Annotated in this window: 114 protein-coding genes (2 of these 114 running past the window's edge); 47 read left to right on the top strand and 67 right to left on the bottom strand. The window is 42.5% G+C overall.

Annotated features, from left to right (window positions below; all coding sequences use genetic code 11):
• On the top strand, positions 1-176 hold the end of the coding sequence (locus N480_RS06560) for a cation:proton antiporter family protein (protein WP_063371719.1). The gene continues 1,393 nt to the left of window position 1, outside the view; 176 of the gene's 1,569 nt are visible here — the last part of the coding sequence; its start codon lies off the left edge, out of view; it ends in the stop codon at positions 174-176.
• Between the two features lie 291 nt (positions 177-467).
• Positions 468-752, top strand: coding sequence for a hypothetical protein (locus N480_RS06555; RefSeq protein ID WP_063371718.1), 285 nt, complete (start codon positions 468-470; stop codon positions 750-752).
• A gap of 73 nt (positions 753-825) precedes the next feature.
• Here the strand turns inward: N480_RS06555 and N480_RS06550 are convergent, their stop codons facing one another.
• The 6 genes from N480_RS06550 to ilvY all read right to left on the bottom strand — a co-directional run bounded on the left by N480_RS06550 (position 826) and on the right by ilvY (position 9,241).
• Positions 826-1,803: a sterol desaturase family protein gene (locus N480_RS06550; protein ID WP_063371717.1), complete on the bottom strand. Its 978-nt coding sequence runs from the start codon at positions 1,801-1,803 to the stop codon at positions 826-828.
• A gap of 80 nt (positions 1,804-1,883) precedes the next feature.
• The gene (locus N480_RS06545; protein WP_063371716.1) at positions 1,884-4,103 is read right to left on the bottom strand and encodes a TonB-dependent receptor family protein; all 2,220 of its coding nucleotides are present in this window, start codon (positions 4,101-4,103) and stop codon (positions 1,884-1,886) included.
• A complete protein-coding gene (locus N480_RS06540) occupies positions 4,096-5,412 on the bottom strand; it encodes an imelysin family protein (protein ID WP_063371715.1) in 1,317 nt (438 codons plus the stop codon). Before N480_RS06540 ends, N480_RS06545 begins: the two co-directional genes overlap by 8 nt.
• 87 nt (positions 5,413-5,499) lie before the next feature.
• Complete coding sequence (locus tag N480_RS06535; protein WP_063371714.1) at positions 5,500-7,278, bottom strand: DUF4856 domain-containing protein; 1,779 nt, start codon at positions 7,276-7,278, stop codon at positions 5,500-5,502.
• Between the two features lie 287 nt (positions 7,279-7,565).
• Complete coding sequence (locus tag N480_RS06530; RefSeq protein ID WP_063371713.1) at positions 7,566-8,285, bottom strand: winged helix-turn-helix domain-containing protein; 720 nt, start codon at positions 8,283-8,285, stop codon at positions 7,566-7,568.
• Between the two features lie 62 nt (positions 8,286-8,347).
• Entirely contained in the window at positions 8,348-9,241 is an 894-nt protein-coding gene (ilvY, locus tag N480_RS06525) for an HTH-type transcriptional activator IlvY (RefSeq protein WP_063371712.1), read from the bottom strand.
• 131 nt (positions 9,242-9,372) lie between these two features.
• Here ilvY and ilvC point away from each other — a divergent pair, with 131 nt between their 5' ends.
• From ilvC to N480_RS06505, 4 genes are all read left to right on the top strand, one after another.
• Positions 9,373-10,845 carry a ketol-acid reductoisomerase gene (ilvC, locus tag N480_RS06520; RefSeq protein WP_063371711.1) on the top strand — a complete coding sequence of 491 codons (1,473 nt, stop codon included), beginning with the start codon at positions 9,373-9,375 and terminating at the stop codon, positions 10,843-10,845.
• Between the two features lie 171 nt (positions 10,846-11,016).
• Positions 11,017-12,921, top strand: coding sequence for a methyl-accepting chemotaxis protein (locus N480_RS06515; protein WP_063371710.1), 1,905 nt, complete (start codon positions 11,017-11,019; stop codon positions 12,919-12,921).
• Between the two features lie 105 nt (positions 12,922-13,026).
• Positions 13,027-14,211, top strand: coding sequence for a tetratricopeptide repeat protein (locus N480_RS06510; RefSeq protein ID WP_063371709.1), 1,185 nt, complete (start codon positions 13,027-13,029; stop codon positions 14,209-14,211).
• Positions 14,192-15,091 (top strand): M20/M25/M40 family metallo-hydrolase, encoded by a 900-nt coding sequence (locus N480_RS06505; RefSeq protein ID WP_081231775.1) that lies wholly within the window; start codon positions 14,192-14,194, stop codon positions 15,089-15,091. The genes N480_RS06510 and N480_RS06505 overlap by 20 nt, the downstream gene beginning before the upstream one ends.
• Here N480_RS06505 and N480_RS24955 read toward each other — a convergent pair.
• Entirely contained in the window at positions 14,974-15,333 is a 360-nt protein-coding gene (locus N480_RS24955) for a GIY-YIG nuclease family protein (RefSeq protein WP_081231784.1), read from the bottom strand. The genes N480_RS06505 and N480_RS24955 overlap by 118 nt on opposite strands.
• 128 nt (positions 15,334-15,461) lie before the next feature.
• On the opposite strand from N480_RS24955, the gene N480_RS06500 reads away from it, so the two are divergent.
• On the top strand, positions 15,462-15,821 hold the full coding sequence (locus N480_RS06500; protein WP_063371708.1) for an outer membrane protein assembly factor BamE: 360 nt from the start codon (positions 15,462-15,464) through the stop codon (positions 15,819-15,821).
• A 51-nt stretch (positions 15,822-15,872) separates the two neighbouring features.
• Here the strand turns inward: N480_RS06500 and N480_RS06495 are convergent, their stop codons facing one another.
• Positions 15,873-17,207 carry an ankyrin repeat domain-containing protein gene (locus N480_RS06495; RefSeq protein WP_063371707.1) on the bottom strand — a complete coding sequence of 445 codons (1,335 nt, stop codon included), beginning with the start codon at positions 17,205-17,207 and terminating at the stop codon, positions 15,873-15,875.
• Positions 17,208-17,452: 245 nt separating this feature from the next.
• Here N480_RS06495 and N480_RS06490 point away from each other — a divergent pair, with 245 nt between their 5' ends.
• Positions 17,453-17,647, top strand: a complete 195-nt coding sequence (locus tag N480_RS06490; protein WP_063371706.1) for a DUF2897 family protein — start codon at positions 17,453-17,455, stop codon at positions 17,645-17,647.
• A 37-nt stretch (positions 17,648-17,684) separates the two neighbouring features.
• Here N480_RS06490 and N480_RS06485 read toward each other — a convergent pair whose 3' ends face one another.
• Positions 17,685-19,055: a YjiH family protein gene (locus tag N480_RS06485; RefSeq protein ID WP_063371790.1), complete on the bottom strand. Its 1,371-nt coding sequence runs from the start codon at positions 19,053-19,055 to the stop codon at positions 17,685-17,687.
• 69 nt (positions 19,056-19,124) lie between these two features.
• Positions 19,125-20,186, bottom strand: a complete 1,062-nt coding sequence (bamC, locus tag N480_RS06480; protein WP_063371705.1) for an outer membrane protein assembly factor BamC — start codon at positions 20,184-20,186, stop codon at positions 19,125-19,127.
• Positions 20,187-20,495: 309 nt separating this feature from the next.
• Here bamC and N480_RS06475 point away from each other — a divergent pair, with 309 nt between their 5' ends.
• Positions 20,496-21,029 carry a glycine cleavage system protein R gene (locus N480_RS06475; RefSeq protein ID WP_063371704.1) on the top strand — a complete coding sequence of 178 codons (534 nt, stop codon included), beginning with the start codon at positions 20,496-20,498 and terminating at the stop codon, positions 21,027-21,029.
• A gap of 9 nt (positions 21,030-21,038) precedes the next feature.
• Positions 21,039-21,512 (top strand): thioredoxin-dependent thiol peroxidase, encoded by a 474-nt coding sequence (gene bcp / locus N480_RS06470; protein ID WP_063371703.1) that lies wholly within the window; start codon positions 21,039-21,041, stop codon positions 21,510-21,512.
• A 50-nt stretch (positions 21,513-21,562) separates the two neighbouring features.
• On the opposite strand, the gene pdxJ is transcribed toward bcp, so the two are convergent.
• The 10 genes from pdxJ to rpoE all read right to left on the bottom strand — a co-directional run bounded on the left by pdxJ (position 21,563) and on the right by rpoE (position 30,002).
• Positions 21,563-22,297 carry a pyridoxine 5'-phosphate synthase gene (gene pdxJ / locus N480_RS06465; protein ID WP_063371702.1) on the bottom strand — a complete coding sequence of 245 codons (735 nt, stop codon included), beginning with the start codon at positions 22,295-22,297 and terminating at the stop codon, positions 21,563-21,565.
• Positions 22,298-22,301: 4 nt separating this feature from the next.
• On the bottom strand, positions 22,302-23,039 hold the full coding sequence (gene recO / locus N480_RS06460) for a DNA repair protein RecO (protein WP_063371701.1): 738 nt from the start codon (positions 23,037-23,039) through the stop codon (positions 22,302-22,304).
• Complete coding sequence (era, locus tag N480_RS06455) at positions 23,040-23,939, bottom strand: GTPase Era (RefSeq protein WP_063355167.1); 900 nt, start codon at positions 23,937-23,939, stop codon at positions 23,040-23,042.
• A complete protein-coding gene (gene rnc, locus N480_RS06450) occupies positions 23,929-24,606 on the bottom strand; it encodes a ribonuclease III (protein WP_063371700.1) in 678 nt (225 codons plus the stop codon). Before rnc ends, era begins: the two co-directional genes overlap by 11 nt.
• A gap of 2 nt (positions 24,607-24,608) precedes the next feature.
• Positions 24,609-25,544, bottom strand: a complete 936-nt coding sequence (gene lepB, locus N480_RS06445; protein WP_063371699.1) for a signal peptidase I — start codon at positions 25,542-25,544, stop codon at positions 24,609-24,611.
• A gap of 15 nt (positions 25,545-25,559) precedes the next feature.
• Positions 25,560-27,347, bottom strand: a complete 1,788-nt coding sequence (lepA, locus tag N480_RS06440; protein WP_063371698.1) for a translation elongation factor 4 — start codon at positions 27,345-27,347, stop codon at positions 25,560-25,562.
• A gap of 67 nt (positions 27,348-27,414) precedes the next feature.
• Positions 27,415-27,864 (bottom strand): SoxR reducing system RseC family protein, encoded by a 450-nt coding sequence (locus tag N480_RS06435; protein ID WP_063371697.1) that lies wholly within the window; start codon positions 27,862-27,864, stop codon positions 27,415-27,417.
• Positions 27,861-28,811, bottom strand: coding sequence for a MucB/RseB C-terminal domain-containing protein (locus tag N480_RS06430; protein ID WP_063371696.1), 951 nt, complete (start codon positions 28,809-28,811; stop codon positions 27,861-27,863). The genes N480_RS06435 and N480_RS06430 overlap by 4 nt, the downstream gene beginning before the upstream one ends.
• Positions 28,812-28,817: 6 nt before the next feature.
• Positions 28,818-29,420, bottom strand: coding sequence for a sigma-E factor negative regulatory protein (locus N480_RS06425; protein ID WP_063371695.1), 603 nt, complete (start codon positions 29,418-29,420; stop codon positions 28,818-28,820).
• Positions 29,421-30,002 (bottom strand): RNA polymerase sigma factor RpoE, encoded by a 582-nt coding sequence (gene rpoE, locus N480_RS06420; RefSeq protein ID WP_063371694.1) that lies wholly within the window; start codon positions 30,000-30,002, stop codon positions 29,421-29,423. It lies immediately after the preceding gene.
• Positions 30,003-30,250: 248 nt separating this feature from the next.
• Here rpoE and nadB point away from each other — a divergent pair, with 248 nt between their 5' ends.
• Positions 30,251-31,852: an L-aspartate oxidase gene (gene nadB / locus N480_RS06415; protein WP_063371693.1), complete on the top strand. Its 1,602-nt coding sequence runs from the start codon at positions 30,251-30,253 to the stop codon at positions 31,850-31,852.
• Positions 31,853-31,856: 4 nt separating this feature from the next.
• On the opposite strand, the gene N480_RS06410 is transcribed toward nadB, so the two are convergent.
• Complete coding sequence (locus N480_RS06410; protein WP_063371692.1) at positions 31,857-32,114, bottom strand: hypothetical protein; 258 nt, start codon at positions 32,112-32,114, stop codon at positions 31,857-31,859.
• A gap of 130 nt (positions 32,115-32,244) precedes the next feature.
• Positions 32,245-32,496 (bottom strand): succinate dehydrogenase assembly factor 2, encoded by a 252-nt coding sequence (locus N480_RS06405; RefSeq protein ID WP_063371691.1) that lies wholly within the window; start codon positions 32,494-32,496, stop codon positions 32,245-32,247.
• 238 nt (positions 32,497-32,734) lie between these two features.
• Between N480_RS06405 and N480_RS06400 the strand changes: the two genes are divergently transcribed.
• Both N480_RS06400 and N480_RS06395 read left to right on the top strand, forming a co-directional pair.
• Positions 32,735-33,643 carry a YgfZ/GcvT domain-containing protein gene (locus N480_RS06400; protein ID WP_063371690.1) on the top strand — a complete coding sequence of 303 codons (909 nt, stop codon included), beginning with the start codon at positions 32,735-32,737 and terminating at the stop codon, positions 33,641-33,643.
• A gap of 10 nt (positions 33,644-33,653) precedes the next feature.
• A complete protein-coding gene (locus tag N480_RS06395) occupies positions 33,654-34,139 on the top strand; it encodes an FKBP-type peptidyl-prolyl cis-trans isomerase (protein ID WP_063371689.1) in 486 nt (161 codons plus the stop codon).
• Between the two features lie 9 nt (positions 34,140-34,148).
• Here the strand turns inward: N480_RS06395 and N480_RS06390 are convergent, their stop codons facing one another.
• From N480_RS06390 to N480_RS06380, 3 genes are read right to left on the bottom strand one after another with little or no spacing between them, the layout of a single operon-like run.
• Complete coding sequence (locus N480_RS06390; protein WP_063371688.1) at positions 34,149-34,625, bottom strand: hypothetical protein; 477 nt, start codon at positions 34,623-34,625, stop codon at positions 34,149-34,151.
• Positions 34,626-34,631: 6 nt separating this feature from the next.
• The gene (locus N480_RS06385) at positions 34,632-35,450 is read right to left on the bottom strand and encodes a DUF481 domain-containing protein (protein WP_419554937.1); all 819 of its coding nucleotides are present in this window, start codon (positions 35,448-35,450) and stop codon (positions 34,632-34,634) included.
• A 36-nt stretch (positions 35,451-35,486) separates the two neighbouring features.
• On the bottom strand, positions 35,487-35,801 hold the full coding sequence (locus N480_RS06380) for a DUF440 family protein (protein WP_063371686.1): 315 nt from the start codon (positions 35,799-35,801) through the stop codon (positions 35,487-35,489).
• A 250-nt stretch (positions 35,802-36,051) separates the two neighbouring features.
• On the opposite strand from N480_RS06380, the gene N480_RS06375 reads away from it, so the two are divergent.
• The 5 genes from N480_RS06375 to N480_RS06355 all read left to right on the top strand — a co-directional run bounded on the left by N480_RS06375 (position 36,052) and on the right by N480_RS06355 (position 41,482).
• A complete protein-coding gene (locus N480_RS06375; protein ID WP_063371685.1) occupies positions 36,052-36,849 on the top strand; it encodes a crotonase/enoyl-CoA hydratase family protein in 798 nt (265 codons plus the stop codon).
• Between the two features lie 19 nt (positions 36,850-36,868).
• Positions 36,869-37,249, top strand: a complete 381-nt coding sequence (locus N480_RS06370; RefSeq protein ID WP_063371684.1) for a CidA/LrgA family protein — start codon at positions 36,869-36,871, stop codon at positions 37,247-37,249.
• On the top strand, positions 37,242-37,931 hold the full coding sequence (locus N480_RS06365) for an LrgB family protein (protein WP_063371683.1): 690 nt from the start codon (positions 37,242-37,244) through the stop codon (positions 37,929-37,931). The genes N480_RS06370 and N480_RS06365 overlap by 8 nt, the downstream gene beginning before the upstream one ends.
• Positions 37,932-37,963: 32 nt before the next feature.
• The gene (locus N480_RS06360; RefSeq protein ID WP_063371682.1) at positions 37,964-38,803 is read left to right on the top strand and encodes a mechanosensitive ion channel family protein; all 840 of its coding nucleotides are present in this window, start codon (positions 37,964-37,966) and stop codon (positions 38,801-38,803) included.
• Positions 38,804-38,935: 132 nt separating this feature from the next.
• Positions 38,936-41,482 (top strand): Ig-like domain-containing protein, encoded by a 2,547-nt coding sequence (locus tag N480_RS06355; protein WP_063371681.1) that lies wholly within the window; start codon positions 38,936-38,938, stop codon positions 41,480-41,482.
• Between the two features lie 51 nt (positions 41,483-41,533).
• Here N480_RS06355 and aroC read toward each other — a convergent pair whose 3' ends face one another.
• Together aroC and prmB are read right to left on the bottom strand one after the other, a co-directional pair.
• On the bottom strand, positions 41,534-42,634 hold the full coding sequence (gene aroC, locus N480_RS06350; RefSeq protein WP_063371680.1) for a chorismate synthase: 1,101 nt from the start codon (positions 42,632-42,634) through the stop codon (positions 41,534-41,536).
• Between the two features lie 155 nt (positions 42,635-42,789).
• Positions 42,790-43,725 (bottom strand): 50S ribosomal protein L3 N(5)-glutamine methyltransferase, encoded by a 936-nt coding sequence (prmB, locus tag N480_RS06345; protein ID WP_063371679.1) that lies wholly within the window; start codon positions 43,723-43,725, stop codon positions 42,790-42,792.
• A gap of 83 nt (positions 43,726-43,808) precedes the next feature.
• Here prmB and smrB point away from each other — a divergent pair, with 83 nt between their 5' ends.
• From smrB to N480_RS25895, 4 genes are all read left to right on the top strand, one after another.
• Positions 43,809-44,363, top strand: coding sequence for an endonuclease SmrB (gene smrB, locus N480_RS06340; RefSeq protein WP_063371678.1), 555 nt, complete (start codon positions 43,809-43,811; stop codon positions 44,361-44,363).
• 191 nt (positions 44,364-44,554) lie between these two features.
• On the top strand, positions 44,555-45,355 hold the full coding sequence (locus N480_RS06335; protein ID WP_063371677.1) for a response regulator: 801 nt from the start codon (positions 44,555-44,557) through the stop codon (positions 45,353-45,355).
• A 173-nt stretch (positions 45,356-45,528) separates the two neighbouring features.
• Complete coding sequence (locus N480_RS06330; RefSeq protein ID WP_063371676.1) at positions 45,529-45,774, top strand: hypothetical protein; 246 nt, start codon at positions 45,529-45,531, stop codon at positions 45,772-45,774.
• A gap of 1 nt (position 45,775) precedes the next feature.
• A complete protein-coding gene (locus N480_RS25895) occupies positions 45,776-45,898 on the top strand; it encodes a hypothetical protein (protein ID WP_269200961.1) in 123 nt (40 codons plus the stop codon).
• Between the two features lie 67 nt (positions 45,899-45,965).
• On the opposite strand, the gene N480_RS06325 is transcribed toward N480_RS25895, so the two are convergent.
• Positions 45,966-46,571: a peroxiredoxin C gene (locus N480_RS06325; protein WP_063355192.1), complete on the bottom strand. Its 606-nt coding sequence runs from the start codon at positions 46,569-46,571 to the stop codon at positions 45,966-45,968.
• A 232-nt stretch (positions 46,572-46,803) separates the two neighbouring features.
• Complete coding sequence (gene fadR, locus N480_RS06320) at positions 46,804-47,517, bottom strand: fatty acid metabolism transcriptional regulator FadR (RefSeq protein WP_063371675.1); 714 nt, start codon at positions 47,515-47,517, stop codon at positions 46,804-46,806.
• A 652-nt stretch (positions 47,518-48,169) separates the two neighbouring features.
• On the opposite strand from fadR, the gene dsbB reads away from it, so the two are divergent.
• The gene (gene dsbB / locus N480_RS06315) at positions 48,170-48,673 is read left to right on the top strand and encodes a disulfide bond formation protein DsbB (RefSeq protein WP_419554936.1); all 504 of its coding nucleotides are present in this window, start codon (positions 48,170-48,172) and stop codon (positions 48,671-48,673) included.
• A 13-nt stretch (positions 48,674-48,686) separates the two neighbouring features.
• Positions 48,687-48,989 carry a hypothetical protein gene (locus tag N480_RS06310; protein ID WP_063371673.1) on the top strand — a complete coding sequence of 101 codons (303 nt, stop codon included), beginning with the start codon at positions 48,687-48,689 and terminating at the stop codon, positions 48,987-48,989.
• 18 nt (positions 48,990-49,007) lie between these two features.
• On the opposite strand, the gene N480_RS06305 is transcribed toward N480_RS06310, so the two are convergent.
• The gene (locus tag N480_RS06305) at positions 49,008-49,307 is read right to left on the bottom strand and encodes a ComEA family DNA-binding protein (RefSeq protein ID WP_063371672.1); all 300 of its coding nucleotides are present in this window, start codon (positions 49,305-49,307) and stop codon (positions 49,008-49,010) included.
• 205 nt (positions 49,308-49,512) lie between these two features.
• On the opposite strand from N480_RS06305, the gene N480_RS06300 reads away from it, so the two are divergent.
• Complete coding sequence (locus tag N480_RS06300) at positions 49,513-49,827, top strand: YebG family protein (protein WP_063371671.1); 315 nt, start codon at positions 49,513-49,515, stop codon at positions 49,825-49,827.
• A gap of 95 nt (positions 49,828-49,922) precedes the next feature.
• Here the strand turns inward: N480_RS06300 and N480_RS06295 are convergent, their stop codons facing one another.
• The 4 genes from N480_RS06295 to N480_RS06280 all read right to left on the bottom strand — a co-directional run bounded on the left by N480_RS06295 (position 49,923) and on the right by N480_RS06280 (position 54,067).
• A complete protein-coding gene (locus tag N480_RS06295; RefSeq protein ID WP_063371670.1) occupies positions 49,923-51,116 on the bottom strand; it encodes an amino acid aminotransferase in 1,194 nt (397 codons plus the stop codon).
• A gap of 176 nt (positions 51,117-51,292) precedes the next feature.
• Positions 51,293-51,952: a GAF domain-containing protein gene (locus N480_RS06290; protein WP_063371669.1), complete on the bottom strand. Its 660-nt coding sequence runs from the start codon at positions 51,950-51,952 to the stop codon at positions 51,293-51,295.
• Between the two features lie 142 nt (positions 51,953-52,094).
• Positions 52,095-53,744 carry a SpoIIE family protein phosphatase gene (locus N480_RS06285; protein ID WP_063371668.1) on the bottom strand — a complete coding sequence of 550 codons (1,650 nt, stop codon included), beginning with the start codon at positions 53,742-53,744 and terminating at the stop codon, positions 52,095-52,097.
• A 17-nt stretch (positions 53,745-53,761) separates the two neighbouring features.
• Positions 53,762-54,067 carry an STAS domain-containing protein gene (locus N480_RS06280; protein WP_039608683.1) on the bottom strand — a complete coding sequence of 102 codons (306 nt, stop codon included), beginning with the start codon at positions 54,065-54,067 and terminating at the stop codon, positions 53,762-53,764.
• 144 nt (positions 54,068-54,211) lie between these two features.
• Between N480_RS06280 and N480_RS06275 the strand changes: the two genes are divergently transcribed.
• Positions 54,212-54,541, top strand: a complete 330-nt coding sequence (locus N480_RS06275; RefSeq protein ID WP_063371667.1) for a translation initiation factor SUI1 — start codon at positions 54,212-54,214, stop codon at positions 54,539-54,541.
• On the opposite strand, the gene N480_RS06270 is transcribed toward N480_RS06275, so the two are convergent.
• Positions 54,538-57,522 (bottom strand): EAL domain-containing protein, encoded by a 2,985-nt coding sequence (locus N480_RS06270; protein ID WP_063371666.1) that lies wholly within the window; start codon positions 57,520-57,522, stop codon positions 54,538-54,540. The genes N480_RS06275 and N480_RS06270 overlap by 4 nt on opposite strands.
• A 310-nt stretch (positions 57,523-57,832) precedes the next feature.
• Here N480_RS06270 and pheA point away from each other — a divergent pair, with 310 nt between their 5' ends.
• Positions 57,833-58,987 (top strand): prephenate dehydratase, encoded by a 1,155-nt coding sequence (pheA, locus tag N480_RS06265; protein ID WP_063371665.1) that lies wholly within the window; start codon positions 57,833-57,835, stop codon positions 58,985-58,987.
• 102 nt (positions 58,988-59,089) lie between these two features.
• Here pheA and tyrA read toward each other — a convergent pair whose 3' ends face one another.
• The 6 genes from tyrA to N480_RS06235 all read right to left on the bottom strand — a co-directional run bounded on the left by tyrA (position 59,090) and on the right by N480_RS06235 (position 64,847).
• The gene (tyrA, locus tag N480_RS06260) at positions 59,090-60,223 is read right to left on the bottom strand and encodes a bifunctional chorismate mutase/prephenate dehydrogenase (protein ID WP_063371789.1); all 1,134 of its coding nucleotides are present in this window, start codon (positions 60,221-60,223) and stop codon (positions 59,090-59,092) included.
• A 270-nt stretch (positions 60,224-60,493) separates the two neighbouring features.
• Positions 60,494-60,853, bottom strand: a complete 360-nt coding sequence (gene rplS / locus N480_RS06255; RefSeq protein WP_063355205.1) for a 50S ribosomal protein L19 — start codon at positions 60,851-60,853, stop codon at positions 60,494-60,496.
• 33 nt (positions 60,854-60,886) lie between these two features.
• On the bottom strand, positions 60,887-61,651 hold the full coding sequence (gene trmD, locus N480_RS06250; protein ID WP_063371664.1) for a tRNA (guanosine(37)-N1)-methyltransferase TrmD: 765 nt from the start codon (positions 61,649-61,651) through the stop codon (positions 60,887-60,889).
• Entirely contained in the window at positions 61,651-62,184 is a 534-nt protein-coding gene (gene rimM, locus N480_RS06245; protein ID WP_063371663.1) for a ribosome maturation factor RimM, read from the bottom strand. Before rimM ends, trmD begins: the two co-directional genes overlap by 1 nt.
• 17 nt (positions 62,185-62,201) lie before the next feature.
• Positions 62,202-62,450, bottom strand: coding sequence for a 30S ribosomal protein S16 (gene rpsP, locus N480_RS06240; RefSeq protein ID WP_063355208.1), 249 nt, complete (start codon positions 62,448-62,450; stop codon positions 62,202-62,204).
• Between the two features lie 294 nt (positions 62,451-62,744).
• The gene (locus N480_RS06235) at positions 62,745-64,847 is read right to left on the bottom strand and encodes a TonB-dependent hemoglobin/transferrin/lactoferrin family receptor (protein WP_063371662.1); all 2,103 of its coding nucleotides are present in this window, start codon (positions 64,845-64,847) and stop codon (positions 62,745-62,747) included.
• 242 nt (positions 64,848-65,089) lie between these two features.
• Here N480_RS06235 and N480_RS06230 point away from each other — a divergent pair, with 242 nt between their 5' ends.
• Genes N480_RS06230 through N480_RS06215 form a run of 4 tightly spaced genes read left to right on the top strand, consistent with a single transcriptional unit; the run spans position 65,090 to position 68,480 of the window.
• Positions 65,090-65,908, top strand: a complete 819-nt coding sequence (locus tag N480_RS06230) for a heme/hemin ABC transporter substrate-binding protein (protein WP_063371661.1) — start codon at positions 65,090-65,092, stop codon at positions 65,906-65,908.
• A complete protein-coding gene (locus tag N480_RS06225; RefSeq protein WP_063371660.1) occupies positions 65,905-66,954 on the top strand; it encodes a FecCD family ABC transporter permease in 1,050 nt (349 codons plus the stop codon). Before N480_RS06230 ends, N480_RS06225 begins: the two co-directional genes overlap by 4 nt.
• Entirely contained in the window at positions 66,947-67,744 is a 798-nt protein-coding gene (locus N480_RS06220; RefSeq protein WP_063371659.1) for a heme ABC transporter ATP-binding protein, read from the top strand. The genes N480_RS06225 and N480_RS06220 overlap by 8 nt, the downstream gene beginning before the upstream one ends.
• Positions 67,737-68,480: a HugZ family protein gene (locus N480_RS06215; protein WP_063371658.1), complete on the top strand. Its 744-nt coding sequence runs from the start codon at positions 67,737-67,739 to the stop codon at positions 68,478-68,480. Before N480_RS06220 ends, N480_RS06215 begins: the two co-directional genes overlap by 8 nt.
• 79 nt (positions 68,481-68,559) lie before the next feature.
• Here the strand turns inward: N480_RS06215 and ffh are convergent, their stop codons facing one another.
• Positions 68,560-69,939 carry a signal recognition particle protein gene (gene ffh, locus N480_RS06210; RefSeq protein ID WP_063371657.1) on the bottom strand — a complete coding sequence of 460 codons (1,380 nt, stop codon included), beginning with the start codon at positions 69,937-69,939 and terminating at the stop codon, positions 68,560-68,562.
• 164 nt (positions 69,940-70,103) lie between these two features.
• Between ffh and N480_RS06205 the strand changes: the two genes are divergently transcribed.
• A complete protein-coding gene (locus N480_RS06205; protein WP_063371656.1) occupies positions 70,104-70,907 on the top strand; it encodes a cytochrome C assembly family protein in 804 nt (267 codons plus the stop codon).
• A gap of 83 nt (positions 70,908-70,990) precedes the next feature.
• Positions 70,991-72,268, top strand: coding sequence for an HlyC/CorC family transporter (locus N480_RS06200; RefSeq protein ID WP_081225477.1), 1,278 nt, complete (start codon positions 70,991-70,993; stop codon positions 72,266-72,268).
• A gap of 113 nt (positions 72,269-72,381) precedes the next feature.
• Here N480_RS06200 and N480_RS06195 read toward each other — a convergent pair whose 3' ends face one another.
• From N480_RS06195 to rluD, 6 genes are all read right to left on the bottom strand, one after another.
• Positions 72,382-72,990, bottom strand: a complete 609-nt coding sequence (locus N480_RS06195; protein ID WP_063371654.1) for a transglycosylase SLT domain-containing protein — start codon at positions 72,988-72,990, stop codon at positions 72,382-72,384.
• A gap of 116 nt (positions 72,991-73,106) precedes the next feature.
• A complete protein-coding gene (gshA, locus tag N480_RS06190) occupies positions 73,107-74,684 on the bottom strand; it encodes a glutamate--cysteine ligase (RefSeq protein WP_063371653.1) in 1,578 nt (525 codons plus the stop codon).
• Between the two features lie 67 nt (positions 74,685-74,751).
• Entirely contained in the window at positions 74,752-75,687 is a 936-nt protein-coding gene (locus N480_RS06185; RefSeq protein ID WP_063371652.1) for an NADP-dependent oxidoreductase, read from the bottom strand.
• Positions 75,688-75,856: 169 nt separating this feature from the next.
• Positions 75,857-78,433 carry an ATP-dependent chaperone ClpB gene (gene clpB / locus N480_RS06180; protein ID WP_063371651.1) on the bottom strand — a complete coding sequence of 859 codons (2,577 nt, stop codon included), beginning with the start codon at positions 78,431-78,433 and terminating at the stop codon, positions 75,857-75,859.
• Positions 78,434-78,511: 78 nt separating this feature from the next.
• Positions 78,512-79,252: a peptidoglycan editing factor PgeF gene (pgeF, locus tag N480_RS06175; RefSeq protein WP_231102231.1), complete on the bottom strand. Its 741-nt coding sequence runs from the start codon at positions 79,250-79,252 to the stop codon at positions 78,512-78,514.
• On the bottom strand, positions 79,242-80,219 hold the full coding sequence (gene rluD, locus N480_RS06170) for a 23S rRNA pseudouridine(1911/1915/1917) synthase RluD (RefSeq protein WP_063371649.1): 978 nt from the start codon (positions 80,217-80,219) through the stop codon (positions 79,242-79,244). The genes pgeF and rluD overlap by 11 nt, the downstream gene beginning before the upstream one ends.
• A 123-nt stretch (positions 80,220-80,342) precedes the next feature.
• Here rluD and N480_RS06165 point away from each other — a divergent pair, with 123 nt between their 5' ends.
• Positions 80,343-81,101 (top strand): outer membrane protein assembly factor BamD, encoded by a 759-nt coding sequence (locus N480_RS06165; RefSeq protein WP_063371648.1) that lies wholly within the window; start codon positions 80,343-80,345, stop codon positions 81,099-81,101.
• Positions 81,102-81,143: 42 nt separating this feature from the next.
• Here N480_RS06165 and glnB read toward each other — a convergent pair whose 3' ends face one another.
• Positions 81,144-81,482, bottom strand: a complete 339-nt coding sequence (glnB, locus tag N480_RS06160; RefSeq protein WP_010382451.1) for a nitrogen regulatory protein P-II — start codon at positions 81,480-81,482, stop codon at positions 81,144-81,146.
• A gap of 131 nt (positions 81,483-81,613) precedes the next feature.
• On the opposite strand from glnB, the gene N480_RS06155 reads away from it, so the two are divergent.
• Positions 81,614-82,156 carry a pilus assembly FimT family protein gene (locus N480_RS06155; protein WP_081225476.1) on the top strand — a complete coding sequence of 181 codons (543 nt, stop codon included), beginning with the start codon at positions 81,614-81,616 and terminating at the stop codon, positions 82,154-82,156.
• A gap of 279 nt (positions 82,157-82,435) precedes the next feature.
• Positions 82,436-82,963, top strand: coding sequence for a GspH/FimT family pseudopilin (locus tag N480_RS06150; protein ID WP_081231774.1), 528 nt, complete (start codon positions 82,436-82,438; stop codon positions 82,961-82,963).
• Here N480_RS06150 and N480_RS06145 read toward each other — a convergent pair.
• From N480_RS06145 to murJ, 13 genes are all read right to left on the bottom strand, one after another.
• Positions 82,960-83,376 (bottom strand): type IV pilin protein, encoded by a 417-nt coding sequence (locus tag N480_RS06145; RefSeq protein WP_155732775.1) that lies wholly within the window; start codon positions 83,374-83,376, stop codon positions 82,960-82,962. The two genes, N480_RS06150 and N480_RS06145, sit on opposite strands and share 4 nt — an antisense overlap.
• Complete coding sequence (locus tag N480_RS06140) at positions 83,366-86,509, bottom strand: pilus assembly protein (RefSeq protein ID WP_063371645.1); 3,144 nt, start codon at positions 86,507-86,509, stop codon at positions 83,366-83,368. The genes N480_RS06145 and N480_RS06140 overlap by 11 nt, the downstream gene beginning before the upstream one ends.
• Positions 86,506-86,997, bottom strand: a complete 492-nt coding sequence (locus N480_RS06135) for a pilus assembly PilX family protein (RefSeq protein WP_063371644.1) — start codon at positions 86,995-86,997, stop codon at positions 86,506-86,508. The genes N480_RS06140 and N480_RS06135 overlap by 4 nt, the downstream gene beginning before the upstream one ends.
• Entirely contained in the window at positions 86,991-87,968 is a 978-nt protein-coding gene (locus tag N480_RS06130; RefSeq protein ID WP_063371643.1) for a PilW family protein, read from the bottom strand. The genes N480_RS06135 and N480_RS06130 overlap by 7 nt, the downstream gene beginning before the upstream one ends.
• A gap of 1 nt (position 87,969) precedes the next feature.
• Positions 87,970-88,521 (bottom strand): type IV pilus modification protein PilV, encoded by a 552-nt coding sequence (gene pilV, locus N480_RS06125; RefSeq protein WP_063371642.1) that lies wholly within the window; start codon positions 88,519-88,521, stop codon positions 87,970-87,972.
• Positions 88,522-88,619: 98 nt separating this feature from the next.
• Positions 88,620-89,294: a LytR/AlgR family response regulator transcription factor gene (locus N480_RS06120; protein ID WP_063371641.1), complete on the bottom strand. Its 675-nt coding sequence runs from the start codon at positions 89,292-89,294 to the stop codon at positions 88,620-88,622.
• Positions 89,272-90,315: a sensor histidine kinase gene (locus N480_RS06115; RefSeq protein WP_063371640.1), complete on the bottom strand. Its 1,044-nt coding sequence runs from the start codon at positions 90,313-90,315 to the stop codon at positions 89,272-89,274. Before N480_RS06115 ends, N480_RS06120 begins: the two co-directional genes overlap by 23 nt.
• Before the next feature lie 3 nt (positions 90,316-90,318).
• Complete coding sequence (gene ispH / locus N480_RS06110; protein WP_063371639.1) at positions 90,319-91,248, bottom strand: 4-hydroxy-3-methylbut-2-enyl diphosphate reductase; 930 nt, start codon at positions 91,246-91,248, stop codon at positions 90,319-90,321.
• Complete coding sequence (gene fkpB / locus N480_RS06105; RefSeq protein ID WP_063371638.1) at positions 91,248-91,688, bottom strand: FKBP-type peptidyl-prolyl cis-trans isomerase; 441 nt, start codon at positions 91,686-91,688, stop codon at positions 91,248-91,250. The genes ispH and fkpB overlap by 1 nt, the downstream gene beginning before the upstream one ends.
• Complete coding sequence (lspA, locus tag N480_RS06100) at positions 91,685-92,191, bottom strand: signal peptidase II (RefSeq protein WP_063371637.1); 507 nt, start codon at positions 92,189-92,191, stop codon at positions 91,685-91,687. Before lspA ends, fkpB begins: the two co-directional genes overlap by 4 nt.
• A 9-nt stretch (positions 92,192-92,200) precedes the next feature.
• Entirely contained in the window at positions 92,201-95,029 is a 2,829-nt protein-coding gene (gene ileS / locus N480_RS06095; protein WP_063371636.1) for an isoleucine--tRNA ligase, read from the bottom strand.
• A gap of 24 nt (positions 95,030-95,053) precedes the next feature.
• Positions 95,054-95,980 carry a bifunctional riboflavin kinase/FAD synthetase gene (gene ribF / locus N480_RS06090; RefSeq protein ID WP_063371635.1) on the bottom strand — a complete coding sequence of 309 codons (927 nt, stop codon included), beginning with the start codon at positions 95,978-95,980 and terminating at the stop codon, positions 95,054-95,056.
• 97 nt (positions 95,981-96,077) lie between these two features.
• Positions 96,078-97,652 carry a murein biosynthesis integral membrane protein MurJ gene (gene murJ, locus N480_RS06085; protein ID WP_269200956.1) on the bottom strand — a complete coding sequence of 525 codons (1,575 nt, stop codon included), beginning with the start codon at positions 97,650-97,652 and terminating at the stop codon, positions 96,078-96,080.
• 405 nt (positions 97,653-98,057) lie between these two features.
• On the opposite strand from murJ, the gene rpsT reads away from it, so the two are divergent.
• Positions 98,058-98,318: a 30S ribosomal protein S20 gene (rpsT, locus tag N480_RS06080; RefSeq protein ID WP_010382487.1), complete on the top strand. Its 261-nt coding sequence runs from the start codon at positions 98,058-98,060 to the stop codon at positions 98,316-98,318.
• A 66-nt stretch (positions 98,319-98,384) separates the two neighbouring features.
• Here rpsT and N480_RS06075 read toward each other — a convergent pair whose 3' ends face one another.
• Positions 98,385-98,768: a response regulator gene (locus N480_RS06075; protein WP_063371634.1), complete on the bottom strand. Its 384-nt coding sequence runs from the start codon at positions 98,766-98,768 to the stop codon at positions 98,385-98,387.
• A gap of 92 nt (positions 98,769-98,860) precedes the next feature.
• On the opposite strand from N480_RS06075, the gene N480_RS06070 reads away from it, so the two are divergent.
• The 3 genes from N480_RS06070 (at position 98,861) to smrA (ending at position 100,473) form a co-directional block, all read left to right on the top strand.
• The gene (locus tag N480_RS06070; RefSeq protein ID WP_063371633.1) at positions 98,861-99,322 is read left to right on the top strand and encodes a hypothetical protein; all 462 of its coding nucleotides are present in this window, start codon (positions 98,861-98,863) and stop codon (positions 99,320-99,322) included.
• A 102-nt stretch (positions 99,323-99,424) separates the two neighbouring features.
• Positions 99,425-99,664 carry a hypothetical protein gene (locus N480_RS06065; protein ID WP_063371632.1) on the top strand — a complete coding sequence of 80 codons (240 nt, stop codon included), beginning with the start codon at positions 99,425-99,427 and terminating at the stop codon, positions 99,662-99,664.
• 227 nt (positions 99,665-99,891) lie between these two features.
• Positions 99,892-100,473: a DNA endonuclease SmrA gene (gene smrA / locus N480_RS06060; RefSeq protein ID WP_063371631.1), complete on the top strand. Its 582-nt coding sequence runs from the start codon at positions 99,892-99,894 to the stop codon at positions 100,471-100,473.
• Between the two features lie 47 nt (positions 100,474-100,520).
• On the opposite strand, the gene N480_RS25585 is transcribed toward smrA, so the two are convergent.
• A complete protein-coding gene (locus N480_RS25585; RefSeq protein WP_196761458.1) occupies positions 100,521-100,664 on the bottom strand; it encodes a hypothetical protein in 144 nt (47 codons plus the stop codon).
• 231 nt (positions 100,665-100,895) lie between these two features.
• Positions 100,896-101,816, bottom strand: a complete 921-nt coding sequence (locus N480_RS06055; RefSeq protein ID WP_063371630.1) for a 2-hydroxyacid dehydrogenase — start codon at positions 101,814-101,816, stop codon at positions 100,896-100,898.
• A gap of 167 nt (positions 101,817-101,983) precedes the next feature.
• On the opposite strand from N480_RS06055, the gene N480_RS06050 reads away from it, so the two are divergent.
• From N480_RS06050 to N480_RS06025, 6 genes are all read left to right on the top strand, one after another.
• Positions 101,984-103,708 (top strand): GNAT family N-acyltransferase, encoded by a 1,725-nt coding sequence (locus N480_RS06050; protein WP_063371629.1) that lies wholly within the window; start codon positions 101,984-101,986, stop codon positions 103,706-103,708.
• Between the two features lie 175 nt (positions 103,709-103,883).
• A complete protein-coding gene (locus N480_RS06045; protein WP_063371628.1) occupies positions 103,884-104,369 on the top strand; it encodes a TlpA family protein disulfide reductase in 486 nt (161 codons plus the stop codon).
• A 112-nt stretch (positions 104,370-104,481) separates the two neighbouring features.
• Entirely contained in the window at positions 104,482-106,554 is a 2,073-nt protein-coding gene (locus N480_RS06040) for a TonB-dependent receptor plug domain-containing protein (protein WP_063371627.1), read from the top strand.
• Between the two features lie 171 nt (positions 106,555-106,725).
• Complete coding sequence (locus N480_RS06035; protein ID WP_063371626.1) at positions 106,726-107,004, top strand: peptidylprolyl isomerase; 279 nt, start codon at positions 106,726-106,728, stop codon at positions 107,002-107,004.
• 122 nt (positions 107,005-107,126) lie between these two features.
• Positions 107,127-107,390: a GrxA family glutaredoxin gene (locus tag N480_RS06030; RefSeq protein ID WP_063371625.1), complete on the top strand. Its 264-nt coding sequence runs from the start codon at positions 107,127-107,129 to the stop codon at positions 107,388-107,390.
• 128 nt (positions 107,391-107,518) lie between these two features.
• Positions 107,519-109,414 (top strand): DEAD/DEAH box helicase, encoded by a 1,896-nt coding sequence (locus tag N480_RS06025; RefSeq protein ID WP_063371624.1) that lies wholly within the window; start codon positions 107,519-107,521, stop codon positions 109,412-109,414.
• 78 nt (positions 109,415-109,492) lie between these two features.
• Here the strand turns inward: N480_RS06025 and N480_RS06020 are convergent, their stop codons facing one another.
• Positions 109,493-110,329, bottom strand: a complete 837-nt coding sequence (locus N480_RS06020; RefSeq protein WP_063371623.1) for a M90 family metallopeptidase — start codon at positions 110,327-110,329, stop codon at positions 109,493-109,495.
• 103 nt (positions 110,330-110,432) lie between these two features.
• Between N480_RS06020 and N480_RS06015 the strand changes: the two genes are divergently transcribed.
• On the top strand, positions 110,433-112,763 hold the full coding sequence (locus N480_RS06015) for a DEAD/DEAH box helicase (protein WP_063371622.1): 2,331 nt from the start codon (positions 110,433-110,435) through the stop codon (positions 112,761-112,763).
• A gap of 397 nt (positions 112,764-113,160) precedes the next feature.
• Here the strand turns inward: N480_RS06015 and N480_RS06010 are convergent, their stop codons facing one another.
• Positions 113,161-115,343, bottom strand: the 3' portion of a protein-coding gene (locus N480_RS06010; protein WP_063371621.1) for a TonB-dependent receptor domain-containing protein. Its footprint extends 646 nt past the window's final position; 2,183 of the gene's 2,829 nt are visible here — the last part of the coding sequence; its start codon lies beyond the right edge, outside the window — the gene reads right to left on this strand; its stop codon occupies positions 113,161-113,163.

The raw sequence follows: 115,343 nt of genomic DNA, 5'->3' as shown, positions 1-115,343 counted from the left end.
ACATCTATGCGCTAGAGCAACTCCAAGCGTCTGGCTATCAAGGGCAAGTAACTGCGATTGCAAACTACCCAGATCAACAAAAAGAGCTCGAAGATATGGGCGTTCATTCTACTTATAACTTTTATTTAGAAGCAGGTAGTGGCTTTGCAGAACACGTAAAAGAAAAATTATTTTAGGGTTTCTCATTATAGTTCTCAGGTCCCTTAAAGGGTACTGAGAACTATTTTTATTTTCCTGTCATACACTTACATCTAGACGTCTAAAACCTCACCCGACTTTCCATCATTTTTTGTAATAGTGCGATTTACAAAACTTTACAACGAAGTTAGTAATTCGACCACGAAAAAGAGTACACTGGCTACGTCATTTAGAGAACGTGTCTCTAATTTTTGTACTTAAATCTTATACTTAGTATCTGTTTTTGGGAACAAGAGAAAATTCTATCAAGATTGTTAATGAGGGTTTGCATGAGCAAAAATAAGTTAAATTCGTACTTTCCAGCAGCTGTTGACGATGTCACTGCAGCCCCGTTTTCTGATATACAAAAACGTTTGGATGATATTCAAGACTCGGGAATGACAGCGCTAGCCATTCGTAATATTTTATTTCATAAAATGCTAGATCTACATGCTGTACCTCAAGATCATTACTTGCGTAACGAATCTACGCCAGAGCGACTTGACGACCCGAGCCTAATTAACAAACTCAATGAGTTAGGCTTCTACCGCACTTCTAGACGTGTGATGCACTAATTCCATAACGATTTTTAGAGGGGCCTACTCTCCTCTTACTAGGCTGGCAATGCCCGTCGCCAGCCTACCTTCTTTACCCTCTTCGGCGCTTTCTATTCATCACGCGCTTTGGTATACACGCTTTGATACATTCAATCACCGGCTTATAGTAAATTGCCCATATAGAGTCATGCCCAGCATCATACTTACCAACCCCTATTGAAATACCTTTGGTTTCAGAGGCCTTGATTAAGCTGCCAGCCATTCGGTCCCATATCGCCAACGCTGAACCAATGTTTGTGTCAAAGTGTTTTGGATTATCACTGTGATGAATTTGATGTTGAGCAGGGCTGATAAACCACCCTTCTAAGCGATCTCCCCACGTAAACCAAATATGAGAATGCCGTAAGTTAGACCCACACACGTTAAAAATGAACACAAATAAATTAGCTCCCAATATATCAAACATACTGAGTGCTGAGCCAAAAAAGAAATACCCTAGCCCCACGACGATACCTTGAGTTAACGCCATTCTGCACGCATAGAAATAGCTTTCGATAGGGTGTGAACGATAGATAGTAAAAGGGGTAAGAACCTTCGCTGAGTGATGTACTTTATGTATTTCCCATAAACAGGGGATTTTATGCAATGCAAGATGCAATAAATACCGAGTTAAGTCGTCGACTAAGAACAGCATTAAAGTAAACAACCCAACAACCATATACTGTGGCCAGCTAAGGTGTAACGACGGACCAAACACGGTCTCCATCAAGTCAGAAATACCGATTGCCACAGGCACCATTGTGAGCACAATAGGTGCAAAGGTTAGCGCCTTTATAATTCGGTTAATGATGAATAAGCAGTAGTCCTGTTTTGCACTCTCATGAAACCACACGGTGCTTGGAAACAGAAACTGCCAAAACCCTTTCAACGAACGGGACTGATTGGTAACGCAATAGACAAATGCAGCCATAGCCGCCGCTGAAGCAAGATATAACCAGAAAATACGCTTATTTGCGTCTATAAGGTAACCTGGCAATGTACTGATGCTTTGCCAAATAGTGTCTAACATCTAGCGTATAAACTCCAAATGTGTCAAAAAAGGCCACAAATGTGGCCTTATACTAAATATCTTAAGTTGAGCCACAGGGCTTAAAACTGGTATTTGTAACCAACAGTAAATTGCCTTGGCTTACCCGGACGTGCGCCATAAGGTCTGCGACTTACAATTTTATCTTCATCAAGTAAGTTATCAACCTTTAGGTACACTTGACCATACTTGTCAAAATCATAACTTGCCGAGAAATCAACCGTCGTAGAAGCGGGTACCTCTTGACCTTCAAGGTAAAGAGTAAATTCGTCTGTGCCTTCTTGCCAACTTCTACCAGCTGCTTCTTCCATTGAGCTCACATATTTAACGGCTAATGATGTGCGCCAATTGTCTGAGCTTAAGCCTATATTAAAGCTAACTTGGTGATCAGGTAAGTAGGGTAGCGGATCGCCACTTTGAACTTGACCCCACTGAGCAAATTTAGTGTATCGCTCATTTTTGAATTCACCCTTGGTATAGGTATAAACAAAGCCATAAGGGATATCTAATTGTAAATTAAGAGGATAACGCTGGCTGAATTGCGCTTCAAGCCCGTATACATGAGCCGCACCACCATTAAACTCAGTGTCTTGCTGTTTAATATCACCACAGTTTGACTGACCACAGCTTTCTTTTAAGTTGCTATAATCATTGAAAAAGCTCACAACCTCAAATTGTGTTACACCATCATTATAACGGCCACCAAACTCGTAGTTTGTACTTTTTTCAATTTCAATCTCTGCAGGCTGTGCAGGTGATGCCGGAGAGAAGCCTCTATGCACACCAAATAAAAGGCCGGCATCTTCACTTAGCTGGTAGAAACCACTTACGCCAGGTAACCAGATCCGCGTAGTCTTATCTTGCCACACGTTCGGGTTGTTGTTGTCCTGGTAATGCATATCCATCAACTCACCACGAATACCAACCCCAATTGTCAGTGCATCAAACTTCACTTTATCTTCGATATAAACTGACCAAGCTTTAGTGTTTTCTGTGTTTAGCGTAGTGAAACGTTTGCTGCCCTCCACCAAAGAAGACACACCTGACTTCATGTCATAACTTTCTTCAAAGTGCTTTCTTTCAATCTCGTCTTCATGAAGACGAACACCGAATGAAATATCATGATCTAAGTCGAGCACATTAAATTTAAAGTCACCATCGACCTGAACCCCTTGCGAGTAATATTCACGGTCATTGGTACCCATGGTTAAAAAGTCCGTCGCACCCGCAACAATAGAGTCTTGCTCGCCTTTAAAGATCTCATACAAGCGCTGGTTGTTTCCTGACTCAAGATTGTAAAGCACTTCTTGTGGAGATTTACCCGAAATGCTATTTAATTTCAGCCACGCTCGCTCGTAATCGTTACGATAGATACGTGTTGTTAAATTAAGGTCGCCACCTGAAATGTTATGGGTAAACATTACTTGCTGATGCTCAGTGTCCATTTTCGCCGGAGCTGTTGCTGCGTATCGGCGGTAAGGGTTTTCGGCAAAGTCAGCCTCCGTCAAGCCGAGGTAAGTCTCATCGGAAACTTCATCTGCATAGCTTAACTTTAAGCCAAATGTGTGCTCAAAATCACCTTGCTTAAGGCGATAATTAAACTTGGCTAAGATGTCATTTTTATCAAAGCCCGTGTCGCCACCGCCATCAAGCTCTTTAAAACCGTCTGCCTGAACATTTACCGCTTCCAGTAAAAAGCCCACATTGTTTACGACTGAGCCAAAGTAGCCATGTGCTTTGGTATACCCATCTCCACCAGCAGCAATATCTATGGCACCTTCTGTAAACTCAGGAACTTGGCGTGTGACTAAGTTAAGTGCGCCTGCAATAGTCTGCGGCCCATGCTTAATTGCCGCGGGGCCCTTAAACACCTCTACCGCCGTCATGCGCGTAGTTTGCGGAAAATAATAAGCAGCTGGCGCTGAATATGGTGCCGGGCCAATCAGTACGCCATCTTCCATAATGGTGATTTTCTTACTACGCTCAGGTGTTACACCACGAAAACCGATGTTAGGCCTCAAGCCATAGCCATCTTCCTCGCGAATATTAACCCCTGGCACAGAAGACAATACTCGGTGAATATCGTCATATTCGTATTCGCCTAATTGCTCTTCAGTTAAAAGTGTTGCAGAGCCAGCTTCTGTTCTTAATTTGTCGTAGTGGCTAATGATCTGGATGTGTTCAATATCATCCTGATCATTGTCTTGAGCAAAAGCGCTCGGTAATGCAACGGCCACGGCCATTGCTAATAGTGATTTATTCATTCGAGGATACTTAGTCATTGTCACCTGCCGATGTTTGAGGAAGCTCCAGTGCAAGCTTATTGATGAAATCGTTCTTAAGCTCATCAGTTACATTTTTAACTTTGGAATGTACCTCAGTTACTTTTGCCGTATCGTCAGTAATGGCTTGTTTAAGCGAACCATCAATCGTCATTAAGGCCGCTTCAGCCTCTTCAATGCCAGTCAACATACGCTGTTTGACTTCTGTGCCTGCTTCGGCATCAAGGAAGTCGTCAAACCCTACAGTATTGTCTGTATTACTGCCCTCTCCGGTAAAAATCTGTTTGAATGCACGAAGGTTAGCAAGTAAGTTTTCTTTAGAGTGCTCCGAAATATCGGACTCAACATCTTGCGGACAGGCTTCAAATCCACAGCTGTTTACAAATAGGCCCAGCGGCGTGCCAAGCTTCTTATCTTTTAGCTCTTCTGTCATATAGAAAAGCGCTTTAGAAATTTCATTCAATGCGAGATGCGGCGTATCGAATGACGAACCAGGTTCACCCGCATTCAGCAACTGATTTGCAAACCCATTGTCGCCTTGCCAACGCGATAAGATTTCAGTGCTGTTGTCGACGATATCACCCGCAACTGTATGCGCAAATTCACACCGAGCAACCTTTCTCTCATTGATAGTTCGACCATTCCACGGTGCCAAAGCATCATTTTCAAAAGTACAGTTGTGGTCGTAATTGGCATTGAACAATGCGTGCTCTATCGCTATTAAACCTTTACGATCTGATGTACGAGTCTTGATATCGTATGGCTGGCTCGCATTACCATTAATGATACCAGCTTCGTGATATACGATGTCTAAGTCAATGCTACACAGTGCGCCACCCGCCGGCCAAGAATATATTTTGCTTTTTAATTCTTTACCATTTGTGAGCAGGGGCCCCACTTGCATCAATTCTACATACTGCCAGCTAGTCATCGCCGCGCGCCAACTATCTTTAGCTTGCTCGTGGAGACTATTTACATCGTCAGCCTGCGCTTTGGCTGCACTACAAAACGCGCCAATTTGAGTCTGCTGTGCTTGCGCAAAAGTATGGAACTGAGTTAAGGCTGGGCTCAGTACGTTATTGACTAAATTTGCAACTAACGCCGCTTCATCAAATGTAGTCGGCTCTATCGGCGTTGTTGGATCAGTTGGTGTTGTCGGGTCTGTTGGATTAGTTGGGTTCGTCGGGTTTTGTGCATCACCACCGTCAGTAAACTCTGAACCTGTCGTACTTGAAGTACTTTCTCCACAGCCGCTCAAAAGCAATGACACTGCAACAGCAACTGCGCTCAAAGGTTTTAACACTCTCATTGCGATTCTCTTTTTTGATACCTATAAATACAGCAAAAGGTTAGTCACCAAAGTGACTAACCTTTTCATTAATGCGAAGCGAGTTGATTACCACTTTTCAACATTTTCAGCATCGAACTCATATGCTTTAGCAATAATTGCACGCGCTTTTTCAAGGTCTGCGATATATGCATCTACTTTGTCAGCTTCAAGCACTGGCGCATCGCCCATCAACGTATGAATTTCAGCAAACTCGCCTGCTGTAACTGGTGAATGCGGGTTGAACTGGAAGTTCAATGCAAAGCCCTTCATTTCACCCCAGTACTTAGCCAACTTCTCAAATTTAGCAGCGTCAAAATCGGCGTTCTTAATTTGAGTTAAGTTGCCGTCTTCTTTAGCAATTGTGTAGTTGATGTAGTGAATAACTGTCGCAGCAATTGATTTTTCCCAATTTAGTAGCGCATGGTCACGATACGTCTTAAGGTTTCCTTGCTCTTCTTCTGTCCACTCAGATACATCTTTACCAAGGTTTTTGTTTATCAGAGCACGACCTTTGATGAATGCAATTTGCGCCGCACCAGAGAAGTCAGTCGGGTTAGTATTGCCTGCTGAGCCTTTATCACGCTTAGACGCATTGGTTGAGTTACCGAAGTTGTATTCAGTAAGCAGGTTAATCGCACCACTTGAATCTGTATCTTGAGCTGCAGAGCTTGAGATATCTGCATCGCTAAATTCTAGATAGTGCGTTGCAGCACCGAAGTAGCCATAACCTTCGTCAAACTTGTGCTCAAGTTCAGTATAAGTCTTACCATCTGCAATTACAGTGTTGTCAGCTGCGTCATCACCAATTGTTAATTCGTCTAGGTAATCGTCCGCACCTTGAGATAATGCAACAGCACCATTTAAATGCTTTTGAATAAGTTGAACAAGATCAAGACCTTCAGGTGTGATATAAAGGCTGTTTAGCTCAACTGTTACACCGTTATGTGTTGCAGTATGTAGCTCGCCGTTTTCAAACTTAGTGATTTGCGCGTCGATAAGATCTAGGTAGTAAAGTACTAGACCTTCAGGTGTAGATGGGTGAGTGCCAAACTCAGACCAACCAACTAGTGAACCGTTTTCTTCCCACTTCTTGTCCATGTAAGTCGTATCACGACCCGCAATCTTACCACCTTCACCAGCTACTTTTTTAAGGCTAGAGATTTGACCAAGCGTAGTTTGATTAGTCGTCATACCTGACAAGAAAGTCAGTGCTGTATCTTGGCGAGATTCGTCTGTTGGGAATAAGAAGCCACGTACATCTGCTAAGATTTTTCTTAGCTCAGCGACATCATTAGTACCATCATCACCCGTTTTCAACGTACCTAGTAGCTTTTTAGCTTCTAAGATAGATGCTTGACGAGAAACCTGACCAGAATAAGACACAGACGAAACACCGTTGTGACCAAACTCATAGGTGTTAACACCTGCTGTTGCTGGTACATCTGTGATTGTAATAACAACTTCTTGCTCAGTTTTTGCGTCAGCTTTATCAGTTGCTGAAACAGTTAACGTTACTTTATGATCAGTTTCTTGCTCAAAATTAAGTGTATTTTCTGCTTTAAGCTTTAGCTGTCCATTAACAATTTCAAAGCGTCCATCGCTCACAGTGTAAGTTAGTTCATCTAATGCATCTGTATCGTCAGCAAAAGTAACACCAGCTACAACTTCACCCAGCTTATCTTCTTCTATTGTAACAGTACCTAGAGTAATTGTAGGTTTTTCGTTTGTAGGAGTCGGTGTAGTAGGATCAGGAGTATTGTTGTCGCTACTAGAGCCACCACAACCAGTTAAACCCATAGTTGCAGCTAAAACTGCAGTTGCAAGCAGAGACTTTCTAAGTGCCATTGGACGTTTCCTATGAAAATTATTTGTATTTGCATTTTCTTAACGGCAAAAAGTATACACCCCTCTAAATAGGAATCAATATTATTAGCGTTGTTAAAAGTATACAAATAAGGGGGTAGAGATAAGATTAAATATAGAAGAGAAAATAAGAGTCACTAGCATTAATAACAAATAAATTTGTAACTAACTGTTTTGAATAGAAATTGAGTTTATTACTACAGATAAAACAAAAAAAACAAACCTTTTTTTAACAGAAAGGAGTTGATTTATAGTTCGAAAAATTCGAACTATAAATTTTGTTCCCAAGCCTCTTTTACAAATAGGTATCCTTGTCGCCACACCGTTTTGATTTTTTGCGGGCTGCTGGCGTTGTCGCCAAGCTTTTTTCTCAGGCAAGAAACACGTACATCAATGGTACGGCTATTAGCTTGATAGTGCTGACCAATGATCTTTTGATATATTTCTTCTCGGCTAACTACTTTTGGCGCACGAGAGGCTAATAACCAAATTAGATCAAACTCGTGGGTTGTCAAGCTTACTAATTGATCATTGAGTAGTACAGTGCGCTCGTCGCCTTTGATAGTAAGGTTGCCAAACGTGAGCTCGCTGCTCGACGTGCGAGTAGAAGCGACCTCTAAACAACGTACTTTGCGACTCAGCGCATCGAGACGCGCGCGCCATAACCTCGGTTTTGCGTTAGTTGAGACGACATCATCCGCGCCGAGCTCCAACAATAAACTTTGAATATCGTCATTGTTGTCATCAACAGAAACAAGTACTGGCACCTGAAAGTGAGATTTAAGCGTGTTTATTGTGTCAAACCTTGCACTCGTGGCAATCGTTTGATCAATCACAATGCTATTCACAATTCCTTGATTATTTCTGTGATTTACATGATCCAAATTTTCTAGCACCATCGTCTGCACATCAAAACCTTGACCTTGAAGTGCAGCTAATGGCGCTGCCAAACTATTAACTTTACTCTCTGCGATTAGAACGGTATGCACTGCTAAACCCCGCATTTGATTTATATTTTTGCGAGTCTACAGCGGTTAACTGAACTCTAGCTTTACGAATTAAATATTCCTTCAGCGACGCTAAATAATTTATTAATTACCGGATCTTGAAGACGTTTCTTCTTCGTCACAAGGCCAATATCAATCTCTTCAGACTGTAAATTCAGCTGTTGTACTTGATTTTTAAATGGACTTTGCGCAAGCACAATTTCAGGTACGTAGGCCACACCAAATCCTAAACTTGTCAGCGCAACCATCGCCTCATGTCCTGATACATGCGCATACACTTGCGGCTGGATAGACATACGTTTAAAAAAACTATCAATCCGTTCTTTCAAAACCCCCTGCTCGGGCACGATATAGGGCAATTGCGCCCAAGGCAGCGAACCCTCGGTGCAATTATTCAAGGTATCAGTTAATGGGCATTGCATGGTCGGTGCGATAAATACCAGTCGTGAACGGCCTATGGATTGATATTCAATGCCTTGTGCTAAACTTGCAGGCTTAACGGCCACCGCGACATCCGTTAAATCACTTTGCACCTGAGTAATTGAATGTGCGGGGTCTCCCGTTATTAGATTTAGCTCCACCTGAGGAAATTCTTTTCTATATCGAGCAAACAAATCGTATATAAAACTGTAGGATGCGGTCACGGAGCAATAGAGGCTCAGCTCGCCAGACAGTGGCTGAGAATCATCTTGGCATTCGCTTTTAAATTGACGCCAGCTTGATAACGTTGCTTGTGCATAGTGAACAAAAGCTTTTCCTTGCGGTGTAAGAGATACACTCCGATTATCACGAATAAATAACGCCGAACCGACTTCGTTTTCTAGCTGTTTAATCTGCCGACTCAGGGTGGGAGGACTGATGTAACAACGTTCACTGGCGCGTGTAAAGTGCAGGGTATCTGCAAGGGCAAGGAAGTAATTGAGCTGTTTGTGGTCCATTTGATCATCGCCGCATTTCAAATTATGAAATACAATAATTTAAATATATCATTTTACGCAACCTAAATATCCTCTTATCTTAATCTTATATTGAAAAACAGAGTAACATTAAGACATAAGCAGGATCTGACATGGCGAACTATTTTAATTCTTTATCATTGCGAGAGCAGCTAGCGCAATTAGCACAATGCGAATTTATGAACCCTTCAGAGTTTAGTGAGGGCGTTGAGGTTTTACTAGGTAAAAAGCTAGTTATTGTTGGCTGTGGTGCGCAAGGATTAAATCAAGGCCTAAACTTGAGAGACTCTGGGCTAAACGTCTCTTACGCGCTGAGGCAGTCAGCGATTGACGAAAAGAGACAGTCATATTTAAATGCAAGCGACAATGGCTTTGTTGTTGGCACGTATGAAGAGTTAATCCCAGACGCTGACCTCGTTCTAAACTTAACACCTGACAAGCAACACTCTGCAGTTGTCACCGCCGTTATGCCCTTAATGAAGCAAGGCGCAACACTTGCGTACTCACATGGCTTCAATATCGTTGAAGAAGGCATGCAGGTTAGAGAAGACATCACCGTCATTATGGTCGCACCTAAATGCCCAGGCACAGAAGTGAGGGAAGAGTACAAAAGAGGTTTTGGTGTACCAACTCTTATTGCTGTCCACCCTGAAAATGACCCACAAGGCAAAGGATTAGCGCAGGCTAAAGCTTATGCTGCTGGTACCGGAGGGCATCGTGCAGGTGTACTTAACTCATCTTTTATTGCAGAAGTTAAGTCAGACCTTATGGGTGAGCAAACTATTTTATGTGGCATGTTACAAACAGGCTCTTTGCTGTGTTTTGATAAAATGGTTGAGCAAGGTATCGCACCTGATTATGCGTCTAAGCTTATCCAATACGGTTGGGAAGTGATCACTGAGGCGCTTAAGCATGGTGGTATAACCAATATGATGGACAGACTTTCAAACCCTGCCAAGATTAAAGCTTTTGAGTTAAGCGAAGAGCTTAAAACACTCATGACGCCGCTGTATAACAAACATATGGATGACATTATCAGTGGTGAGTTTTCCAAAGGTATGATGGCTGACTGGGCTGAAGGTGATGCAAAACTGCTTACTTGGCGCGCAGAGACCGCAGAAACGGCCTTCGAGAAACAATCAAATACTGAACAACATATCTCAGAGCAAACATTTTTTGATAAAGGCATTTTAATGGTGGCGATGGTTAAAGCGGGTGTCGAACTTGCATTTGAGACCATGACAGCTGCTGGCATTATTGATGAGTCTGCTTACTATGAGTCGCTGCACGAAACGCCTTTGATTGCCAACACGATTGCTCGTAAGAAGCTGTTTGAAATGAATAGAACCATTTCTGATACGGCTGAATATGGTTGCTATCTATATAACCATGCTTGCCTACCTCTGTTGAAACCATTTATGGAAAACATTCAAAGTGATGTTATTGGTGCAGGATTGAGCACGGCAGACAATTACGTGGATAATCAAAAACTCATTGCAGTAAATGATGCAATTCGCAGTCACCCAGTTGAAACCATTGGCAAAGAGCTACGCGGTTACATGTCCGCAATGAAACGCATTGTTTAAAGTAAAGTTCGCTTGTTAGAACCAAGGCCCATTAGTGCAAACTATGGGCTTTTTTAATACATTTTTAATGCTTTTTCATTATGTTTATAGACAATTACTATAAATGTATATGTGTTAATTATTGACCATGCTAAAATTATCGCCACATGGTAATAAGTACTAGTAGGCTAAATGAGTAACACAGGTTTAACAATCACGCAGAAAATCACCATTCTAGGTAGTGCAACGGCAATACTCGTTGCAAGTTTGATCGGCTTTATCTCAGTTTACCAATCAAAAACAATGGTAGAGACTAGAATGCTTAGCTCTGAATTACCCAGTAAAGTTGAAAGCATCACCAAATCTCTAGAGCAAGAAATTGTGGTTTTGAAGAATGCTGCCAAGCAACTTTCTAGCAACCAATTTATTGTTGATGCAGCTAAAAATGGTCAACTCGACGAAAAATTGCTGCTTGAAGAATTGAATAGGCTACAGCGCCAATACGGGCTTGCGACTGCCTCATGGGCAAATAGAGAGAATTATAAATACTGGAATCAAAGCGGTTTTTTACGCGTATTAAACCAACAACAAGATGGCTGGTTCTTTGCCTTCAAAAGCAGTAACCAGTCATATTCAATTAGCATATTCCAAGAAGCGCCTGGCGATGTCAAAATGTTCGTCAACCATCAGCAAACCAATGGTATTGGCCTTGCTGGTCTGGCTAAAAGCATTGACGAAATGCAAAGAAAACTCGCAAACATGCGTATCGAAAAAAGCGGCTTTGTCTTTGTCGTTAATAAGCAAGGCTCTGTTCAATTACACCCAGACGCAAGTCTGGTTGCAAAAGCCAATTTAAATCAATTTTACGACAAATCGGCTGCCTCTCAGCTACTCAATGGCTCAAAGCTAAACATTTTAAAGCTTGAGTCTCAGGGTGAGCCTGTGCTCGTTGCCGCCAACCAAATTCCAGAAACAGATTTGTACGTTATTGCACAGGTCCCTCAGAGTGAAGTTTTCTCTGAAGTGAATAATCTGCAATGGCAAATCGTAACGTTTGCACTCGTTATTGCCCTTGTGGCGAGTATTATCAGTGTGCTTTTGGCGCGCACATTAAGTGCACCATTACTAAAAATGGCAGACGTATTTAAGCAATTGGGTAGTGGCGATGCCAACTTAAGTTATCGAGTCCCTAACTCTGAACAGCCTGAGCTAGCAGCGCTGGGAGATGGATTTAATCAATTTATTGGTAAGATAGAGTCAGCAATTACTAAAGTGGCAAGTGAAAGCCGTGATATACGCGCTGCCAGTGAGCAAGTTTTCGCGCAATCACAGCGTAACTCGCAATGCCTGGACGAGCAAAAAAACCAAACCATTTCAGTTGCTGCAGCAATTAACGAAATGGCTGCAACCGTTCAAGAAATTGCCGGTAGTGCAAACAACACGGCAAAACTCACGCTTGCTAGTAAAGATAGCTCTGAAGAAAGTCACGATTGTGTACAAACCAGCCAAGAGACATTAATGGAATTGGCAACAGATATTCAAAATATGGCTACACAGGTTGCGACGCTCGCTAGTAAAACACAGTCAATCGCCAATATTCTTGATGTTATCCGTGCAATCTCAGAGCAGACCAATCTACTCGCCCTCAATGCTGCTATTGAATCGGCCCGAGCAGGTGAGCACGGCAGAGGCTTTGCGGTTGTCGCTGATGAAGTAAGGGCATTGGCAAGCAGGACCTCTCAATCAACGGATGAGATTCAGGCAACGATTACAGAGCTTACCTCTGCATCTGATTCTATCGTTGAACAAATTGCGTTGTCTTCAAAGCAAGCCGAGCAAAGTGTAAGCCAAATGCAAACATCTGTTGAGCTGATGGATCGCATTACAGAAACAGCCAATCAGATCAACGATATGACAACACTGATTGCCACAGCTACAGAAGAGCAAAGCAATGTTGTTGTTGACGTCGGGCGCAGCATTGAACAAATCAGTGTCATTAGTGATGAAGTAATGAATGAGCAGCTAAATACTGAGCAAGCTATTCAGCAACTTGCTGATTCTGCTAAAGCATTAGATAAACTCGTGGCGACTTTCTAGCTCGTCACCACATACAAAGCCCGCAATGCTTTGTAACAATTTTTTCTTTATTTACTCCCAACATTCGCTACGCTAGTAATAGATAAGCAGTTGGGAGTAATTTAAATGAAGTTAAGTTATCAAAACGTTTTTAGTACCATTCTGTTATGTGTTTCTAGTGTTTTTATTACCGGCTGTGAATCGACAAACCCTCCCCGCGTCGATTTAACCCTTCTCGATAATACCCCTTTCAAGGCATTGCCTGTTGAGACTCAAGAAGAGATCTTCATACTCGACGAAAGCATTGTTGAGACACTGAATCAAACCTTCAAACGCAATGAACAACCAGAGTTACGCAGCGCCCAAGTCATCATGCAGTTTTTGTTAGATAACGGCGACAACACCCTCTCATATATGAGTGATGCAAATCTCACTGCATCACAGGCTTACCACAATTTGAATGCTAACTGCCTTTCATTGTCTATATTGGCGTATAGCTTGTCTGAATATTTGAACTTAAAAGGTCAGTTTCAAAAAGTGCATGTGCCCGAATATTGGGCTAGTAGTCGAGGGTATAACTTTTTAAGTGGCCACATAAACCTCAAAATCTATGAAGACAGAATAAAGCATATTGGCAAGAACGTTTTGCATACTCAACCAAGGACTCTGACAATCGACTTTGACCCCAATAGCAGGCGCCAAGCATTTAGAACTTCTGAAATAACGAAAGACCGTGTTACTGCGATGTTTTACAACAACAAAGGTGCAATTCATATGGTTGAAGGAAGACAAGACCTCGCGTTTAGCTACTTTCAAGCTGCCATTGAAATGGACTCTCAGTACTCAAGTGCTTGGGCTAACTTAGCTATTTTGTATCGAATTTCAGGCAATCTCGATATTGCTGAAGGTATGTATAATCAAGCATTGGCATTAAATGCCGACAACAACACAGCCAAAGGTAACTTAGCTGTATTATACGATTTGACTGATAGAAGTGAGCAAGCAGAGCAAATTAGAACTGAACTCTATCAGGTTAGAAAAAGTAATCCTTATTATGTAATTACTTTAGGTAACGAGGCACTTGAACAAGGTAATGCAGTCAAAGCAATTAATTACTATCGGGACGCTTTGAAATTGGATAAAAGAATGCACGAAGGGCATTTTGCACTCGCCAAAGCCTACTATTCATTAGGTAAGCTAGAGCTGACTAAACGACATTTGCGGCGTGCACTTGCACTTTCTCAGTTCAAACACAATCAATTACAGTATCGAGGGAAGTTGGAGTGGCTAGATGCAGTGGCTAAGAATTAGCATCCTTTTCTTACTTTTACAGCCTTTGTATGCACTCTCCTCTGCGCTCGACAGAGATATGGTAATATTAACAAGTAAAGAATTTGAAGGGCGCCCTTCTGGTGCCCAATCCCCCCATCGCAGTGCCTATTATATTATGAGGCAATTTGAGAAGTTGAAACTAGATGTAAAGTTTTCTAGCTTTGAGTTTAAACGTGGCTTCTTCGAGACTGGTACAGGGCACAACGTAGTTGCCACAAAATCCTGCACTTTTGCTCAGTGTGAACCGGCTATTATTTTTACCGCGCACTATGATCATTTAGGGGGAGGTGAATATCGGCACTACCCAGGTGCAAATGACAACGCTACAGGTGTCGCTGTAATGATGGATATCGCAAGACGCTTGGACAATTTAGAGTTTAAAAGAGACCTGGTGTTCGTTGCTACCGACGCAGAAGAAAAAGGGCTTCATGGTGCAAAGCACTTTGTCTCTCAACTTGGTAAAACCCGCGTATTGATGAATATCAATTTAGATATGCTCAATATTCAAAAGCGAAATACATTATATGCACTTGCGTCTCGCGACTTAAAGCCAATGAAAGAGCAGATTGAAAGCCACTTCAACACGCAACCTGTGAAGCTCAACTTATACTTTTCTTCAAAAAGAATGGCGAGGAAATTAAACGCACCACAAATTGATTGGCTTCGCGCCAGTGATCACTACCCATTTCACCGTGCCAAAATCCCTTTTATTTACTTTGGTTCAGGTGTCGATGAACACCATCACTCTATGGATGACTCATTAGATAAAATCAATCTGGAAAAGCTTTCACAGGTGTCACAATCGATTACTGGTTTAGTGCAATCACTGGCCAAACTCAGTGCCTCAGACACCAGCTGAACCTTTTGACGCCTGTTCAACTGTTTGACTCGCCACTCCAACCTAGCAGCGTTCTTTTTAGTAAGGCCCGATATAGCAATAATCAGCTTCAATGGCCCTTTTCCTCTTAAGCTTTTTGCTCCTTTACCACAACTGTGTTGAGCAAGCCTTCGTTCCAAATTATTCGTGATGCCTGTATACCAATGGCCTAAAGCATTTTCTACAATATATAAAAGCCAATTTGACTCTGCTTGTTTATCCACAGTCACTATTATATTTCTCACTTTTAGAAACTTTTCGTAAATTAAGCTGTCGAAATGCACAATCTACTTTACCTTCTTTATGCAATCTGTATCATTCGTAATAACCAAAAATAAGGATACACATATACATGCAGTACAATAAACTCCTTTTAACTTGGCTAACCGCCGCCATAATGAGTGTTTTTTTGTCCGGTTGTTCAAGCTGGGTTTATAGGATCAATGTTCCTCAGGGTAACTTTCTAGAGCAATCAGATATTGACAAGCTCAGAGTTCAAATGAGCAGAGAACAAGTAATGTACGTGCTTGGTACTCCTGTAGCCAAAGACGCTTTTGATTCTAGCAAGTGGCACTATAATTATGTCTTCAATATCGACCGTGACTCTGAGGTACGAAAAAGTTTAACGGTTTATTTTGAAAACGATAAGCTCGTAAGCATATCAGGCGATTTTGAAAAGCCAGCTGATTTCGATACCCCACTCGATCAGTGATCTTTTTGATGCGGCAGGTCAACACCTGCCGACAATAATTTAAACTCTCAGTTAACTGCTCATCACCGCTAAACACATCGTCACTGTAAACAGTGCTTGAATCGCTAAACTCAACCAGCTCAATGCACCAAGACACCTTAATGTAAAAGGTAACCTTGTGGTGGGAAATAACTTCCTACTCTTTAGCAATCGTGCAATTGCAAAGATAAACAAGGTACAACTGGATAACAGTATGATCATGGAAAGCTTATTTTCCCGCCCTGCATCGAAAAACAATGCCATTTGAACAGGCAACAACACTACAACCAAAGCTTTCAGCAAGTAGACTCTAAATATTCGCTGATACTTCGCTTCATCGCTGAGCTCTATAATACCGCGTTTCTCTAGATACTTCTTAGCACTCACCGATTGATTATCCGACGCTAAACGATATGGTGTACAACCCGAGATATCTGCCAATCTCGGATCCACCCCCATTCCCTCAACTATCTCTAGCATCGGCTTCGAATTTGAAAGCACCGCATAATGCATCAGGTTTCTGCCAAGATCGTCAAGTGACACCGCACAGTGAAAACTACTCAGCGCTTTTGCCGCGCTAACAAACCCTTTCTCAACTATCCACATCATCGCAGATTTACCGGCACTGTCTTTACCGTGCCCCTTAGCACCCTTGGCAATTAAAGACATCATGTTCGATTGCTTTGCCGTGCCCGACATCACTTGCTCAAGTAGTGCATTGTCTAATATATGCAGCAACTCTTCTTCATTGCATAAAAGATTGAGAAGCCCATCACAATCTTCACCTTCATTAAGCCTTTTAACAGCTTCCAACTGAGTTTGAGATAAGTTTTGCAATGCATTCTGATAACAAGCAGACAAGCTCTCTCGTGCGCTTGTTGCGCCATATATCCAAAATTCACAAGCTTGGGTAGGGGTCAGTTTAAAGTCCCCTTCAAGTAACCAAGCGAGTGTCTTATATTGTTGATTTTTTAGCAGCAAATCCGTAAATGAAACTTTCGATTGTAACTTTGCCTGAGCCTTAATACTCGAATATCGAGCTAAGCCACTTAGTAACTTACGTGTTAGCTCATCTTTACTCATTCCAGCTGCCGCAATGTGCTGAAGTAAATCAGCCACATACTGATGCTCTTCCACGCCATATTCATCAATATGTTGAAAAAAACAGGACTCAAAGGGGTCTAGTGGTTGAAGCCATGCTACGTAAAAAATCGGAGGCAATACCTGAGATACCACACCTTGTTCATCCTTAATAGCTTCACACTCTGGCCACGCCTCTAGGGCGTCTAAAATAAAGGCGCCATTGTCTTCAACAAGCCCTTTTAAAAGCAATGGGAACTGAGAAGGCCAAATTAAAACTTGCTCCATGGATGCACAAACCATTTATTAATCAGAAAAGAAGATGCTTTTGAAAGCCTGCAATCATTTGCATCACTTTCATTACCGCCGATCATACCAATTGTAAAATTAAAATGCTGCGAATATCTCACACTATTTACAATTATTATTGGTCGAACAATTAAAGTGATTTTAGTAGACTCTCACATGTGACTTCTAGAGTATTTATCAGAAGTTTACTTAACCTGAACAACATATGACATGAGAGCGACTAAATGGGTGAAGAAAAGCTAGAAACTTGGCAAATAATATTGATTATTGTCGCGGTACTTGGCTACATCATTGGTAATATCACGCTTTTGAAATACGCTACAAAATTCAACGTAAAAAGCAAAATCGACAAACAAATAAAAGGTGAAGAAGAAAAAAACCAGGAAGACCAACAAGACGCTAATCATCACAAAGATTAAGACAGAGGATCATCGCTAAGATCCCCTGTCGCGATTATTACCCTACCAACCAGTGAGCCATCAAGGCAATCACAGGCAAAGTCACTAGGGTTCTTAAAATAAATACTGCAAATAACTCAAAGATATTTACTGGTATTTTACTGCCCAAAAGTAACGCCCCAACTTCAGACATATAGATTAATTGAGTAACACTTAGCGCGGCCACAATAAAGCGAGTCACGTCACTTTCGATACTACCAGCCGCTAAAATTGACGGAATAAACATGTCGGCAAAGCCAACAACGATGGTTTCCGCTGCCTTTGCGGCTTCAGGCACTTGTAGTAACTCTAAATAAGGTATGAATGGCTGACCCAAGAATTGGAAAATAGGCGTTTCTTCTGCAATGATAAGCGCAAACGTACCCACAGCCATAACTACTGGCAGTACAGCAAACAGCATATCCAACGCGTTATAAACACCTTCTTTCGCTGTACCCTTCACGCCCGGTGCTTTGTGTGCCTTATCCAGCGCTACATCCAGCGCATGGCCAAATAATGTCTTTCCTTCTGGTACAAGCTCTGAGTCTTCGTTGTGAGTTGAGCCATCCACATACAGGTCTTTTTTGAAACTCAGTGGTGGTAACCTAGGTACTATAATTGCGGCAACAATCCCCGCAGCACATACAGTCAAATAAAATGGTGCAAATAAATGCTCAAGCTTTACTTGCCCAATCACGACCAAACAAAATGTAATCGATACGGCTGAAAAGGTTGTACCGATGATAGCAGCTTCTCTTTGCGTATAATGCTTGTCTTCATATTGGCGAGAAGTCATCAAAATACCAACACTACCGTCACCTAACCAAGATGCAACACAATTAACCGCACTGCGACCCGGAACACCAAATACAGGCCGCATTATTTTGGTCAATAACGTACCAACAAGTTCTAGTAAACCAAAGTTAAGCAATAATGGTAATAGCAAGCCGGCCAACACAAATACGGAAAACAGAACTGGTAATAAATCATTTAATACCAATGCCCCTGTGTATTTTGAATGGATTAATTCGGGACCCACTTGGAAGAATGTCATGATAATAAAGGTCATACCAAATAAACGCGTTGCAACCCACAGCCAGCTAACGTCAAACAAGTGTTTAACTAGGTCTATTTGTAGCAAAGGCTTTGGTTTAAATACTTTTACTACAACGCTTAAAACACCAGTAATGCAAACGATTGAAACAATCAATGCATGTATAATGGGTCCCGTAAACTCCTGCAGTGCTTTTGCAAGCTTTGCTATAGGAATGGTCATTGCTTCGCCATCGGGAACAGGTGTCATAAACAGAAAAACACCTATCAGCGACGGCACCAAAAAAGCGAACCAAGTTCGCCAATTCACTTGTGAAGAATGCGTTGTATCTGACATCATTTCTTTACCCACAAAAAAAAAGAAAAGAGCGAATGCTCTTTTCTGAACGACTTTAGCGGTTTGTAATTATATACTTAGTCCGCGGTTTCTTAACGCCTCAACAAGCCCCTGTTGAAGAGTTCCCATAGTAGCTGCATCCAGCACATTACGCTCTGCATCAAACCATGTTAGCGATGTTTGTTCATCATCTGTTGTACCAACTTTAATCGTATAGTCACCATCAGGGATAGCAAGAGCTGTCATTTCCTCGCCCCAGATAGAATCCCAGACACTGTTTTCTGGTGCTTCGTATCTCACCAGTACTTCATTGCTATCACTATCGATTCTGATAACAGTGAAATTGACCCTTTCTAGAAAGTTAGACAGTCTTTCCATCACCGTGTTGCGATCAGCCAGTGTAATAAGTGCTGCATTACCTTCGCTATCAAACCCAAGATCTAATGACAGTACACCCTGTTGCTTACGCATTTCAACTTGTAACAAGCGGTATTGATAATCAAACTCCGCAACCACTTCATTGATTGCCCGCACTTCTAGTTGTTGCTGTAAAAGTTCATTGAGAGGAACATCATCACTTTGATACTCGACAAGTTTAGCTTCCAAAGACGCTGTTCTCTGATGCTCTTTCTGAGTCAGTACAAATTCAAAACGTTGCCTTGATACTTCTGTCTCAGTTTCCCAAAACCAACCTTCTTCGGCCTTAATCAAAGAATACCAATCTGTCACGATTGTGCCTTGATTACGGTTATCTTCACTTATTCTGGCCTCGTGGTTGCTGATCACATTTTCAACAGCACGCCAAATAAAACCGTCTAACGATTCAATACCATCATTCTTATCAAAATAAATACGCGCCACATCTTCTTTGTCTTCAGCCCAGCTGCCTTTAGCCAGCGTCAGTACTTGCTGAGGTGGACGATAACCTTTAGCTTCTGAATCATTAGCATAAGTGGCAACACTCATTTTGAATTCTTGGTCTTGATAAGGTTGCTCAAGATCTGCTGGAACTTGCACAGCCTCGTGAACTCGATAGTTTTTCTTTTGATGAGCGTCGTTGGTAAAAACACTACAACCTGATAAACCAAGTACAACGCTTAGTGTTAGCGCTTTAGGGACCCAATACTGCACTAATAAAACTCCTTAGCAAACCCATTATATAATTATTCTTTCACTTAAGATTAAGGATTGCTGAAATGGTTCACTGCAAAACTCAATAATTTTGTTTTGGAGTGACAGATAATTTTTTCAAAAATTTGCACTATGTTACTTGGCAAACCCCGCAAACACAAGAATAGTAAGCCTGAATTGTACTAGGCACCCTACTGCCCTCATCTTCAGCGGTGGGACTCAGTATCAAACTGTGATAGTATTCGCCTTCATATAACTAAAAACCAGCCTCCATCACTCAATTTGGCAATGACTCACTAGGATGTCGAAATGACTACTTTTACTTCACACCAACTTGTTTTAACTGCTATCGGGGAAGATAGATCCGGTATAGTAAGCGAACTCACCCAGTTGGTGAGTGAAAGTAACTGCAATATCATAGATAGTCGAATCGCGATATTGGGTAACGAGTTTACGTTTATCATGTTGCTATCTGGCGACATGGCTGCAATTAGTCGGGTCGAACATACGCTTCCGGTTAAAAGCGTTGAGCTTGGTCTAATGACAATGATGAAGCGCACCTCAAGTCATACAGAAAATGAATATGGCGCAGGGTATACATTAGAATACTCAGGCTTAGACACTCAAGGTACACTCAGCCGCGTAACGCGTTTTTTTGCAGAGCAAAACATGAGTATTTGCTCCCTAAAATCGGATACTTATGAAGAGCAAGGTGAAATGCACATGAGCTGTCTTCTGGAGTTTAATACACCTTCAGAGTTAGACTTTGATAAATTTAAAGAAAAGTTTGAAGAACTTTCTGGTATTTCAAACGTACACTATGTTTTCAGACGCATTCGCTAAGGATCATAAATGAACACATTACAAGCAGGTGATAACGCACCTAGTTTTAAACTTGAAAATCAAAATGGTGAAACCGTAGAACTGAACACACTGCTTGGCGACAGCCAAGTATTGGTCTACTTTTACCCGAAAGCCCTAACACCTGGATGTACTGTTCAAGCAGAGCAACTACGCGACCATAAAGAGCAGCTTGCTCAATACAATACAGTTGCTGTAGGAATCAGCCCAGACCCTGTGAAAAAGTTAAAAAACTTCGAAACAAAAAAAGAATTAAACTTTGATCTCCTTTCAGATGAAGACCATGCCATTGCAGATGCATTTGGCGTATGGGGCTTAAAAAAGTTCATGGGTAAAGAGTACGATGGTATTCACCGCATCAGCTTCTTAGTGGGTAAAGACGGTAAAGTTAAGCACGTCTTCAATAAGTTTAAGACTAAAGAGCATCACCAAGTCGTTATCGACTACCTAGCAGAACAAGCATAAATAAAAACCCCAGCTATCTAGCTGGGGTTTTTATTTGGAAAGCAGTAAGTCTATGCTTGACGCGCTTCAAGCATCAAACGTTTCATATCTCTAACCGCTTTTTCTAAACCATCAATCGCTGCACGAGCAATAATGGCATGACCAATATTTAACTCGTAAATTTCAGGCATCTCAGCAATCGGCTTAATGTTGTGGTAATGAAGGCCGTGCCCTGCATTTACAATAATGCCTAAACCATGTGCATATTGCACACCTTCGCGAATACGTTCTAATTCTGCTTTTTGTTCGCTATCAGAATGCGCATCAGCATAAGCCCCAGTATGAATTTCAATGTAAGGCGCACCGGTCGCTTTTGCCGCATCAATCTGCGCTTTGTCTGCATCTATGAATAGCGACACTTTAATACCTGCCGCAGCGAGTTTCTCTACCGCATCAGTCACCTTTTGTTGATTACCGACAACGTCTAAACCACCCTCAGTAGTAAGTTCTTCACGCTTTTCTGGCACAAGGCAGACATACTCAGGTTTTACTTCACAGGCAATATCCAACATTTCATCCGTTACAGCAATCTCTAAGTTCATGCGTGTTTGAATTGTTTTTGCCATGACATAAACATCTCTATCCTGAATATGGCGACGATCTTCACGTAAATGAATAGTAATGCCATCAGCCCCTGCATGCTCGGCTACAGCCGCAGCGTGTGCCGGATCTGGGTAGCTAGTCCCACGCGCTTGTCTTAGCGTCGCAATATGGTCTACGTTAACACCCAATAAAATATCTTTCATTATTCTACCTTGGTTGAAATAATTCTCTGCTCTTCAGTGGCTTACTTCCAAGCAGTGGTTTTAATAAATATCGGCTCAGTGCTTTAGCCTGTCTTCTGGCTATTTGTGATTGATATTCACCTTGGCCAATAGAAAGGAGCGTCTTGCCAGAAAAGCTACGTTGAACATCTTCGCTCGGGCAAAACCCCACCTCACGCACAAATTGATAATATCTTGAGGCATCAATTGGTTCGCCAAACGCATCATAATCAAACTCGACACCAAAACCTAATTCACATAGTAATTGAAACTCATAGTTACGAAGTATTCCCTCGATTTGTTCATTCACCGTTGCTTTATCATGCTCGTTTGAGTTTACCACTGTTTGATTAGCTGCATATAGCTGCTTTAAGTGAGCTTGATATAACTCGAATGCATGATCCAAAGGCTCATTTGTTGGAATAATACGATGCGATAGCTCATTTAAATAAAAGCCGCAATAGAGATGAATACCTTTAAATAATAATGGTGGAGTGTGAAGTTCAAAATCGTTCAGGTATTTTAAATCATACTTGCCAGCAAATCTTATCAGCAAGCATGTGAAAGGTTGCAAAGACGCATTTTGCCTAAGCGCCCTCTTACCTTTTATACGGGCAACCATGGAAAGTTGCCCGATGCCTTCGACCAGCATATTTAGCATCACTTGCGAGTCTCTATATGGTCGCCGATGCAGCAAATATGCTTGCCGAAAGTCGCTATCCAATCAATCTTCTCCGTACCCTAAGCTGCGAAGTGCACGCTCATCGTCTGCCCAGCCAGATTTCACTTTTACCCACAACTCCAAGAATACCTTGTTATCAAGCATGTCTTCTAAGTCTTTTCTTGCTTCACGGCCGATCACTTTGAGCTTTTCGCCTTTATTGCCGATCACCATGCGTTTTTGTGACTGTCTCTCGACGAGTATTAATGCATTAATTTGCCAAACGCCATTGTCTTGCCACTTAAATTGCTCAATTTCTACAGTTACAGAGTAAGGTAACTCATCACCCATAAAACGCATTAGTTTTTCGCGGACAATCTCAGCCGCTAAAAAGCGCATAGAGCGGTCGGTAACATAATCATCTGGGAAGTAAAATTCGCACTCGGGTAAACGGCTTTTAACTTCCTCTTTGACCATATCAATGTTCTTACCTATTTTGGCAGACACAGGCACGATCCCAATGAACTCGTGTTGTTCACTAAGCCACTGCATATGGTGTAGGATGGCTTCTTTGTCTTTAACTTGATCGCTCTTATTCATCACAACCAAAACTGGACGGCCACTTTCTTTCACCTTGTTAAGTACCATTTCATCGTCTTGGTTCCATAACGTTCCCTCAACGACAAAAATGATAAGCTCAACATCACCGATAGAGCTACTCGCGGCACGGTTCATCAACCGATTAATAGCCCGCTTTTCTTCAATGTGTAATCCTGGTGTATCCACATAGACAGCTTGATAGTTATCTTCAGTATGGATCCCCATAATACGGTGCCTCGTCGTTTGCGGTTTACGAGACGTGATACTCACTTTTTGTTCAACAATCTTGTTCAACAATGTAGATTTACCGACATTTGGTCGACCAACAATGGCCACCATGCCGCAATGGGTATTAGGATTCATCTTTTAAAATCTTCAATGCTTGTTCAGCGGCTTTTTGCTCAGCCTTACGACGCGAGCTACCGACAGAGATAATGCTATCCATCCCTTTAACAGAGCACTCCACCGTGAATGTCTGGTTGTGTGCCTGCCCTTTTGTATCAATCACTTGATAAGCAGGTAAAGGCAACTTTCTGGCCTGTAGGTATTCCTGTAACAGCGTTTTAGGATCCTTTTGGTTATGACCCGGAGAGATTGCTTCTAAACGGCTTTGATACCATTGTAATACAAGCGCCTTACAGGTCTCGATGTCTGAATCTAAAAACACCGCGCCAATAATCGCTTCCACAGCATCTGCCAATGTAGATTCACGGCGATAACCACCACTTTTAAGCTCACCTGGACCTAGGCGTAAATAATCACCTAAGCCAAATTCAACGCCAAATTCTGCAAGTGTCTGCCCTCGAACAAGCGTTGAACGCATGCGGCTTAAATCACCCTCTCGCGCTTTTGGAAACTTATGATACAACGCATCTGCGATGACAAAGCTTAAAATAGAATCGCCTAGAAATTCTAGGCGCTCGTTATGTTGACCTTTGTGGCTACGATGAGTCATGGCCTGCTCAAGCAAGCCTTGATCTGCAAAATCGTAACCGATTTTTTTATATAACTCTGTGACGTTCTTTTTCATTGTTACTGAATATTACCTAGGCGTTCAAAACGAACCCCTGTTGGAACCCAGCTTGGTAACAAGCTATCAGGGCCATTCTCAAAATCAAAACTCATCCAGATGAATACAGCTTTACCTACTAAGTTCTCTTTAGGAACAAAGCCCCACATACGGCTGTCTTGGCTATTGTTTCGGTTATCGCCCATGGCGAAATAGCTGTTTTCTGGTACGACCCATTCGTCTCGGCGTGTTCCAGCTTGCTGGTAGTAACGCTCTGACAATTCTAAAGCTTTCGGATTAATTAAAATGTCGTGCTCAACATCTGGTAAAGATTCTGTCAAACGTACTAGTGGCATAGAGCCTTGCTTAAATTCATCTCGATTCACAATTTCTACGTCAATCTTATTGAATTCACCACACACCAACCCATCTCGGTTTTGCTCACCTTCTTCACATTTTGGATTAATGAAAAGCTGGCGATTACGGTAGACTATACGGTCTCCCGGTAAACCGACAATACGCTTGATAAAGTCAATACGCTCGTCCAAAGGAAATTTGAATACGGCAATATCACCACGTTTAGGGTCTTCAACATCGACAAGTTGAGAACGCCAAACAGGGTCTTTAATACCGTATGCATATTTTTGAACGAGAATGAAGTCTCCATCCAACAATGTTGGCATCATTGAGCCTGACGGAATTTGAAAAGGCTCGAAGATAAACGATCTAAATACCGTGATCGCCGCTATCATTGGAAAAATAGACTTCGCACTATCAGTTATGGCAGGCACTGGCGCAATTTGATCGATAACTTCTTGATCAAGTGGTTGCTCTGAAGCTCCTTGGGCAAGCGCAATACGCTCCTTACGCTTTGGTGCATAAACTAAGTGATCTATCAACCAGATCAGGCCCGATCCCAAAGTTAACAGCACGAGAAAGACCGAAAAATAACCTGCCATAAATAATAATTCCTGTTACTTACCTACTTTTAATATCGCAAGGAACGCATCTTGAGGTACTTCAACATTACCTAACTGTTTCATACGCTTCTTACCTTCTTTTTGCTTCTGCAATAGCTTTTTCTTACGACTCACGTCACCACCATAACACTTGGCGATTACGTTTTTACGTAACTGCTTAACAGTAGTACGTGCGATTACATGATTACCAATTGCGGCTTGAATAGCAATATCGAACATTTGTCTTGGAATAAGTTCTCTTAACGCTTCTGCCAATTGACGGCCACGGCTCTGAGAGTTATCGCGGTGCACGATGATCGCCAAAGCGTCGACTCTATCACCGTTAATCAGAATGTCACAGCGTACCATGTCAGATACTTGGAAACGCTTGAAGTTGTAATCTAATGATGCAAAACCACGGCTAGTCGATTTTAATTTATCAAAGAAATCCATTACCACTTCAGCCATAGGTAATTCATAAGTGACTGCAACCTGATTACCATGGTAACTCATCTTCGTCTGCATACCGCGTTTTTCAACACACAAGGTGATGACATTACCAAGATACTCCTGAGGTACAAGAATATTTGCTTCAACGATTGGCTCGCGAATTTCAATAATGTCATTAACTGGTGGTAAATCAGACGGGTTATCGATTTGAATAACACCATCTTTGGTTTCTACTTCATAGACCACGGTTGGCGCAGTGGTGATAAGGTCCATGTCATATTCACGCTCTAGACGCTCTTGGATGATCTCCATGTGCAGCATACCTAAGAAGCCACAACGGAAACCAAAGCCCAGTGCCGTCGAGTTTTCAGGCTCGAAGAACAAAGATGCGTCGTTCAAGCTCAGTTTATTCAGTGCATCACGGAAGTTTTCATAATCATCTGAAGAAATCGGGAACATACCTGCATAAACTTGCGGCTTCACTTTCTGGAAGCCCGGCAGTGTTTCTTCTGCAGGCGTTTTTGCAAGGGTTATCGTATCACCAACTGGTGCACCATGGATGTCTTTAATACCGGCGATGATAAAGCCAACTTCACCACTTGTTAGTACACCCGTGTCGGTTTGCTTAGGCGTGAAAATACCAATTTTATCTACGATATGAACTTGATCCGTAGACATAATTTTGATTTTTTCACCTTTACGTAGTTGACCGTGCTTAATGCGCACAAGTGATACAACCCCTTGGTAAGGGTCAAACCATGAATCGATGATCAAAGCTTGCAGAGGTTTATTCACATCCCCCTCTGGCGGTGGGATCTCCTTTACAATCTCTTCAAGAACGGCATCAATACCAATACCGGTCTTCGCACTACACTGAACCGCTTCTAGCGCATCAATACCAACAATTTCTTCGATTTCTTCTGCAACACGCAGAGGATCGGCCTGTGGTAAGTCAATCTTATTCAGAATTGGAACGACTTCTAAGTCCATTTCAATTGCTGTGTAACAATTAGCAAGTGTTTGTGCCTCTACACCTTGACCGGCATCGACAACTAATAATGCACCTTCACAGGCAGCCAAAGAACGGGATACTTCATAAGTGAAGTCGACGTGTCCTGGTGTGTCGATAAAGTTTAACTGATAAGTTTCGCCATCTTGCGCTTTATAGTTCAGGGTTACACTTTGCGCCTTGATAGTAATACCACGCTCACGCTCAAGTTCCATTGAATCCAGTACTTGCTGCTGCATTTCGCGGTCTGACAAGCCACCGCATACCTGGATTAAGCGGTCCGAAAGTGTCGATTTTCCATGATCTATATGGGCTATAATTGAAAAGTTACGGATATGCTTCATATACTGGATTCTAAACTTCTGTTATTCACAAATAGAGATTAAACGCCGATTTTACAATTTATTTGAGTTAATCACCATCTATTTGCGTTACTGGAAGGCTAATTGGATAAATTTTTATCACTTTTACGTCGTGTTTTAGGCTTTGCCCCTTCTTTTTCGCTATCAGAAAGCCTAAAAATGCAAAAACAGTTGCACTGGCTATTTGGCCACCTTCAGACAGAGAAAACAAAAGTAAGGCACTAAACATGCCTATGAATGCCATAATGAGGGGCATTAAATACACCCAAAGTGCATGTTGGACCACCTGACTATCATCGAGTGCCAGTTTCACTTTTTGACCGACTTGAAGAGGTTCAGTAAGAGGGATTGGAAATGCTTTTTTGTGGGTGCCGAATAGTTTGCTAAATACTTGAGAGCCACACTTGCCATTGCAACCCTCGCAAGCTGGTTTCTGCTCGGAAACCAGCCATGCAGTTTTGTCTTTAAGCGCCGAGACAGTTAATGTTTGCTCAATCATAGAGGACGCTTAACAGATTCAGCTATCGCCTTTGCGGTGTCAACTGGCACTTTACCAACAACGGATACATCAAACGCACCCGCATTGTGAACGTAGACAGTCGTTGCGCCAGAGGTCAATGCTCCACTGGCTCTTTGTCCAGAAAGCGGTCTTTGCACAAAAACTGATATCTCAACTAAACCATCTGAATAAAGAAAGTAGTCTGCTAGCTCATTATTTAAATCCAACTTATGTCTGTCAGATTTTAATAACTTAAACCCTTTAGGTAGCCAAGCTATCTGCCAGTTATTCTGCTGTTTAGCCTTCGCCTGTAACTCTGTACTTGAAGAAGGTTGAGGGAATTCACGCTCATGTAATTCTAAAAGTTGACTTGCCGGTTTCTCCGTCACGCTAATGTGTGTTAATTGCAATTGCTCTAATACTTCAGAGCGCTGATTCACATAGGCGGCTTTTAATAACAACGCTGACTGCAAATCAACCCATAGCCAATAGTTGTATTTGTTCTCGTCTTTAGCGACCAGACGAACTAATTGTGCAGGGCGACCCGCAATGCGCTCTTTTCCGCCAAGGACAAACTCATAGCTTTCGTTTAGTGCATCGATATCACGAAGTAAAACTTCTGGGATAGGACCTGCAATAGCATCTGTATTAACTGAATATGGATCGGTTTGAGGTTCAAAGTAAGTAACAACGTCATCTACCCTAACTACTTCAAGCCCAGCACCGTTCAACAGCGTTAAAATTTCTAGGTCTGTTTGCTCCACTTGGCCATGGATCCACCTATAAGGTTCCATGCCTTTTCCTTTGACGACAACAAAAGAGGCATCAAAGTTACGTTCTTGCACAGCTAGTGACATATCTTTGAGTAACTGGCGTGCATTAACCGTTTCGTTGGCATAAATCTGAGTTGTTAAAAACAAGCTCAGTACTACCGAGAGCCATTTCATCAAGGTTTATTTTTCCTCTTGCTGTTCCTTTTCTGCTTGAGCAGTATTTTGCGAAAGCGCATGCGCCATTCTAGACTGACGCTGATGCTCAAGTACTAACGCACCGATGCGTTGTTTTTGTAGCTCTCTAAGCCCTTGCTCAGCGGATTGCAGCGCTGGCTGCTCTGACGAAAAACTCACAGGGGCTACAGAGCCTGTCAATGGTGTAGATTGTAACACAGGAGACTGTGTATCAACCGCATTTTGTGGCATAAAGTTATTCACCCCAACCACCGTACATAAGGCAACACTCGCCGCAATGGCGACTTGCGATATTGGACGGCGCCAAAATGACATTTGAACCACTTTTTTATCGTCACCTTGTTTTGCAGTCTCGGTCTCAGTTGCGTTGTAAACAGGCTCATCGGCAAGTGCTGCTGCAACACTTGAAGTGATATCAATACATGGTGTCGACTGCTCTTTTTGGCGCATTACATCGCCAATCAATGCGTAGCGAGCAAACTTTTGCGCATCTAACTGCGATTGGTTGCTCCCATTTAATGCACATTCTCCGTCTAAAATCTCCGACGTCACTTCTTCATTGTTCACATTAAACTTTGACTGCGTCATTTAATTTTTACCTATGAGTGGGTTAATATTTTTATCTATCGCTTCTCGAGCCCTAAAAATACGAGATCTCACCGTGCCAACTGGGCACTCCATAATCACGGCTATCTCTTCATAGCTCATACCTTCGATTTCTCTTAAGGTAATGGCTGTTTTTAAGTCATCGGGTAATTCTTCTATCGTTCGAAAAATCACAGCTTTGATTTCGTCACTAAGGAGCAAACTCTCTGGAGAAGCATTAGATCTTAACTGCTCCGCGCCATCATAAACTTCCGCTTCCTCAGCATCTATATCACTTGCAGGCGCCTTACGGCCCTGAGATACCAAATAATTCTTAGAGCAGTTTACAGCTATCCTGTATAACCAAGTATAAAAAGCACTGTCCCCTCTAAAGTTGGGTAAAGCTCTATATGCTTTAATGAATGCTTCTTGTGCCACATCGGCAACATCACCTGAGTTAGATACATAACGAGATATCAACGCCGCTACCTTATTTTGATACTTGGCAACCAGTAGGTTGAAGGCGTTCTTATCTCCTTGCTGAACTTTTCTAACTAATTCTAAATCCAAATCCTGCTCGTTCATTCGAGCCGGTACTCCTCTTTGTTATTACTTGTTTTTGCGCATTGTTGCCATCATTTTACAGCTAGTCTGACTGCACCATGAATAAAAAGTTCTGTTTTTTTAATATTTTTTTTAAAATAGTACGTATTACTTCGTCCTAGACGATACACAACTACTATTTTTATCGCTAATAAAGCTTGCTTAATTGATATATGATGATAGTTCACAAAGTAGTTGTTATGAAACTTTAAACGCTAAGAACCACTAACATGAAGAAAAAAATGCAGCATCAGACAGATGTTATTATTGTCGGTAGCGGCGCCGCTGGACTCAGCCTCGCGCTTTCTTTGGCCAACCACTGCCAAGTGACTGTAATCAGTAAAGGTGACCTTAAAGAAGGCTCAACCCTTTATGCACAAGGTGGCATTGCTGCGGTATTCGACAAAAAAAATGACAGCATTGAGTCTCATGTTGAGGACACATTGGCTGCAGGCGGTGGGTTATGTGACAGAGAAGCTGTTCACTACACAGCATCAAATGCAAAGAAGTGCTTAAAATGGCTTATCGAACAAGGTGTGCCATTTGATATGGAGTTCGACAGCAAGGGGAAAGAGCGCTATCACCTCACCCGAGAGGGTGGACACAGTCATAGGCGTATTCTGCATGCCGCTGATGCAACTGGAAAGGCTGTGCAAACAACATTGGTTGAACGCGTACTTGAAAACCCCAATATTACAGTTCTTGAGCAGTACAATGCCATAGATTTAATTACAGAAAAGAGTGTCGACCCTAAGCGCGTAAAAGGCTTATATGTATACAACCGTAAGCAAAATCGAGTAGAGTCCATCGCGGCAAAGTTTGTGGCACTTGCAACTGGTGGGGCGAGTAAGGTCTATCTTTATACGTCGAACCCAGATGTCTCCAGTGGTGATGGTATTGCAATGGCTTGGCGCGCTGGCTGTCGAGTTGCAAATATGGAATTTAATCAATTTCACCCAACTAGTTTGTACCATCCAGAACTGCAAAACTTTTTAATTACCGAAGCAATGCGCGGTGAAGGAGCTCACTTAAAGCGCCCAGATGGCAGCCGCTTTATGCCCGACTTTGATGAACGCGAAGAGCTCGCACCACGTGATGTCGTTGCTCGCGCAATCGACTATGAAATGAAACGCCTCGGCGCAAACTGCGTTTACCTTGATATTTCACATAAAAACAAAGATTTCATTATTGAACACTTCCCTACTATTTACGCCAAGTGTTTAAGTGTGGGACTTGATATTACTAAAGAACCTATTCCGGTAGTGCCAGCAGCGCATTATACCTGCGGTGGAGTAATGACTGACTTTAATGGCAAAACCGACATCAGTAATCTGTATGCTGTTGGCGAAGTGGCTTATACGGGGCTGCATGGCGCTAACCGGATGGCCAGTAACTCCTTGCTCGAATGTATTGTTTTCGCGCATGCCGCTGCCCAGGATATTCTTGCCAACATCGGTGGTCATTCTGATCTTCAGGAATTGAAGCCTTGGGATGAAAGCCAAGTGTGTGACTCTGATGAAGAAGTCGTCATTACCCATAATTGGCATGAGCTTAGACTGTTTATGTGGGATTACGTCGGTATTGTTCGCTCAACTAAACGCCTTGAGCGTGCCTTACGACGTGTAGAACTATTGCAACAAGAAATCCAAGAGTACTATGCGAACTTTAGAGTAAGTAATAACTTACTAGAGCTTCGAAACTTAGTGCAAGTAGCTGAATTAATTATCAGAAGCGCACTCGCCAGACCGGAGAGTCGAGGGCTGCATTACACAATTGACTTTCCTGAACAAAAACAAGATCCGCAACCCACCATACTGAAACCTAAAAAGTAGTCTTTTATTGGCTTGCCAGCAAAATGCGATTGAAGTGAGACCAACTTGCTTCATCCATCGCGCTGGCAATAAAAACCATGCGAACGGCGCCATTATCTGTTTGTAAAGTAATCACGAGTATGTTTGCGTATCGCCGAGCAGATGCTACCTCACCTTGTACTTCTACTGCCGCACCACTGATCAGCAACCATGTCGTACCTTCTTGAATTTGAATGATACCGTGCTCAGGCATTGCACGGTGTATGCGTTTTTTCGCATCCATAAAGCCCAGACTGCAAAGTATAATTCCTAGCCACCAAATGTTTGGGGAAAACAAAAGCAAGGCAAACCAAAGGCATAAAAAAAAGACCACAACGATTTTGTGGTCTAGGATGTTATTTTTAAATTCGATACTAAACGCGGACCCGGTCAAGAATAAATTGCACCATTTGGCTTAAATCGGCGTATGGACACTTTTCATGCCCCATAAACCACGCGAATAAGTCGGGGTCTTCCACTTCCAATAAACGCTGAAAAACCATTTTGTCTTCATCACTGAGCTGATCATAAGCTTCTTCTACAAAAGGCTCTAGCAATACATCTAGCTCTAACATGCCCCTGCGACATGCCCACTTAATACGTGATTTAGGATACAATTGGGCCATATTAGCGGCATTCCTCTTGTTTTAATTACTCGAATATCGCACCCAGTATAACCGATACTTTAAACGCTTTAAAATTCTATCTGATAATGTTTGACCTTGATCACCCTCTGAACACAGACCTCAGTTGAGTACAACTTCATCAGTATTAAGAATAGTTGTCATTTGATCTTGCTTTTGCCTACCTCACTCCCCATTAATCAGGTAACATATCGAAAACAAAATATTCAGGATCAGTAAGATGGCCAAAGCATATCAACTCCCTTTTAAACTGCTCTCAATATCAGGAGCTGACAAACTCAGCTACCTGCATGGTCAGGTCACGCAAGATATAAATTTAGTTAAAGACAACAACTTCTTGTGGACTGGACATTGTAGTCCAAAAGGTAAACTTTGGTCCGCTATGCGAGTTTTTTCGCTAAATGGAAATTATCTCTTGTTGGGTTCTCAACAAGAAGCAGAGGCATCACATCGTGAACTCAACAAATATGGCGTATTTGCCAATGTCGATATCGCGATGTCGGATCATCTATGTTTTGGGATACTGAGTGATAAGTTAGATGACTTGTGTACAACTTTGGGACTGCAATTCAATGACGATGAAAACGCATGCAATTTCGGCACAGGTAAAGCACTTAAACTAGATAGCAATCGCCTTATATTGATCTTGGAAGCAAATCAAACCCTACCTGAGTCATTGGAGTTAGAGTCAGATCCATCTCAGTTTGAAATTGCAGGCATTGTCGCAGGTGAGCCACAACTGAATGACAACGTCATCGATGAGTTTGTGCCCCAGATGGTCAACTTACAAGCCTTGAATGGCATAAGCTTTAAAAAGGGCTGCTATACTGGTCAAGAAACCGTGGCTCGTATGCGTTATCTGGGTAAGAACAAACGCGCAATGTTTATTGTACATGGTGAGTCTCAAGAGCCTATTCAATGTCAAGATATTGAAATGCAGCTTGAACAAGACAATTGGCGTAGAGCAGGCAAAGTCATTCATCAATCTTATGATACGCAGGCACACGTTTACTATGCACTCGCGGTATTGCCAAATGATTTACAGCAATCAGCGGTATTGAGGCCTAAAGACAACTCCTCTGTAACGCTACATATAAAGGCTTTGCCTTACTCTATAGAAGATAATTAACGGAAAAACTATGAAAATTGCCCAAAATACTGTGGTCAAAATGCATTACTCTGTTCTGGACGACGACCAAAACAGCATTGATAACACGTTCGATGAAGAACCGCTTGAGTTTATCATTGGAACGGGCTTTCTTATTAAAGGCTTAGAGGATGCACTTATCGATAAACAAGCTGGCGATCAGGTCAGTGTTACTGTCGAACCAGAGCAAGGCTACGGTATAAGAAATGACAACCTTACCCAAGCGGTTCCAAAAAGTATGTTTGAAGGTATCGAAGTCGAAGTGGGTATGCAATTTCGTGCCACAACGGATGAAGGTGAACAAGCTGTTATCGTAATCGGTGTGGAAGAAGACGAAGTCATCGTAGATGGCAACCATCCTCTTGCGGGCATCACGTTACACTTTGATGTTGAGATCTTAGAGGTGCGCACAGCAACTGACGAAGAGCTAGCACATGGCCATGTGCATAGTGTGGATGGGTGCGGTCACGACCACTAAAAAAAGCGCCTATAGGGCGCTTTTTTCTTCTTTAATTTCTGCTACTTTACTGTCTTCTTTTACTTTCTCTTTCAAAGCTTCTAACAGCCCCTGTTGATCTGCTGTGCCTAATCTATATTTAGTGCCATCTAACATACTAACTTCTATTGCTTTGAACCCAGATACGCTATACACCCAGCCGTCATGCGAAATACGCATGCCAATCCCATGACGAAACGAATTAGTTACCGCTTTAACTTCATCAATGTCACCAAAGCGCAATGTTTTCTTGGCAATGCCAGGGCCAAACCACCAGCGCAATTGCTTACCCTGAGGATCTACTTCAATTGTTAAACCATAAAAGAAAAAAGCAACCAGCACCAAAATAATGCCAAAAGCCAATACACCGAGGTTATGCCCAAGTAGCACAGCCCCCATTACTACAAATGTGCTTAACCAAGCTAAGATTCCCCAGATCGCCCAAGCGAGTTGTGTCTTCTGATACATATTGCCTCAATCAAAACTGTATACGAATGTCACACCTAATTCGGTGTCAACTTTGCGTTTATCTTCTTCAGGTTGAGAATTATACCGATAAGTATAAGAAACCTTAAGAGACAAACCTTCGATAACTTGGCTGATCAAAGATGTTTCTGCAAATCCCCGCCCACCTAACCCAGAGACCGATTGCGCGTAGCTGAAATCTTGGTTGAATCTTGTACGTTTAGAGACATTGCGCTCCCATTGCAATGACAACCTCATAAGCTCGCCCCGCTCTACACGTTTTTGCCCAGGACTTAACTCAGTATCATCTTCCACACGGTACATAGAGACACCTGGACCAATTGTAAAGTCTACTGTGTTTTTTCGCCCTTCAAACAATCGGTTGCCGTAACCTAACGCAAACGTGGAGGTATACTCACGACCATTAAACTTGTCAACTTCATAGTCTCCGTACAAAAAGAATGATTCATTATCCACACCAAACTTATAACTTGTTTGTGCAGAGAAAAAATATCGAGAAGCTGTTTCATCATCAATGCCCGTTTCAGTATTTTCTTCATCTGCATAGTAGCCATCTAGCTTGAACTGATTGCGCCAGAATTCAAAATCCTGATAAAAATTACTTTGTAGCTTAAAAGAGGAGTTTTTGGTATTGCCACTATTTGCTATATATCCAAATTCGATATCTCCATATAAGAATTCACCTTTGTGCAATTCATGGATTTCTTCTTCAGACAATTCGCCATACTCATGAAAGTCTTCAAATGGGTCTACTGCATATGCTCTTGTACTCAGTACGCTAAACAACATTATCAAGAGCAACTTCACATTTTTCACTAAACGAACTTCTCTTTATAATTACTTTTACTTCCACACAACGTGGCAAAATGGCGCGTCTAAGTCACGGCTAATAAGCACTTTTGCAAAAACCTCATCACTGTCTTCAAACTCAATACCAATGATGACTTGTACAAAATGCTCACGTTCGGCTTCTTGTTCAAAAGCAACGATAGTCTCCCAGCTATCATCAATGTCACTTTCTTCAATAAAGCCGTATTCTTCTCGATGCTCATTAAATAAGTCAATGTCTTCTTGAGATAAGTTTTCAGGTGCTAGCTCCAGAAAAATATCATATGCCTGATGTGTCACGTCTTCTATGCTGCTAAGTCTCGCCGACATAAACTCAACTCCAAAAATTTATTAATATATTAATCATATCAAAACCACAATTTCATTTTCCACAAGGATCCGGTGTATTAAATAATTTTAACGCCAAAGTGCAATCTCGAGCCCAAAAAATGCTAATCTGAGCATAAGGTAAACAAATAATAACAATGAATATCTGCTTGAATACCATTTATCTATGTAGCAAGATTGAGTAAAAGCTCTACCCAGTGCAATCAAAATAACAAAAACTGCAGGATTGGTTATGATAACTTTTGACGTACACCACGACGTTGCAAATGTGACGCTATCGCGCCCGAACAAACAAAATGCTTTAACACTCAATATGTTCCAATCACTGGATAACATTATTAGGGAAATTAGAAAAAACCGCCAGATACGCGCTGTAATTTTGCATGGAGACGGTCAACATTTCTGTGCTGGGTTAGATGTTCAAAGTGTTATGCAACACCCTATGCAAATCATAAAGTTGCTATTCAAGCTACTTCCCGGCAACCAAAACCTCGTGCAACGCGTTGTGCTGGGCTGGCGTACGTTACCTATACCAGTTTACGCCGCAATACAAGGTAATTGCTTGGGCGGTGGTTTGCATATAGCGTTAGGTACGGACTTCAGAATCGCAACACCCGATACCCAGTTTGCTATTATGGAATCTCGCTGGGGGCTTTGCCCAGATATGGGAACCAGTGTGATTTTACCCAGCTACTTGAGGCAAGATCATAGCCTTAAATTGGCCTTTGAAGCTCAGCGTATCAATGCGCTTACGGCCAAAGAGATGGGGTTAATTACAGCCATTGATGACAATCCCAGAGAATATATAACGAAGCATATCGCCTCACTCAATCAGCACTCACCAGACGCACTGGCTGCCATCAAATTGTTATACAACCAAACATACCAATCCCCTTCCAGAGCATTACTTTGGAAAGAGACTTGGTATCAAATAAAATTACTCGTTTCAAAAAATACGCGGATTGCGATGAAGAACGGGGTAAAAGGCAGTGAGTTTCGTGCTTACAGCCAACGAGGAAAGTGGAAGTAATTTAAATGGAATTTATTGAGTGACTCTAAAAGTAAAAGTCGTTTTAACACGCCTGACCCAATTTATTTTTGGCGTTTTAATGGTAGTCATATGTCTTTGTTCTGCAAGGATGATTGTGGCGTTAGGTGCACTCCCTATACCAGCCCCATTACTAGGTATGTTATTGTTATTTACACTCTTACAAGGTCGGATTATTCACGTAGATTGGGTCAAGTCCGCCTGCCAACTACTCATAGCCTACCTTGCATTTTTCTTTATTCCTGTGGGAGTCGGTGTGATTAACTATCTCAATTTGCTCGCAGGAAACGTCTTACTCATTGCGATACTCTTAGTTTGCCTACCCACCGCAGCCATCCTCGCGGTCGGTAAATTTGCCAGCAAAGGGCGATATCGTGATTAGCCTTATTGTATGCCTTGCAACACTCAGCCTGTTTATAGTTATTCGCAACTTATACAATAAAAGGCCATTTGCTCTATTCAACCCTGTGTTACTTAGTATTTTAATCATCGCAGGCCTACTGCTGGTAGGTGGTGTAAATTACTACGATTATTACCTTGCCAGTATGCCTATCAACATATTGCTGGAACCAGCAATCGTCGCGCTTGCATACCCTTTGTACACGCAGTACAACGCTATTCGCCCGACTTTATGGCTACTCATTGTCTGTGCGTTTATTGGTATCACCCTTTCGACTAGTGTTGCATATATACTTTGCATACTACTTGGCGCTGGACCCAGCCTAACCGCATCACTTATGGCTCTTTCGGTCACAACGCCCGTGACGCTCCTGATCACCGATATGATCGGTGGAATTCCAAGTATTGCCGCCGCGATGGTTATTTTAATTGGTATATTTGGTAGTGTCTTTGGATTAGGTTTGTTGCAGGCATGCAACATTAAGCAACCTCAAGCAAAAGGTATCGCACTGGGTGTAAGCTGCCATGCAATTGGCACAGCAACCGCCATGGAATATCACCCTCAAGCCGGTGCTTTTGCTTCCGCAGCAATGATTATTAGCGCAATTATAAGTGCTTTTTGGGTGCCGATATTGTTTACTATACTCAGTAGCTTAAGCAGATAAGAAAACACTCACAGCATTACAAGGAGTCAAACTTGATCGAGCAAGAAATCGCCCAATTTGAAAAGTATTACGATCTCATTAGAGATTATTTACTTAACTACAGTATGCAATTACTGGGCGCTGTAGTCATTCTCATCATAGGGTTATGGTTGTCTAAAAAGCTTGCAGACACCACACGCCGCTTAATGCTTAAACATAACATAGACGTCACCCTGACAAACTTCGTTGCTAACGTTGTTAAAGTGTTGGTTGTCGGTATGTTCATAATCATTGCTTTAGGCAAAGTGGGAATTAGTGTCACCCCCTTTGTTGCAGCCATTGGTGCAGCTTCTTTAGGCGCAGGTTTGGCTGTACAAGGGATGCTCTCTAACTACGGCGCAGGTCTTGCACTTATTGCCACTCGGCCCTTTGTGGTTGGGGATACGATCAGTGTCAAGAATGTTAGTGGTCAAGTAAAGTCAATAGAGTTGGGTTACACCATTTTAGTTAACGAGCAAAAAGTTGAAATTACGGTGCCTAATAAGCACATCATTGGAGAGGTGCTGCATAACTCATTTAACTTTTCGCACATTGAAGGCGAAATTGGTATCGCGTATGACGCACCCGCTGATAAAGCGATTGAAATAATTCGGTCTATCTTGCAAAACGAAGAATACGTGGCAAACGACCCCCTTCCTCAAGTGGGCATTGAGTCTTTTTCTGACAGCGCCATTGTGATTAGCTACCGCTATTGGACTCCTACCACAGAATTAATTGAGAATAAGCTCAATATTAATATGGCTATTTATGCAGGGATTAAAAATGCACAGATTGAAATACCTTTCCCGCAACGTGTGGTCACTATAAAGTCAGATCAACGAACGCCAAGATAATACCATTCTTAATTGCCTTGCTCAGGCAAGGCTGTCCCTTTATACCGCAAAAAGCCATTGATTAACCCTTCACATAGTTCTATGCTGGATACGTTTTGTTCACAAAACATACAACATGTAAGGAGAAAAACAATGAAAAAGAGCAAATTGAGTTATTTGCTGAGCGGTAGTGCCATACTCATGTCGAGCATGCATCTATTTGCCGCCGATTGCACCAACCTCACGGCATGGCAGCAGTCTCAAGTATATCGTGCAGGCGATCAAGTCCAACACCAAAATAACGCTTTTGAGGCACGTTGGTACAGCCAAAATGAAAACCCTCAACAAAATTCTGGTAACTACAAAGTATGGAAAAGCCTTGGTGCGTGTGGTGGAAATCAAAGCCCAGTGGTGACTTTGTTGACTCCCACCGAAGGAAGTGTTTTCACCCCAAATGACAGCGTTGTCCTATCTGCAAATGCAACGGATTCAGATGGTGTAATAGCCCAAGTTGAATTCTTTGTTGATGACGTGTCAGTAGGTTTCGACAATCAAGCCCCCTATCAAGCAAACTGGGTAGCACAAACTGGTCCTCATATTATTGCTGCAATCGCAACTGACAACCAAGGGGCGCAGAGCACACAAAGCAAAGTCACAGTCAGTGTGCAAGACGGTACTACCAATACCCCGCCAGCGATAGATCTGGTCTCGCCAACCAATAACAGCCAGTTCACTCTTGGCGACACGGTCAATATTCGAGCTGTAGCAACAGACGCCAATGGTACAGTGACTAGCGCAACCGTATTTATAAATGATACACAAGTGGCCTCATTTACAGATGGTACCGTTGATTACAACTGGATAAGTGATATTTCAGGTCAAGTACAGGTTAAGGTCACAGCTACTGACAATCAATCTGCCAGCAGTAATGTGGTTTCGCAAATTAAGGTCGCTGCACCAAGCCAAGGTGGATGCGTAGGCTTGAAATCATATAAAGCTGGCACAACTTATCAAAATGGTGAGCTGGTTAGTCACAACAATCATAAGTACCGCTGTGATGTCGGTGGCTGGTGTAGCTCTAATGCTCAATGGGCTTACGAACCAGGCGTTGGGCAACACTGGCAAGATGCATGGACGGACCTTGGTATTTGCGCTATCGCGCCTGTCATAACTTTCAATTCGCCAAGTGCAAATAGCACTGTCTTGTTAGGCCAAAGTACTGATGTTTCTGTCAGTGCGAGTGATGCCGATGGGACAGTGACGCAATTGGATATCCTCGCCGATCAGACACTACTTGCAAGTTTCAACAACGGTAATGGTAGTACCAACTGGCAGCCGACAAAGCTTGGAGCCGTCACCCTCTTGGCAATTGCAATTGACAATGAAGGGAACGAAAGCACTGAACAAATTTTTGTCAACGTCACAGATAAGCCTGTCGTCGTTGATTTAGTTCAACCAACTTCTGGTACTCAATTCACCGTTGGCAGCACCATCAACATGGCTGCTGATGCACAAGCTCTCACTGGTTCAATTGCAAATGTGAGCTTCTATGCGAATGGTACTCTGCTTGGAAGTGATACAACCGCTCCATACACTTGGTCATATACTGCAGCTGCGATAGGTTCACACACCTTAACTGCCGTAGCCAAAGATAGCGCAGGCAATCAAGCAACCAGTGCAGGTTCAACAGTGAATGTAATCGATAAGCCAATTGGCAAGACGCACAAACTCATAGGTTACTGGCATAATTTTGTGAACCCAGCAGGTTGTCCTATTCCACTGGCAGAGATCTCTCCAGCTTGGGATATTATTGATATCGCGTTTGCTGAGAATGACCGAAACTCGGACGGAACTGTACATTTCAAGCCTTTTGAAAAAGACATCCGCTCTAACTGCCCTCCTATCGACCCTGTGCAATTCAAAGCTGATATGAAAGCCCTTCAGGCTCAAGGCAAAGTATTTGTGCTGAGTCTAGGTGGTGCGGAAGGTACTATTACTTTGAATACAGATGCTGATGAAGCAAACTTTGTCTCCAGCTTAACCAATATTATCCAAGAATGGGGTTTTGATGGGTTAGATATTGACCTAGAAAGTGGTTCAAACTTGCTCCATGGCTCTCAAATCCAAGCCCGTTTACCTCGTGCAATCAAGCAAATTGAACAAAATATGGGAGGGAACATGGTCCTAACTATGGCTCCGGAGCACCCTTATGTTCATGGTGGTATGATAGCTTATTCAGGTATTTGGGGCGCCTACATCCCTGTTATAGATGCACTGCGTGATACGCTAGATTTACTTCACGTACAACTTTACAACAATGGCGGCTTACCCAATCCTTATGAGCCGGGTAGCGCGCCAGAAGGGTCTGTCAATATGATGGTTGCCCATGCCAAAATGCTTGTCGAAGGGTTTGATCTAGCCAATGGCACGCGCTTTGCGCCTCTTAGAGATGATCAAGTTGCTATCGGTCTTCCTTCAGGACCTAAATCAGCAAACTCAGGACAAGCACCCACTGCCAATATTATCGCTGCACTGGATTGCCTAACTAAAGGATTAAGCTGCGGTACAATCAAGCCGGCCTTCAACTATCCTAAATTTGGTGGTGTAATGACTTGGTCGATTAATTGGGATAAATATGACGGCTATAACTTCTCAAAACCAATTGGCGACAAACTGACACAAATGAACCAAGGTAACTAAGGAATTCAGTTACCTGAGATCTAAAAAAGGCACCCTTAAGGTGCCTTTTTACTAGCCAACTTGCCCAGGGATTGGACCATGAGGCACATCTACATGTGGATTTTGCCCTCGCTGGCGCAGTAAGTGATCCATTAATGTAATCGCCATCATCGCCTCTGCAATTGGAATAGCTCGGATCCCAACACAAGGGTCATGTCGTCCTTTGGTGATCATCTCAACTGGTTCATTTGACGTATTAATACTTTGTCCAGGCACCGTAATGCTTGATGTTGGTTTGAGTGCGATTGACGCGATGATATCTTGACCAGTAGAAATGCCAGCCAATACACCGCCTGCATGGTTACTCGTAAAGCCCTCGGGAGTCAGCTCATCTCGATGCTCAGAGCCCTTCTGCTCAACTACATCAAAACCGTCGCCAATTTCAACACCTTTTACAGCATTGATACTCATAAGTGAATGCGCAATCTCAGCATCCAATCTATCAAATACAGGCTCCCCTAAGCCAACAGGAACATTCTTAGCAACTACTTTAACCTTAGCGCCTACCGAATCACCTAGTTTTTTTAAATCACGCATGTATTCGTCAAGCGCTTCGAGCTTGCTCTGATCAGGGAAGAAAAATGCATTGTTTTCTACTTCAGACCAATCAAATAACTCGGCTTTAATTGGACCTAGTTGCGATAAACAAGCATGAATTTCAATGCCATGTACTTGCTTCAAATACTTCTTCGCAATACCACCTGCGGCGACACGAATCGCTGTTTCACGCGCAGAAGAGCGACCACCACCACGGTAATCTCTGTGGCCATACTTATGCCAATACGTATAATCACCATGACCAGGACGAAAAACATCCATAATTTTGCTGTAATCTTTAGAGCGTTGATCTGTATTTTCGATTAAAAGGCCAATACTTGTACCTGTTGTCTTACCCTCAAACACCCCGGATAAGATCTTTATCTCATCACCTTCACGGCGCTGGGTTGTATAGCGACTCTGCCCAGGTTTTCGCCTGTCTAAATCGACCTGTAGATCAGCCTCTGTTATTTCTAGCCCAGCTGGTACACCATCGACAACACCACCCAGCGCTGTACCGTGGCTTTCACCAAAGGTCGTGACCCGAAATATTTGGCCTATGCTATTACCTGCCATTAACTTTCCTCATTCCTCGTTACGGTTTTGACTCATAAAGTCAATGTAGACACATTTGTGCCTAACTTACTAAAATAGGCATCTCATAGCCTACTTACTTCTGCCGCACCAAGCCAACAACAGTGATAACTCACACAGGCAAAGCACAGCAAAAATTAATCGTTAAAATAAGCAACTAGCTCTTTTTTGCTTATCATAAACACACCAAGGCCACCTTTTTCAAACTCTAGCCAAGTGAACGGCGCGCCTGGGTACAATGCATCCATATGTACCATAGAATTACCCACCTCGACAAATAGAATACCTTTGTCGGTTAAGTGCTCAGCGGCATCCCTTAATAAAACACGTGTTACATCAAGGCCATCATCTCCCGAGGCAAGACCTAACTCGGGTTCATGGTGAAACTCCTCAGGCAGATCAGCCATATCTTCCGCATCCACATAGGGTGGGTTAGCAACGATTAAATCGTACTTTTGACCTGGCACACCACTAAAGACGTCTGATTGAATGGCAAATACACGCTCATCCATCATATGGTCGTGAATATTCATTTCTGCTACAGCCAATGCGTCAAAAGAAATATCCACGGCATCTACTTGTGCGTTTTCGAAATGTTTTGCTAGAGCAATGGCAATACAAGCGGATCCAGTACACATATCAAGAATGCGTGTTACTTCATCCGGTGACTCAACCCACGGCTCAAATTGCTTGGTGATCAACTCAGCAAATGGAGAACGGGGCACCAACACGCGCTCATCAACATAAAACGGCATACCCGCAAACCAAGCTTGATTAGTTAAATACGGTACAGGGATGCGTTGTTCGATGCGCATTTTTATCACTTCAACTAAGCGCTTTTTCTCTGTGCCTGTGAGCCTTGATTGCATTAATTCTTTAGGCGCATCTACAGGTAAATTAAGCGTAGGTAAGAGTAAATTTACCGCCTCATCCCAAGGGTTATCTGTGCCATGACCATAAAAAAGTCCATTGGCGACAAATTGACTGGTAGTCCAGCGTAACCAATCCTGCATGCTTACCAGGTCACGATAAGCCTCTTCAGCGATTTCGTTAGTTATTGCTAATTCACTCATGATTATTCTCACACTTTGTATATAGCGGCATTGTAGCGGTTTTTAAGCTAGGTTTTTATGCTTTTTTTATTTAAAATGCACGAATGACTAGAGATTATCCTGAAGTAACTATGGCCTCTGATGACTTTGACCTATTCCGAGAAGCAATTTCCGGCACCCAAAAACTTAAGCAAGATACAGTTGTCCATGAGCGTAAAGCAACGCGCTTTAAAGGCGAGGTGATCGCGGAACAAAAGAAGCAGCATCAGGCTGAGTTTTATTTTTCAGATGAGTATGTGCCAGACATAGATACAAATGGAACCGTTAACTACGTTAGGCCCGGCGCAGATAAATATCTCGCAAAGCAATTGAGGCGCGGTGATTATGCACCAGAGCTCATTTTAGATATGCATGGCATGAACAAAGAAACCGCCAAAGATGAGCTCGCAGCACTTATTCATGCTTGTAAAAAGCAACACGTAAGCTGTGCCTGTATCGTACATGGCATTGGTGAACGAATTTTGAAACATAAAGTGCCACATTACCTTGTGCAGCATCCCGATATATTAGCAATGCATCAAGCACCGCTAGAATATGGAGGAAAAGGCGCAATTTTAATCCTAGTCGACCTTCCTCAAAATTTGGAGTTTCGTAGGTAGAAGTTAACATCAGTTAACTTCCCCACTCCCTACATCACACGAAACTAGCCTATTGTTTACAAATACGCTATATTAGCTTTGAATCATACACAGCTAATCTCATTCTCTTGTATAGGTATCTTTTTGCTCAGATACCACAATGAGAATAAGCTGACATTACCATTTATTCTGTTTTTATCCTCAGGTTAAACATGAACGACTTACTCAGCACAGATCTGACGATATTACTCGTCGAGCCTTCAGTGACCCAACGTAAAATCATCGCAAATGAACTCAAGGAAGAAGGCGTGCAACAGATTGATTTTGCAGAATCAGTCGCTACAGCCATTGAATCACTAGATTCGCATATTCCAGATCTCATTATTTGCACACTCTACTTGCCAGATGGTGATGCACTTTCATTACTGGATCACGTGCATGCACACTACAGCGACCATCAATTACCGTTTATGTTGGTCTCTAGTGAAACTCGCCGACAACAACTTGAGGCATACAAGCAATCAGGTGTGGTCGCCATACTTCCTAAACCTTTTACTAAAGAGCATTTGGGTAAAGCGATCAATGCCACTTTAGATTTATTGTCTCCGCAAGAGCTAGAACTAGATTTATATGATATTCAAGATTTAAGGATCTTGGTCGTCGATGATTCGACGCTTGCACGCAACCATATTCAACGGGTGTTGCGAAACCTCGGCGCCACACGCATATCTGAAGCTGAAAATGGCGCGCAAGCCCTCGCCGTTCTACAAGAAAGTATGTTTGACCTCATTGTCACAGACTACAATATGCCAGAAGTCAACGGGCAAGAGCTCACAGAGGCTATCCGCCGCTCTGATGAACATGCGCACGTGCCTGTTCTTATGGTCACGTCAGAGGCAAATGAAACACACTTAGCAAATGTTGCACAATCGGGTGTAAATGCGATGTGTGATAAGCCATTTGAGCCAAATATCGTCAAACAGCTTATCTATCAAATGCTAGAACAAAATTAACTAAATAATAGTTAAAAACCTCAACACCACTGGTTAAATTCACTAACAGCGTTTTTAACCAGCTTGTCTTAAAAAGTAAAAATCCATAATTTTCAAACATTTAAAATATTTTTTTGAACTGGCACAACCTTTGTAATAGTTATTGCGACTAAACAAACAAAGGAAGCAAGACAATGAACGTATTCACAAAATTAATGACAGTAAGCCTTTTAGCTGGTGTATCAGTAACTGCTAATGCAAATACAGTAAGTAATGATTTACTAGATGAAATCCAAAGTCGTGTTAGTGAAAACATTCAAACAAGTATCGTTGAATTAAAAATAAATACTAAAAAAGCCCTAGTGGACAGCTTTGTTCGTATCAATGTGGACGCAGAAGCGACTCCAAATGACTCTAATGAAGTCAAAAAGGAAAAGTAATATGTTTAGCGAAGTAACCTTAATTAGCTTGTTAGCAATGCCTGTTGTCAGTTTACTGCTGGCGTATTTCTCTATCGAGACAGTTAAAGTGATTGGTCAAAAATGGTTTGTAGGTCGGGTATGATGAAATGTGTGGTGCTGAAAGTAAAAAACCCGCATAAAGCGGGTTTTAAAACGATGGCAAATATAGCTTATAGCTGGCCTTCGTTTTCAGATAGGAACTTAGCAACACCTTCTGGGCTTGCGTCCATACCTGATTTACCTTCAGTCCAACCTGCAGGACAAACTTCACCGTGCTCTTCGTGGAAAGCTAGTGCGTCAACCATGCGAAGCATCTCATCAATGTTACGACCTAGAGGAAGATCGTTAACTACTTGGTGACGTACGTTACCTTCAGCGTCGATTAGGAATGAACCACGGAAAGCAACACCTGCTTCTGGGTGCTCAACGTCGTATGCCTGACAGATTTCGTGTTTTACGTCAGCTACTAGGTCATATTTAACTGGACCAATACCACCTTCGTTCACTGGTGTGTTACGCCATGCGTTGTGTGAGAATTGTGAGTCGATTGAAACACCGATTACTTCAACACCACGCTTTTGGAATTCTTCGTAGCGCTTGTCAAAAGCGATTAGCTCTGAAGGACAAACAAAAGTGAAGTCTAGTGGGTAAAAGAATACAACTGCTTTTTTACCTTTAATACGCTCATGTAGATTATAGCTATCTACGATTTCACCATTACCTAGTACTGCTGCTGCTGTAAAGTCAGGAGCCTGACGGCCAACTAATACACCCATTGTTTTCTCCAAATAGTTAGGTTTAGTTCCAATATACAAATCGTTTTGTAATTTGATTCTAATTATTGAGGCGCTGTTTACGAAAAACAACCCCTTGAAAAAATTTGCCTAATTTTATTCAGCTCTTACCCAAATTAACAATCGAATTATCCGATAGGCACAATCTATAAATTCGATGGCATTCGACTTTGGATACAAAAAAAGCTCCAATTGGAGCTTTTTCATTCGATGGTTAATCCATGATGCCGTCTGGCATATCCGTTCGAATATGCTGCCATAGTTCGCCGGACTGGTGACCGTATTTACGGATCAGAGAAATAGCTCTGTCATGGTCCCCTTGCTCCGCCAACTCTGTTAAATCACGATAAAACTCTCGCGTAATTTTCCTGATTTTAGGCTCAGAGAAATAATGGCAACCAATTTTTGAATACAAGCCTCTAAAACCATTTAAAATCAGAACATAGATTTTATTGCCACCAGCAATCGCCAATTGGTGGTGTACCTGATAATCGTAATCAGCAAATGCTTCTGCGGTATCTGGCAACTCATTGTATTGAGACAAAATCTCAGCAACTTTCGCGCCATTTAGCTTGATAGCAGCACGCGTATAAATCGCACTAATGTTCGTTCTAGCTGAAAGTAATTGGTCTGTAAGCTCAGGTACTTTATCTTCATCAAGGCGAGCTAACGCTTCCAAAATGTTAAGACCTGAAGTCTCCCAAAAGTTATTTACTCGTGTTGGCTTACCATGCTGAATAGTCAACCAGCCATCACGCGCCAAACGCTGAAGTACTTCCCTTAAAGTTGTTCTAGTCACTCCGATTAATTCTGATAGTTCACGTTCAGCAGGCAAAATAGAACCCGGTGGAAACTCACCATTCCAAATCGATTCAACTATGTATTCCTCAGCAAAACCTGCTGGGCTCTTGGCTTTAAAAATTCTCATTTAGCACCACTTAAATTTACAACTTAAGGCGTTGTATTCATGAAGCACATTGCTTTTGCTAGCAGGCGATTCACGACAATGCAACTCGTTAATCCACTGATTGTACCAGATGGTTGCAAAGTAACAAGCGTAACTACACATTGAAGAGCAGTAATACCTTTCTAATCAACAATCATATTAGTAAATGGGCCTTTGTCGGTTGAAATAGGCAACCCACTTAAAACAATACGGGAGGTTTAAATACTTCGTTATTTCTATGTTAGGTTCCCCCACAATTTTGAGACACAACTTACCTCACTCTGAATTTGCCTTTGGCCTATTACACCTACGTGGGCCTTTCCATCACTCCTTAGGAGCTATCATTTTATCTGTTTATCTATTTCTTCCAAAACCTAATAAATTTACGAAACAAACTTGAGATTACACTGTCAGAAATACAACATTTCAATTTGTAGGTAGGACATGTTATCTAACAGGCTGACGTTAACGATAATAATCAGTTGTGACTCTCTGGTTATTCACCATTAAAAACACAAAAAATAAAAATTTGCGAAAAAGAAATACCTAAAGCAAATACATCTCAGATATCGCAAAGACATTGCGATGTCTAGTATACATCGCCATAATAACGGCAAAAAAAGGAGGTAGTATGTTGGATAAATTGGCGAACTTTTCTCGCTCAACCACTGCTTGGGCAATCTTGTTTATGAGTGCCTTGATATTCGAAATCGTAGCGTTGTACTTTCAATATGCCATGGGGTTAGAGCCATGTGTCATGTGTATCTACCAGCGTACCGCTGTTTTAGGTGTACTGATCGCATCTCTCGTCGGGCTGTGTTGTAGAAGTAACTATTTGATACGACTAATTGCGACAGCAGGCTGGGGCGTATCCGCCATTTGGGGCTGGTTGCTTGCTCGTGAGCACCTTGACATGCAAACCACAACCGATCCTTTTGCATTTACATGCGCATTTGAGCCCAACTTCCCCGTGCCATTACATGAATGGATCCCCTCATTTTTCGCAGTAACTGGCAGCTGCTCAAGTATCGACTGGTCGTTTGCTGGACTTTCTATGCCTGGTTGGATGGAAGTTATTTTTGCGGCCTACGCGATTAGCTTTATAATATTTGCGCCGATTGTAGTATTTAAAAAATAACATTGAGAAACACATGATTTTTAGATTAAGCCAAGTGCCTGAATTGTCATCCCTTAGTTTAAGGGACAAACAAAAAGTGAAAGCAATTGCATTGAGCATGCTAAATGGCAAAGAAAAAGTACTTTTAGCCGTTTGCAAACTGCTACTTTTGACACCTTTTTTTATGGCGCTTGCTTACTTTGAAGGTTTCTACTTACTCCCTGTACTGCTTGTTGCGGGTCTAGCTTACCCTCTATTTACAGTGCCAGTGGAAATTCAATTTGCACTTAAATACCTAGACAACGCATTAAAAGAGTTTGAACAGGGCCCTGAATAGGCCCTGTATTTCATCACGTCACTGAAACACGACTCGCTCCTTAAGTTTGTCGACAATACCTTTTCCTATCCCTTTCACCCTTGTTAACGATTCAAAGTCGTGAAACTCACCCAACTCTTCTCTATCGGCAACAATCGCGCGAGCTTTTAGCAACCCAATACCGGGTAAGGTGACCAACTGTTCAATGGTTGCTGTGTTGATGTTAACTAAGACCACGTTGCTTTCTTCCATAATACTTTGGGTCTCAGCCTGTGTGACACTGCACAAAATAAATGCACAAATGAGTAACCCTGCGGTCCATAGGTTTTTAAATAGCATGAAGTCCCTCCTATTGAATCTATTTAAATTTATATGCCTTGTTGGCATTGATAAACATAAAGTTTTAACTCATAAGTTGTAAACTGAATAGGAATATTTTCATTGTATTTTTTTCATCTTGAGCGTCTAATAAAGCGACTTTAAGTTGCAATAAAGCTTTTTTAGGTTTACTGTATAAAAAAACAGTGTTTTATGGAGGGTGATCATGGCTGTTGTTGTAAAATATGTGGTTGAAAGAAATGGAGTAGAACGAATGACTTTTACTAGCAAAAAAGAGGCTGACGCCTACGATAAAATGCTGGATGTCGCAGAAGCTTTGGAAGGCATGTTAGAAAAAGTCGATGTACCTCTGAGCGAGCAACAAGTGGAATCTCTGGCGCTCGAAATGGCAAAATATAAAGATGACTTTATTTCTGTGTTAAAAGGCAGTAAGCCAGCTGCTGAGAAAGAAACAAAAAAGCCAGCGAAAAAGGCTGATGAAGCCAATGAAAATAAGGTGACAGCAATTAAACAAGCATGACTTTGTATAGCGCCATTAACTACTGACTCGTCCCACAAAACGCAAAATGCCCAACATAGGTTGGGCATTTTAATTTAATAATACAGCAAAGCCGATTACTTAAGTACTGCTGCAACTGCATCTGAAAAGTAATCAATGTTACTTTGACTGATACCCGCAACATTTACACGGCTAGAGCCAACAATGTAGATTGAATACTCTTCACGTAGGCGATCGATCTGCTCTTTGTTAATACCTAGGAATGAGAACATACCATGCTGACGCTCAATAAATGAGAAGTCATGGCCTGTATTTCTCTGTTCAAGGCTACCTTTAACAAGACTACGCAGCCCATTGATACGGTTACGCATTTCAGCTAGCTCTTCATGCCAAAGTTGTGTTAACTCATCACTTGAAAGGATCGTGTTCACAATGTCTGCACCGTGGGCTGGAGGCATTGAATAAATACTGCGCACAACACTTAGTAGTACAGAGTTTGAGATATCTGCTGTAGCGCTTTCTTTAGAGATAATAGAACATGCACCAATACGCTCTCTGTATAGGCCAAAGTTCTTAGAGCATGAAGAACAGATAATCATTTCTTCAACCGTCTGAGCTAACAAACGAAGGCCATTTGCATCTTCATCTAAGCTACTACCAAAACCCTGATATGCAATATCTACAAGTGGTGTGAAACCAACTTCTTTTGCAAGATCTGCAAAAATTTGCCATTGCTCAGCATTTAAGTCCATACCACTTGGGTTGTGGCAACACGCATGTACTAAAACAACATCACCTTTAGGCACTTGCTTAAGCGTGTCGATCATTTCGTCAAACAAAAGACCTTTATTTTCATAGTCGTAATATGGGTATTCTTTAACATTCAACCCAGCAGCTTCAAATAGGCTAATATGGTTTGCCCAAGTTGGTGTTGTTACCCAAACAGTTGCGTCTTTATTACAACGTTTAATAAACTCAGCCGCAACGCGCAATGAACCTGTGCCGCCTGGCGTTTGCGCCGTACGAACACGATTAGCCAATAGTGAGGTATGACTATCACCCAACAGAAGCTGTTCCATCTTCGAGCAAAAGTCTAAGTTTCCAGCCAACCCGATGTAAGACTTTGTTGTTTCATTCTCTAGGCGAAATGCTTCTGCTTTTTTTACAGCTTTAAGCACAGGTGTAGCACCTTGCTCATCTTTATATACACCTACACCCAAATCAATTTTATTAGGGTTATTGTCTTGCTTATAAGCTGCCATAAGGCCCAAAATAGGGTCTGTAGGAAGTGGTTTTAGTTCTGAAAACATGTGTATTTCTTTTCCTATTAAAACTGGTACGCAACAATGACAGACAGGATAAAAGCGTGCTTTACTTCCTCATCCCTGCCCAGCATTTAGTATTTAAATAGCTAGATACTGCGTAAGAGCCATGGGGTTAAAGTTGCCACCAATACTAACACAAATTAACAAGAAGACGAGCCTTGTTAATGTGGAAGGTAATGCGTTATTTTCATGCATGCAGCAACAAGTACAGATAAATTGTCAGCAGTAAAAAAGTCTTTACTAAATGCCTCAGCATCAATGATTCCAACACACTCAAAATTTTCATCAAGCAATGGTAAACATACTTCAGATTGTACTTTTGGATCGCAAGTATAGTACTCACCACCTTGAGTAATATAAGCTGGGATATCATTAATAATTCTAGAACGCGCTGACATGACTGTTTGAATATTATTTGAGGTGGCAGCGAATTGTTCATTAATCGGAAATAACGGCCTACTAGGCGCTCCCTGATATGCTAATTTCAACAACTGTTGCTCTGCCTCGATAGATCTTGCTTGGTAAATACCAAACCAATCAACGCCAGTTTGATTGTGAACAAACTCCACGATGGCTTGTAGCTTAGATAAGCATGCCTCATTTTCCTCACCATCATCGATGTAGTCGTTCAGTAAAAATGGGGCTTCTTGCAGGTGCCCAAACAGGCTACAACTCCCACCTTCACCCAATTCTGGAATTTTATATGACCATACCGGTTGAGCATGCCGAGTGGAAAGGTGCTCTTCCAACATTGCAATTTTACTCTTTACTAACGCTGGTTCGAGAATTGTCTGTGTTTTATCTAAGTACGCCGAAATCATTTAGCCATCCAAACATCTATATATCTAAAGTAAATCTAACATGCAAATCACTATGTGGCCATAGTTCAGTGCAATTTTTTATTAGTTCAAGTGCAATAAGATAGGGCTTCTGGGATAAAAATTACATAGGGTGTGACGCATTTCAAATAAGCGCGTAGACAAGTTTAACTTGATTCCCCATTTGGTTATATGTGACGCTGTCGGCTATTTCTGAAAGCAGCTGCACCCCTCTACCGTGTTCATTTGAGGAGTAACCGTCAGTTTGATCAGTAGAGGGAGTAAAACCACAACCTGAATCACAAATTTCGAACGTTATGTTGCTTGCATAAGGGCAATAAGCCGCTGAAATCTCGATTGACGCTTTAGTTAGCTTAGTAAGTGCATCGGCTCTTTGAGCATAGTACTCCAAAAAGCCATCCTCTTGATTCTTTAAGTCAGAACTTAACCCCAATACCCCATGATCTAGCGAGTTATTATAAGCCTCTGACAGGAGTAAAAATATATTTGAGCGATGCGCATCTACCCCTTCCACATTACTCAATACATTGACAATTTCAAGGACAGGATCTGTGGTTTTCATTTGCTCTGCGTCAAGCGACACGGAAACGTCAAAGGGAATAGACGAGTAATGTGATTTTGTTTTACTTTCTTGCACTGCTGGCAGGCAGTTAATAATCGCAATACTGAGATCATCTTGTTGCTCAGCATGTTCGGAGTAATTTCTCACATAATCTATGACTTCGTGGGTTGAGATTTCAGGTTTACTTCCCAAAGTATCAATTAGACGCGCTTCACCAAACATATTGCCATCTGGGCCTTCACTCTCAATGATACCATCCGTCGCCATGACCAACCGTGTGCCTGTTTCAACTTCAAGATGAAGAATGGTCCTCTCAAACTCTTCTTCATCTAGAATACCCAACGCCATGTGCTGAGACTCTATGGTTTTGAGTATTTCTCCTTGCCTATTGATCAAATAAATATCCGGAAGCCCCCCAATCCATGCCGAAATATTTTTACCAGAGCTACTTATCTCGATTATCGCTGCTGCACAAAACATATGACCAGGAAGCAAGGTATATAGAGAACTGTTCAGCTCTGTTGCTATATCCCCTACAGCCATCCCCTTTTGCACCATAGTATAAAAAATTCTGGAAGCTGGCAGCGCTCCCACAGCAGCGGCCAAGCCGTGGCCCGTAAAATCTCCTAGCAAACAATAAAAGCCACCAATAGGACTTTTTGCCATTAAAAACATGTCGCCGTTAAACATCGAAGCTGGTGAAAGGTGAAAATCACAAATCGATTCAAATTTTTGCTGCCCCGAAAGTGCATTGCGAAAAATATGCTCAACAATCTCATGCTCTCTTTCGGTCTGATTATAATGGTATTGAAGCTGCTTTTTCTGTTCATTGGCTTCTTTACTAAGCTTTCTTGTTCGTGCATGAGCGCGAATCTTGGCAGACAAAATCACCCTATCAAATGGCTTGTGAATAAAGTCATCACCGCCCACTCGTAGGCACTTTTCAAAGCTTGCATGGTCTTCAAGAGCTGTAATAAATATAATAGGAAGATACACGTCTCCGGCGTGCTCTTTGATCTTAGGTGCGGTTTCAAAACCATTCATGACGGGCATCATGACGTCTAGCAACACGATATCAACTTCATGTTGCTTTAATAACTCCAGTGCTTCCAATCCATTGTTTGCAACCAACACATCGTAGTGTTGGTGTTCCAACATGGTTGTCAACAGCCGACAATTTAAGGGCTGATCATCAACAACTAAAATTAGCATTTTATAATCTAATTCAATCAGTCTATTTCAAACTTTTTGTCGAACCTTGATATCTGCAAAATCTTTTTCAACTGAGGTCTGCAGTTGCTAATTTGAATGCTCCCAACAGAGTCACCGAGGGTTTTCTTCATGTTGAGTAACATGCCTAACGCAGAGCTGTCCATATAGTCCGTATCTCTTAAGTCAACGACCACTTTTTCAGTTTCGTCATTAACCTCTGCATAGGCTTGGCGAAATGATTGCACTAGATTAAAGTCGAATTTTCCTTTAATTTGAATCGTTAAAGTCTTTCCATCAGCTGAAGCATTTTTGCTCAGGCTCATCGCAAGCTCCTACTCAAAGTTTAGTATTGTTATCCATCTTTCTGTTTTAAATATAATCGTATTAAGCAAATTCGCCAAAAAAATATAACTTGGTAAATCACTTTTTGCTACTATCGAGCTAATAAAATAAGTTTGGAGTAAACAATGTCAGATTCTCGTTTGGTGTTTTCTACCGAGTTTGGCAGGATCAAAGCGGATGATGAGCCGCAACAACCCGAAGTAAAACTTTTCAAAGATGGGCATATTCGCATCGAACGTCAAACAAAAGGCAGAAAAGGAAAAGGGGTCATGCTTGTCGTCGGAATAAACCCTGAAGAGCACGATTTAAAAAAGCTTGCTAAATTACTTAAAAGTAAAATGGGGCAAGGTGGCGCTGTTAAAGAAGGCGTGATTGAGATTCAAGGTGATGATCGCGAAAAATTAAAAGGTTTGCTGGTCGCTCAAGGATTCAAAGTAAAAATTGCAGGGGGCTAGTTCCCTGCTGCTTTCATGATATCTTGTGATTGACCAAATACGTCTTGCTCTGTCAATGGCGCACTGTAGTAATAGCCTTGTACGATATGGCAATTATTTCTCTGTAAAAATGCCACTTGCTCCGCAGTTTCTACACCCTCTGCAATCACTTTCATACTAAGCTTTTGCGCCATTGCTATAATCGCTGCCGTAATTTCCATATCATTTGTATCTTCAGGTATATCTTTAACAAATGAGCGATCTACTTTAAGCACATCAACAGGGAAACGCTTAAGATAGCTAAGTGATGAATAGCCTGTGCCAAAGTCATCTATTGACAATGAAACGCCCAGCTTTTTCATTTCTTTTAGTTGTTCAATAGCCGCCTCTACATCGCCCATAAGCATACTCTCTGTTAACTCTAAGTGTAAGAAAGCAGGTGGCAGTCCAACTTCACTCAACGTTTCTGAGATAGTCTCGATGAGGTGAGTATCCTTAAACTGTCGCGCCGATAAGTTAATTGAAATGTCCGCCGTATAGCCTTTCGACCTCAGTAATGCAGAGAAACGACACGCTTCTTGTAAAACCCAAGTACCAATTTCCACAATGAGCCCGGTTGCTTCAGCAATAGGAATAAACTTGGTGGGCGGTATAGGCCCTTCTGTCGGATGAAACCATCTAATCAAAGCCTCATAGCCGACGATTTTGTTTGTTTTACTATCAATCTGAGGTTGATATTGCAGTGAGAATTGCTGACTTTTTATTGCTTGTCGCAGTTCATTTTCTATATGAAGTCGCTCATTTGCTGCTGCATTTAGCTCTTGAGAATAAAAATGGAACGTATTACGACCTTTAGCTTTCGCTTCATACATCGCCAAGTCAGCATGCTTTAACAGCTGTTCTTCTTCTTGGCTATCAAATGGCGCAAGCGTAATACCAATACTGGCACTAACAATCACCTCATTGTTTCCTAACGAGATGGGCTCGCTGAGCGTTTTTTGAATAGTGTGCGCGACATCCATTGCATTATCTCGCTTACTAATACCACTCAAAAGTACGGCAAATTCATCCCCACCCAATCGCGCGATTGTATCTTCGGCTCTTAACCTTTGTTTCAACCTATCTGCAACTTCAACAAGTAATCGGTCACCAGCATCGTGGCCTAGCGTATCATTAATACGTTTAAACTCATCGAGGTCGAAATAAAACAAGGCAAATGCATAATGACCGCGAGATGCCAACGCCATCGACTTACGCAACTGCATGCGGAAAAAGGTTCGATTCGCTAAACCAGTTAACGTATCGAAATAAGCCAACTCTTCCATTTTTCTTTGGCTTTCTTTTACAAATGAAATATCTTGTGCCGAGGCAACGTAACTTGAAATACGCCCGCCGTTTTCTCTTATCGGAGAAATACTCAAGCTAACCCAAATTTGCTCGTTGCTCCTACTTTGAAGCAAGGTGTCACCACGCCAATAGTTACGGCTTCTGAGGTCAAAATCGATATCATCGATTAAGATTGCCATTTCGTTAGAAATAATACTGAGCAGCGGCGAATCTAAAAAATGAGACTCTGAGAACCCTGTCATTTCTACCATCTTGGGGTTGACGTATTCAATCTTGAACCTTTCATTAGTAATGACCACACCTGTGCCAGAAAAGGCCACAGCTTTAGACAAGCGATTAGCTGCTTTTTCAGCAATTTCTTTTTCATTGATACGTTGGTTGAGGCCATTTACTAATTTTTTAATATCATCACTCATGTCATTGAATGACGCATTCAATAGCCCGATTTCATCATCACTGTCTGACAATTTTGGGTGGTCCCACTGGCCTCGGCCAAAACTAATCAGCACTTTTACAAGTTGGTTAATGCGCTTCAGTATTAAATGATAAAGCACTTGGTGAAGTAACATCGCGACAAACGCAGCGTACAATATAAAGAGGCCAAAAAACTTAACCTTGAGCTCTTCTAAGGCATGCAACGCCGTGTCTCTGCGCTTATAGATCCCAACGTACCAATCCAGCGCCCCCAAATGCATTACGTTTGCAATGTGGCTTGTTTCAGCATAGACAAATTCATCTTGAAAGCTGGGTAAATTCACTTTAATTGCCGTATCAATTACCTGTTGAATTGATTTAGGCAGCGCATCTTTACTCAAGAGTTCTGAACTTGACGTTGCCTTTAGCAAGCTAGGTGCAGACAAAACTCGCCCTTGCTTGTCAAAAATGATGTAGCTTTGTTCAGCACTGGGTTTAGGCAACCTTGCGAGTAAAGTTTCCAACTCAATATCACTGCCAGTAAACCCTCGATATATATCTCCTTCGTAAAGAGGCACTAAGATACTCACCACCCATTTATTCCAAACTGGGTCATGGTGAACATCTGACCAAATTGCTTCTCTGGTTGGGTTTAACTCTTCACGCAATAGCGGCTGGGCATGCATGTTGGCATGGCGGCTCTGTTCGTCGTCTAACAGCACTGAATTAGGAGGCGCAATACGCACGAAATCTTCTGTGGTATATAAATAAAAGTTAAAAAAGTCTTGCAACAATATGGGAGACAGAATATTCCATAGAGCTTCAGAGCTCTTAAACAATATTTTATCTGTCTCGGACAGCTCCTCTTTCAGCATATAAGCTGCCGACATTCCATTAAGTGCCACGCTGTGAGTTCGACCTGAGGCCGGTGTTAATGACAATTCGCTTGCACCAATGGCGCTGTCATCAACAATGGGCAGTAACCGCTTTGATACCACCACATTAGTTTGTTGGGCTAAGTTTCTTTTCAGCTCGAGATATTGAGAAAACTGTTGAATGGCTTGTTCGCTGATACTGTGTAACTGCTTAAACTCCGCCTCTACTAGGTGTTTTTCTTCCGACTTAAGCATTAATGCAGCAGCAAAAACCCCCGCAATAACACAGACAGCTGAAATCAAAATTGATAATTTCACGCTCAGTGAATTGGCACCGAAACGTGAAGGAGGACGGCGATTGCCCACGATAAAACCTTAACCTAGTTATGTTTTTTTTAATAAAGTGCTTTGAATATATCAGATCACGTAATTCGTAGCCAATCCATTTCAAGCATAAATTAAAATACCTTATTGTATTCCTACAATGTTATGTGTTAATAATAACCCCAATGTTACGAATTTAAACTTAAATAAAATATGAATATCATTACGCGCCCTTATTTTTTCTTTTTTAGCTTCTTTAGATGAAGAGGCTTATCTGTTTGCGCGTAAAAACGAATAGCTAAGCCTCCCAAACCCGGGAGGCTTTTTTTTTGGCAAAATGGGAGTGAGGACCATGACGCAAGATACATTGAATGCATTGAGAACAGAGATCAATGAAATTGATTCTGAGCTACTAGTACTTCTGGCAAAACGCAGGCGCATTAGCCATGGCGTACTGGAATATAAAATAAATAACAACAAGCCCATCAGAGATGAAGAACGAGAGTTGGCGCTGCTGGAAAAACTCATAAATTATGGCAAGTCACTGGGCTTGGACCCTTTTTATATCAACAATGTTTTTCAAGTCATTTTGGAAGACTCAGTTCTAAATCAACAAGCCATGCTACAAAAGAGTTTAAACCCTGACACCGTCAATGATACCCACCGTGTTGCATATTTAGGGGGTCAAGGTTCATACAGTCAGCTAGCTTGCCACAAGTACTTCAGCCGCCGTCCAGGCAAACTTGTCGAACTAGGTTGTCAATCATTCGATGAAATCACGACCAGTGTAGAGCAAGGTAAAGCTGACTTTGGCATATTGCCCATCGAAAATACCAGCTCAGGCAGTATCAATGAAGTGTTCGACCTGATGCAGCATGCACAAGTTTCGATTGTTGGAGAAGTGACTCACAGTGTAGAACACTGTCTACTCGCCCAACCTGGCGTTGAACTAAAAGATGTCAAAAAAATATTTGCTCACCCTCAGCCATTCGCCCAGTGCAGCCGCTTCATTCAAAGCCTTGCTGATATTATTCAAGAAACATGTGATTCCACCTCTAGTGCCATTAAAATGGCAGCTGAGACACAGCAAAGTGCAGCGATTGGCTCTGCACAAGCGGGGAAAAGCCAAGGGCTTGAAGTTATAAAAGATGAATTAGCAAACCAAGCAGAAAACCACAGTCGCTTTATTGTCGTTGCACGCAAACCACTGCAAGTCTCAACACAAATCCCAACAAAAACTAGCTTAATCATGGCGACTAAGCAGCAAGTGGGTTCATTAGCAGATGCTTTAATGGTATTTAAGCAACACAGCATAAACATGACTAAATTAGAATCTCGCCCTGTGCCGGGCAACCCTTGGGAAGAGGTTTTCTATGTCGATTTGCAAGCGAATATTGCCGAAGAGCATGTACAAAAAGCACTAGAGTCTCTGAAAGAGCATACGCAAACAGTAAGGATCTTAGGCTGCTACCAAAGTGAGTCCCTTAAAGCCGTAGACCCAATTTAAGCGCACTCATGTATGAAAGCGATTGGCAGCTCTGCCAATCCCATAAAAAATGCTCCGCCAAGCGGAGCATTGCGTTAAAGCCGTAACTAAAAAGGTACTCTGTTATCCGAGTACCTTAGCATCATTGGCTTTATTTAAAAGGCCTCTACTTTGCGCTAAAAATGAGTGCGCATTGTCTGAAAAGTAGGTTTTGGCCACATCAAAGCCTTTAATAAGCTCTGCTTTATCTTGGTTTTTGAGATTCTTTAAAGTCTGTGCAAAGGTGTCTTGATAACTTGCCAATAATCCTTCCACATCTTCAAATTGTGCCAACATAATATCGGCATAAAGATCTGGAGACTGTGCAAACAGCCTTCCGACCATCATTAGTTCTAACTGATAAATTGGAGAAGAGCACGCTCTTAACTCTTCTAATGTATGACATTGGCGCGCTAAGAATTGCCCGTACACAAATGTCGTTAAATGCCTCATTACCTGAATAATTTGCATTGCTTGGTCATGCTTCTTTGCTGCCATTGGCGCAATATAGCAGCCCCATATTTTTAGCTGCTCCAGTAACCCTTGATACTTTTCTGGATACCGCCCTTCACAAGCAACAACGGTTTGTTTAACCCAGTGAGATATATCGGGACCGAACATTGGATGTAAGCCAACAACGGGGCCTGCGTGCTTTTCAAGTAAACAATGCAATGGTTTTTGCTTAACCGAGGTTATATCTGCCAAAATACACTCTGGGTTTAGTTCTGGTAAGCTTGCAACGACCTCTTCAATCGTATTGATAGGCACACTGATTAAAACTAGTTTTGCATCTTGAAGTATTTCTGCTGCATTGCTTTGCTGCGCTTTATCTAAGACTTTAACGTCATAACCCGAACGCTTAAACTGTTTGGCAAATAGCTGGCCCATTGCCCCTTCCCCACCCACTATCACTATTGGAGATAATTCAGGTGCAGCGCACGCCAGTTCACTCTGCTGATTTTCATATGCTTCACGCATCATTCGGCGTAGGATATCTTCTACAAGTTCGGGATTAACTCCTTTCTCTTCTGCTTGAGCTCGTCTTGCTGCAATTAAAGCGGCCTCACGCTCTGGCGCATGTAATGGCGCGCCATTTCGTTGCTTGATCTTACCAACTTGCTCTGTGAGTAAACGCCTTTTCGCTAGCAAGCTCACAAGCTCACTATCGCACGTATCAATATGCTCACGCAGCTCGTCTAAGCTCAAGTCTTCTCTCATCTCCATACCGTAAACCCTAATTTACACCGGTAAATATATAATTACACTCAGTCTAACAGGACGTTTAATATTAAGAAAGTACCTTTTTTCATTGTATGACAATTGTAGGTAATGATCCCCACCGTGAGGAATAATAGTCGAAGAAAAGTGACGCATTGTAAAGCGATAGAGAAGCGTGGCAATGTCGAGAGGAGTATGTAGACACTGAGTTTGAAACCAAACAGGCCGCTAGAAGCGGCCTGTTTGTTAAGCATAGGTATTATGCGCGTATTAGTTAAGTTTTTCTTTAATACGTGCAGATTTACCAGAACGCTCACGCAAGTAGTAAAGCTTAGCGCGACGAACCGCACCACGACGCTTAACTGTAACGCTATCAACCAATGGGCTGTGTGTTTGGAAAACACGCTCAACACCTTCGCCACTCGAGATCTTACGAACAGTGAAAGATGAATGAAGGCCACGGTTACGCTTCGCGATTACAACACCTTCAAAGGCCTGTAGACGCTCTTTGTTACCTTCTTTAACGCGTACCTGAACAACAACTGTGTCACCAGCGCCGAACGCAGGTACGTCTTTTTTAAGCTGCTCTTCTTCAAGCGCTTTAATAATATTTTGGTTTACTTTTGCCATTTTATTTCTCACATTCCTAGGAGTAACTGTCTTCTAGCCACAAGCTTCATGTTCTTGCTGAAATTCAGCGAGAAGCTTTGCTTGCTCCTCAGTCAGAGCTAGGTTACGCAACAAGTCCGGACGGCGTAGCCAAGTCCTGCCCAACGACTGCTTTAAGCGCCATTTTGCAATTTCTTTGTGGTTCCCACTGAGTAATACAGCAGGGACCTGCTTTCCATCCAATATTTCAGGCCGAGTATAGTGAGGGCAATCTAACAGGCCATCCGAAAATGAGTCCTGCTCAGCAGACTGATTGTGACCGAGCACACCAGGCACCAATCGTGCAACTGCATCGATAAGTGTCATGGCAGGCAATTCGCCACCACTGAGAATAAAATCACCAATGGACCACTCTTCGTCTACATGAGACTCGATGATCCGTTCATCTATACCTTCATATCGACCCGCAACTAAAATCAATTTTTCAGACTTTGCCAATTCGGCAGCGCCTTGCTGATCTAGTTTGCGCCCTTGCGGAGACATGTAAATTACTTTTGCGCCTTCACCAGCTGCAGCTTTTGCATCTAGGATGGCTTTTTCAAGAGGCTCCACCATCATCAACATACCAGGACCACCACCATATGGTCTGTCATCCACAGTACGATGTTTGTCAGTAGCGTACTCTCTAGGGTTCCAACAATTGAACTCAATCAAACCGTTTTTCACAGCTCGACCAGTTACACCTTGCTGAGTAACTGCATCAAACATTTCAGGGAATAACGAAACAACGCCAACCCAAAGTTTTTGCTGATCACTCATTAAAATGCTGGATCCCAATCAACCGTAATTTCACGTTCATCATGCTTAACCTCAACAATGACAGAATCTGTCAAAAATGGGATTAAGCGCTCAGTCTGACCAAATGCATCTTTTTTGTTTGCTTTCACAACCAAAACGTCATTTGAGCCAGTCTCCATAAGGTCATCAACATGACCTAAGTTATAACCTTTATTGGTTACAACTGTCATACCAATTAAGTCTCGCCAATAAAACTCCCCTTCAGGTAATTCAGGGAGCTGCTCACTATTAACAGCGATTTCCGCATTGGTATAAGCCATTGCTTGATCTCTGTCATTAATGTTCGCAAATTTAGCGATGAAGCCCTTGTTGTGACGACGCCAGTCGCTCACTTCAAGTGCTTGCCATTTACCTTGTTGCCCTATCAACCACGGGCTGAAATCGAAGATCCCTTGGGGATCATCAGTAAATGAATGCACCTTAAGCCAACCCTTAATGCCATAAGGGGCACCTAATTTGCCGACAACGAGTGTCGAGGTGTTATCTTGACTCATGGTTACACTTACGCCTATTAAGCCGCTTTACGAGCGTCTTTAACTAGCTTAGCTACGCGATCTGAAAGAGATGCGCCTTGACCTACCCAGTGTTCAACACGAGCAAGATCTAGACGTAGTTTTTCTTCCTGACCAGCAGCAAGTGGGTTAAAGAAACCTACTTTCTCGATGAAACGACCGTCACGCGAGAAACGGCTATCCGCAACCACGATTTGATAGAATGGACGCTTTTTAGCGCCGCCACGTTGCAAACGAATAGTTACCATACCGTCCTCTACATAGATTGACTGTTTTCATTAATAAGATATAACTTCCCACTACGGGAAGCTGGGGAATTGTACGAGTTTTTCTCAACAATGCAAGTATGTTTTAGATTTAATTCTCAATCTTGACACCCTAGGCCCAATATAAGCCAATTGCACGTTATAAAAAGGCCTCATACGGACCAAAAAAAGAAACGGATGTCTATTGTAACCATCCGCTTCTGACTTTACTACGAAGACCTAGACGCCACATATTAATCTAGTGCCTAGGGGTTTAATCAGGGATATTAGTTCTGATTAGAAGGTGTACTTAGCATTAATCGCAAAACTTCGTCCAGGCTGGGTATATTGATTTAGATTTGTGCCCGCATCTAACCCTGCCACACTTTCATAAGGAATGTACTCTTTATCCAATAAGTTGAATACGCCTGCATTCAGTCTTAAGCCACCGAAATCATATTCGGCATATAAATCAATTGTACCCCAGCCGCTCGTTTTGACTTTATCCTCTGCTGACACTTTGGTCATTCTCTTTGCACCTTTGAAAGCAGCTGTCACTGACCAATTATCAGCCTCGTATCGTGCTTTTACAAAGCCATTTAATGGGCTGATAGAGTTTATATATTGATTAGTTTCTTTGTCTTTACCTTTGGTGTAGGTAAGTCCCGTGTCAAAAGCCACATTATCGTTTAGCCACACGGTAAATTCCGCTTCAAGGCCTTCAATCTCTACCTTGCCAAGGTTGTGATACTGATAATAAGTTTTTGGTGGCATACCTGGGATCTGACTCGGTTCCATTCTAACAACTTTGTTGTCAATAAAATCATCAAATTTTGAATGGAATACCGTCACTGCAAACTGTTTCGAGTCGAAATCACCTTTTACACCAAATTCAATGCTGTCGCTGGTTTCAGGATCTAGATCTGGGTTTGGTAAGATTTGGTAAAAAGGCTCAACCCCGTGGCTTTGGTAAGCTAAGTCATGTGGTGGGATCTTAAAGCCCCTTGCGTACTGCGCAACAAAGTTTAAGTTATCACTCACTGAAAATACAACACCTAGTTTAGGTGATAGTGCTGTCTCGCTGATATCGCCAAAGTCAGTGCCAGTATAGAGTTCGCTGTCTTTTGCATCCATCTCATAACGATCTAAGCGCAGTCCGGCATTTAGAGTTAATGTATCCGGTATCAAGGTAATGTTATCTTGAATAAAGGCACCTAGCATAGTTGTGTCTGCACCAGGGAATGTCTTTTGACCTTCTTTATCTAAAAGCTTGTTACCTTGTGCATCTATACGCGTTTTGAAACGTGGCCTTGCAGTTTCATAGCTATCAAAGTCGAAACCGTATACAAGCTGATGTGAAGTAGCACCTAACTCCAGCTGCTTATCTAATACCAAACGAGTGCCAAAGATTGACTGCTCAAATCGATAATCATTGTAATCAGTGTAAGGGCCTGTGCGGCTGCGGCTACCATTATTGAATCTCACTTGATCACTGGCTTGCTCAAAATCTGTATAGTAAATTTGTGCGCTTAAGTTGTCATAAGCAGCGGTTGCGGCATTTGTATCAAAATCCAATGAAAAAGAAATGCTTTCATTGTCATCTCTTGTTTCTATCTGAGCTGGCGTAATGATTTGTTCACTGTCTTGATCAAAGTAGTCAATCGTCGCTAATAAGCTTTCTGTGTCAGTCAGGTTAAACTCAGACTTTAACAGTAGCGCATTTGACGTGTAATCAAAGCCTGGTAAGTCTTCTTGGTAGTTTTGAGCGCCTTCACCGTCACGACGTGTTATCTGGATAGAGGTGGCATTAAAGTCACTCAGCTTTTTAGCAAATGTTGCTGTCGCACTCTTCTCAGCATTAACTTCATAGTAGCCAAGGCCAACTTGGGCATAAGTGTCTTTTTCAGATAAATAATCTGACGGGTTTTTGGTCGATATAACGACGATTCCACCCAGTGCATCAGAGCCATATAAAGATGAAGCAGCACCTTTCGCGACTTCAATCTGCTTTACATTGTCAACATCAAAGTAACCGCGTCCAATAATAAGACCACCGCCACCTGAATAGGCATCATTTAGTCGACGACCATCCTTTATATACACTACTCGGTTTCCACCGATACCACGAATATTGAGCGCTTGGGCTTCTCCAGTTGAGCCCGTTGTTGTTATCCCTGTTTGATACTTAAATGCACTATTCAAGTCCACTGCCAACTCACGTTCAATTTCTTGTTCGGTGACAACATTTACCGAGCCAGCCACATCATTGAGCTTTTGCTCGATGCGAGACCCCGACACTACGATAACCTCGCTGTCTTTTTCAAATTGCTCAGCAACTGAACTTGGCGCAGCAAATATTGCTGCTGCAATACTTAGCGAAATAGTAGTTTGTTTAAACATTATCTTTTAACCTCAAACAGGAAGAACGAATAAATTTCGCTGTGCACTATAAAGGTATTTTCTAAATAACTCAAATGATAATTGTTTGTATTACTATAATCATATAGATTTTATTTACTATCAAATGTATTATTGCCTCATCGGATAAATGTACTCATAAAGGATTTATTAGTGGCCCATCAGTACGTCGTATAACGTGCTTATTGGTCAACATACCCAAGTAATTAAACGTGAGAAAAGCAATGAAACACGCAATATTTATAGGTCTCTTTTTGGCAGCATTGAGCTTCAATGCTGCTGCCGAGCGAATTGTTGTCGCAGGTGGCACCATCACTGATATCGTCTATGCATTAGAAGCAGGGGAGGATGTCGTCGCAGTTGATACTTCAAGTACTTGGCCACCGAAGGCTGTGTCGTTGCCTAAGGTAGGGTATTACCGAGATTTAGCAGCAGAGGGGATTTTATCTCAAAAACCGACGCTGATTTTAACACTCGAGGGGGCTGGCCGCCCGCAAGTACTCACACAGATTAAAAGCACTGGCGTCCCTGTCAAACAATATGACAAACCGAAACAGGTAAAGGGCTTATTTACACTCATAAATCAAATTGCCGCCGATCTCAATAAGCAACCACAAGCTGAGAAATTAATTCAAGCACTTAAAAAGCAGCTTCCGAATAAGCCTCAACCATCCGCTACAAAAGCGTTGTTTATTCTTTCGGCAGGGGAACGTGGTGTCATGGTCGCAGGTAAAGAAACTGTACCCGATATTTTATTTGGCTATACAGGAATTAAAAACCTTGCAACTCACAATGGCTTTAAGCCCTTTAACCGTGAAGCCTTGTTGGTAAGTGACCCTGATTTTTTAGTTGCCCCGAGCCATGTAGTCTATGGTGCAGGCGGCCCAGAAAAGTTTTGTCAGCAAGCCGCGCTTGCACTGATCCCCGCTGCGAAGGAGTGTCGTTTGTTGGTAATGGACTCATTAATGTCGCTCGGTATGACTACACGTCTACCCGAAGCCATTGCCAAACTCGATTCATTTCATCGTAAGCAGGCGCTATGAGCAACATTGCCCTTCCTATTCTAAATTCCAAGCGTCATTTGAAATGGTATTGGCTGAGTGTGATATTTCTGCTCAGCTTGGCTTGGCTATCCCTTAGCAGTGGCCCTGTCGGTTGGGACTGGAAAATGCCAATTGCATGGCTCCTACCAGATTCTATGACCGCAGATATTAATCAATTGCAGATGAGTGTTGTGTCACAGATAAGGCTGCCAAGGTTATTGTTAGCAATACTAATTGGCTCAGTCCTCGCTTGCAGTGGTGCAGCCACTCAAGCACTTTGCCGCAACCCACTTGCAGATCCAAGCTTGATGGGTGTAACCGGTGGCGCGGCAGTCGCTGCGATCGCCGTTATCGCACTCGCGCCTAAAGTGAGTTTTGTTAATGAAGCGATGGTTGCCCCAGCCGCATTCATCGGTGCTTTAACGATAACCAGTGTTATTTATCATTTGGCTAACCACCAAGGCCAAGTGCAAATTACAACATTACTCCTCGCCGGTGTCGCAATTAACGCTATCGCGATGGCAATAATTGGTCTTTTTAGCTTTTTTTCAGATGATAGCTCTTTAAGACTTATGACATACTGGCAAATGGGTTCACTTGGCGGTGCAAGCTGGTCTGCAATGATCTATGGTGCCCCACTTATTATTGTCAGCACTATTCTATTACTGTTTAAAAAACGCCAAATCAACGCCTTAATGCTAGGGGAGCGAGATGCTAGGCATTTAGGGGTCAATGTCAAACGGCTCAAAACTGAAGTCGTATTCTTAGTTGCTTTGGGTGTCGGTGGTGCAGTTGCTATGGCTGGTATGATTGGCTTTGTCGGACTCGTAGTACCACACATCGCACGCCTATTAGTTGGTCCAGATTTACGAAAAATGTTGCCACTGAGCATGTTATTAGGTTGCTTGCTTATGTTATTGGCTGATTGGATCGCACGTTTAATTGTTGCTCCATCTGAATTACCTATTGGCATAGTGACAGCCCTATTTGGCGCCCCTTTCTTTATTTATCAGTTAGTAAAACAAAAGCGAGGTAGCCATGCTTGAATGTAAAAATATAGGTATTACTCGCGGTAGCAAACGCATCATTCATGACCTCTCATTTAAAGCTAACCTTGGTGAGTTCATTGTTTTACTCGGTGAGAATGGCGCGGGTAAATCAACTTTGCTCAGCGCAATTTGCGACGACTTGGACTACACGGGCGAAGTCTTATTTAATGACAAATCTATGGTGCAATACGCTCCGCAAAAATTGGCAACACAACGCGCTATGTTGCTGCAAAACAACCGCGTAAATTTTGCATTTAGCGCCGCCGAGCTAATTGCTATGGGCCGCTACCCATACCATGAAACTGCACATGCTCAAGCAAGCGAAGTGAATGATATTATTGTACAAATGGCACTAGAATCACTGGCTGATAGAGATGTTACAGTACTATCCGGAGGTGAATTTCAACGTGTACAATTTGCAAGATGTATTGCCCAACTAGACGCTCACAAAAAACACACTACAGGTAAGTTAATGCTATTAGACGAGCCGACATCAGCGCTCGACTTACATCATCAGCATACCACTTTGAGCACAGCTAAAGCATTTGCCGAGCAAGGCAATACTGTTATTGCAGTTCTCCATGACTTGAATCTTGCGTCACTATATGCAGATCGAATTTTACTTCTGCATCATGGCAATGTTTACCATGATGGCAATCCACAAGATGTTTTGCGTCCCGAAGTACTTCAACCTATCTATCGTGCTGGCATGCAAATAAACTTGCACCCCAGCTTTCAAATCCCTATGATTTTTTCAGAACCGCTAACAGGAGCCTCTAATGCGTGAACAAGCCGCTTTTGAAGCACGCACTTTAGTAAGACAGTCAAATGTCTGCGTGATTTCAACTATTTCAAAGAACCTTCATGGGTACCCTTTTGGATCTGTGTCTCCTTTTATGACGGACAACCAAGGTAGACTTGTTTTTTATATTGCTGGTATTGCACAGCATTCTCGTAACCTTACCGAAGACAGCCGTATGTGTGCGACGGTATTTGATGCTGCCGAAGAAGGTGATCAGAACGCTCATGCACGTGTTACAGTGGTTGGAGATGCCGCCCCAGTACCAGCAGAAGAGGCTGAAGCCTTACTTGAGCGCTATGAGCGTCAATACCCAGAAGCAATATCATATCGCCAAGCACACGACTTTCAGTTGTGGCGTATGGAAGTGAAACGTGTCCGTTACATTGGTGGCTTTGGTCATATTTTTTGGATAGAAAAAGACGAATGGCATGAACAGGAGCCTGAGTGGACACTCGAAGATGAGAAGAGAATGGTTGAGCACATGAATGACGACCATGCTGATGCCAATCAACTAATGCTTCAAAAGGCACATGGAATAAAGTCAGACAACGTAGTGATGACCACGATTGTACCCGACGGCTGCTACTTAAGAGCACATGATAAAAACTACTACATCCAATTCGAAAATAAATGTATGGACAGCAAAGCTGTTCGCATGGAATTGGTAAGGCTCACTAAATTGGCGAGAAAAGCGCTCAATACTGAAGTCACTCAGGGTTAGTCACTGTGAGTATTTGAACTCATGTTTAAAAATAAAAAAGGGAAGTGTCAGCACTTCCCTTTTCTCATTAGAACAATGATTAAAATTTAGGACCGCCGCCGCCAAACATACCCGGTGGCATCATGCCTTTCATACCGCGCATCATTTTCATCATGCCGCCTTTGCCTTTCATCTTTTTCATCATTTTTTGCATTTGCGTAAACTGCTTGAGTAGTTTGTTGATGTCTTGTACCTGAGTACCAGAACCCGCTGCAATGCGCTTTTTACGCGACCCTTTTATAATTTCTGGTCGCGCTCGCTCTTTTGGTGTCATAGAGCTAATGATGGCTTCCATCTGATTAAAGGTTTTGTCATTAACTTGACCCTTAACTGCATCTGGTAGATTGTTCATACCTGGCAACTTTTCTAACATCGACATCATACCGCCCATGTTTTTCATCTGCTTAAGTTGCTCAGCAAAATCTTCAAGTGTAAAACCATCGCCTTTAAAAACTTTTTCTGCAACTTTAGCAGCTTTGTCTTTATCAACCTTGGCTTCCACTTCTTCGATAAGTGATAAAACATCACCCATTCCAAGAATACGTGAGGCAATACGATCTGGATGGAAAGGTTCTAACGCGTCGGTACGTTCGCCTACACCAATAAATTTAATCGGTTTACCTGTAATGTGGCGAATCGACAGCGCCGCACCACCACGGGCATCACCATCAGTTTTAGTCAGGATCACACCCGTAAGCGGCAGCGCTTCATCAAAAGCTTTAGCTGTATTAGCAGCATCTTGACCAGTCATTGAGTCAACCACAAATAGCGTTTCTATCGGGTTAATTGCCGCGTTCAGTTCTTTGATCTCATCCATCATGTCACTGTCGACGTGCAGACGACCTGCCGTGTCCACCAGCACAACATCAATGAATTTTTTCTTTGCGTGGCTTACCGCATTGTTAGCAATATCTACTGGCTTTTGCGAAATATCACTTGGAAAGAACTCAACATCAACTTCAGACGCCAAGGTCTCAAGCTGTTTGATAGCCGCGGGGCGGTAAACGTCAGCACTTACCACAAGCACAGACTTTTTCTTTTTCTCTTTTAAGAATTTGGCTAGTTTACCAACGCTGGTTGTCTTACCTGCACCTTGCAAGCCTGCCATCATAACAACAGCTGGCGGCTGTGCATTTAGGTTAAGCTCTTCATTCGCTTCACCCATGGCCTTTTCAAGTTCTTCACGAACAATCTTTATGAAAACCTGACCAGGGCTTAGACTTTTAGTTACTTCAACACCAACAGCACGTTCTTTTACTTGTTTTACAAACTCACGTACTACAGGCAGCGCAACGTCAGCCTCAAGAAATGCCATGCGCACTTCACGCAGCGTTTCTTTAATATTATCTTCAGTCAAACGGCCTCTGCCGCTGATATTTTTAAGCGTTTTTCCTAAGCGTTCTTGGAGGTTCTCAAACATGTATCGCTTCCACTATCTCGTAATTACGCAACATTATACTGATATGCGCGCAAGTAATACAGTATTCAAGTTATACAAAGATTCTTTTTACAAAGTCTTTGCAAGCGACGAGGCTTAAAATACAATAGCCTATTAAAGGACCACGTAAAGTAGACATAAAGTTCATGATCATTATTTTGTCATTGTTGGCGAGCCTGTTTTACACACTGGCGACTGGGCACGTGCTTTCACGCTTGTTTCATAAAGAAGGCCCAAGCCAAAAATTAACAGTCATATTAAGTACTGTCGCTATTTTGAGCCACATGCTTGTGCTCGTGAACTCAGTGTTTACACAGCATGGTCAGGATTTAAGCACCATCAATATTGCACTGCTTACCTGTTGGATCATTGTGGTCTCAGTTACAACGGTATCACTTAAGTTCCCAGCAACGCTTCTATTACCCGTTGTATATGGCTTTGCAGCCATTTTGTTAGTCGCAAGCCTATTTATTCCACATCACATCATTATGGATGACATCAATGTAGATTTAGGTTTAGTTACACATATCTCACTGTCTTTATTAGCCTACTGCATTTTAATCATTGCCACGCTCTACGCCGTGCAGTTCTTTTTTATCGATAAGCGATTAAAAAGCAAAGATCTTGCGATTATGAACAGTCATTTACCACCGCTGATGCAAGTGGAATCACAACTTTATCAACTACTCACCGTTGGCACAGCGCTGCTTACTCTAGCACTACTTGCAGGCTTTGTTTTTTTAGATGGTATGTTTGATAAAGCATCTATTCATAAGACGGTATTGTCACTCATCGCTTGGGTTATTTTTAGTGCTGTAACTATTGGCCATCATCAATTTGGGTGGCGAGGAAAACCCGTTGTTTTTGCGGTGCTAGGTGCTTCAGGCATCGTAACATTGGCCTATTTTGGCAGCCGATTTATACAAGAAGTCATCTTGGATAGATTTTAGAATAAGAAAAGTGAGCATGGAACTTGACTCTTATTCTATGCTGACGCTTAATAACCTTTCGAAAGTAAAAAAAGGATCCTCTGTTGGACGACATATCCACTAGCGCCCTGTTCATTATACTGGGCGTACTGATACTGATTTCCGGTTATTTCTCTAGTTCAGAAACCGGCATAATGTCAATTAACCGGTACAGGCTTAGACACTTAGTTAAAGAAAATAATAAATCCGCTAAGCGTGTAGACAAGCTACTAAAAAGACCAGATCGTTTGATCGGCCTTATCCTCATCGGTAATAATCTCGTCAATATTGCAGCATCCGCCGTAGCAACGGTGATAGGTATGCGTTTACTTGGTGACGCGGGTATCGTGGTGGCAACATTTGCCCTTACTTTAGTCATATTAATTTTTGCTGAAGTGACGCCCAAAACACTCGCAGCTTTGTATCCTGAAAAGGTCGCTTTTCCAAGCTCAGTCATCTTAAAAGTCTTACTAAAAGTGCTCTTTCCCGTTGTGGTTACAGTCAATTGGATCACCAACGGCATGCTCAAATTATTTGGTGTCTCACCAGAGCAAATCGAAGAACATAGTTTGAGTAAAGAAGAACTTAAAACCGTCGTTAACGAGTCTAGTGCGATGCTGCCTACAAATCACGGCAGTATGCTGACATCGATATTAGACCTCGAGCAAGTGACCGTTGAAGATATCATGATCCCACGCAGTGAAATAAACGCCATTGATATAAATGACGACTGGAAAGATATTACGCGTAGATTAACCAACGCTCAGCATACTCGCGTGCTCTTATATCGAGACCAAATTGACGATGCAGTAGGCTTTATTCACTCTCGAGACGCGCTGCGTCTGCTTACTAAAGAGCAATTCGACAAACCTTCTCTGTTACGTGCAGTACGCGAGATTTACTTCATTCCCGAAGGTACATCACTAAACACCCAGCTACTAAAGTTCCAACAGAATAAAGAGCGGATAGGTTTAGTTGTTGACGAATATGGTGATATTCAAGGCTTGGTAACTCTTGAAGATATCTTGGAAGAAGTTGTCGGGGATTTTACGACAACTCAAACACCTACACCCAGTGATGAAGTTACTATCCAAAGTGATGGCTCAGTGCTCGTTGACGGTGGCGCCAATATTCGCGATTTAAATAAAGAAATGGGCTGGGAACTACCTACTGAGGGGCCAAAAACCTTAAGTGGGCTAATTGTTGAGTATCTTGAAGACATTCCTGAATCACAACTCAGCTTAAAAATCGCTAACTACCCGATGGAAGTTTTAGAAGTAAAAGAGAATATGATTAAAGTTGTTAAAGTCTTTCCACTACAACCGACTAAATCTCTTTCCTAAACTTACCTAAATTAAAAAAGGCCAGTGCTATGCACTGGCCTTTATGATTTGAATAAGCTCAACATAGTCGCAATTAAAATCACAGTTTATAACCCGACTACTCGCGTAAAGCTTTATGAAAACAGACGCTCAAACCAATTCTTGTCTAAATCATCTTCACACCTTTTAAGTTGTGCCCCATAACGAGAAGCACGGTGCTTAACTTTGTTGGCTACTTTCATTAACCATTTTTTCTTCTTATAGGTCCCGCGTCGATATCCTCCCCACCCTTCGTGGTAATTAAGATACTGCGCATACGCATCCCATTTAGAAACGCCATTTACCTTATGGGTTTTATAAACAAACCAGCCCATAAAATCGATGGCATCTTCGAAGTCATCTCTATCCGCACCCGAGTTGCCTGTTTCACGAATGTAGTCACTCCACGTCATTGTCTTAGCCTGAGAGTAACCATAAGCGGAGCTCGCTCGACCCACAGGAATAAAGCCTAAGAAGTATTCCATTGGCGGTGCGGCGTCATGCCTAAACGAACTTTCTTGGTACATCATGCTCATTAATACGTGTTTAGGCGATCCCCACTTTTCCTGAGCATCACGCGCATCATAATACCAATCTTCTTTTTCTTCAAAAATCTTACAAATATCATTAGGTTGCTTCGGTGGTGCAGTGGCGCAGCCGGTCAGTGCAACAAGTAGAGGTAAAAATATTATTTTTTTTCGCATTTTTTTTGAACTCACCTGAACTTTTCTATTTTGCTGAGGTCATAGTACTTGAATGCAGCAGTTTAGCATTGTTTCATCCCTGATATTTTTTACGCAGCCAACTTGGCTGCGTTTTTTTATGCCTTTTCGAAGTAATCTTGCAAAAATGCTTTAAATGATAGGGTGTCGTTTTCCAACACGGCTTTTTCGTCTTCAAAAGACTGAGCAGCCTGCTTATCTAAGTCTGCCTTGCTGTAGTATTGATATTCAGCACCGAGATGCTCATTTTTGTATCGCTTGGCAATATCAAGCGCTTGCTCTGCAGAATCTCCACCTGTTTCACGAAGTGAAGATACAAGCTTGCCAGAAAAGGTCTTTTCTGGATTCGCCACCCAAGTAGCAAGATCACGCACAGTGTCAGAGTAAAGCGTATTGTCATGCGCCGCGTCGAACAATTCAGCAACTTCTGCAAGTCCTGAAAAAATATCCTCACCCCATTGAGCAATCGTGATCTTCTCCTCGCCTCGCTGTAACTCGGTGTTGGTGTCACGGCCAGTGCTGATAACAGCTTGGAGGTTTTGATCCGATACTTGCTGCTCTTCCCAGCTCATCTTTGGCGCATCTTTAAGTAGGCAGTAAGCCAAAAATACATCCAAAAACCTGATTTGCTCGATGCTAATACCCGTATCGGAGAATGGGTTTACATCTAATGCTCGGATTTCGATATACTCGATCCCACCACGAGACAGCGCTTGGGTCGGAGTCTCATTTTTATGTGCATTACGCTTTGGCCTGATAGGCGAATAAAACTCATTTTCTATCTGGAGAATATTTTTATTTAGCTGCTTAGGTGCTTGAGCACGGAAGTCATCAATGCCCTCGTATAAGTCCGAGCGACATCTTATTGCTCTTTGCAACCCTGCCACATACTCAGTCAAGCTGTTGTACATTACTTTTAATGAAGATTGCTCACTGTTGGTATATCCCAAGTCACCTAAGCGCAGTGCCGTGCCATGAGGCAGATACAAAGTGCCCTTACCTTGCTTTTCAAATGGTAAGTTACTCTGCTTGCCTTGCAAAAACGAACTGCATAAGGCTGGCGATGCACCAAACAAGTAACTAATCATCCACAGCTCTCGCTTGAAATTGCGAATAAGCCCTAGATACTTATTCGAAATATACTCTTGTAGCTGGCTGTCATCTTGCTCGCTCTCCTTTAGCGCGAGCCAAAAAGATTCTGGAAATGAGATGTTAAAATGCACACCAGCAATCGCCTGCATCATACTTCCATATCGATTTTTTAACCCTTCTCGATATAGCGTTTTCATTTTACCAATGTTGGACTCACCAAATTGAGCCAATACAATGTCTTGCTGGTCCTCAATAAAACAAGGCATGCTCATTGGCCACAGCATTTCGTCGCCCATACTGGTCAACGTATATTTTTGTAGATCTCTTAGCTGTGTTAATGTCTGCTCCGCAGAAGTACTCACAGGGGTGATAAACTCGAGTAGTGACTCTGAAAAATCAGTTGTAATCGAGCTATGTGTTAACGGGTGACCGACACCTTTAGGGTGAGGTGTTTTGGCAATCTTACCAGATGGCTGGATCCGCAGTGCTTCTCGTTCAATACCTCGCTGTATTCCTGTTAAAGAGGATACAAGCGTGGATGTGGCAAGCTTTTCAAGCTTGCTTGCAAAATTAGTTTGTTTCAAAAAAATACCTCGAGGCTCGGATCAAGCTTAAGTTATGCCATCCTCAATGGGGGCAAATTACAAATACTCAAGCCACAATTATAACTTTACCAAAGTGTTGGCCTTGCTCAACAAATGTGTGTGCCTGACTTAAATCATCTAATTTATATTTTTCACTCACAGCTACTTTCAACTGGTTATTTACTACATCCTGATATAGCGTGTTTAACTGCTGACAATTTGGCGTAACCAAAACACTTTCACCGTGCATCTTCAACGATTGACCATGAGCTATTACATCGTCTTTGGTTACAGTGGGTACCGTAACAAAATGCGAGCTGGGCTCCATATTGCTTAACATCTTCTTCGCAGTCTCACCACCAACTAGATCCAGCAACTGCCCTACTTGTCTTTGAGCAAAAAAATCATCGTAATGTATATAAGGGAGCTCAAATTCAAATGACTCTATCACATTGCCACGTTTCGTTACCGCAACGACATCGAACCCTGAGTTTTTTGCAATTTGCACAGCCAGATGCCCAACACCACCAGTTGGCGCATTGATGTAGAGTGTGCCATTACTTGGCAACAGCTTGGACAAGGCTTGTACCGCTGTGAGTCCTGCTAAACTTAGACCAGCAATATCAAGAGAAACTTTCTCTTCGACACAAATTATTTGTTCGCTACTAGCAACCACATGAGACGCATAACATCCAGGGCTTGATGGAAAACCTACCATGCCAAGTACAGTATCTCCCAGCTGAATACCCGAAACACCGTCTCCTACTTGCTCGACTACACCTAGTAGGTCGTAGCCAAGTGGCAAAAACGTTCCCGGTTGTTTCGCTTGTGCCACATAACCAAGTCCACTGCGCGTTTTAATATCTATTGGATTAATTGATGACGCCAATACACGAACCCAAACCTGCCCTATAGTGAGGCTTGGTTTAGTCGAGATCCTGACACTTAACCGTTCAGCAGTACCAAACTCAGTTACACCCAGTTGCTTATATTGATTATTCATGAATTGCCATCACGATAGACTAAATAGCTATCAAATCTACCATATAAAATGAGATCTCCCCAATAACTTCATCGTGTTCTCAAGGTGATTCGTAAGATAATTGTCTAGTTAGAAACAAGATACCGAGGCAAACATCGACGCATTGCGACACTTGCCTCGATTCGACGTATTATTGTGCATTAAAGCTAATTACGTCGTCTTTGACTGAAACCTTAATGGTATTCGCCCCAGTAAAATCACCTTGCAATAGGCTCTGTGCTAACGGGTTTTCGATATACTGCTGGATTGCACGTTTTAATGGTCTTGCCCCAAAAACTGGGTCGAAGCCACTTTGTGCTATTTTCTCAAGAGCTTCTTCACTGACCTCAAAGCCAAAGCCGTTCTCCTTCAAACGAGATGCTAGTTTGTCGAGCTGAATGCTGGCTATCTCTTTGATATGCTCAGTCACCAATGGGTGAAAAACAACAGTTTCATCTATACGGTTAATGAACTCCGGTCTAAATTGAGTTGTCAGCACTTCCATTAATTTGGCTTTTAAAGCGACATAATCGTTATTACCTGCTTGCTCTTGAATAACATCGGAGCCTAAGTTAGATGTCATGATAATAACGGTATTTTTGAAGTCGACAGTACGACCTTGTCCATCTGTTAATCGGCCATCATCAAGTACTTGTAGCAAAATATTGAATACATCAGGGTGCGCCTTCTCGACTTCATCCAGTAACACAACGGAATACGGTCGACGTCTAACCGCTTCGGTTAAATAGCCACCCTCTTCATAACCAACGTAACCCGGAGGTGCGCCCACTAAACGCGCAACCGAGTGCTTCTCCATAAACTCCGACATATCAATGCGAACCATGGCATCTTCAGTATCAAACATAAAGCTCGCCAACGCTTTGGTTAGCTCTGTTTTACCAACCCCTGTTGGCCCTAGGAATAAAAATGAACCAATAGGGCGATTCGGATCAGCAAGCCCAGCCCTTGAACGGCGTATTGCATTTGCAACTGCGTTAACGGCTTCATCTTGACCAATCACCTTGTGGTGCAGTTCACCTTCCATATTGAGTAACTTTTCGCGCTCGCCCTGAAGCATTTTTGCGACTGGGATCCCAGTCCAACGAGATAAAATTTCAGCAATTTCATCTTCAGAGACTTGATTTTTAAGTAAGCTCATTTCTTGCATTTCAGCTTGTGAGGCAAGGTCAAGTTTTCTTTCTAGAGCAGGGATACGACCATATTGAAGCTCGGACATGCGTTGTAAATCACTGGCTCGCCTCGCAACTTCAAGGTCTAGACGTGCCTGTTCTAATTCTGCCTTAATGACTTGCGTACCTTGTAAAGAAGCTTTTTCAGCATTCCAAACTTCGTCTAGCTCTTTATATTCACCTTCCAGCTGTGAAATAAGCGATTGCATTTCTTGACGGCGTTTTTGGCTAGCATCATCTTTTTCTTTTGCCAGTGCATTATCTTCTAATTTTAATTGAATAATACGACGCTCAAGCTTATCGAGTTGCTCAGGTTTAGAGTCTATTTGCAGCCTGATGGAAGAACCTGCTTCATCAATCAGGTCAATGGCTTTATCTGGCAACTGCCTGTCACTAATATATCGGTGAGACAAATTAGCAGCCGCGACAATCGCGGGATCGGTGATATCAACTGAATGGTGCAGCTCGTATCTTTCTTTTAAACCACGGAGTATGGCTATCGTATCTTCTACTGTGGGCTCAGACACAAACACTTTTTGAAAACGTCTTTCTAGTGCGGCATCTTTTTCAATGTATTGACGGTATTCATCTAACGTTGTGGCACCCACACAATGTAGCTCTCCTCGTGCTAGCGCTGGCTTCAACATGTTACCAGCATCCATTGCACCATCCGTTTTACCTGCACCCACCATGGTATGTATTTCATCGATGAACAGAATAACGCTGCCTTCTTCTTTGGCAAGTTCATTGAGTACAGACTTGAGTCGCTCTTCAAACTCACCACGATACTTCGCACCCGCGACTAGCGCACCTAAGTCAAGTGACAGCACGCGCTTATGTTTCAGCCCTTCAGGTACTTCACCATTAATAATACGCTGTGCTAAGCCTTCAACGATGGCAGTTTTACCTACACCTGGCTCACCGATCAATACGGGGTTGTTTTTCGTTCTTCTTTGCAACACTTGAATCGTGCGTCGTATTTCATCGTCACGTCCAATCACCGGGTCAAGTTTGCCCTGCTCTGCACGTTCTGTGAGATCTATCGTGTATTTTTCAAGTGCTTGACGAGTTTCTTCTGCATTTGGGTCATCAACTTTTTGCCCACCTCGAATGGCCTTAATGGCCTTTTCAACTTTGTCTTGAGTTATATTTAACGCTCTGAAGATGTCCCCCAACTCGCCTTTATCTTCACAGGATGCGAATACAAACAGCTCACTGGAAATATATTTATCTTTGCGTTTTTGGGCGTATTTATCACACAGATTAATCAATGAGATTAAATGGTTAGAGAGTTGGACATCGCCACCAACACCTTCAACTTTAAAGAGCCTTTCAATGGCTTGAGACAGCTTGGTGTTTAGCTCGTCCGCACTTACTCCTGCCTGTGCAAACAATGCTCTAACACTTGAACCTGTTTGCTGCAGCAGTGCATACATTAAATGCACGGGCTCAATAAATTGATGATCTCTTCCTAAAGCGAGGGATTGTGCATCCGATAACGCACTTTGAAATTTGCTGGTAAATCTGTCTAACCGCATGAGATTTCACACCTAAGTAATCTAAACTACCTATTAAAGTGGGTCCTCAGTCATGCAGGATCAAGTGGTAAGTTTAATTTATTTGCGCCAGATCACGGTTGCCATTCTGCCACACTGCCCGTCACGACGGTATGAGAAAAACAGCTCTGGATGGGATACAGTGCACAAGTTTCCACCATGCACAGATGTTACCCCAAGAGCATGTAATTGCAGCTTTGCAATTAAGAAAATATCAGCCATGTATTTATTCGAAGCAGTGGGGCTGAATGCCTGACGATACGCTTCTCCTTGCTCGATAAAAGCTTGACGAACCTCAGCACCGACTTCAAAAGCTGTTGCGCCAATTGCAGGCCCAAGCCAAGCCATGACCTCTGTGGAACTTGCGCTAAAATGACGGAGGGTATTGGCAATAATATTGCCCGCCAAGGGTCGCCAACCACCATGAATAGCGGCGACTTCGTCCCCTTGTTTCGTAGCCAGCAAAATGGGTAAACAATCAGCTGTCATAATGGCCAAAGGCCTACGCCTAAGGTTGGTATACATGGCATCTGCTCGAACTAGCGTCGATGTATCTGTGTCTTTATTCAATACATGAACTTGATTGCCGTGCACTTGTTCTATCCACAGGGCCTCAGCGGGTAAGTAAGCACTTAGTACTGTACGATTTTTAGCAACATCTTGTTCCTTGTCACCTACATGATAAGCGAGATTCAACTCATCGAAAGGCGCTGATGAATACCCACCCAAGCGGGTGCTGGAAACAGCACCGATTTGGCTTTGTAACGGCCAACTTGGCAATAGTACAGAGTTAGTACTCAATTTGCGGATTTTCCTTACTGTCATGTCGTAGTACATCAGTAAGTGCTTGCATATCATCGGGGATAGGCGCTTCCCAAGTCATCATTTCACCTGTGATAGGATGAGCGATGCTCAACTTAACTGCGTGGAGCGCTTGTCTTTTGAAACCACGAAGAGTATCCAAGAAAGACTCCGAAGCATTTTTAGGCGGACAAGGTCTACCACCATACAATTGATCGCCAATTAATGGATGCTTTAAATAGGCCATATGAACTCGGATTTGGTGGGTACGACCCGTTTCCAAGCGCAATCTCAATCTCGTATGAGCTCTAAATTTTTCAGCAACTCGATAGTGTGTGATGGCCGGCTTACCCATCTCATGAACTGCCATATGCGTACGCTTCGTTGCATGACGCCCTATTGGCTTTTCAATCATACCACCCGCTGTCATGGTACCATTACAGATCGCTTCGTATTCACGAGTAAAATTGGTTCTCGCCTGAAGGTTTTTGACTAAATGCGTTTGTGCCTGAATCGTTTTGGCAACCACCATTAGACCTGTGGTGTCTTTATCCAAGCGGTGCACGATACCTGCACGCGGCACATTAATAATATCAGGGTGATGGTGCAACAAAGCATTCAATACTGTGCCATTTGGGTTGCCCGCACCGGGGTGTACGACTAGCCCCATTGGCTTGTTAATCACTAAGATGTCATCATCTTCATAGACAATATCTAGCGCGATGTCTTGCGCTTCGTATTCTCGCTCTGCTTCAATTTGTGTTTCGATCTCTACGAGTTCGCCGCCGAACAGCTTTTCTTTTGGCGTGCTCAATATTTGACCATTCACTGTTACTTTTTCATCTAATATCCAAGTTTTTATTCTTGAACGTGAAAAATCAGGGAACAATTGCGCTAATATTTGGTCTAGACGTTTACCGCCTAACTCGATTGGCACTTCGGCTTGTAGAGAAATTTGCTCTGACATGTGTAACTTTACCTAAATTACCAGTGCAAGCCTCGCTCGACTGGGTTAGAATCGCATAAATGCATAGTTTACTCGGTTTTACCGACTTGGCCTAGCCGAAGACAACGAAGGTAGTAAAATAAAATGATAATGAAGTTGGGAAAACGCGCTACAGCAGTCGTAATAAGCGCATCGATACTAGGATTAGCCGCATGTTCTTCAGCCCCAGAACAAGAAGAAATAGAACGCGTACCAAATAAGTCGGTACAGGCGCTATATGAAGATGCTAAACAAACGTTGGACTCAGGCCTTTACGCCAGAGCGATTCAATTATTAGGCGCGATTAATGCTCGCTATCCATTTGGCCCTTATTCAAGACAAGTACAAATGGATTTGGTGTACGCTTTCTATCAAACTGGTAACACAGATCAAGCACTCGCGACTGTGGATCGTTTTATTCGTCTAAACCCAAATCACAAGAATCTTGATTACATGTACTACATGCGTGGATTAATCAACATCAAAGCTGATGAAAACGCCTTTCAAGACTACTTCGGTGTAGACCGCGCTGATCGTGATGTCAGTAAAACTCGTGTCGCATTTCAAGATTTATCAACTCTGGTTAAAAACTACCCTGACAGTAGCTACACTCCTGAAGCAAAGAAAAGACTCGCTTGGTTATTGAATAAAATGGCACGTTATGAGCTAAAAATAGCCACTTATTACTTTGAACGTGAAGCATACCTAGCTGCTGCAAATAGAGGTAAGTATGTCGTTGAGCATTATTCTCAAAGCAGTTATTTACTTGAAGCGTTAGATATGATGGAAAAGAGTTACGATAAGTTAGGTCTTACAGAGTTAAGTGAACACGTAAGAAAAACAAGGGCGTTAAACCAACGCTAAGTAACTAATCGGGCATCCGATGATGCCCGAACATAGGGGCTGTTAAATAGCTTCTTCGTCTTCTTCACCGGTACGGATCCTAACGACACGCTCAACCTCAGTAACAAAAATCTTACCGTCACCAATTTTTCCTGTTTGTGCGGTCTTTAGTATCACATCAATCGCTCTGTCGACGTCTTCTTCTGCAAGCACAATATCGAGTTTTACTTTAGGTAAAAAGTCTACCATGTACTCTGCACCACGATATAACTCTGTATGACCTTTTTGCCGTCCAAAGCCCTTGACTTCACACACTGTCATACCTGTAATGCCAATATCAGACAGCGCTTCCCTTACATCATCCAACTTAAATGGTTTAATTATTGCTTCAATCTTCTTCATGATTATCATGCTTCCTCTGGTAGTGCGTCGATTTTAGACAATAGGGCCAAGCAAGGCAAACAAAGGTATTGAATAAAATATTGAAAAGGCGCAATATAAAGTATCCCAATTACATGTATCAGGAGCTTAATATGCAGCATCAACGGGGCATGAGCTTACTTGAACTGTTAATTACAATCGCTATTTTAGGCGTACTTGCAGGTTTAACTTATTCGTTTACACATTCCACCTTCCAAGACAACCGTGCAGAAAGTTTTTTGCTTGAGTTAAAACGCAGTGTGACATTTGCACGCGCTAAAGCAACAGCCAGTGATGAAATCGTCATTCTTTGCCCGGCTATAGAAAGCTTACTCATAGCTAATCAAGACTTTACTTGTACAACCAACTGGCAAAGCAACCGAATTGTTATTTTTTTAGATAGGGATAACAACGGTACTTATTCTGCAAGTAGTGATGACTTGCTAAGAGTCATGGAAAAAGTCAGCACAAATGACACGCTAAACTACCCAGTTGCTTCTTTAAAGTTTGACTCTAGTGGCAGATTAGGCAATGGCCAAAATGGTGACTTTGTGTATTGTCCAAATGGTGCGAATGCACAAAATCAGAGCCTAAGTATTACCCAAGCCGGTACCGCATTGTACACCGGAAATACAACAAACAATTGCACCCTGTAACAAGATACAGGGTGCAACCTATCAAGCCCGATGTGATGAGCTTGCCCCTGTATATATACATTAACTCATTCATTAAATAAGCATCCATACTGCATTACAAATAATAAAAATATGCGTGTGCCAAAGCGCTAGTTTGTATCTCGGCCACTTGAAAGTCCGCACAATATAATACTTTCACCTCCTATACCCCATTTATTCTCGCTGGTGTTGGCTAGCACTATGTACCTAGTGTGATAATCATCTAGCTAGATCTTCATTTATTTGGCAAGGAGAGCCGTTATGAAAAAGCCTTTCGGGCTTGCAATGCGAGGGTTTTCTCTCTTCGAACTCATTATCGTAGGCCTCATCAGCGCCGTTTTGATTGCAATGGGGATCCCGTCATTTTCTGAGCTGTTAATCCTTGATAGGCCAAAGCGGATGCTAACATCCATAGACAGAGCTATTAGTTATGCAAGACTGAAAGCCATTTATAGCGGCGAGCGAGTTACTTTGTGTCCATTATTAAAAAATCGGTGTACACGCTCGGTGTGGCATAAAGAGCTGACAATTTTCATTGATAGGGGTCGGCTGCGGGAGTTTGATAGCCAAGATATTAAACTACGAGTGTTAGGGCAAATTCCCACAGTAGATGAGCTAATTTACCCAAGACATGCTGTTATATTCAAGCATACCGGTTCGACTTGGGGTTTGGCCAATGGCACATTTGTTTATTGCATCCAGCATCGCGATGGCACTAAATCTGGTAAAGCCCTCTCACTTAGCGTAACAGGGCGAACTACTTTAAAAGACACTCAGCTTTGTGATTAACGCTCCCAGCACTGATCAACGCTGCCGGTGCCAGTTATGGATTTAATACCCAAATTATTCAGAGACATACTCGTGCATACAAGGTCGCCGTTTACTGGACCACTGGCCGCCGTTGCAGTTAGCGTATAGCCACCATTCGCTAAAGCAACCGTGATTGTAAAATATCCATTTCCACTCGTTGTCGGAACACCAATATCAGACAGGCTGCTCGCGTATTCTCTATTATCGACAAAATACTGCTCTTGTTTATTAGCGGCATCAAGCAATATCGTCATCGCCTCAGCTCGAGCAGCTCGTTGTAAATACCCTTGGTAATTCGGGTAAGCCAGTGTGGCCAAAATACCGAGTATCGCGACTACTATCATCAACTCAATCAAGGTAAACCCTTTAGCTGAACTTTCTCTATTTTTCATCATTGTCTTCTTTCTTATAGATAAACAATTGTCTTGTTTCATATGTAATCTCTAGCGACGATACGCCTGGCACATTTGCCGAACCATCTTTATTTTTATAAATACCTGGTGGTTCTAAGCGCTGCGGTGTTATGCCATCAGCAGGGTTACCCCCAAACATTTCATCTACTGCGTCTTCTTTGATAACGGTTGGGCTAATAATTTTAGCTTTAACCGACTTTTTATTCGTGTTTGGATCTACATATACATCATAGTGTGTTCTTGGTGTATCAGGTAACGTTGCAGTCGTACGATAGCGGCGCTTTTGAAATACCTGCATGCCATAATGCAAATGCACGATGTAAAGGTACCCAGTGCCCTCTCCGATGCTACATTGATTTTCTGATACCGTTGTCGGAGAAAAGGAAGTGAAATATGCTAGCCCCCCAATGGCTGTTGCAGCTGACAACGACTTTTCACCAGACCCCAGCGCAATGCGCCACCCTTTGGCACTACCCAGTTCTGCTTCTTTATCCGTAAAGTTGTCATAGCTACTTAGATTCGCCTTAAAGGGGTCATTGGTCACATTTAACAACTGACCGGTACGAATAGCCGCGGGTATACTTCCAGCTTTAAAGGACTTTGTTTTAGTGTTTTCATCACGTAACATGAATAAGAAGTTTTTCACGAAGGTCGAAGTTGGTTTAGCACGGTTACCACTCCCAATCAGGATCCCTTCATAGGGCACATCTCTGCGAATTTTCGTAATTTTACCATCTACATTTTCAAGTGTGACTTTACTAAAATAAGTTCTTGCAACCATCGGGCGGTAAAAAAAGCGTCTCTTTTGGTTGTCTTGAGCACCGCTCAGATTAGCGAACATAAAGTGCGTCCACGGTGCATCTCTGTCATCCGGTTTGGTACTGGGAATATCTACTCGCCAAATTCCCCCGCCGGTATCTGACGCGTATATTCTGTCGATATAACCGTCATAGTCGGAGTCCAACACGCTCACATCAGCGGCAATACTATGCTTTCCTTTAAAGCCAGTTGCCGGCGTCAATGACCAAACTGGGTTACCGCTTTGTAGGTCTACAATGTATAATCCGCGGCCCTTACTATCATCTGAAAAAGCAACATTGTCTTTGTTGGTGTCGTAGCCTGCACCAAATATGAGCACTGGCTTATCTGGTTGTGCCGTAATGAACGATACAATAGGCTTAGACCAAGTTTGCCCTAATTCCGCAAAAGCTCCACTGCCTCCTTTAATCGGCCCACCCCACATCAGTTTTGGCAAGTCGGGAACGGTGATATCAAATGCATAATATTCATTGCCACCGCGACGCATACCCGCAATCAGCCAAACTTTTTCTCCAGAATCTACAACCCCACTGTCGTTTTTATCCCAAAAATAAACAGTGATAGGACCATCCATACCATATAGCTTAGTGTCTCTTTTACGGTCTTTCAGGGGCTTTAATATGTCCAGTAATGAATCAGGTATGAAAGCCCAGCTCTCGGATACCGTATTACCATTATCCTTAAACATATGTAAAAAGCCTGCATTGGTACCAACAATGACGCGTAAATCACCGTTACCATAATCTATGCTTACCGGACGTGAATGTAAGGGGTCACCAAAAATATCTTTTCTTCGGTCAGTACGGCTGTTATCACCGTCGGCGTCATCAACGTCTTGCCCTCGCGACCAATTAATAACATTTGATACTTCAGAGCCCGAGGTTGCAAACTTGGCAGCAAGGTTAGACAGCGAACCTTGGTGTGCATTTAGCGCGGTGTTGTAATCAAAGTTGTAGAGTTTACCTTTACCAAAGTCCGAGTAAATTTTACGGTTAGTTTGACGATTGGAAAGTTGATAATTAATCCCCCCTTCCAATACCACATTACCATCTTTACTGGCAGGCTCGGACCAGAATGTGGTCACACTCTTGCCAATTTGGCCTTTATCATTAATGGCATTTGCAGTGCTTCCCATTCCATGTACGATACCACCCGTCACCTTGAGCTTTTTCAAGTTTCCGCTCCAACGCGTGTGCGTTTCTGGGTAGAACATCGTAAAGTAAACCGAATCACCACTGCGACTCAAATCTGAACTGCTAGTAGAAACGGAAGGCGCAGAAAAACTGTCACTTTGCTCTCGAATTTTCGAGATAGTTAGCTTGAGTGCGTTGGACAGCTGAGAAGCCGTATTCGCATGCAAATAATCTCCACCACCGTCGACTTTACCTGTTCTCTCTAACAGTGTTTTACCTGCATTTGACATGCCCGTACCAAATCCGATGGTATACACCCGCGCAAAATCTTGTTTGTCTGCAGTCGCCGGATATAAGTCAACCTGCTTATCTTGCGATCCTCTTAATATTTTCGCTAAAGAGTTTAAGTAGTTATTAGATACTTTGCTTGGGTAAGAGCCAAAAGTATTGTAATAAGTTTGGCTGATAGCGCTGTTTTTACCACTATCACTGGTAGGATCACCATCAGTCATTAAAATGATGTTAGTCGAGGTATCACATCTTTCGGGTTCACCAACAACGGGGGCAAACGGTGATTTATAGTAACCGTTTGACTCTATCGATTTATCTCTGTTGTTACCGCCATTGTAGCCGTAGTCAATAGCCCTGCCTGTTAGGTATAGATAAGCCTCCCACAGAGTTTCTGATAAAGGAGTATTACCACTGGCACGCAGGCTATTAATTTTACTGACTACAACACTAGGATCTGCCCCAAGGCCGTTCAATACATAGCCACCCGAACTGGAATACAATCGCATCAGGCCAAAATCAAAGTCTTTATTGTCGTTAACCAGAGATACCATTGCCTCTTTAGCAACTTTTAATCGGCTGTCACCACAATTTGAAGAGCGGTATCGACCATTTCTGTATTTATAACATCGCTTATTTGTTTTTGAAGTATCAAAGCAATCTACCGAGCGTATTCTGAAATTTTTGTACTCGTAACAACGTTGCCCATCATTCACATCCCAAGCCATACTGCCCGATGTGTCAAAGATCAAAATGACGCGAGACTTTTCAGTTCCACCTACATCGTGTTTTACATATAGCTCAATGTCCTCGGCAAAAGCCGGCGCAAGAAAAATTAAGCATATGAAAGTAAATAGTTTCTTAAGCATCATTGGTTCGCCTTCACATCTTGAATCTCTTGCCCAATGCCGATGATAACTGTGACTGTATGTCTTCCTTGGTCGCCATATTCAATTGAGCTCTTTAGCTCAGTCATGTTACATACGACACCCTCGGTATAGCTGTAAATTCTGGGGCAAGGGACCTCTAGCTGACCTCGGTTCAAGTTTTTCAACTCAAAGTCAATTTTGGTGTTTAGGTCTTGGCCCTTAAACTTATGCACGCCATCATCATTGGCATCAATTTGGCCATTGGTAAAGTGGAATTTACTGGCACCAAAAAGTTGCTTTTGATCTTTAACCAGCCTCTGCACTTCTCCCATTAGATAGGCTTCTGCAGCTTCGCGTTCTTGTGCTGCGTTGGTTATTTTTATATCAATGGTACTGCTGCTCATCAGTGTCACAGCAACACTCGTCACCGCAACGATAAGTACCATTGATACTATCAATACCATCCCTTGCTGATTACGTTTATTTACCATGCCGATGACCCCATATTATAAAGTTGCACTGTGGTCGAAAACACTGTACGTCGGTAGTTGTCAGAAAAGTTATGAACGACCTTATCTCCATCATTCCCTAACGTATAAGTTTGATTCTTCAATTTAATGCCAGGGTCCGGCTCCAACGATCTAACCAGTACTATGACCTGAACCGTTAATACACCTTCAGAGCGCTCCCAATCACTCGCAGTCATATTATCAACGCTACGATAACTATCTACTCTGCTATCACCATCAATATCAATACCAAACAAATATCGGATATCTTCAACGCCTTCAATGACTGTTTCTGTTGTCATATCCCCGTTTACCGTTAATCGTTTTCTTCGTAGAACGGGCACTGTCACTTTCTGATTATTCAAGGTAATAAGTTGCTCTTCGATAAAATAAACATGATGACTGTATGGCCAAAGCGTCGCATTAACATTGGGTAACCCCGTAAAATTAGGTCCAGATAAAAACTGTGCCTGCTCTTGCTGCGCTATAAAGTAGTACTTGTTTTGGTCTACCACACCATTGGTAATTTGATCTCCTTCCAGAAACTTAAGCTGGAGTACTTCAGTATTTTTTTTGGCACCTGAAATGCAGCTCAGTGCATTGCCTGTTGTCGTATAGTCAGCATAAATAGGTCTAAAATTAGTGGGGATTACAGCTGGAAAACTGCCATTGTTCAAGCCACCAAAACAGTCTCCTGGCGGATTTGCAGGACCAGCAGAATTATTGCTACTAAAGCCTTGGTCATAAAATGTGCCCCAAAAACCAACTTGCTCTAAGTCTCGACGTAGCAGAGTTAAAGATAAACGGCCAATTTCTTGTAGTTCGCCGATCGCCATGGTGTCTTTTGTGGTTACGCGCATACTCACATAAGTGGCAACAACTCCCCCGAGTAAAATTGCCCCAATAAAGAGTGAGATCATTATTTCAACTAATGTAAAACCACGTTGTCGCATATTAACTCCGCACCAACACAAAGCTGGAAATCGACACAAGTCTACGGTAGTCGTCTTTCGTGCCACAATTAATAGCACTTGTGTTGTTATTCGCTTTTATCGCTTGCCTACCGACCCAAGCTACCGTTACCGTCACGTCGAATCCATCGCCGTCTCTTATGGGAGTAATACACACCGTCGTGTCATCTAATGAACCTGTATTTTCTTTCGCGCGAATTGCCTGTTTCCACTGTTCTTTGTCTAGGTTCGCTATCGCTTGGTTATTACAAAAATTAGAGAAGCAGGTTAAATCACTTGCGAGTTGAGTTTGACTGGTGAACGCCCCGCCGTAGTGGTCTATCAGACTAGCCGTGTCATTCGAGCGAATGCGTTGCATTATATCGCCAGCAAGCGCCACCGCTGCCGCGCGTTGCATAGAATCAAAACTGGCTTGTTTCGCCTTTGCTTGTAGAGCAACTGCACCAAGCAGCCCAAAACTGAGCACCATGAAGGCTATCACGACCTCCAACAGGGTGAATCCAGCTTGGTTAACTTTTGGAAACAATCTACTCATGAAAAAAACTCAATCTATGCTGTATGGTATATAGTATCGATTTTTTTCACTAACCAAACACCAATGTGATTGAACGGTCAATCAATGTGGGTCAATGGTTAATACAGTGATTTTAGACTTGAGTAAGCCCTTCTACTCACTTGTACAGGTTCGTCCATACCTTCCAAAACGACTTTATGTACGCCAGCTGTACTTTCTAACTTAACGATACTGGTTTTCTTAACAATTGTATTTCTGTGCACCTGAACAAAATGCGTCGGGTAGTCAGCAAGCAACTTTTTTAAAGGTATGTCAATAAGCGCATCGCCACTACCAAAGTATATATGTGTATATCTGTCGTCAGTTTGCGCGATGATAATATCTGCAACATTGACCCAACGTATGTCGTGTCCAACTTGAAATTGCAACTTAGCCAAAGAATTTGGAAATATGTGATTCAATAATTCAGCGAGTTGTTGTTGTGCGATGGGTTTCACTAAGTAACCGGAGGCATATACTTGATACGCCTTTAAAGCGTGTTCTGGATACGCGGTCACGTATATCAGCTTAATATCAGGATGGGCTTCTCGAAGGTGCTTGCCTAATTCAAGGCCATCCATGCCTGGCATGGAGATGTCTAACACAGCTAGATCTGGCTGATACTGCTCTGCTAGCGTGATTGCTTGTTGGCTATCAGCTGCCTCACCGACGCATTCAAAGGTATCATAGTCACCGAATAATCGTCTTACTCTGCGTCTTGCGATTGGTTCGTCATCGACTACCAGGTATTTCATTCAAAGCTCCTAACGGAAGCATCACAGTTGTGGAGAATCTAACACTTTTTTGCGATGTGTTCAAAGTTGCTTCTGAACCGAAATAGATGAGTAAGCGCCTGCGAATATTATTCAGGGCAATACCTTGCCCTGTACGAGATTTCGAATGTGCATTGTACGGGTTAGTCACATTGATCACTAATTTGTGTTCGTTTTGCCTAATACTAACCTCTATGACACCGCCCCCAACTTGTGGCTCAATACCATGCACCACCGCATTTTCGACCAGAGGCTGAATGATAAGCGCTGGGACCATGGCATTCAGGTCTACACCCTCTACCTGCCATTGCACATTTAAGCGATGCTCAAAACGATACTTTTCAATGGTTAAGTAACCACGAGTCAAGGATATTTCTTGTGCGAGGCTGTGCCTTTTACCACTGGCAAATGCAACCTGCATCAGTTTTGCCATTGTCAATGCAGCTTCTTCTGCGGCATCTGGGTTTTCATGACACAGTTCCGCAAGAGTGTTTAACGCGTTATGCAGAAAATGTGGACGTATGCGAGCTTGTAGTGCCTCTAGCTCAGCATTTGCAGCATGGGCTATGGTGTTTAAGTTATCAATATAAATCGCCATAAAATGCAATAACAAGATAACGACAAAGCCACAGATTGCACTGTTGTTTAAAACAAATTGCCAATCTATAGGAGTAACGGGAGAGAATACAGAATATTGCACCAATATACTGGTAACAAAACACACCGACTGAAATGAGAATAAAGTAATCCCAAGCTCAGTTTTAAAGTTAAGTGCAGTGATTAGCCTAGCCACTAAGGCAATAAAAGCGAGTGTGATAAATGCATTAGCGTGGGTAAATAAACTGACTAACCCCAAACTTAGCCAAAAGTCTTTGCCACTGGACAAAGTATAAATAAAGGCGACAGCTTGCGAACCTATGATCATCGCTAAGATGCCTCGTTCAGTAAGCATCGCCTTAAGTAAACCATGGTCAATTGTCGATGAATTAACCCATGGAGTCATAACTTATCTCAGTTCCACAGGCACTGCAAAAACAACGTTTTCCTCTTGACCTGGGTTTTCTACGACAGTTTCCCCACCAAGCGCTTTGAGGTGTGAAATAACTTGTTGAACTAGAACTTCTGGCGCCGAAGCACCTGCGGTAACACCCACACGATTAACGTTAGTAAACCATTCTGAAGAAATACTTTTCTCATCATCAATGAGATACGCTTGAGTCCCCATCTTGTCAGCTAGCTCACGCAGTCGGTTTGAATTTGAGCTATTTCTTGCTCCAACGACCAACAACAAGTCTACTTTATCAGCTAAGTCGCGCACTGCATCTTGACGATTCTGAGTCGCATAACAAATGTCATCTTTGCGTGGCCCATGTATTTCAGGAAATTTATCACGAAGTGCTTCAATCACATCCGCAGTGTCATCCACTGAAAGTGTTGTTTGGCTACAATAGAATAGATTGCTAGGATCTTTGACTGTTAAAGATGCAACATCTTCTGGTGTTTCTACCAAGTAAATACCGCCATCTGCATTGTCATATTGGCCCATAGTTCCTTCAACTTCAGGATGACCATGGTGGCCAATCAAAATACATTCCGTTCCTTTACGGCTTGCTCTTGTGACTTCCATATGCACTTTTGTTACCAGCGGACACGTCGCGTCAAACACTTTCAATTCTCGCCTTTTGGCTTCTTGTCTTACTTGCTGAGAAACACCATGTGCACTGAATATGACAATACTATCGTCCGGAACCTGATGAAGTTCTTCAACAAAGACGGCGCCGCGAGCACGTAACCCATCCACAACATACTTGTTGTGTACAACTTCATGGCGCACGTATATCGGCTTTTCAAAAATATCCAGCGCGCGCTCTACAATGCTGATTGCTCTGTCAACGCCAGCACAAAACCCTCGAGGGTTGGCCAGTAATATTTCCATTAGTTATGAACCTCAAGAATATCCACTTCAAACGTCACGACCTGACCAGCTAAAGGATGATTAAAATCAACAGTCACAGAGTCACCAGCAACATCTCTAATTAAGCCTGGAAGTTCCGTGCCATCAGGTTGAGTGAACGCAATAATACTCCCCACTTCAGCTGGTGTATCAGTACCAAACTTGGTTCTGTCTAAGTAATAGATGTTATCTGGATTTGGCATTCCAAAAGCATCCTCTGGCTGAAGTTCAAAGGACTTATTATCGCCCTCTTTTAACCCAAGCAAGCAGCTTTCAAAATTTTCTGTGAGGCTTCCATCTCCCATAAATAACTTTGCAGGCTTATTATTAACCTTAGTTGAGTCTGCAGCAGAGCCATCTTCCAACTTTATTGAATAGTGGAATAGCACTTCTGATTTTGGGCCTATGGCTTGTTCACTCACGCTTTTGTCTCCCGAGTATCTGTCTTATCACCAAAAAATGCATCAAATAGAAGTAAACCCGCACCGCCAACTATCGCCATGTCAGCAACGTTAAATGCTGGATAATGCCAGTCTTTATAGTAAAAATGTAAGAAATCGACAACATAGCCTAGCGTCACGCGGTCATAGAGATTGCCGATAGCTCCAGCTAAAACTAACGAGTATGCACCACACAACACCCAGTTGTTTGCACGCAAGTTTTTTAACCAGACAACTAACAGCACACTAATCGCAACAGCAATACCGCTCAAAAACCATCTTTGCCAACCGCCAGCTTCACTCAAAAAGCTAAACGCAGCGCCGTAATTGTGCATATAAGTAAAGTTAAAGAATGGTAATAACTCAATAGAATCGTAAAGCTTCATATTTGCCACGACTAGTGCTTTGGTGCCAAAGTCTACTGCGAAAAGCAGTAGACTTAACCATAACCACACTAGACCACTACGTTCGGTCAAATTGGTCACTTAATACTCCTACGCAAACTTGCGTTGCTCACCTTCACCATCGACGTTAGTAATACAACGACCACACAACTCAGGGTGCTTTTCATTGCTACCAACATCTTCACTGTGGTGCCAACAGCGCTCACACTTAGCGGCATCTGTAGCTGCGACTTTGATAAATAAGCCGTCTATTTCAGAAGCAACTGCGTCTTCTGGCTTACCTGTCACCACTTCAACATGTGCTTTTGAAGTTAATAGTACAAAACGAAGTTCATCTTCTAAACCTTGTAGCTTTTCAGCAAGTTCGCCACCAGTGTATAGCGTAACTTCAGCTTGAAGTGTTGCACCGATCACTTCTTCTTTACGTGCGTTCTCCATTACACGGTTCACTTCGTCACGTACGTTTAACAGCTCTTGCCAGAACTCGTTGTCAAACTTGCCACAAGTTGCACCATTGATACCTTCATACCATACATCAGTGAATACAAACTCACCACGTTCACCAGGTAATACTTCCCAGATCTCTTGCGCTGTAAAGCTTAAAATTGGTGCCATCCAGCGTGTCATTGCTTCTGCAATATGGTAAAGCGCAGTTTGACAAGAGCGTCTTGCATGGCTATCGCTCTTCGCGGTGTATTGTCTATCTTTGATAACATCCAAGTAGAATGACCCTAGCTCACCAGTACAGAAGTTCATCAGTTTTTGCGTAACGACCAACATTTGATAGTTGTCATACGCTTCAACGATTTCTTTCTGAAGCTCAGCAGCCTGCGCCACGATCCATCTATCAAGCTCAACCATGTCTTCAATAGCTACCGAATCTGTCTCAGGGTTGAAGCCGCTTAAGTTAGATAGTAAGTAACGGCTGGTGTTACGGATACGACGGTAACGATCAGCAGAACGTTTGAAGATCTCATCTGACACCGTCATTTCAGCTGTGTAGTCTGTTGATGCGACCCATAAACGTAAGATATCAGCACCCAGCTTATTCATGATATCTTGAGGAGAAATAACATTACCTAAAGACTTTGACATCTTGCGGCCGTTCTCATCAACGGTGAAACCATGTGTTAGAACTTGTTTATAAGGCGCATGACCATTGATAGCAACCGATGTCATCATTGAAGACATAAACCAACCACGATGTTGGTCAGAGCCCTCTAAGTATAGATCAGCTGGGCCTGTCAGCTCTTCACGCGCATCAACAACGCATGCGTGCGTCACACCAGAATCAAACCATACGTCTAATGTATCTTGTACTTTCACATATTGCTGTGCGTCAGCTTCATTTAGTAAGCTGCTCGGCTCAAGGTCATACCAAGCTTGAATACCTGATTGATCCACTAAGTCAGCCACTTTCGCTATTAGGCTTTCAGTATCTGGGTGAAGTGCACCAGTGTCTTTATCAACAAATAATGCAATTGGCACACCCCAAGTACGTTGACGTGAAATACACCAATCTGGGCGACCTTCAACCATGTTTGCGATACGATTTTCACCCCATGCAGGGATCCACTGCGTTTTCTCAATTTCTTGCATTGAGTCTTTACGAAGATCGGCTTGATCCATGCTAACAAACCACTGTGGCGTCGCACGGAAAATAATTGGTGTTTTATGTCTCCAACAATGCGGGTAGCTGTGCGTTAATGCGTGGTGATGCATTAACATGCCTTTCTCAGTCAGTAATTCAATTACGTTCGCATTTGCTTTGAATACGTGCTGACCTGCAAAAATGGGGGTATCTGGTAAGTACACACCATTAGCACCAACTGGGTTCGCGACTTCTAGACCGTATGCTTGGCCGGCAACAAAATCCTCTTGGCCGTGACCTGGCGCAGTATGAACAATACCCGTACCAGAGTCAGTAGTAACGTGCTCACCTAAAATTACTGGCACGTTGAAATCGTAGAATGGGTGTGCAACTTCAAGCTTTTCAAGCACGTCACCTTTACAGTAACCCAACACGTGGTAGTGCTTAAAGCCAAAGCGATCTAGTGCATCTTTAACCAGTTCAGAGCCAAGTACTAGACGCTGCTCTTTACCTTCATCTTCTACTTGAACAAGCGCATACTCAAGACCACCATGAACGGCTACTGCGCGGTTTGCAGGTAAAGTCCAAGGCGTCGTTGTCCAAATAACGGTACTAATAGTGCCTGAACCTGTATGACCTTCGGTCAAAGCAAATGCATTTTCAACGGCATTTGCATCTGTAAATTCAAAACGTACGTCAATTGCAGGCGATTGCTTATCTTGATATTCAACTTCTGCTTCAGCAAGTGCAGAACCACAATCAGTACACCAGTGAACTGGCTTAGCCCCTTTGTGTAAGTGACCATTTTTGATGATACGACCAAGTACGCGAATTGCATTCGCTTCAAAGTCGTAATTCATCGTCAGGTAAGGCTTATCCCAGTCACCAAATACACCTAATCGTTTAAAGTCAGTCTTCTGACCTTCAACTTGCTTACGTGCATATTCACGACATTTCTCTCTAAATTCAGCAACAGAGACTTTTTTGCCTGGTTTTCCGACTTTTTTCTCGACCATTAGTTCAATTGGAAGGCCGTGACAGTCCCAACCTGGTACGTAAGGCGCATCGAAGTCTGACAGCGTCTTAGACTTAATGATAATGTCTTTTAGAATCTTATTTACTGAATGGCCTAAGTGGATATTGCCATTCGCATAAGGAGGGCCATCGTGCAGTATAAATGGCTTTTTACCTTTCTTCGCAATGCGAATTTGACCGTATAGGTCTTGTTCATACCATTTTTTAAGCATTTTGGGTTCGCGTTGTGCCAAATTGCCACGCATCGGAAACTGTGTTTCCGGTAAATTCAAAGTATGTTTGTATTCGCTCATTTAACTTACTTTCCGTTCGGCTACCTAAATTTTAGAAAATACTGCTTTGGCTGCATCGACATCCGCGGTGATTTGCTGTGTCAAATGTGCCAATGACTCAAATTTTTGCTCATCTCGAAGCTTTTTTATCAGCTCCACTTTTATAAACTGACCGTAGATATTTTGGTCAAAATCAAACAGGTGCACCTCCAGCAACGCGCGTTTGCCGTTTAATGTAGGCTTGGTGCCAACATTCGCCACACCTTTGAAAACTTTATTTTTTATATACGCATTCACTGCAAAAACCCCTTGTACAGGGCTTACTTGCCTTTTCAGTGCGACATTTGCGGTTCGAAAACCAAGCTCACGGCCTTTTTTCCAGCCATGAATAACCCGTCCAGAAATCGCATAAGTATGACCAAGCATTTCGTGTGCTTTGTCCACATCCCCTTGTGCGAGGGCTGCACGAATTAAAGTACTACTCACTCTACTGTTTTCTTGCCGAAAGCTTTGCGTGTCCTTGACGTGCATACCAAGCTCATTACCAATTTCACTCAGCATTGAAAAATCGCCTTTACGCGCTTTTCCAAAACGGAAATCATCTCCAACAGTGAGTGCTTTCACACCTAATTTTTGGAATAAAACTTCTCGAACAAAATACTCTGCTTCCAAGTTTGAAAACTTATTATTGAAGCTAACACATATCACCCTATCTATACCTATGTCGGCCAACAGCGCAAGCTTGTCTCTTAGCCTAGTTAAACGGGCGGGAGCCTTGGATTTTATAAAAAACTCTTGTGGCTGAGGCTCGAATAACATCACGGTACTAGGCAAGTTGTATTTTTCAGCATCCGCCTTAAGTCCTTTCAATACTTCAGTATGACCCAAATGCACACCATCAAAATTACCTATGGTTAACACACAACCATAGTGGTGTGGCCGGATATTATGGATGCCCCTGATCAATTGCATACAACGCGTGCCTTTTTGCTCGAGTCTTCAAAAAGCCCGATTATACCCAAGTTACCTAGAAATGCGAGCTATGAACACGTTTCAACCGCCCTATTTCTTAATCAAGTTGCTGGATCTCTTTGATTGTCGATACTCGGACCCCAAAAATAAACATTATTGAGAAATACAGTGTCATAGCAACAGCTAACAAGCCGCCAAGAATTGTGACTTGTACTAGGGTACCCTCTCCCTGCCAAGCTACTTGCTGTGCCAACAAATAAACAGAAAAGGACATTACGATTGTCGCGACAAGTGATTTCAAAGCGAACCAGATTGTAAAACGAGAAACCTTGTAGATGTTATCATTTCGAAGTGCCACGTAGAGTAGCAACGCATTGCACGTCGCCGACAGAGAAGTCGCCAAAGCCAACCCCAAATAGCCAATAAATGGCGCCAATGCCAAATTAAATACCATATTCAACACCAAAGCTTTAATGCCAATTTTCACCGGTGTTTTGGTATCTTGCCGCGCATAAAAACCTGGGGCTAGTACTTTAATGAGCATAAAACTCACAAGTCCTACACTATATGCTGTAACACCCGCACTGACGGCAGCGACATTGTCGACTTCGGAATTAATAAACTCGCCATGCCCAAACAAAACAGAAATAATTAACGGGCTAATTACAATGAGCCCCCCCATCGCTGGGATACCCAATAACAAAACAAAGCGTACTCCCCAATCCATTGTTTTTTGGAAGTCTTCTAATTTATCATTTGCATGCAATTTGGAAAGCGTAGGTAAGATTACGGTCGCAATTGCAATACCGAATAGCCCTAACGGAAATTCAATGAGTCTGTCCGAATAGTAAAGCCATGCAATCGACCCTGTCATAAGGGCTGCGGCGATTATCGTATCGAGCAATAGGTTTATTTGACTCACTGAAACACCAAATATTGCAGGAAGCATAAGCTTGCGAACTTTCACGACATGCGGCGATCGCCACGCAAAAGTCGGTTTAGACAACATCCCCAACTTGCCCAAAAACGGCAGTTGGAATAGCAACTGCGCTAATCCGCCTATGAACACACCGATTGCTAATGCATAGGCTCCCTGTTCAAATTTGTCATGTAACAAGATAGCACAACTGATCAAGCTCACATTCAATAGTACGGGTGTGAAAGCTGCAACCGAAAAGCGATTGTAAACATTAAGGACAGCACCACAAAGCGCCACTATGGAAATAAAGAACAAATAAGGCACTGTCAATTTCAGTAAGTTACTCGCCAAAGTAAATTTGGCTGCACTTTCACCCCCTTGCAGCCAGTCGATGAACCAAGTTGTACCGAACAGGGCTGCAATCACAGGTGAGCCTATCACCCCAAAAAGAGTCACAAGCAATAAAATCGTTCCTAATGTTCCTGCCGCCTGGGCAACAAACACGCGTACCTGATCATCTCCATGCTTTTCTTTAATTTCTGATAGTACAGGGATAAAAGCTTGTGCAAATGCTCCTTCAGCAAAGAGGCGCCTAAAAAAATTAGGAATACGATTAGCAAACAAAAACACATCTGCTGCGAGCCCCGCCCCCAATAAATTCGCTACAACAGCATCACGTACCAAACCCAAAATTCGAGACAACATTGTCATCGCACTCACGATCATGCCTGACTTAAACAACCCTTTTGCCACTAAACTCACCTAACTATCAGATTAAGGGCGTCAAGTATGCCACAGACTCAACAGAACCATAATAGAAAACCGTTATTCACCCCAATCGTCTATCGGCTAAACATAACGCTAGGCTTGGGTTGACTGTTTTGCTACAATAGCGCCATTAATCGAGGGACCACAGGTTTCTTGATTCGTAGTCTGTTACCACTGTTGCCGAGGGCCTAAGGTTAAGGAGATAGTCAAAACAGACAGATAGGAACACGCAATTTTTAACTTATTTTAAATTGGGTAAAAAACCGCGTGTCTTCCGCATGAAACATTTAGGCCGGACAGGTTATTTTTTATTGACATTGGATCATAAAACAGGCATAGTCCTCGGCCTTTAAACTAAGCTTATTTTTAAAAGATTGTTAGGAGCATACCTTGGCTAACATCAAGTCTGCAAAAAAACGCGCTATCACTAGCGAAAAGCGTCGTCAGCACAACGCAAGCCGTCGTTCAATGATGCGTACTTACTTCAAAAAAGTAATCGCTGCTATTGAAGCTGGTGATAAAGAAGCTGCACAGCAAGCATTCGCTGTTGCAACTCCAATCCTTGACCGCTACGCAACTAAAGGTCTAATCCACAAGAATAAAGCTGCTCGTCATAAGAGCCGCCTAGCTGCTAAAATTAAAGCGCTATAATCTGTGGAAATGGATATAAAAAAACCGACGTAAGTCGGTTTTTTTATGCCTGTAAGACGGCAATATTTAAGCTATTTCTAATTTAGGGTAGAATTTCTTCAACATTGCAGCTATTTTCTTCGGTGAAAACGGTTTTACCACAAACCCTTTTGCTCCCCTTTCAATTGCATCTTTGACATTATCTACTGTGGAGTGTGCAGACACCATCACAACATTTATATCCGGATTTATCTGTGCCAGCTCGGCAATAAGTTCTTTACCATCTCCATCAGGTAATTCAATATCTAAAAAAACAATATCAAAATGACGTTCTTCACACGCACTTATACACTGTTTCGCTGTAGAGGCTTCTGTGACATTGTCGATTCCCAGATGCATCAATGTTTGATGCAAAAAGCTTCTAACAGTTCCTACATCATCAACAATGAGAATAGAGATTTGTTGTTCCATATCCTTTCCCGTGGGCTAGTAATTAGAAATGCGCTATCATCTATAGCATAGAACTATTATAGAGTCCTGCAACTAAAAGGCTACACCTAAGCATGGCAATTAACCCAAAAAAACAAACACTCCTGAATAAAAGCGAGTTTCAAAAGCAACAAGCAGCAAAAAAGAAAAAGCAACGTCTATCGCCACAACAAAAAATGCGCCAACAAGCACTTCAACAACAAGCTCTTCAAGCAGCAACCGCAGAGGCACCCGCTAAAAAAGGTGTTAAAAAATTGATATTTATTGGAATACTGGCCGTTATAGCCATTCTTTTCCCTAAGCCACAGCTGATCACCTACAAGAAGCTAGGATTAGTGGCGCAAAGCGTGTATTGGCCAGGTCTTCCTGGTGTAAAACCTGTCCTTTTCGACTCTGTTTTACAACCTATTCCAGCACTTGATAGGGATACACTTTATTTGTGTCAAGATGTGTCTAACCCAGACACATGTCAAAAATATGCAATTATCAAAAAAGAAGGATTCATAGCCGCAATGAAGAATCTAATTTTGGATTAAAAAAACTAATCCGAAAAGAATAAAATTACTCGTTTGTAGTGAATAAAAAAGCGGCGCATAATGGCGCCCCTTTGCAATCATTTATGGAGTTATTTTAAGATCATGACTAACGAGTTTGACTGGTTACTAAATACATTACTGCTAGTACTGGGATTTGGAGCTCTCTTCATCAATCATCGTACATTACTGCGTATAGCTGCCGTTATGGCTTGTAGTTTGCTGTTTGTATTGTTTAGTCTGGATCTTATGAATACTTCGGTGATTTCTAACTTAGGCTTAATATTGATCAACTCTTTTTATCTATTTAAAGTTTTTACAACAGAGCAATACGACGCTAACTAAGACCAAAAATTCCTCCGCCGGAACTCAAACGTTCCGGCAATAAACCATAAATAATATCTATTAAAATTTACTAAATAATTATTCACATACAACCCCCACTTAATGTGTAATTTATTTCCATACCTCTGGCGAGTAGCGAAAAAAGCAGCAATCGCATTGGTAGCTCTATTCAAATGTACCACTGTTAAGCTAGAATCGAGGAAATTGTACTGTACTGGAGAGTTATCATGGCCATGACAGATGAAGAGCTATTTTTAGCTTCCATGGGCGACGTTGTCCCGTTAGCACAAGATAATAAAGCACAACTTCAACGCCACAAAAATCAGCCTAGCGACGCACAGCTTGCTAGACGCGCTGCAGCACAAAAAGAGTTAGATTTTGACCCCAACTTTCTTTCTACGGAATATGTTGATCTTCTCGACCCTCATGACCAACTTGGTTATAAGAAAGATGGCGTTCAAGAAGGGGTCTATAAAAACCTCCGCCTTGGCAAGTATCAAATCGATGCGACCCTTGATTTACACGGCAAAACATTCGTTGAGGCACGCCAATCTCTGTTCGAGTTTGTTACCGATTGCCAAAAGCGTAACATTAGAGTTTTGTTGATCCGCCATGGTATTGGCTTAAAGAGCAAGCCTTTTCCCGCAATACTAAAAAGCTATTGTAATAAGTGGTTGCAAGAAATGCCCCAAGTCCTTGCGTTTCACTCGGCATTGACTTGCCATGGTGGCAGTGGGTCTACCTATACATTATTGAAAAAGAGTGACGAAAAGAAATTAGAAAATAGGGAAATTCACGCCAAAAGATAACGTGAAGCGCTTAAACCTAATTAAAATTGGGGCGTTCTGCCCCAATCTCATTCGCCAAGCTGTAAGAAATGCGCGATGTTACAGGTGTCAACTTGAGCAGCCTGAGCTTGATTAAACCACGCTGATACACCTAACGCGACAACTGAAATAACGACAAAAGAGAGCTTTACACCACCTTGACCGTTTTTCATTGTATTTTCCTGTTTATTATTGTTTTTTTTCTAACATACTGAAACTCACAGCACGTCTCAAGATGTTTTTTTATACAGTAATTTTGTAAACTAGAATTACTCTTACTTACATTTACTTACAAATCAAACAGTTAAATATCTCTGTCTGGCGCAAAGCCCGTAAACTAATTAATTGAGAATAATTCAAACAAAAAATCATCACGTTTCAATCATTTCGTACGGTATGTGCGCTCAATATCCTTTGCTCAAATTGACTTGATTCTCAAGAGGCGTGTCGTCCAAACATGCATGAACGTTCGCTGCAATTTGCGCAACAACAGTATCCATATTGGTTACTGCCGCCACATGCGGTGTCACGGTTACTTTCGAATGAGACCAAAAAGGATGATTGTCAGGTAAGGGCTCTGTTGAGAAAACATCTAATACAGCGCCACCAAGTTCATTATTGTCTAATGCAGCCAGTAGGTCCTGCTCAACCAAGTGCTGACCTCTTGCAACATTTATCACCACACAATTTGCCGGTAACATAGAAAACAACTGAGCGTTAAGTATACCTTTAGTCTGTTGAGTGAGTGGCAGCAAACATACTAAGTAGTCGACCTCAGACAAAAACGTCTCCAATTGTGCTTCCCCAGCATAACACGACACGTTAGGCAGTGCTTTTTGCGAGCGCGACCAGCCCCGTACTGAAAAACCATGACGAACCAATGCTTCAGCTGTCACTGTACCTAATTCCCCAAGGCCAAGTATCCCAATTTCCTTGCCTCCCAATGCACGACGAGGCTTCCAATACCCCTCATTCTGATTTGCCGCATATTCACGATGCCTTAGTTTGTGCGCAAGTACATGAGACAAGACATACTCCGCCATGTCCACACTTAACTGTTGATCGACAATTCTCGCGACAGACACACAGGGTTTTAACCTATCAAGCGCAATACCATCAACACCCGCGCCATAAGATTGAACGACTTTTAGATTGGGTAATTGCTGCCAAAGGTCATCAGGCGCATTCCACGCCAACACAAATTGTACGCGGTTTAAATCTTCACAATGTGGCCACTGCTCAATTTTAACGTCCGGTATTGCATCACTCAGCTTCGCCATTAATTTATCATTGTTTCTTCCAGTCACACAAACCAGTACCGACATACAGTTGTTCTCCTCAATTAATCTTTTCGCGGCTATTATAACGCTGCCTGTGTTTTAGAGGATACCCAGAACATTAAAAACGTATCACCATAAAACTGACATAAGTATGCAACATCAATGTCATAGTTGATTCTTAATCTCTATAAAAAAAGCCGTAGAGAAAATTTATGATCAGTGTCGATAAAGTGATCGAAGCCAACCTACCTCAGCTAGAAAATTCACCAAAAGTTAAAGGGCTCGTTAAAAAGGGACTTGGTTACCTTTTACACGAACAGGAATTTGTTGCATTCGCAGATACTTACCCACACTTGGAAGGGCTTGAATTTGTTGAGCAAGTTTTGGAAGAGCTTGATTTCGACGCACGATTTAAGCCTAAACAAATTGAGCATATTCCAAGTGAGGGCAGTGTTGTCATCGTCGCCAACCATCCAATTGGCTCATTGGACGCGCTGGCATTAATAAAAGTGCTGGCAAAAGCTCGCCCCGACTTAAAGGTAGTCGCAAATAGGATGCTAATGTCTATTACACCTATGCACTCTTTACTACTGCCTGTCGATAATCTTTCTAACGCAAGTAGGAAGCAAGAATTAGCAAACATCCAAAAACATCTAAAAGCAGAGGGAGCACTGCTCATCTTTCCAGCAGGAGAGGTCTCAAGGCTCAGCCCGACGGGCATCAAAGATTGCAAATGGAATAGCGGCTTTTTACGCATGGCTAAAAAGGCAAATTGTCCAATTCTGCCTATTTTTATTAAGGCCAAAAACAGTCCGCTGTTTTATGGCACATCTATGATCTATAAACCCTTGGCCAGCCTGTTATTGGTCAAGGAAATGTTCAAACAAAGACAAAAGTCTCTCGAGTTTGAAATCGGTGCGAGCATTCCCCCTACATCATATCGACTAGATAACCTAAAAGATAAAGAAGTCGTCGCATTGATACGTAAACAGCTGTATCGACTCAACAGTAAAAAGTCGCTGCCGCTCAAAACGCAAACCCCCATTGCAATGCCGGAATGTAAAAAAGAGCTTAAAAAGGCCATAGAACAATGTGAGCGACTCGGCGAAACTGCGGACGGTATGCAAATCTACCTTTACCAGTACCAAGGTAGTTCGGCCATATTTAGAGAACTTGGCCGGTTGAGGGAAATTGCATTTCGCGCAGTAGGAGAAGGCAGCGGTAAACGCAGAGACACCGATAAATATGATATGTACTATCAGCAACTAGTCCTTTGGGATGCCAAACAGCTTGAACTGGTTGGGGCATACCGTCTAGCCAGTGCCCGACAAGTGGTCAAGGAACACGGCGTTAAAGGTCTCTATACAAGTAGCCTGTTTTCTTACAAAGATGACATGCAATCGTACTTTGACCAAGGTTTAGAATTGGGAAGAAGCTTCGTACAGCCAAAATATTGGGGCAGAAAAAGCTTGGATTATCTTTGGTATGGAATTGGTGCGTTTATTAAAAGATATCCAGAACACCGCTATTTATTTGGTCCTGTCAGCCTGTCAAACTCATTGCCAGACAAAGCCAAGGCAATGCTGGTATATCATTATCAGCACTATTTTTCGCAGCTGCCTGAGCTTGCGATGCCAAACAACGAATTTAAATTAAGTCAATCGCAGCTCAGCACTTGCCAAAGCCTCTTCAGTGGTGAAGATGTAAAAGAAGACTTTGCCGAGTTAAAACACATTCTCGCCAATATGGGCGCTCAGGTACCGACGTTATTCAAACAATATACCGAGCTGTGTGAGGAAAATGGTGCAAACTTCTTAAGCTTTAGCATTGACCCAGATTTTAACAATTGTATCGATGGGCTTGTACTAGTTGACTTAACCAAACTAAAAGCTAACAAAGCCAAGCGCTATCTTGGGGAAAACATATATCAGGCTTAAGCCCCGCCAGAGATTGCCACCTCTTGTGTTGTCAGCACAAATTCAACTTGTCGCTGGCAACATAATCTTACGATAAATGTTGCTTGATTCGGAATAAACACCTTGCAAGCGTTTTGCAATTTTTTATACTGGCGCTCGGTCTCCATAAATGAATAAGGCATTTTAAGCGCCTATAATGATTAAATATCTAGTTAATGTCATCATCTTTGTTGTCGTATTGTCTGCTGCGTTCACCTACCAAGAGCTTGGTATGCTTGAGGATGATGGTCGGCAATCGGCTCCATATTTCTCACTTCCGTTAATGAGTGACGAGTCACAGCGATACAACATCAGTCAATTGCAAGGCGAACGCTCGGTTGTCTATTTCTTTGCGCCTTGGTGCAATATTTGCCGCTATAGCATGCCAAACATCGATAAGCTTCATCGACTGGGTAAGGTCAATGCCGTTGCTATCGCGTTAGATTTTCAAAGCATTGAAGAGATTGAAGCATTCAGTAAAGATTTAAACCTCAGCATGCCAATCCTACTGGGAAATAGAAAAACAGCGTCAGATTATAAAGTCAAAGCTTACCCCACCTATTATGTTATGGATCCAGAGCTAAAAATTATCGAACGTTCTATTGGATACTCCAGCGAGCTAGGTATTCGATTACGCTTGTAAAAAAGTGTATAACCTCCACACACTTTATTACCTAAAGCCCAAATAAATAAACGCTTTTATTGCTTAAACTGTCCCGCGAAATCAACTACTACTACTCCAAAGGGACTCGACAATGATTGCACCCACCGCTCTAAAACGCTTTGCCTTATCGCCATTGATGCTGTGCATGGCCATGTCAGCCACTGCACAGTCTCAAGAAAAAGATATGGAGCACATTGAAGTTATTTATAAACGCAGCTCTATAACTTCTGAAATAACCGAAGATACTGAAAAGCTGATTGAAATGCCTGGAGCTATGGGCGACCCATTGCGAGCAGTATATGCTTTACCCGGCGTTGTTGCAGCCGGTGGTTCTATGAGTGAACCCGCCGTAAGAGGCTCATCTCCAAGTGATAATATGTTCGAAGTCGATTTTATGCCCGCAGGCTACATATTCCACGATTTTGGTAGCTCTATTTTCAATCGTCATATTATCCAAGACTTTCAACTATATTCAGCAGGCTATGGCGCCGGGTATAGTAATGCGACAGGTGCTGTATTCGATGTAACGCTACGTAACCCGAAATACCAGCCAATCACAACTACCTTAGACTTCACCATGTTTAATGCTGGTTTTTTTGTTGAGGGTCAAGCAACAGAAAATACCGCATTTTATGTTTCAGGACGAAAGAGTACCTTGCCGCTATTTTTTAGTGAAGGGGAAGAGCTGGAAGATGATGACGGTGAGCCAAATGGTATTATCGTCAATGATGCGCCAGATGATCATGATTACCAAGGCAAGTTTCTTTGGGACATTAACAGCAACAATACGTTGACCTTCAACTTTACTGGCGCTGAGGACTCGGCTGCGGCAGGGTTCAATGAACGCTCTGAATTAGCTCAAAAAACCCCTGAGTTCCAAGGGGATGCTAGATTTATTCGCGAGTTCAATAGCCAAAATATCCTCTGGGACCATTACAATAAAAAGTTTCACTTACGTGTTGGGGTAGGTGCACTAGACCATTCTGGTCGCCTAGAGTACGGTAAGCTAGCGACCAAAACATCGGGCTTTTTTGAACAGGAAAGTGAAAAACAATATACCTATAAAGCAAGACTTAACTACACGCTCAATAACGAAAATAGATTCATCTTTGACGCCGCTTACTTTGATAACGAAACATCATATGAATACGATACCTTTCAATATCTTTGTACCGAGTTAGACCCAGATTGCGACCTTAAAAAAGGTGAACGTATTTCTGGAAAGCGCAGTATTGATGTGGACTCAGGGTTTGTCGGAGTAACTCATGTTTGGCAACCCAATGCGCTATGGCAAACTGAAGTGGGTGTGCAAAGTCAGCACAATCGTTATACAGACGAAACCTTTACTTCTCCCAGAGCTGCTGTGAATTACTTTGTAACACCAAATAGTGTCATCTCTGCGAAGATTGGACGCTACAATCGCATGCAAGATGTAGAGCATATCCTGCCTGAGATTGGCAACCCAAAACTTAAATCACAAGTTGCCACACATAGCACGTTAGGCTTTAGGCAAGAGCTTGAAAATGAATGGTCATGGTCGATAGAAGGTTACTATAAAACCATGGAAGATCTGCCACTGGCAATTGATGATGGTCCAGATGCACACCTGCTTTACAACAACCAAGTAGAAGGCAGGGCGTATGGGGTTGATATTTTAATTAACAAGAACAAAACGGATAACTGGTATGGTTGGGTAGCACTCAGTTATGCAAAAAGTGAGCGTACTGATTTACGCCGTAATATCACTCGTGATTACTACGCTGACACGCCATTGGTTTTCAACGCCGTATTCCACTATGAAATAAATGAACTTTGGCAAGGTGGGTTTAACTTTACGGCCCGAAGTGGTCAAGCTTACACACCCATTGTCGGCGTAAGAGAAAACCCAGATCATGAAGACCGTTTCTTACCTGTCTACGGAGACCCCTTTTCAGAGCGCTTTAAAACCTATCACCGTCTAGATGTGCGTTTTGAGCGAAAAACACAGCTATTTGGGCTAGACGGTAAGTTAATTTTTGAATTAATGAACGCTTATGGTCAAGACAACGTAGCATACATAGATTTAGATTATGACAAAGTGAAATCTGTGAACGATTTATATATCAAAGAAGAAAATGATGATTTTGAAATGAGGCCATCTATTGGCTTTAGTGTCACGTTCTAGATGTAAGATTTAGTCACTGAACTAAGCAAGAGGTGATAGACACCGTCACCTCTTATCTCTCTGACAAACAACCTACTCTCCTAAATAAGGCATGGCGAGCAAGCAATTGCCACTTGCGTTTTTCGCCAACGCCTTGCATGATCTGCACGTTTCAAACCCTGGAGTATTTTCATGCCAAAAGCTTGCGCCTATCACATCCTAGTAAAAACCGAAAAAGAATGCTTAGCGATTAAAGCTAAGTTAGACAAAGGCGGTGATTTCAATAAACTTGCAAAACAACACTCGACTTGTCCTTCGAAAAAACGAGGTGGCGACTTAGGTGAGTTTAATAAAGGCGACATGGTTAAAGCATTTGACGACGTTGTATTTAAAAAACCGCTTTACGAAGTGCATGGTCCTGTTAAAACAAAGTTTGGCTTTCATTTAATTAAGACTGTCTATCGTTCATAACTGTCGAAAACCATACACTCCAATCTAAAAAACAGATTGCGCTAATAGGTTTTAATCAATTTTCATTAAACTTAGTTGCACTATACTTATTGTCATTGCAAATACTAAGAGAGAGTTGAATTATGTTTACTGTTATTTTTGGTCGTGAAGGCTGCCCTTACTGTGTACGTGCAAAAGATCTTGCTACTCGCTTGAAAGACGCGAGAGACGACTTTAACTTTCGCTACGTTGATATTAATAAAGAAGGCGTCAGTAAAGCGGACCTAGAAAAGTCTGCAGGTAAGCCTTGCAACACGGTCCCACAAATCTTTGTCGACCAAGATCACATTGGTGGTTTTGACGATTTTGAGGCTTATGCCAAAGAAAATTTGGGCTTATACCAGTAGGCCCAAAAAAACTTTTGTTTATTTTTTGGCCTATATCAAGCACCTACAAATTTAATGCCAATTTATACAAGCATTTATTTTTTCTTTACTGTACAATGCCGCCTCTTTTAAATTGTTGAGGCGCATTAATGTCAGAACCAGTAACGTTTGAATCTTTAGACCTTTCTCCTGCAATCCTTAAAGCAGTCGAAGAGCTAGGATATCAATCACCTTCTGAGATCCAGGCTCAATGTATACCGTTATTGCTAGAAAGAAAGGACGTGCTGGGACTAGCGCAAACGGGTACGGGCAAGACGGCAGCTTTCGCACTGCCGCTATTAAACAATGTTGACGCATCCGTTAAGCAACCACAAATTTTAGTACTGACTCCGACTCGTGAACTTGCATTGCAAGTTGCAGAGGCATTCGAGCAGTATGCTAAGTACACCAGAGGCGTAGAAGTACTTGCGCTATATGGTGGACAAAGCTATGGCGTGCAATTAAGTGCACTTCGCCGTGGCGCACAGATCATCGTGGCAACTCCGGGGCGTTTAATCGACCATATCAACCGTAAGACCATTGATCTATCAAACCTAAATGCATTGGTATTAGATGAAGCCGATGAAATGCTACGCATGGGCTTTATCGATGATGTTGAAAACATCATGGAAAAAACACCAGAAGAAAAGCAAACATGCCTTTTCTCTGCAACTATGCCTAAGCAGATCCAATCTATTTGTTCTAAGTACTTAGATAACGCAGAGCAAGTAAAAATCACGCCACGTAACTCAACTGTTGACACAATTGAGCAAGTTTACTGGCGTGCAACTACACATAAAAACAAAGCAATCGTACGTTTCTTAGAAGCGGAAGATTACGATGCTTCTATCGTGTTTGTCCGTACTCGTAACGATACTGTTCAGCTTGCTGAGCTTCTTGAGCGAGAAGGTTTCTCTGCTGCACCACTTAATGGTGACATGAACCAACAGGCACGTGAGCGCACGGTTGAAAGACTGAAAAGTGGTTTACTAGATATCGTTATCGCGACAGACGTTGCGGCACGTGGTCTAGATGTTGACCGCCTAAGCCTAGTTATCAACTACGATATCCCACAAGACAGCGAAGCTTATGTTCACCGTATTGGTCGTACTGGCCGTGCTGGTCGTAAAGGTAAAGCAATCTTGTTCGTAAAAGGTAACGAGCGTTACTTACTACGTAACATCATGCGTCATACTCGCTCAGACATCGAGCAAGTAGAGCTTCCAAGTGCAAAAATCGTTGAGCAAAAACGTATTGAAGCACTTCAGAATAAGCTTAGCATGTCACTTGATCACAAAGACATTGAGTTCTTCAGTGAAGTTGCTCAAGGCCTAGGTGAGAAGCTAGAGCTAAGCCAAGAACAACTGGCAGCTGCACTACTTTGCCTAGCACAGCAGCAGTCTCCGCTTAAAGTTGAAGAAATTAAAGTTCAACAACGCGAGCGTCGTGACCGCGACGGTAACCGTGGTGATCGTCGTGATGACAGACGCGGTGAACGTGGTGACAGAAAAGGCCGCCGCAATAGCTCTGCACCTATGGATACTTACCGTATTGAAGTGGGTCGTGAGCATGGTGTTCAAGTTAAGAATATTGTGGGCGCAATTGCGAACGAAGCTGATATTTCAAGCAAGTTTATCGGTGAAATCCGTTTGTTTGATGAGCACAGCACCGTTCAGCTTCCTCAGGATATGCCAGCTGAAACGCTAACTCATTTCCAAGGTGTTCATATTTGTCAACGCCCAATGAAGATGACGAAGAGCACACACCCTGCCGACCAAGCACGTGGTAATGGTGGCAATCGCCGTGAAGGTGGTAGACGTTTTGAAGAACGTGGCGAACGTCGTGATGGTGGCCGTCGCTTTGAAGAGCGTGGTGAACGTCGTGATGGCGGTAAGCGTAGCTTCCGTGACCCTCGTAGCGACAAGCGCCGTGACGGTAACAGAGATGGTAACCGTGATAACCGCCGTAAAAATAGCAACGAGCGTAACGAAATCAACTTCTCTTAAGTTGATTGATGACTAAAAAAAGCCGCTTTAGTTAGCGGCTTTTTTGTTTTCAGAATACGATATAACCATTTATTGTCATCATACGGCCCTCCCCAACCAATCCCTCGGGTCAAAGCGAAAATAACTCACTAATAAATTAAACAGCTCAGGGTTCTCTTGCTTGAGTTCAATTGGTTTCTCAATAAAAGTTTCTGTCAGCACCGCAAAATATTCTGCTTCATTGGTCGCCCCATACTCATGTATCACATGAGGCATATGGTATGCTAACTGCATTTTAAGTTGACTGTAAGCACGCCCTAACACGTCACCCCACCGTTTATAGCTAATTTCTTTTGGCAATTCAGGTGTGCCATTGGTATTCCCAGCTTGCTGGTCGAGTTGATGTGCGAATTCGTGAAACACCAAGTTATGACCATCACCGGGCAAACGATTACCTTCAAGCACGTCGTGCCAGCTCAAAACGAGGGTCCCCCCCGGCCAAGACTCCCCCTGCCTTACTGCAGTGTGGTAACTTACCAGACCTGCACTGTCTTTATTCGTCTGCGGGGCATAATACTGACTTGGGTATAACAGTATTTCTTTCACGTTTGGGTATAGCGGCCATGCTTGATTGATCACTAATAAACAAGCATCCGCTGCTATAATCAAGGCCATCGGTCGTGTCACTGTCAGTCCATCCCGACCCAGTACATTCTTTTCGCCTAAAAACCAGACAATGTGTTTTTCTAGCTTTTCTCTATCTCGGTCAGTCATATTGCGATAAATCGGCATATACTTTAGAAGCACTTTTTTATCAGCGCGTGACAGCGACTGCTGCTGGTATTTTCTTTGCCAAAAATATCTCTTAATGTCGTCTAGGCGCCAATACACCACCACAAACACTACTAAAAAGATAAGTAACATTATATTAATCATACTTGCTCATATACTGTGCTTTTTAATTTAAGTGTGTGCATCTCAGCGCCTTTTCAACAATTTTTTGGTAAAATTCCGAAAAAAGTACCTAGAAATAAAAATCATGTCGCTGCCTATCGAGTCGATAAAAGAACAATTTTTAAACACGATTTCAAAGCAAGATGTTGTGGTCACCGCAGCAACGGGTTCTGGAAAATCCACGCAACTACCAATATGGGCCGCCACTCAGGGCAAAGTACTCGTCGTTGAACCAAGACGTATTGCTTGCACATCACTGGCAGAGTATGTAGCGTCACTCTGCCATACTCCACTGGGCGAGAAAGTCGGTTATGCTATTCGATTTGAAACCATATTTAACGACGATACAAACATCATTTTTGTCACGCCAGGTGTCGCGCTTAGATGGTACTTTGAAGATAAGCTAGCTGCTTTTTCACATGTTGTGCTTGATGAATTTCACGAGCGCAGATGGGATATGGATTTACTACTCGCATTACTCAAACAGCACAGTCAACACCGACTCATACTTACTTCCGCCACTTTAAACGCGGATAGGTTGAGCCGTTATTTGGATGCGCCGGTCCTACACAGCGAAGGCAATATGTACCCCGTAGAAGAAAGTTTTATTGCCAAAGAGCCACGAGTAATGCCTAAAAAAGAGCAGCTCACTGACAGAGTTGTAGCTGCTTGCCAGAGTGCTCAGGCAAAGACGCAAGGCGATATCCTAGTTTTTTTACCCGGTAAAGGGGAAATTTTATCATGCCAGTCTGCACTAAAGTCTCTTGATGCTTTAGTCGTGCCTCTCTATAGCGGGTGCAGTAAATCACAACAGCAGCTGGCGCTAGCTCAGCAACAACAACAGCGCATAATTCTCGCCACGAACGTTGCGGAAACGTCTCTTACCATTCCTAATGTAACATGCGTCATTGATTCAGGTTTAGAAAGACGCACCCACCTTAGAAATGGCAAAACAGTTCTGGGGTTAGACGCCATTGGTCGAGATTCAGCCAAGCAGCGCTTGGGCCGAGCTGGTCGAACACAAGCTGGGTTCTGTATTAGACTTTACGGTCAATACGCGCCACTTATTGAACGCACACCTCCAGAAATACAAAGAGAGGCCCTCACAGAGCTCGTCTTGGCCGCGGGGTGCGCGTCGCAAGGAGTTGACTCACTAGCATTTATTGACCCACTTCCAGACGCCTCTAAAGAACGCGCCCTGAAAATACTCACCCGTATCGGTGCACTAGATACTCAACAAATCGCTACCAAGTTGGGGAATTTACTCTACCCTTTACCGGTTGACGCTGAACTTGGACAGATTATCGCTCAAATGCCTTCTGGCGCGCTTAAACAAGCAGCGATTGATGTTATCTCGGTGATATCAGTGCCCGCTCGTGTTTATCAGCTACCAAATCATCTTGAGCAACTCGAACAGCTCAACACACTGCTGCCGAATGGCTGTGACATAGAGCTCGTAATCGCATTGCTCAGGGGCAAGCTGGACGGTTTGTTACAGATAGAATCAGAGGCGTTAAACGAAGCCAAACAATTTAGTAATCAATTGCGCGAGGCCTTTTCTCTTCCTGATCTAGAGCACGCGGCTAGTTACGATAGAGCAGCACTGATCAATACCATAGCAGCCATAAAACCTGAGTGGGTATTTGTAAAAAGACAAAACCGCCGTGGAGGCTTCGGAAATGGAGAAGTTGAAGTCTCGCCCTCGAACACGTCCAGAGTCACCGAAAACACAGATGCCATGTTGGTATTAGACACCTTTGCTTTAGCCGGGAAAGGCATTAAGCAAGCAATGACCATGGCAACCCTAGCTGCGCCAATACCTTTAAAATCTGTGGCGAGTTTGGGGCTAGCAACCCCCATACTAAGTCACGCATATATGGATGAACGAGGTATACAAATTGAAGCAGATCTTCAGTATGCGGGTGTAACCATTTCTAAACAAACGATGATCGCAGAGGGTGACTACCTGATCGATGCATGTGTCATACTCATAGAGTCCGGCGACTTATTCCCTGGTTTATATGACACTTTGAGCCGCAGCTTTGCGGAACATAAGCTCTACTACCAACATGAGAAAGTCGACATTAACCTGCCATCCGTTAATCTATATATTCATACAAAACTGCGACAACTTGGTATTAATGACGCTGAGGATTTAGAGTTAATCGAAGAATGCGATTTATATTATCAAGAAGTTGAAAGCTGGATATTAGCGCCTTTTATTGAAAAGCACCCTATAAAAGTCACTCTTCCTGAGCTGAAGCTATCTGTAAACTACAACTTTTTATCTAAACGAATCTTAATTGAGTATATATCTGGCGCGAGAAAAGATGCCCCAAAGCGCTGGGAACTGCCAAGTTGGCCGGGGTATAAAATTCAATTTAAAAAAGCAAGCAAAGTTGTTGATATAAAATAATAAATTGTGCATGACACAACTTCCAAGCAGCTTAACTTTTTAAACTAGTCACTCTCTTACTATGCCATATTGAGCTGCTTGTATATTTCATTAAACACAACCAGCTCAAAGAAAAAACTGAAAGAATAAAAAGCGAGAATAACACCTTATATTAAGGCAAGCATAGCGCCTTTTAACCCAACCGAGCCTTCGATTACTTATATAAAATCACATTGAGCATTGAAAGCTAGTTAATGTAGAAAGGTTATAATGGCCCTCTAACTTTTGGTACTTCCTTCTTAATAATAAAAGCCATTACTCGTCATTTTGAAGTAACGAAGTAGTGTAGACAAAAGCAAAAACGAAAAAACCGGACTAGTGTCCGGTTTTGAATTTTCAAAAGACTTTTATCTTACGATTAGAACTTAGTTTCGAAGTTCAGGAAGTAAGAACGACCTTCGATGTCATACGCACGTGAGTTTGTATTTGCAGTCGTCATAGAGCTCACACCACGAGGAAGTAGAGGTGGCTTCTTGTCGAATACGTTGTTGATACCAAAAGTGAATTTAGTATCGTCAAACAGGCTATAACCGATTGATGCATCGTGATACATCACTGAATCGATGTTGTGGTATGCATCTGGTAGACGCTGTGTTTGGTTAGTATCAACTACAGAGTGCCAGTAACGTGCTCTCCAACGTGCATTGATATCTTCGTAGCCGTACGTTAGGTTAAGGTTGAAACGATGCTTAGGAGTTTCAACTTCACCAACACTCTCTTCAGCCGCACCAGTTGTTTGGCTAGTTGTAGTCCACTTGTCAGTGTAAGTGTAGATAAGCGCTGAGCCGAATGTACCGTAATCAGTGTCAACACGGTAATCGATTTCTAAGTCAACACCAGAAACTTCGATTGTATTTTCGTTTGTAGATGAAGTGTGAACGTCAGTAAGTGCACCTGTGTTCGGGTTACGAACGTATGCGCCGTTACATCCAACTGTGAAATCAGTGCTTTCGTAACAACGAGTGATAACTGTTGTTCTTGTTAGCTGAGTGATTGCATCTTCAATCTTCACGTCAAAGTAGTCAACAGTGAATGCTAGCTCGTCAGTTGCCTGCCAAACAGCACCGATACTGAACGTATCAGCTGTTTCTTCTTTTACGTCTTCAGAACCACCTAAAGTACCACCGATACCTTGAGTTTCGAAAAGCGTTAGTTCAAAAATACCTTGCTCTTGAACACGTGCTGCAACTGCTGGATCTTTCATACAGTTAGCTGCTACTGTCGCGTTATCAAGACCAGTGCCGTCCGCTTTAAGGCCGTCACAAGGCGCTGTTACTGAAGCAAAAGTTTCACCACGACCACCATATAGGTCAGCAACGTTAGGAGTACGTACCGCTGTCGCATATGAAGTACGTAGCATTAATGTATCAGTTGCACGGTACTCAGCACCGATGTTGTAAGTGAACGTATCACCTACTACAGAGTGGTCAGAAGCACGAGCTGCTAAGTCAATACGTACATTTTCTAGTACTGGTAAGCTGAATTCTACAAATACGTCAGTTGCTGAGAAGCTACCAGACGTAGGTGCCGCTTTGTTAGTCGTAGCTGCACCAACCTGCGCAAGGTCACCTGGTTGTGCTACACCTTTTTCATAGCGGTATTCAACACCAGCAGCCATTGCTAGTAGACCACCGTCAAATTCATACGGTAGCTCACCAGAGATTACTGATGAAACAACAGACTGTTCAACTTTACCGTAAACTTTAGCAGGAGAAGTTACATACGCTAACGCTTCAGGAGTTACAGTGTTCGCACCAAATAGGTTTAGAGGTACACAACCTTGTAGGCGAGCTTGCTCATCTTTACAACGAATAACGCCATCTACTTCTTCAGCATCTAAAGCAAAACGAGCGCGCTCAACGTTCATTTGACCGCCATTTTGCTGTGTTTGCGTTGTTTGACCGTAAGTCGCGTATGTATCTAGTGCCCAGTTACCATCGATGTCCCAATTGAAACCTGTAGCAACACGAGTCGTGTCACGCTCTAGGCTTGTATCACGAGGACCGAATTCGAATAAACGACGTACAAATAATGTTTCGTTTAGGTTTTCCACGCCATCTGCACGTAGGTTAGTACGAAGAAGATCTGGGATAAGCGGTGAGTCAATGCTCATACCTAAAGTTTGGCTACCTACGTCAGTTTTCCAAACGTCAGAACTGATGTTCATTGGTACCGGCTCAATTGTTGAACCATCAGTTGCAGCGTTGTTCCACTGGAATTCAGCAAATGCAGTCACATTGTCAGAAACTTCAATGTTTAAGCTACCAGAGATGTACTTACGCTCGATAGGAGTTGCTAACTGACGGAACTCAGAACGGTTGAATGAGTTTTGCGCGTGGTTATACGGCGTACCATCACCATTGTAGCTAGTACGGATAGCCTTGCCTTCATCATCAGTCAACTTAGAGTGCTGAATACGAGCACCCGGTGGGTAGCTTGAGTTTGAAACTACAATACCGTCATCTGTTGCTGCAATATCACGAGCAGAGAAAGAACGGTCTACAGCTTTAATACCTTTATCCGTATCATAACCCATTGAAA

This window comes from Pseudoalteromonas luteoviolacea S2607 (genome assembly GCF_001625575.1).
GTDB lineage: Bacteria > Pseudomonadota > Gammaproteobacteria > Enterobacterales > Alteromonadaceae > Pseudoalteromonas > Pseudoalteromonas luteoviolacea_E.
Note: the sequence above shows the minus strand (reverse complement) of the source record. Positions and strands in the feature narration are given on the sequence as shown.

Coding starts and splice junctions, on each gene's coding strand:
- N480_RS06230 (WP_063371661.1), top strand. CDS start 65,090: ATGAAACACGCAATATTTATAGGTCTCTTTTTGGCAGCATTGAGCTTC.
- aroC (WP_063371680.1), bottom strand. CDS start 42,634: ATGGCAGGTAATAGCATAGGCCAAATATTTCGGGTCACGACCTTTGGT.
- N480_RS06050 (WP_063371629.1), top strand. CDS start 101,984: ATGATCAGTGTCGATAAAGTGATCGAAGCCAACCTACCTCAGCTAGAA.
- N480_RS06485 (WP_063371790.1), bottom strand. CDS start 19,055: ATGTCAGATACAACGCATTCTTCACAAGTGAATTGGCGAACTTGGTTC.
- N480_RS06375 (WP_063371685.1), top strand. CDS start 36,052: ATGATAACTTTTGACGTACACCACGACGTTGCAAATGTGACGCTATCG.
- N480_RS06355 (WP_063371681.1), top strand. CDS start 38,936: ATGAAAAAGAGCAAATTGAGTTATTTGCTGAGCGGTAGTGCCATACTC.
- N480_RS06540 (WP_063371715.1), bottom strand. CDS start 5,412: ATGAGAGTGTTAAAACCTTTGAGCGCAGTTGCTGTTGCAGTGTCATTG.
- N480_RS06335 (WP_063371677.1), top strand. CDS start 44,555: ATGAACGACTTACTCAGCACAGATCTGACGATATTACTCGTCGAGCCT.
- N480_RS06545 (WP_063371716.1), bottom strand. CDS start 4,103: ATGACTAAGTATCCTCGAATGAATAAATCACTATTAGCAATGGCCGTG.
- N480_RS06510 (WP_063371709.1), top strand. CDS start 13,027: ATGAAGTTAAGTTATCAAAACGTTTTTAGTACCATTCTGTTATGTGTT.
- N480_RS06290 (WP_063371669.1), bottom strand. CDS start 51,952: ATGATTTCGGCGTACTTAGATAAAACACAGACAATTCTCGAACCAGCG.
- N480_RS06490 (WP_063371706.1), top strand. CDS start 17,453: ATGGGTGAAGAAAAGCTAGAAACTTGGCAAATAATATTGATTATTGTC.
- clpB (WP_063371651.1), bottom strand. CDS start 78,433: ATGCGGTTAGACAGATTTACCAGCAAATTTCAAAGTGCGTTATCGGAT.
- rnc (WP_063371700.1), bottom strand. CDS start 24,606: ATGAAAAAGAACGTCACAGAGTTATATAAAAAAATCGGTTACGATTTT.
- glnB (WP_010382451.1), bottom strand. CDS start 81,482: ATGAAGAAGATTGAAGCAATAATTAAACCATTTAAGTTGGATGATGTA.
- N480_RS06300 (WP_063371671.1), top strand. CDS start 49,513: ATGGCTGTTGTTGTAAAATATGTGGTTGAAAGAAATGGAGTAGAACGA.
- N480_RS06390 (WP_063371688.1), bottom strand. CDS start 34,625: ATGTATCAGAAGACACAACTCGCTTGGGCGATCTGGGGAATCTTAGCT.
- ileS (WP_063371636.1), bottom strand. CDS start 95,029: ATGAGCGAATACAAACATACTTTGAATTTACCGGAAACACAGTTTCCG.
- smrB (WP_063371678.1), top strand. CDS start 43,809: ATGACTAGAGATTATCCTGAAGTAACTATGGCCTCTGATGACTTTGAC.
- N480_RS06310 (WP_063371673.1), top strand. CDS start 48,687: ATGATTTTTAGATTAAGCCAAGTGCCTGAATTGTCATCCCTTAGTTTA.
- pdxJ (WP_063371702.1), bottom strand. CDS start 22,297: ATGAAAGATATTTTATTGGGTGTTAACGTAGACCATATTGCGACGCTA.
- N480_RS06115 (WP_063371640.1), bottom strand. CDS start 90,315: ATGACTCCATGGGTTAATTCATCGACAATTGACCATGGTTTACTTAAG.
- N480_RS06055 (WP_063371630.1), bottom strand. CDS start 101,816: ATGTCGGTACTGGTTTGTGTGACTGGAAGAAACAATGATAAATTAATG.
- N480_RS06045 (WP_063371628.1), top strand. CDS start 103,884: ATGATTAAATATCTAGTTAATGTCATCATCTTTGTTGTCGTATTGTCT.
- N480_RS25585 (WP_196761458.1), bottom strand. CDS start 100,664: ATGAAAAACGGTCAAGGTGGTGTAAAGCTCTCTTTTGTCGTTATTTCA.
- smrA (WP_063371631.1), top strand. CDS start 99,892: ATGGCCATGACAGATGAAGAGCTATTTTTAGCTTCCATGGGCGACGTT.
- N480_RS06295 (WP_063371670.1), bottom strand. CDS start 51,116: ATGTTTTCAGAACTAAAACCACTTCCTACAGACCCTATTTTGGGCCTT.
- N480_RS06405 (WP_063371691.1), bottom strand. CDS start 32,496: ATGGCCCAATTGTATCCTAAATCACGTATTAAGTGGGCATGTCGCAGG.
- prmB (WP_063371679.1), bottom strand. CDS start 43,725: ATGAGTGAATTAGCAATAACTAACGAAATCGCTGAAGAGGCTTATCGT.
- rpoE (WP_063371694.1), bottom strand. CDS start 30,002: ATGAACGAGCAGGATTTGGATTTAGAATTAGTTAGAAAAGTTCAGCAA.
- bcp (WP_063371703.1), top strand. CDS start 21,039: ATGAACACATTACAAGCAGGTGATAACGCACCTAGTTTTAAACTTGAA.
- nadB (WP_063371693.1), top strand. CDS start 30,251: ATGAAGAAAAAAATGCAGCATCAGACAGATGTTATTATTGTCGGTAGC.
- N480_RS06325 (WP_063355192.1), bottom strand. CDS start 46,571: ATGGGTGTATTAGTTGGCCGTCAGGCTCCTGACTTTACAGCAGCAGCA.
- ribF (WP_063371635.1), bottom strand. CDS start 95,980: ATGCAATTGATCAGGGGCATCCATAATATCCGGCCACACCACTATGGT.
- N480_RS06075 (WP_063371634.1), bottom strand. CDS start 98,768: ATGGAACAACAAATCTCTATTCTCATTGTTGATGATGTAGGAACTGTT.
- N480_RS06495 (WP_063371707.1), bottom strand. CDS start 17,207: ATGGAGCAAGTTTTAATTTGGCCTTCTCAGTTCCCATTGCTTTTAAAA.
- ilvY (WP_063371712.1), bottom strand. CDS start 9,241: ATGGACCACAAACAGCTCAATTACTTCCTTGCCCTTGCAGATACCCTG.
- N480_RS06185 (WP_063371652.1), bottom strand. CDS start 75,687: ATGAATAATCAATATAAGCAACTGGGTGTAACTGAGTTTGGTACTGCT.
- N480_RS06225 (WP_063371660.1), top strand. CDS start 65,905: ATGAGCAACATTGCCCTTCCTATTCTAAATTCCAAGCGTCATTTGAAA.
- trmD (WP_063371664.1), bottom strand. CDS start 61,651: ATGAGTGATCAGCAAAAACTTTGGGTTGGCGTTGTTTCGTTATTCCCT.
- N480_RS06535 (WP_063371714.1), bottom strand. CDS start 7,278: ATGGCACTTAGAAAGTCTCTGCTTGCAACTGCAGTTTTAGCTGCAACT.
- N480_RS06140 (WP_063371645.1), bottom strand. CDS start 86,509: ATGATGCTTAAGAAACTATTTACTTTCATATGCTTAATTTTTCTTGCG.
- N480_RS06410 (WP_063371692.1), bottom strand. CDS start 32,114: ATGGATGCGAAAAAACGCATACACCGTGCAATGCCTGAGCACGGTATC.
- rpsP (WP_063355208.1), bottom strand. CDS start 62,450: ATGGTAACTATTCGTTTGCAACGTGGCGGCGCTAAAAAGCGTCCATTC.
- N480_RS06205 (WP_063371656.1), top strand. CDS start 70,104: ATGATCATTATTTTGTCATTGTTGGCGAGCCTGTTTTACACACTGGCG.
- N480_RS06215 (WP_063371658.1), top strand. CDS start 67,737: ATGCGTGAACAAGCCGCTTTTGAAGCACGCACTTTAGTAAGACAGTCA.
- N480_RS06120 (WP_063371641.1), bottom strand. CDS start 89,294: ATGAAATACCTGGTAGTCGATGACGAACCAATCGCAAGACGCAGAGTA.
- N480_RS06070 (WP_063371633.1), top strand. CDS start 98,861: ATGGCAATTAACCCAAAAAAACAAACACTCCTGAATAAAAGCGAGTTT.
- N480_RS06550 (WP_063371717.1), bottom strand. CDS start 1,803: ATGTTAGACACTATTTGGCAAAGCATCAGTACATTGCCAGGTTACCTT.
- N480_RS06035 (WP_063371626.1), top strand. CDS start 106,726: ATGCCAAAAGCTTGCGCCTATCACATCCTAGTAAAAACCGAAAAAGAA.
- pheA (WP_063371665.1), top strand. CDS start 57,833: ATGACGCAAGATACATTGAATGCATTGAGAACAGAGATCAATGAAATT.
- N480_RS06155 (WP_081225476.1), top strand. CDS start 81,614: ATGCAGCATCAACGGGGCATGAGCTTACTTGAACTGTTAATTACAATC.
- N480_RS06500 (WP_063371708.1), top strand. CDS start 15,462: ATGCAGTACAATAAACTCCTTTTAACTTGGCTAACCGCCGCCATAATG.
- N480_RS06435 (WP_063371697.1), bottom strand. CDS start 27,864: ATGATTGAGCAAACATTAACTGTCTCGGCGCTTAAAGACAAAACTGCA.
- N480_RS06220 (WP_063371659.1), top strand. CDS start 66,947: ATGCTTGAATGTAAAAATATAGGTATTACTCGCGGTAGCAAACGCATC.
- N480_RS06015 (WP_063371622.1), top strand. CDS start 110,433: ATGTCGCTGCCTATCGAGTCGATAAAAGAACAATTTTTAAACACGATT.
- N480_RS06395 (WP_063371689.1), top strand. CDS start 33,654: ATGAAAATTGCCCAAAATACTGTGGTCAAAATGCATTACTCTGTTCTG.
- N480_RS06280 (WP_039608683.1), bottom strand. CDS start 54,067: ATGAGCCTGAGCAAAAATGCTTCAGCTGATGGAAAGACTTTAACGATT.
- N480_RS06020 (WP_063371623.1), bottom strand. CDS start 110,329: ATGATTAATATAATGTTACTTATCTTTTTAGTAGTGTTTGTGGTGGTG.
- N480_RS06515 (WP_063371710.1), top strand. CDS start 11,017: ATGAGTAACACAGGTTTAACAATCACGCAGAAAATCACCATTCTAGGT.
- N480_RS06030 (WP_063371625.1), top strand. CDS start 107,127: ATGTTTACTGTTATTTTTGGTCGTGAAGGCTGCCCTTACTGTGTACGT.
- ilvC (WP_063371711.1), top strand. CDS start 9,373: ATGGCGAACTATTTTAATTCTTTATCATTGCGAGAGCAGCTAGCGCAA.
- rluD (WP_063371649.1), bottom strand. CDS start 80,219: ATGTCAGAGCAAATTTCTCTACAAGCCGAAGTGCCAATCGAGTTAGGC.
- rplS (WP_063355205.1), bottom strand. CDS start 60,853: ATGGCAAAAGTAAACCAAAATATTATTAAAGCGCTTGAAGAAGAGCAG.
- N480_RS06275 (WP_063371667.1), top strand. CDS start 54,212: ATGTCAGATTCTCGTTTGGTGTTTTCTACCGAGTTTGGCAGGATCAAA.
- N480_RS06285 (WP_063371668.1), bottom strand. CDS start 53,744: ATGCTAATTTTAGTTGTTGATGATCAGCCCTTAAATTGTCGGCTGTTG.
- ffh (WP_063371657.1), bottom strand. CDS start 69,939: ATGTTTGAGAACCTCCAAGAACGCTTAGGAAAAACGCTTAAAAATATC.
- N480_RS06400 (WP_063371690.1), top strand. CDS start 32,735: ATGGCCAAAGCATATCAACTCCCTTTTAAACTGCTCTCAATATCAGGA.
- N480_RS25895 (WP_269200961.1), top strand. CDS start 45,776: ATGTTTAGCGAAGTAACCTTAATTAGCTTGTTAGCAATGCCTGTTGTC.
- N480_RS06145 (WP_155732775.1), bottom strand. CDS start 83,376: ATGAAAAATAGAGAAAGTTCAGCTAAAGGGTTTACCTTGATTGAGTTG.
- lepB (WP_063371699.1), bottom strand. CDS start 25,544: ATGGCAGGTTATTTTTCGGTCTTTCTCGTGCTGTTAACTTTGGGATCG.
- N480_RS06150 (WP_081231774.1), top strand. CDS start 82,436: ATGAAAAAGCCTTTCGGGCTTGCAATGCGAGGGTTTTCTCTCTTCGAA.
- N480_RS06025 (WP_063371624.1), top strand. CDS start 107,519: ATGTCAGAACCAGTAACGTTTGAATCTTTAGACCTTTCTCCTGCAATC.
- N480_RS06235 (WP_063371662.1), bottom strand. CDS start 64,847: ATGTTTAAACAAACTACTATTTCGCTAAGTATTGCAGCAGCAATATTT.
- N480_RS06135 (WP_063371644.1), bottom strand. CDS start 86,997: ATGGTAAATAAACGTAATCAGCAAGGGATGGTATTGATAGTATCAATG.
- tyrA (WP_063371789.1), bottom strand. CDS start 60,223: ATGAGAGAAGACTTGAGCTTAGACGAGCTGCGTGAGCATATTGATACG.
- N480_RS06380 (WP_063371686.1), bottom strand. CDS start 35,801: ATGTCGGCGAGACTTAGCAGCATAGAAGACGTGACACATCAGGCATAT.
- N480_RS06195 (WP_063371654.1), bottom strand. CDS start 72,990: ATGCGAAAAAAAATAATATTTTTACCTCTACTTGTTGCACTGACCGGC.
- lepA (WP_063371698.1), bottom strand. CDS start 27,347: ATGAAGCATATCCGTAACTTTTCAATTATAGCCCATATAGATCATGGA.
- rimM (WP_063371663.1), bottom strand. CDS start 62,184: ATGAGTCAAGATAACACCTCGACACTCGTTGTCGGCAAATTAGGTGCC.
- N480_RS06505 (WP_081231775.1), top strand. CDS start 14,192: ATGCAGTGGCTAAGAATTAGCATCCTTTTCTTACTTTTACAGCCTTTG.
- N480_RS06165 (WP_063371648.1), top strand. CDS start 80,343: ATGATAATGAAGTTGGGAAAACGCGCTACAGCAGTCGTAATAAGCGCA.
- N480_RS06065 (WP_063371632.1), top strand. CDS start 99,425: ATGACTAACGAGTTTGACTGGTTACTAAATACATTACTGCTAGTACTG.
- ispH (WP_063371639.1), bottom strand. CDS start 91,248: ATGGAAATATTACTGGCCAACCCTCGAGGGTTTTGTGCTGGCGTTGAC.
- N480_RS06425 (WP_063371695.1), bottom strand. CDS start 29,420: ATGACGCAGTCAAAGTTTAATGTGAACAATGAAGAAGTGACGTCGGAG.
- N480_RS06555 (WP_063371718.1), top strand. CDS start 468: ATGAGCAAAAATAAGTTAAATTCGTACTTTCCAGCAGCTGTTGACGAT.
- N480_RS06430 (WP_063371696.1), bottom strand. CDS start 28,811: ATGAAATGGCTCTCGGTAGTACTGAGCTTGTTTTTAACAACTCAGATT.
- N480_RS06305 (WP_063371672.1), bottom strand. CDS start 49,307: ATGCTATTTAAAAACCTATGGACCGCAGGGTTACTCATTTGTGCATTT.
- pilV (WP_063371642.1), bottom strand. CDS start 88,521: ATGAGTAGATTGTTTCCAAAAGTTAACCAAGCTGGATTCACCCTGTTG.
- N480_RS06040 (WP_063371627.1), top strand. CDS start 104,482: ATGATTGCACCCACCGCTCTAAAACGCTTTGCCTTATCGCCATTGATG.
- era (WP_063355167.1), bottom strand. CDS start 23,939: ATGAATCCTAATACCCATTGCGGCATGGTGGCCATTGTTGGTCGACCA.
- N480_RS06330 (WP_063371676.1), top strand. CDS start 45,529: ATGAACGTATTCACAAAATTAATGACAGTAAGCCTTTTAGCTGGTGTA.
- N480_RS06475 (WP_063371704.1), top strand. CDS start 20,496: ATGACTACTTTTACTTCACACCAACTTGTTTTAACTGCTATCGGGGAA.
- fadR (WP_063371675.1), bottom strand. CDS start 47,517: ATGAGAATTTTTAAAGCCAAGAGCCCAGCAGGTTTTGCTGAGGAATAC.
- N480_RS06130 (WP_063371643.1), bottom strand. CDS start 87,968: ATGCGACAACGTGGTTTTACATTAGTTGAAATAATGATCTCACTCTTT.